Source organism: Pseudomonas sp. 300, from assembly GCF_055803035.1.
In genome coordinates this window covers 3,261,569-3,361,289 of sequence record NZ_JAVLRV010000002.1, presented here as the reverse complement: position 1 = coordinate 3,361,289, position 99,721 = coordinate 3,261,569, and the positions used below count along the sequence as shown (strand labels likewise).

94 protein-coding genes, 4 tRNA genes, 2 pseudogenes and 1 riboswitch are annotated in these 99,721 nt (G+C 58.2%); of the genes and pseudogenes, 61 read left to right on the top strand and 39 right to left on the bottom strand.

Annotation, left to right across the window (positions count from 1 at the left end):
* Window positions 1-39: 39 nt before the first annotated feature.
* Window positions 40-462: a GNAT family N-acetyltransferase gene (locus tag Q7W83_RS21905; protein ID WP_150634000.1), complete on the bottom strand. Its 423-nt coding sequence runs from the start codon at window positions 460-462 to the stop codon at window positions 40-42.
* 431 nt (window positions 463-893) lie between these two features.
* On the opposite strand from Q7W83_RS21905, the gene Q7W83_RS21900 reads away from it, so the two are divergent.
* The 4 genes from Q7W83_RS21900 (at window position 894) to Q7W83_RS21885 (ending at window position 4,401) form a co-directional block, all read left to right on the top strand.
* Entirely contained in the window at window positions 894-1,835 is a 942-nt protein-coding gene (locus tag Q7W83_RS21900) for a fatty acid desaturase (protein ID WP_150639977.1), read from the top strand.
* Window positions 1,836-1,909: 74 nt separating this feature from the next.
* Window positions 1,910-2,701, top strand: a complete 792-nt coding sequence (locus tag Q7W83_RS21895) for a phosphate/phosphite/phosphonate ABC transporter substrate-binding protein (RefSeq protein ID WP_473656948.1) — start codon at window positions 1,910-1,912, stop codon at window positions 2,699-2,701.
* A 156-nt stretch (window positions 2,702-2,857) separates the two neighbouring features.
* A complete protein-coding gene (locus Q7W83_RS21890; RefSeq protein WP_150639979.1) occupies window positions 2,858-3,391 on the top strand; it encodes a sigma-70 family RNA polymerase sigma factor in 534 nt (177 codons plus the stop codon).
* Complete coding sequence (locus Q7W83_RS21885) at window positions 3,388-4,401, top strand: ABC transporter substrate-binding protein (RefSeq protein ID WP_150639980.1); 1,014 nt, start codon at window positions 3,388-3,390, stop codon at window positions 4,399-4,401. Before Q7W83_RS21890 ends, Q7W83_RS21885 begins: the two co-directional genes overlap by 4 nt.
* Before the next feature lie 127 nt (window positions 4,402-4,528).
* Here Q7W83_RS21885 and gstA read toward each other — a convergent pair whose 3' ends face one another.
* Window positions 4,529-5,131 carry a glutathione transferase GstA gene (gene gstA / locus Q7W83_RS21880; protein WP_473656945.1) on the bottom strand — a complete coding sequence of 201 codons (603 nt, stop codon included), beginning with the start codon at window positions 5,129-5,131 and terminating at the stop codon, window positions 4,529-4,531.
* Between the two features lie 99 nt (window positions 5,132-5,230).
* On the opposite strand from gstA, the gene Q7W83_RS21875 reads away from it, so the two are divergent.
* The 3 genes and pseudogenes from Q7W83_RS21875 to Q7W83_RS21865 all read left to right on the top strand — a co-directional run bounded on the left by Q7W83_RS21875 (window position 5,231) and on the right by Q7W83_RS21865 (window position 7,839).
* Entirely contained in the window at window positions 5,231-6,103 is an 873-nt protein-coding gene (locus tag Q7W83_RS21875; RefSeq protein ID WP_473656943.1) for a LysR family transcriptional regulator, read from the top strand.
* 416 nt (window positions 6,104-6,519) lie between these two features.
* Window positions 6,520-7,296: pseudogene (locus Q7W83_RS21870) on the top strand (PAS domain-containing protein); the annotation flags it as partial.
* Complete coding sequence (locus Q7W83_RS21865) at window positions 7,270-7,839, top strand: methyl-accepting chemotaxis protein (protein WP_458722093.1); 570 nt, start codon at window positions 7,270-7,272, stop codon at window positions 7,837-7,839. The pseudogene Q7W83_RS21870 and the gene Q7W83_RS21865, both read left to right, overlap by 27 nt.
* An 84-nt stretch (window positions 7,840-7,923) precedes the next feature.
* Here the strand turns inward: Q7W83_RS21865 and Q7W83_RS21860 are convergent, their stop codons facing one another.
* The 3 genes from Q7W83_RS21860 to gntR form a co-directional block, all read right to left on the bottom strand.
* Window positions 7,924-8,487: a hypothetical protein gene (locus Q7W83_RS21860; protein ID WP_150633892.1), complete on the bottom strand. Its 564-nt coding sequence runs from the start codon at window positions 8,485-8,487 to the stop codon at window positions 7,924-7,926.
* 158 nt (window positions 8,488-8,645) lie between these two features.
* Window positions 8,646-9,278, bottom strand: a complete 633-nt coding sequence (locus tag Q7W83_RS21855; RefSeq protein ID WP_150633893.1) for a glutathione S-transferase family protein — start codon at window positions 9,276-9,278, stop codon at window positions 8,646-8,648.
* Between the two features lie 80 nt (window positions 9,279-9,358).
* Window positions 9,359-10,390 (bottom strand): HTH-type transcriptional regulator GntR, encoded by a 1,032-nt coding sequence (gene gntR, locus Q7W83_RS21850; RefSeq protein WP_150633894.1) that lies wholly within the window; start codon window positions 10,388-10,390, stop codon window positions 9,359-9,361.
* A 215-nt stretch (window positions 10,391-10,605) separates the two neighbouring features.
* Between gntR and Q7W83_RS21845 the strand changes: the two genes are divergently transcribed.
* Together Q7W83_RS21845 and Q7W83_RS21840 are read left to right on the top strand one after the other, a co-directional pair.
* Window positions 10,606-11,139: a gluconokinase gene (locus tag Q7W83_RS21845; RefSeq protein WP_150633895.1), complete on the top strand. Its 534-nt coding sequence runs from the start codon at window positions 10,606-10,608 to the stop codon at window positions 11,137-11,139.
* 82 nt (window positions 11,140-11,221) lie between these two features.
* Window positions 11,222-12,574 (top strand): GntP family permease, encoded by a 1,353-nt coding sequence (locus Q7W83_RS21840; protein ID WP_150633896.1) that lies wholly within the window; start codon window positions 11,222-11,224, stop codon window positions 12,572-12,574.
* A gap of 130 nt (window positions 12,575-12,704) precedes the next feature.
* On the opposite strand, the gene Q7W83_RS21835 is transcribed toward Q7W83_RS21840, so the two are convergent.
* Window positions 12,705-13,553, bottom strand: coding sequence for an RHS repeat-associated core domain-containing protein (locus Q7W83_RS21835; RefSeq protein ID WP_150639842.1), 849 nt, complete (start codon window positions 13,551-13,553; stop codon window positions 12,705-12,707).
* A gap of 214 nt (window positions 13,554-13,767) precedes the next feature.
* Complete coding sequence (gene alaC, locus Q7W83_RS21830; protein ID WP_150633898.1) at window positions 13,768-14,985, bottom strand: alanine transaminase; 1,218 nt, start codon at window positions 14,983-14,985, stop codon at window positions 13,768-13,770.
* 139 nt (window positions 14,986-15,124) lie between these two features.
* Between alaC and Q7W83_RS21825 the strand changes: the two genes are divergently transcribed.
* The 9 genes from Q7W83_RS21825 (at window position 15,125) to Q7W83_RS21785 (ending at window position 25,417) form a co-directional block, all read left to right on the top strand.
* A complete protein-coding gene (locus Q7W83_RS21825) occupies window positions 15,125-15,787 on the top strand; it encodes a LysE family translocator (protein ID WP_150633899.1) in 663 nt (220 codons plus the stop codon).
* A gap of 67 nt (window positions 15,788-15,854) precedes the next feature.
* The gene (locus Q7W83_RS21820; RefSeq protein ID WP_150633900.1) at window positions 15,855-16,340 is read left to right on the top strand and encodes a GyrI-like domain-containing protein; all 486 of its coding nucleotides are present in this window, start codon (window positions 15,855-15,857) and stop codon (window positions 16,338-16,340) included.
* Between the two features lie 259 nt (window positions 16,341-16,599).
* Window positions 16,600-16,698, top strand: a complete 99-nt coding sequence (gene kdpF / locus Q7W83_RS21815; RefSeq protein WP_095130908.1) for a K(+)-transporting ATPase subunit F — start codon at window positions 16,600-16,602, stop codon at window positions 16,696-16,698.
* Window positions 16,699-16,865: 167 nt separating this feature from the next.
* Complete coding sequence (gene kdpA / locus Q7W83_RS21810; protein WP_473656933.1) at window positions 16,866-18,572, top strand: potassium-transporting ATPase subunit KdpA; 1,707 nt, start codon at window positions 16,866-16,868, stop codon at window positions 18,570-18,572.
* Between the two features lie 10 nt (window positions 18,573-18,582).
* The gene (gene kdpC / locus Q7W83_RS21805; protein ID WP_150639843.1) at window positions 18,583-19,278 is read left to right on the top strand and encodes a K(+)-transporting ATPase subunit C; all 696 of its coding nucleotides are present in this window, start codon (window positions 18,583-18,585) and stop codon (window positions 19,276-19,278) included.
* A complete protein-coding gene (gene kdpB, locus Q7W83_RS21800; protein WP_150639844.1) occupies window positions 19,275-21,344 on the top strand; it encodes a potassium-transporting ATPase subunit KdpB in 2,070 nt (689 codons plus the stop codon). The genes kdpC and kdpB overlap by 4 nt, the downstream gene beginning before the upstream one ends.
* Window positions 21,345-21,398: 54 nt before the next feature.
* Entirely contained in the window at window positions 21,399-24,092 is a 2,694-nt protein-coding gene (locus Q7W83_RS21795) for a sensor histidine kinase (protein ID WP_150633904.1), read from the top strand.
* Window positions 24,089-24,781: a response regulator gene (locus Q7W83_RS21790; protein ID WP_150633905.1), complete on the top strand. Its 693-nt coding sequence runs from the start codon at window positions 24,089-24,091 to the stop codon at window positions 24,779-24,781. The genes Q7W83_RS21795 and Q7W83_RS21790 overlap by 4 nt, the downstream gene beginning before the upstream one ends.
* 138 nt (window positions 24,782-24,919) lie before the next feature.
* The gene (locus Q7W83_RS21785; RefSeq protein WP_150633906.1) at window positions 24,920-25,417 is read left to right on the top strand and encodes a GNAT family N-acetyltransferase; all 498 of its coding nucleotides are present in this window, start codon (window positions 24,920-24,922) and stop codon (window positions 25,415-25,417) included.
* A 69-nt stretch (window positions 25,418-25,486) separates the two neighbouring features.
* Here the strand turns inward: Q7W83_RS21785 and Q7W83_RS21780 are convergent, their stop codons facing one another.
* Window positions 25,487-26,092, bottom strand: coding sequence for a pyridoxamine 5'-phosphate oxidase family protein (locus Q7W83_RS21780; RefSeq protein ID WP_473656923.1), 606 nt, complete (start codon window positions 26,090-26,092; stop codon window positions 25,487-25,489).
* 7 nt (window positions 26,093-26,099) lie between these two features.
* Window positions 26,100-26,585 (bottom strand): GNAT family N-acetyltransferase, encoded by a 486-nt coding sequence (locus Q7W83_RS21775; protein ID WP_150639846.1) that lies wholly within the window; start codon window positions 26,583-26,585, stop codon window positions 26,100-26,102.
* A 141-nt stretch (window positions 26,586-26,726) separates the two neighbouring features.
* Between Q7W83_RS21775 and Q7W83_RS21770 the strand changes: the two genes are divergently transcribed.
* The 3 genes from Q7W83_RS21770 to Q7W83_RS21760 all read left to right on the top strand — a co-directional run bounded on the left by Q7W83_RS21770 (window position 26,727) and on the right by Q7W83_RS21760 (window position 28,859).
* Entirely contained in the window at window positions 26,727-27,152 is a 426-nt protein-coding gene (locus Q7W83_RS21770; RefSeq protein WP_150633909.1) for a YybH family protein, read from the top strand.
* Between the two features lie 67 nt (window positions 27,153-27,219).
* Window positions 27,220-27,564, top strand: a complete 345-nt coding sequence (locus Q7W83_RS21765; protein ID WP_150633910.1) for a YciI family protein — start codon at window positions 27,220-27,222, stop codon at window positions 27,562-27,564.
* Between the two features lie 59 nt (window positions 27,565-27,623).
* Window positions 27,624-28,859, top strand: a complete 1,236-nt coding sequence (locus Q7W83_RS21760) for an RNA polymerase sigma factor (protein WP_150639847.1) — start codon at window positions 27,624-27,626, stop codon at window positions 28,857-28,859.
* A gap of 98 nt (window positions 28,860-28,957) precedes the next feature.
* Here Q7W83_RS21760 and Q7W83_RS21755 read toward each other — a convergent pair whose 3' ends face one another.
* Window positions 28,958-29,812 (bottom strand): LysR family transcriptional regulator, encoded by an 855-nt coding sequence (locus Q7W83_RS21755; RefSeq protein WP_473656913.1) that lies wholly within the window; start codon window positions 29,810-29,812, stop codon window positions 28,958-28,960.
* A 90-nt stretch (window positions 29,813-29,902) separates the two neighbouring features.
* Between Q7W83_RS21755 and Q7W83_RS21750 the strand changes: the two genes are divergently transcribed.
* Window positions 29,903-30,340, top strand: coding sequence for a multidrug/biocide efflux PACE transporter (locus Q7W83_RS21750; protein ID WP_150633913.1), 438 nt, complete (start codon window positions 29,903-29,905; stop codon window positions 30,338-30,340).
* Window positions 30,341-30,383: 43 nt separating this feature from the next.
* Here Q7W83_RS21750 and Q7W83_RS21745 read toward each other — a convergent pair whose 3' ends face one another.
* Window positions 30,384-31,142 carry an SDR family NAD(P)-dependent oxidoreductase gene (locus tag Q7W83_RS21745; RefSeq protein ID WP_150633914.1) on the bottom strand — a complete coding sequence of 253 codons (759 nt, stop codon included), beginning with the start codon at window positions 31,140-31,142 and terminating at the stop codon, window positions 30,384-30,386.
* Window positions 31,143-31,261: 119 nt separating this feature from the next.
* Here Q7W83_RS21745 and Q7W83_RS21740 point away from each other — a divergent pair, with 119 nt between their 5' ends.
* Complete coding sequence (locus Q7W83_RS21740) at window positions 31,262-32,158, top strand: LysR family transcriptional regulator (protein WP_458377097.1); 897 nt, start codon at window positions 31,262-31,264, stop codon at window positions 32,156-32,158.
* Window positions 32,159-32,292: 134 nt separating this feature from the next.
* On the opposite strand, the gene Q7W83_RS21735 is transcribed toward Q7W83_RS21740, so the two are convergent.
* The 4 genes from Q7W83_RS21735 to Q7W83_RS21720 form a co-directional block, all read right to left on the bottom strand.
* Complete coding sequence (locus tag Q7W83_RS21735; protein ID WP_007946102.1) at window positions 32,293-33,015, bottom strand: TylF/MycF/NovP-related O-methyltransferase; 723 nt, start codon at window positions 33,013-33,015, stop codon at window positions 32,293-32,295.
* On the bottom strand, window positions 33,012-33,878 hold the full coding sequence (locus Q7W83_RS21730; protein ID WP_008032558.1) for a 2OG-Fe(II) oxygenase family protein: 867 nt from the start codon (window positions 33,876-33,878) through the stop codon (window positions 33,012-33,014). The genes Q7W83_RS21735 and Q7W83_RS21730 overlap by 4 nt, the downstream gene beginning before the upstream one ends.
* 189 nt (window positions 33,879-34,067) lie before the next feature.
* The gene (locus tag Q7W83_RS21725; RefSeq protein ID WP_473656909.1) at window positions 34,068-35,681 is read right to left on the bottom strand and encodes an inorganic phosphate transporter; all 1,614 of its coding nucleotides are present in this window, start codon (window positions 35,679-35,681) and stop codon (window positions 34,068-34,070) included.
* A gap of 127 nt (window positions 35,682-35,808) precedes the next feature.
* A complete protein-coding gene (locus Q7W83_RS21720; RefSeq protein WP_150633918.1) occupies window positions 35,809-36,831 on the bottom strand; it encodes a transporter in 1,023 nt (340 codons plus the stop codon).
* Window positions 36,832-37,099: 268 nt separating this feature from the next.
* On the opposite strand from Q7W83_RS21720, the gene Q7W83_RS21715 reads away from it, so the two are divergent.
* Window positions 37,100-38,725: a methyl-accepting chemotaxis protein gene (locus tag Q7W83_RS21715; RefSeq protein WP_458377099.1), complete on the top strand. Its 1,626-nt coding sequence runs from the start codon at window positions 37,100-37,102 to the stop codon at window positions 38,723-38,725.
* A gap of 63 nt (window positions 38,726-38,788) precedes the next feature.
* On the opposite strand, the gene Q7W83_RS21710 is transcribed toward Q7W83_RS21715, so the two are convergent.
* Together Q7W83_RS21710 and Q7W83_RS21705 are read right to left on the bottom strand one after the other, a co-directional pair.
* The gene (locus Q7W83_RS21710; protein ID WP_473656906.1) at window positions 38,789-39,097 is read right to left on the bottom strand and encodes a PepSY domain-containing protein; all 309 of its coding nucleotides are present in this window, start codon (window positions 39,095-39,097) and stop codon (window positions 38,789-38,791) included.
* A gap of 198 nt (window positions 39,098-39,295) precedes the next feature.
* Complete coding sequence (locus tag Q7W83_RS21705) at window positions 39,296-40,423, bottom strand: glycerophosphodiester phosphodiesterase (RefSeq protein WP_473656904.1); 1,128 nt, start codon at window positions 40,421-40,423, stop codon at window positions 39,296-39,298.
* A 219-nt stretch (window positions 40,424-40,642) separates the two neighbouring features.
* On the opposite strand from Q7W83_RS21705, the gene Q7W83_RS21700 reads away from it, so the two are divergent.
* Window positions 40,643-40,969 (top strand): DUF2025 family protein, encoded by a 327-nt coding sequence (locus tag Q7W83_RS21700; protein ID WP_150633922.1) that lies wholly within the window; start codon window positions 40,643-40,645, stop codon window positions 40,967-40,969.
* Between the two features lie 125 nt (window positions 40,970-41,094).
* On the opposite strand, the gene Q7W83_RS21695 is transcribed toward Q7W83_RS21700, so the two are convergent.
* Both Q7W83_RS21695 and Q7W83_RS21690 read right to left on the bottom strand, forming a co-directional pair.
* The gene (locus Q7W83_RS21695) at window positions 41,095-41,418 is read right to left on the bottom strand and encodes an antibiotic biosynthesis monooxygenase family protein (protein ID WP_150639852.1); all 324 of its coding nucleotides are present in this window, start codon (window positions 41,416-41,418) and stop codon (window positions 41,095-41,097) included.
* The gene (locus Q7W83_RS21690) at window positions 41,415-42,122 is read right to left on the bottom strand and encodes a CTP synthase C-terminal region-related (seleno)protein (protein ID WP_150633924.1); all 708 of its coding nucleotides are present in this window, start codon (window positions 42,120-42,122) and stop codon (window positions 41,415-41,417) included. The genes Q7W83_RS21695 and Q7W83_RS21690 overlap by 4 nt, the downstream gene beginning before the upstream one ends.
* Before the next feature lie 189 nt (window positions 42,123-42,311).
* Here Q7W83_RS21690 and Q7W83_RS21685 point away from each other — a divergent pair, with 189 nt between their 5' ends.
* On the top strand, window positions 42,312-42,623 hold the full coding sequence (locus Q7W83_RS21685) for a hypothetical protein (RefSeq protein WP_150633925.1): 312 nt from the start codon (window positions 42,312-42,314) through the stop codon (window positions 42,621-42,623).
* Here Q7W83_RS21685 and Q7W83_RS21680 read toward each other — a convergent pair whose 3' ends face one another.
* The 3 genes from Q7W83_RS21680 to Q7W83_RS21670 all read right to left on the bottom strand — a co-directional run bounded on the left by Q7W83_RS21680 (window position 42,624) and on the right by Q7W83_RS21670 (window position 45,068).
* Entirely contained in the window at window positions 42,624-43,154 is a 531-nt protein-coding gene (locus Q7W83_RS21680) for a DUF1003 domain-containing protein (protein WP_150633926.1), read from the bottom strand. It abuts the gene before it with no gap.
* 71 nt (window positions 43,155-43,225) lie between these two features.
* A complete protein-coding gene (locus tag Q7W83_RS21675; RefSeq protein ID WP_150654132.1) occupies window positions 43,226-44,302 on the bottom strand; it encodes a diguanylate cyclase in 1,077 nt (358 codons plus the stop codon).
* Window positions 44,303-44,459: 157 nt separating this feature from the next.
* Complete coding sequence (locus Q7W83_RS21670; RefSeq protein ID WP_150633927.1) at window positions 44,460-45,068, bottom strand: TetR/AcrR family transcriptional regulator; 609 nt, start codon at window positions 45,066-45,068, stop codon at window positions 44,460-44,462.
* Window positions 45,069-45,280: 212 nt separating this feature from the next.
* Between Q7W83_RS21670 and Q7W83_RS21665 the strand changes: the two genes are divergently transcribed.
* Both Q7W83_RS21665 and Q7W83_RS21660 read left to right on the top strand, forming a co-directional pair.
* Entirely contained in the window at window positions 45,281-46,321 is a 1,041-nt protein-coding gene (locus Q7W83_RS21665) for an MBL fold metallo-hydrolase (RefSeq protein WP_150633928.1), read from the top strand.
* 133 nt (window positions 46,322-46,454) lie between these two features.
* Window positions 46,455-47,933, top strand: coding sequence for an amidase family protein (locus Q7W83_RS21660; protein WP_473656900.1), 1,479 nt, complete (start codon window positions 46,455-46,457; stop codon window positions 47,931-47,933).
* A 32-nt stretch (window positions 47,934-47,965) separates the two neighbouring features.
* On the opposite strand, the pseudogene Q7W83_RS21655 reads toward Q7W83_RS21660, so the two are convergent.
* From Q7W83_RS21655 to Q7W83_RS21645, 3 genes and pseudogenes are all read right to left on the bottom strand, one after another.
* Window positions 47,966-48,287 (bottom strand): annotated as a pseudogene (locus Q7W83_RS21655) (helix-turn-helix domain-containing protein).
* A gap of 202 nt (window positions 48,288-48,489) precedes the next feature.
* Window positions 48,490-48,807: a helix-turn-helix domain-containing protein gene (locus Q7W83_RS21650; protein WP_458377105.1), complete on the bottom strand. Its 318-nt coding sequence runs from the start codon at window positions 48,805-48,807 to the stop codon at window positions 48,490-48,492.
* Between the two features lie 82 nt (window positions 48,808-48,889).
* Complete coding sequence (locus tag Q7W83_RS21645; RefSeq protein ID WP_150633930.1) at window positions 48,890-49,657, bottom strand: AraC family transcriptional regulator; 768 nt, start codon at window positions 49,655-49,657, stop codon at window positions 48,890-48,892.
* A 112-nt stretch (window positions 49,658-49,769) separates the two neighbouring features.
* Between Q7W83_RS21645 and Q7W83_RS21640 the strand changes: the two genes are divergently transcribed.
* The gene (locus Q7W83_RS21640) at window positions 49,770-50,585 is read left to right on the top strand and encodes a sulfite exporter TauE/SafE family protein (RefSeq protein WP_150654119.1); all 816 of its coding nucleotides are present in this window, start codon (window positions 49,770-49,772) and stop codon (window positions 50,583-50,585) included.
* Window positions 50,586-50,591: 6 nt separating this feature from the next.
* Here Q7W83_RS21640 and Q7W83_RS21635 read toward each other — a convergent pair whose 3' ends face one another.
* Window positions 50,592-51,581: a hypothetical protein gene (locus tag Q7W83_RS21635; RefSeq protein ID WP_150654120.1), complete on the bottom strand. Its 990-nt coding sequence runs from the start codon at window positions 51,579-51,581 to the stop codon at window positions 50,592-50,594.
* Window positions 51,582-51,852: 271 nt separating this feature from the next.
* Here Q7W83_RS21635 and Q7W83_RS21630 point away from each other — a divergent pair, with 271 nt between their 5' ends.
* Window positions 51,853-52,098: a type II toxin-antitoxin system Phd/YefM family antitoxin gene (locus Q7W83_RS21630; protein ID WP_473656896.1), complete on the top strand. Its 246-nt coding sequence runs from the start codon at window positions 51,853-51,855 to the stop codon at window positions 52,096-52,098.
* Window positions 52,099-52,247: 149 nt separating this feature from the next.
* Here the strand turns inward: Q7W83_RS21630 and Q7W83_RS21625 are convergent, their stop codons facing one another.
* Window positions 52,248-52,961 (bottom strand): HNH endonuclease, encoded by a 714-nt coding sequence (locus Q7W83_RS21625; RefSeq protein WP_473656893.1) that lies wholly within the window; start codon window positions 52,959-52,961, stop codon window positions 52,248-52,250.
* A gap of 198 nt (window positions 52,962-53,159) precedes the next feature.
* On the opposite strand from Q7W83_RS21625, the gene Q7W83_RS21620 reads away from it, so the two are divergent.
* The gene (locus Q7W83_RS21620; RefSeq protein ID WP_473656890.1) at window positions 53,160-54,257 is read left to right on the top strand and encodes a GTP pyrophosphokinase; all 1,098 of its coding nucleotides are present in this window, start codon (window positions 53,160-53,162) and stop codon (window positions 54,255-54,257) included.
* A 260-nt stretch (window positions 54,258-54,517) separates the two neighbouring features.
* On the opposite strand, the gene Q7W83_RS21615 is transcribed toward Q7W83_RS21620, so the two are convergent.
* The gene (locus Q7W83_RS21615; protein ID WP_473656887.1) at window positions 54,518-55,027 is read right to left on the bottom strand and encodes a BRO-N domain-containing protein; all 510 of its coding nucleotides are present in this window, start codon (window positions 55,025-55,027) and stop codon (window positions 54,518-54,520) included.
* A gap of 573 nt (window positions 55,028-55,600) precedes the next feature.
* Between Q7W83_RS21615 and dcm the strand changes: the two genes are divergently transcribed.
* From dcm to Q7W83_RS21600, 3 genes are all read left to right on the top strand, one after another.
* Window positions 55,601-57,037 carry a DNA (cytosine-5-)-methyltransferase gene (gene dcm, locus Q7W83_RS21610; RefSeq protein WP_473656885.1) on the top strand — a complete coding sequence of 479 codons (1,437 nt, stop codon included), beginning with the start codon at window positions 55,601-55,603 and terminating at the stop codon, window positions 57,035-57,037.
* Window positions 57,038-57,205: 168 nt separating this feature from the next.
* The gene (locus Q7W83_RS21605) at window positions 57,206-58,417 is read left to right on the top strand and encodes a type II restriction endonuclease (RefSeq protein WP_473656882.1); all 1,212 of its coding nucleotides are present in this window, start codon (window positions 57,206-57,208) and stop codon (window positions 58,415-58,417) included.
* Between the two features lie 120 nt (window positions 58,418-58,537).
* Window positions 58,538-58,963, top strand: a complete 426-nt coding sequence (locus tag Q7W83_RS21600) for a very short patch repair endonuclease (protein WP_473656880.1) — start codon at window positions 58,538-58,540, stop codon at window positions 58,961-58,963.
* Between the two features lie 347 nt (window positions 58,964-59,310).
* On the opposite strand, the gene Q7W83_RS21595 is transcribed toward Q7W83_RS21600, so the two are convergent.
* From Q7W83_RS21595 to Q7W83_RS21575, 5 genes are all read right to left on the bottom strand, one after another.
* Window positions 59,311-59,553 carry a hypothetical protein gene (locus Q7W83_RS21595; protein WP_473656878.1) on the bottom strand — a complete coding sequence of 81 codons (243 nt, stop codon included), beginning with the start codon at window positions 59,551-59,553 and terminating at the stop codon, window positions 59,311-59,313.
* A 398-nt stretch (window positions 59,554-59,951) separates the two neighbouring features.
* A complete protein-coding gene (locus Q7W83_RS21590; protein ID WP_473656876.1) occupies window positions 59,952-60,176 on the bottom strand; it encodes a DUF2188 domain-containing protein in 225 nt (74 codons plus the stop codon).
* Window positions 60,177-60,651: 475 nt separating this feature from the next.
* Entirely contained in the window at window positions 60,652-61,902 is a 1,251-nt protein-coding gene (locus Q7W83_RS21585) for a ribonucleotide-diphosphate reductase subunit beta (protein ID WP_008034875.1), read from the bottom strand.
* Window positions 61,903-62,417: 515 nt separating this feature from the next.
* Complete coding sequence (locus Q7W83_RS21580) at window positions 62,418-62,732, bottom strand: hypothetical protein (RefSeq protein ID WP_458377114.1); 315 nt, start codon at window positions 62,730-62,732, stop codon at window positions 62,418-62,420.
* Between the two features lie 188 nt (window positions 62,733-62,920).
* Complete coding sequence (locus tag Q7W83_RS21575) at window positions 62,921-63,184, bottom strand: DUF2790 domain-containing protein (RefSeq protein WP_150633304.1); 264 nt, start codon at window positions 63,182-63,184, stop codon at window positions 62,921-62,923.
* A 487-nt stretch (window positions 63,185-63,671) separates the two neighbouring features.
* Between Q7W83_RS21575 and acs the strand changes: the two genes are divergently transcribed.
* The 7 genes from acs to Q7W83_RS21540 all read left to right on the top strand — a co-directional run bounded on the left by acs (window position 63,672) and on the right by Q7W83_RS21540 (window position 71,708).
* Entirely contained in the window at window positions 63,672-65,627 is a 1,956-nt protein-coding gene (gene acs / locus Q7W83_RS21570) for an acetate--CoA ligase (RefSeq protein WP_150633305.1), read from the top strand.
* A 699-nt stretch (window positions 65,628-66,326) separates the two neighbouring features.
* Window positions 66,327-67,100 carry an ABC transporter substrate-binding protein gene (locus Q7W83_RS21565; protein ID WP_150633306.1) on the top strand — a complete coding sequence of 258 codons (774 nt, stop codon included), beginning with the start codon at window positions 66,327-66,329 and terminating at the stop codon, window positions 67,098-67,100.
* 91 nt (window positions 67,101-67,191) lie between these two features.
* Window positions 67,192-67,881 (top strand): ABC transporter permease, encoded by a 690-nt coding sequence (locus Q7W83_RS21560; protein ID WP_150639869.1) that lies wholly within the window; start codon window positions 67,192-67,194, stop codon window positions 67,879-67,881.
* A complete protein-coding gene (locus Q7W83_RS21555) occupies window positions 67,878-68,576 on the top strand; it encodes an ABC transporter permease (protein WP_150633308.1) in 699 nt (232 codons plus the stop codon). Before Q7W83_RS21560 ends, Q7W83_RS21555 begins: the two co-directional genes overlap by 4 nt.
* A 1-nt stretch (window position 68,577) precedes the next feature.
* Entirely contained in the window at window positions 68,578-69,690 is a 1,113-nt protein-coding gene (locus Q7W83_RS21550) for a M14 family metallopeptidase (protein ID WP_473656866.1), read from the top strand.
* A 27-nt stretch (window positions 69,691-69,717) separates the two neighbouring features.
* Complete coding sequence (locus Q7W83_RS21545; protein WP_008154324.1) at window positions 69,718-70,482, top strand: ABC transporter ATP-binding protein; 765 nt, start codon at window positions 69,718-69,720, stop codon at window positions 70,480-70,482.
* 245 nt (window positions 70,483-70,727) lie between these two features.
* On the top strand, window positions 70,728-71,708 hold the full coding sequence (locus tag Q7W83_RS21540) for a GlxA family transcriptional regulator (protein ID WP_010457247.1): 981 nt from the start codon (window positions 70,728-70,730) through the stop codon (window positions 71,706-71,708).
* An 8-nt stretch (window positions 71,709-71,716) separates the two neighbouring features.
* Here Q7W83_RS21540 and Q7W83_RS21535 read toward each other — a convergent pair whose 3' ends face one another.
* Window positions 71,717-76,432, bottom strand: coding sequence for a dermonecrotic toxin domain-containing protein (locus Q7W83_RS21535; protein WP_473656862.1), 4,716 nt, complete (start codon window positions 76,430-76,432; stop codon window positions 71,717-71,719).
* 288 nt (window positions 76,433-76,720) lie between these two features.
* On the opposite strand from Q7W83_RS21535, the gene Q7W83_RS21530 reads away from it, so the two are divergent.
* From Q7W83_RS21530 to astE, 7 genes are all read left to right on the top strand, one after another.
* Window positions 76,721-77,941 carry an aspartate aminotransferase family protein gene (locus Q7W83_RS21530; protein ID WP_150633311.1) on the top strand — a complete coding sequence of 407 codons (1,221 nt, stop codon included), beginning with the start codon at window positions 76,721-76,723 and terminating at the stop codon, window positions 77,939-77,941.
* Window positions 77,942-78,169: 228 nt separating this feature from the next.
* The gene (gene aruF, locus Q7W83_RS21525) at window positions 78,170-79,189 is read left to right on the top strand and encodes an arginine/ornithine succinyltransferase subunit alpha (protein ID WP_150633312.1); all 1,020 of its coding nucleotides are present in this window, start codon (window positions 78,170-78,172) and stop codon (window positions 79,187-79,189) included.
* Window positions 79,190-79,259: 70 nt separating this feature from the next.
* Complete coding sequence (gene astA / locus Q7W83_RS21520; protein WP_150633313.1) at window positions 79,260-80,285, top strand: arginine N-succinyltransferase; 1,026 nt, start codon at window positions 79,260-79,262, stop codon at window positions 80,283-80,285.
* Window positions 80,282-81,751, top strand: a complete 1,470-nt coding sequence (astD, locus tag Q7W83_RS21515) for a succinylglutamate-semialdehyde dehydrogenase (protein WP_191630166.1) — start codon at window positions 80,282-80,284, stop codon at window positions 81,749-81,751. The genes astA and astD overlap by 4 nt, the downstream gene beginning before the upstream one ends.
* Before the next feature lie 161 nt (window positions 81,752-81,912).
* On the top strand, window positions 81,913-83,259 hold the full coding sequence (gene astB / locus Q7W83_RS21510) for an N-succinylarginine dihydrolase (protein ID WP_150639873.1): 1,347 nt from the start codon (window positions 81,913-81,915) through the stop codon (window positions 83,257-83,259).
* Between the two features lie 20 nt (window positions 83,260-83,279).
* Entirely contained in the window at window positions 83,280-83,567 is a 288-nt protein-coding gene (locus Q7W83_RS21505) for a hypothetical protein (protein WP_008033108.1), read from the top strand.
* 12 nt (window positions 83,568-83,579) lie between these two features.
* Complete coding sequence (gene astE / locus Q7W83_RS21500; RefSeq protein WP_150633316.1) at window positions 83,580-84,590, top strand: succinylglutamate desuccinylase; 1,011 nt, start codon at window positions 83,580-83,582, stop codon at window positions 84,588-84,590.
* A gap of 120 nt (window positions 84,591-84,710) precedes the next feature.
* Here the strand turns inward: astE and Q7W83_RS21495 are convergent, their stop codons facing one another.
* Window positions 84,711-85,220 (bottom strand): 6,7-dimethyl-8-ribityllumazine synthase, encoded by a 510-nt coding sequence (locus Q7W83_RS21495; protein WP_150633317.1) that lies wholly within the window; start codon window positions 85,218-85,220, stop codon window positions 84,711-84,713.
* Between the two features lie 114 nt (window positions 85,221-85,334).
* A riboswitch (FMN riboswitch) is annotated at window positions 85,335-85,505 on the bottom strand.
* Window positions 85,506-85,702: 197 nt separating this feature from the next.
* Here Q7W83_RS21495 and ltaE point away from each other — a divergent pair.
* The 7 genes from ltaE to Q7W83_RS21460 all read left to right on the top strand — a co-directional run bounded on the left by ltaE (window position 85,703) and on the right by Q7W83_RS21460 (window position 91,667).
* The gene (gene ltaE / locus Q7W83_RS21490; RefSeq protein WP_473656854.1) at window positions 85,703-86,707 is read left to right on the top strand and encodes a low-specificity L-threonine aldolase; all 1,005 of its coding nucleotides are present in this window, start codon (window positions 85,703-85,705) and stop codon (window positions 86,705-86,707) included.
* Window positions 86,708-86,853: 146 nt separating this feature from the next.
* Window positions 86,854-89,472 (top strand): alanine--tRNA ligase, encoded by a 2,619-nt coding sequence (alaS, locus tag Q7W83_RS21485; RefSeq protein WP_150633319.1) that lies wholly within the window; start codon window positions 86,854-86,856, stop codon window positions 89,470-89,472.
* Between the two features lie 90 nt (window positions 89,473-89,562).
* Window positions 89,563-90,804, top strand: coding sequence for an aspartate kinase (locus Q7W83_RS21480; protein ID WP_031319071.1), 1,242 nt, complete (start codon window positions 89,563-89,565; stop codon window positions 90,802-90,804).
* A 187-nt stretch (window positions 90,805-90,991) separates the two neighbouring features.
* Window positions 90,992-91,180 carry a carbon storage regulator CsrA gene (csrA, locus tag Q7W83_RS21475; protein WP_002554426.1) on the top strand — a complete coding sequence of 63 codons (189 nt, stop codon included), beginning with the start codon at window positions 90,992-90,994 and terminating at the stop codon, window positions 91,178-91,180.
* Window positions 91,181-91,242: 62 nt separating this feature from the next.
* Window positions 91,243-91,333 (top strand) — tRNA-Ser (locus Q7W83_RS21470).
* Between the two features lie 108 nt (window positions 91,334-91,441).
* A tRNA-Arg gene (locus tag Q7W83_RS21465) sits at window positions 91,442-91,518 on the top strand.
* A 72-nt stretch (window positions 91,519-91,590) separates the two neighbouring features.
* Window positions 91,591-91,667 (top strand) — tRNA-Arg (locus Q7W83_RS21460).
* Window positions 91,668-91,686: 19 nt separating this feature from the next.
* Here the strand turns inward: Q7W83_RS21460 and Q7W83_RS21455 are convergent.
* Complete coding sequence (locus tag Q7W83_RS21455) at window positions 91,687-92,205, bottom strand: cell envelope protein SmpA (protein WP_473656850.1); 519 nt, start codon at window positions 92,203-92,205, stop codon at window positions 91,687-91,689.
* A gap of 320 nt (window positions 92,206-92,525) precedes the next feature.
* Between Q7W83_RS21455 and mgtE the strand changes: the two genes are divergently transcribed.
* Window positions 92,526-93,968 carry a magnesium transporter gene (gene mgtE, locus Q7W83_RS21450; RefSeq protein ID WP_150633321.1) on the top strand — a complete coding sequence of 481 codons (1,443 nt, stop codon included), beginning with the start codon at window positions 92,526-92,528 and terminating at the stop codon, window positions 93,966-93,968.
* A 99-nt stretch (window positions 93,969-94,067) separates the two neighbouring features.
* Here mgtE and Q7W83_RS21445 read toward each other — a convergent pair whose 3' ends face one another.
* Window positions 94,068-94,394: an Arc family DNA-binding protein gene (locus tag Q7W83_RS21445; protein ID WP_003178899.1), complete on the bottom strand. Its 327-nt coding sequence runs from the start codon at window positions 94,392-94,394 to the stop codon at window positions 94,068-94,070.
* Between the two features lie 388 nt (window positions 94,395-94,782).
* Between Q7W83_RS21445 and phnN the strand changes: the two genes are divergently transcribed.
* Window positions 94,783-95,355, top strand: coding sequence for a phosphonate metabolism protein/1,5-bisphosphokinase (PRPP-forming) PhnN (phnN, locus tag Q7W83_RS21440; RefSeq protein WP_150640099.1), 573 nt, complete (start codon window positions 94,783-94,785; stop codon window positions 95,353-95,355).
* Here phnN and Q7W83_RS21435 read toward each other — a convergent pair.
* Both Q7W83_RS21435 and Q7W83_RS21430 read right to left on the bottom strand, forming a co-directional pair.
* The gene (locus Q7W83_RS21435; RefSeq protein WP_150640100.1) at window positions 95,330-95,509 is read right to left on the bottom strand and encodes a PA3371 family protein; all 180 of its coding nucleotides are present in this window, start codon (window positions 95,507-95,509) and stop codon (window positions 95,330-95,332) included. The two genes, phnN and Q7W83_RS21435, sit on opposite strands and share 26 nt — an antisense overlap.
* A 21-nt stretch (window positions 95,510-95,530) precedes the next feature.
* Complete coding sequence (locus Q7W83_RS21430) at window positions 95,531-95,764, bottom strand: hypothetical protein (protein ID WP_150633325.1); 234 nt, start codon at window positions 95,762-95,764, stop codon at window positions 95,531-95,533.
* 292 nt (window positions 95,765-96,056) lie between these two features.
* Between Q7W83_RS21430 and Q7W83_RS21425 the strand changes: the two genes are divergently transcribed.
* The 4 genes from Q7W83_RS21425 (at window position 96,057) to gbdR (ending at window position 99,654) form a co-directional block, all read left to right on the top strand.
* Window positions 96,057-96,133, top strand: a tRNA-Arg gene (locus Q7W83_RS21425).
* A 125-nt stretch (window positions 96,134-96,258) separates the two neighbouring features.
* A complete protein-coding gene (locus Q7W83_RS21420) occupies window positions 96,259-96,429 on the top strand; it encodes a hypothetical protein (RefSeq protein WP_224792496.1) in 171 nt (56 codons plus the stop codon).
* Window positions 96,430-97,030: 601 nt separating this feature from the next.
* Window positions 97,031-98,431, top strand: coding sequence for a GABA permease (gene gabP / locus Q7W83_RS21415; protein ID WP_150640101.1), 1,401 nt, complete (start codon window positions 97,031-97,033; stop codon window positions 98,429-98,431).
* A gap of 110 nt (window positions 98,432-98,541) precedes the next feature.
* Window positions 98,542-99,654, top strand: a complete 1,113-nt coding sequence (gene gbdR / locus Q7W83_RS21410) for a choline metabolism transcriptional regulator GbdR (protein WP_412071793.1) — start codon at window positions 98,542-98,544, stop codon at window positions 99,652-99,654.
* Window positions 99,655-99,721: the final 67 nt, after the last annotated feature.

Below are 99,721 nucleotides of genomic sequence, written 5' to 3'. Positions count from 1 at the left end.
AACCGCTATCGCGAGCAGGCTCGCTCCCACAGTTGATCTTCATGTCGACCCTACCGGTTCCAGCCCCATCGCAATCATCGGTTTGCTGCGCGCATAGCGGCTCAAGCGTTCGACCATGGCGTAAGGCATGGCCGGATCGAAGGTAAAACCGCGTCGTTCATAAAATCCGCGCAAATCCGGGTGGCAGAACAGCCACACCGGTAGTTCGAGACCTTTCACCGCTTCGGCAATCAGCGTCGCTGCGATCCCTTGTTCACGACAGGCGGGATCGACGAACAAACCGGTCAACCAATGCCCGCCCGAGACTGGCCGCAAGCACAGTGCCGCAATGATCTCGTCGCGCCTGGCCACCCACAGCCGAGCGTCGCGGACTGCTTTCATCGACGATTGGTGGGCACGATAAAACTTGTTCATCAGCGGCCATAACGGCTCGGCGAGCAAGGTGTACTGGGTGTCGGGCATGGGTTGGGTCTGTGAGTGCGCAAAGCGGGCGATTATAAAAGAACGCGCGGCGGGGGATAGGTGTATACCTGATCTCACATCCCGTATGAGTGGAGTACGTATCATGGCCAAAGGCATGGATTCAAAAAAAGCAGCGAAGAAAAAACCGGCGAAAACCGCCGATGAAAAGCGCGCGGACAAGAAGGCCAAGAAGGTGGATGTGTTCGGCCATTAAGCTGTAAGTATCAAACCCACGTTCCCCTGTAGACGCTGGCTTGCCGGCGATGGACTTTCAGACCCCGCGTTTATCTTTGTAAACGCGTCGTCGTTAACGCCCATCGCTGCGGTGCGGCGAACCGACAAGCCAGCGCCTACAGGGGGCGCAAAATAATCTGCAAGATTTCCCGATGCCATTGCACAGAAGGGGACTGGTCCCCGATCTGAGCAACGCCATGCCCCATTATTTCGATAGCGCCCACCAAGAAGAAATCGAAACCCTGCGCCAACGCCTGACCGCTCGCACCGAGTGGCCGACCTGGTTGCTGCTGATCGGCGTGTACGTCGGCTGGTTCAGCATCGTGCTGGTCAGCGATCGATTGGGCATCTGGTGGAGCACATTGCTGCTGATTCCGCTGGTGGTGCTGTGGTTGTCGGTGCAGCACGAATTGCTCCACGGTCACCCCACCCGATGGACCACGCTGAACAAAATCCTCGGCTATGCACCGTTCGCCGTCTGGTATCCCTACACCTTGTATCGCGACAGCCACTTGCTGCATCACCGCGACGAAGACCTGACCCTGCCGGGCATCGATCCGGAAAGCCGTTACCTGAGTGCCGGGCGGTGGCAGGGCAGCTCAGTGTTCGAGCAGAGCCTGCACTGGCTGAACAAAACCGTGCTGGGGCGCTTCATCCTCGGTGCGCCGCTGGCCTTGCTGGCGCTGGCCCGCGAAGAACTGCAGCGCCTGAAAGCGGGTGAGCGGCAGGCCTGGTTGATGTGGCTGACCCACGGCACACTGACGGTGTTGATGTTGCTGTTCATCGCCCGCTACAGCGTGCTGCCGGTGTGGCATTACCTGTTGCTGATCAGTGTGCCAGCGCTGTCGATCTCGATGATCCGCTCTTACTACGAACACCGTCCCCATGCGCAACCCGAGCAACGCACCGTGCTCAACGAAGCCGGCTGGCCGTGGCGCTGGCTGTTCCTGAACCTCAATTTTCATCTGGTGCATCACGACCTGCCTGGCTTGCCCTGGTACGACTTGCCCCGCGCCTATCACGCGCGTCGCGAGCAATGGGTGGCGCGCAGCGGCGGGTTTCTGGTGCAGGGTTATGGCCAGTTGTGGCGTGAGAATGGGATAAAGGCGATCGATAGCCCGAAACATCCATTTCACTGATTACGAACCCATTCCCCTGTGGGAGCGAGCAGGCTCGCTCCCACAGTTGAACTCCGTTGCCGGGAAGACTTTTGATGACACAAGACATCGCCGAATTACTGATGTACGTCGCCCCCGAACCGATCCGCGAGGCCAACGAGCGCTGGCTGACAGGGATCCTCGAGCGTCTGGGTGCAACCCGTCGAAACGCCGAAGCGGCGTCGCTGATGGAGTTGTGGCTGTCCCCGCATTTGCTGCTGACCCAAACCTGCGGCTACCCGCTGATGACCGCATTGCGCGGCCAGGTTCGGATCATCGGCCGGCCTCGCTACGAACTGCCGGACAGCAGCGGCGGCAACCATTGCAGCCTGCTGCTGAGCCGTGCCGATGATTCACGCCGGACCTTGCCCGCGTTTTTCGGCAGCCGTGGCGTGATCAACGGCGAAGACTCCAACAGCGGCATGAACCTGTTGCGCCAACGACTGGCGCCGTTGCACCGTGACGGACAATTCTTCGCCAATGTCGGTATCAGCGGCAGCCATCGTGAAAGCCTGCGCTGGCTGCGTGAAGACCGTGCCGACCTCGCCGCCATCGACAGCGTGACCTTCGCCTACCTTGCGCAGCACGCCGAAGAGGAAGTCGCGGGATTGAGAGTGGTGGTACGTAGCGCGTTCAGCCCGACCTTGCCGTATATCACCGTGGCGACGGTTAGCGATGAACAGGTTGAGGCGCTACGGCAGGTGATGAACGAGGCATTGCGGGAGCTGCCTGATGTGGTTGAAGTCCTTGGTTTGCAGGAGGTTTTACCGGCGAGGGAGGGCGACTATCAAATTGTTCTCGACTATCAGCAGGAAGCCGAGGCGTTGGGGTTCGGGCGTCTGCGTTGACTTAAGATTTTTTCGCGGGCAAGCCATTGATCGTTAGGTAATTCCATAAAAGAATATAAAAATGCTTTTTAAGTATTATTAACGAATAAGGCTCCTTGCTAGGATTCGCGTCACCGGACCACCGGACGTTCAGCGACCCTAACTCTTGGAGCCTCTATGTCCGGCACCGACGTGTCCCATCGAAACGATGTCGGCGGATTGTTCCGCGCCCATTACCCCTGGCTGTGCGCTCGGTTGCGCCAGTTTCTGGGGGCCAGTTCCAGCGTCGAAGACGTTGCCGCCGAGACCTTCGCGCAACTGCTGGAGTCGCCGGGGCTGACGCCGATCCGCGAGCCTCGCGCCTTGCTCACCACCATCGCCCGCCGATTGATTTATCAGCTCTGGCGTCGTCGCGATCTGGAACGTCAGCACCTCGATCAACTGCAACACCTCGATCAGCCACGCGCCTCCTCGCCCGAGGAATTGCTGCAGCTGACCCAGGCGTTGCACCGCCTCGACCGGACGCTGGAGCGTTTGCCGGGCAAAGTCCGGGCGACGTTCCTGTTGTCGCGCATCGATGGCTTGACGTACCCGCAAATCGCCGCCGAACTGGGCATTTCCCAGCGCTCGGTCAGCGTCTACATGACCCGCTCCCAAGCGTTGTGCACCCAGCACAGCGCCAATGAACCCTTGCACCAGAGGTCCGCATGAAATCGATCAAAACCCTGCTCGGCAGTTCGCTGCTGGCCCTGAGCCTTGTGGCGACCCACGTTCCTGCCGCAGAAAAAACCGCGCCGATCCACTTCGGCGACATCACCTGGGAAAGCGGCAGCCTGATCACCGAGATCCTGCGGTTGATCGTTGAAAAAGGTTACGGCTACCCGACCGACACGTTGCCGGGCAGCACTGTCAGCCTCGAAGCGGCATTGGCCAAGAACGACATCCAAGTGATCGGCGAAGAATGGGCCGGTCGCAGTCCCGCGTGGGTCAAGGCTGCGTCGGAAGGCAAAGTGTTTGGGCTGGGCGACACGGTCAAAGGCGCCACCGAAGGCTGGTGGGTGCCGGAATACGTGATCAAGGGCGACCCGGAACGCGGGATCAAACCGCTGGCGCCGGAGCTGAAATCCGTTGCCGATCTGGCGCGCTACAAAGACGTGTTCCGCGACCCCGAAGACCCAAGCCGCGGACGCTTCCTCAACAGCCCGACCGGCTGGACCTCGGAGATCGTCAACAGTCAGAAACTCAAGGCTTACGACCTGACCACCAGCTTCGTCAACTTCCGCACCGGCTCTGGTGCGGCGCTGGATGCCGAGGTCGCATCGTCGATCCGTCGCGGCAAACCGGTGTTGTTCTACTACTGGTCGCCAACGCCGCTGTTGGGTCGCTTCAAACTGGTGAAACTCGAAGAGCCGCCGTTCGACGCCGAAGCCTGGAAGACCCTGGCCGATGCCAACAATCCAAACCCTAAAGGCACGCGCTCGATGCCGGCGAGCCTAGCGATCGGCGTGTCTGCGCCGTTCAAGACGCAGTATCCGGATTTGGTAGCGTTCTTCGAGAAAGTCGATTTGCCGATCGATCTGCTGAACCAGACGCTGGCGCAGATGAGCGAAAAACGCCAGCACCCGCGTCAGGTGGCGCAGGCGTTTTTGCGTGATCAGCCGCAGATCTGGAAGGGTTGGGTGCCGGGTGAGGTGGCGACCAAGGTGAGTGCGAGTTTGTAGTTCTGCTGTGATTGGAAGATCGCCATCGCGGGCAAGCCCGCTCCCACAGGGTTCGTCGGTGTTCACTCATCGAGTGGCACACAGCCGATCCTTGTGGGAGCGGGCTTGCCCGCGATGATCTCAAGGCTTACGCAGATTCTGCGGCCAACGCCGCTTGCACGCTCGGGCGCAAATCTACCCGTGCCTGAAACCGCACCAACGCCGGCCAGTCATTCAAATCAATCGCAAACAACGGCGCCCACCGCAACACCGTAAACAAATACGCGTCGGCAATGCTGAAGCCACCCGCGAGCAGATAATCCTGCCGCTCCAGTGTCTGGCACAACACGGCAAAGCGCTTGAACAGTTTCTCCTTGAGCAGCGTTTTCACCTCCTCGGGGAACTGTGCGTTAAACAGCCAGCCCAGCCCGCCATGAATCTCCGTCGAAACGAAATTCAGCCACTCCTGCAACCTTACCCGCTCGAACGTTCCATTGGCGGGCGCCAGATTCGCCTCGGGTCGCAGGTCCGCCAGGTATTGCAGGATTGCCGGGCCTTCAGTCAGCACCTCACCGTTGTCGAGTTGCAGCGCCGCGACGTAACCCTTCGGGTTGATGGCGAGGAAGTCGGCACCGCTCGCGGTCTGTTTGGTGCGGTTGTCGACGCGGATCAACTCGAACGGCAGATCAAGGTCCCGCAGCACAATGTGCGGTGCCAGCGAGCAGGCGTGGGGGGCGTAGTACAACTTCATCGGCGGGGCTCTGGTTGGGGATTTGTGCCAGTGTCATAGTGCGCGGGAGCATCGGTAAAATTAATTTTTCAGAAAATTGCCATAAGGAAAGCTACTGCCATGATGAACCTGATGCACTGGCGAATGGTGGTGGCCGTGGCCGATACGGGCAACATCACCCGCGCGGCCGAGCGGGTCGGCATGACTCAATCAGGCGCGAGCCAGGCGTTGGCGCTGATCGAAGAAACCCTCGGCGTGCAGCTGTTCACTCGGGAGAATCGTCAAACGCTGCCGACCGCCATCGGCCTGCCGGTCATCGAGCAGGCACGGACCATGCTCGGCGCCCTGGAAAACATCCGCAGCACCGTCGATGCCGCAAAAGACATCCAGCGCGGGACGATTCGGCTGGCGAGTTTCCCCATGGTGCTGGCGACCTTTCTGCCGCCGTTGCTGCGCACTTTCAGTCGGCTTTACCCTGGCATTCAGGTAGTCGCGCTGGAAGTCAGCGACGATGAAGTGGAAACATTGCTCGGCGCCGGTCTGGTGGATGTCGGCGTGGTGCTGAACCCGGCGCCGGAGCGCAATGCCGGTCGTTTGGGGCGCGATGCCTGGGTCGCGGTGTTGCCGGGCGGCCATCCCTTGGCGCGCCGCTCGATTGAACAAGGCGTCACCCTCGCGGAGTTGGCAGACCAGCCGTTTGTGCTGGCCACCGGCGGCTGTTCGACCAACGCCCGCAGCCTGGCCCTCGATGCCGGTCTGCAATTGCGCGACGTTCGGGTCGAGGTTCGTGAGTGGAGCAGTGCGTTCACCTTGGTGCGGGAAAACATCGGGGTAACCCTGGTGCCGGAAATGACTTTGCCCAGCCATCTCCAGGGGCTGCGTGTGGTGCCGGTCAAACCGCGTATCGATCGCGAGTTTGCCTTGGTGGTCGCGGCACACAAACAACCCTCGGCGGCGGTGCAGGCGTTGTTGGGAATGCTGGCGGAACAATAAGTCTGGCGTTAGCTGAACCGATTTTGTCCTCGATACTGGCCGACTAGTGGCCTTGCAAGCCGATTGCGGCTGGCTATGCTCAGTTCTGAGTAACCATGTCGGTCGCCATGTGAAGGCCGTCATGCCCGCTCCAAGAGTGCGCAACCCAAGGCGCCGATGCGAGCACAAGGAGCGTTACGGTAAAGGGAATTACTTATGGAAAAAACGTTAGGGCTGGCCCGGTCCCGGGCTATCAAGAGACGGATGTCTTGATAAGAGCGTTGCCACATGGACTCTCCGATTCAACATCATTGATCACCTGACAAATCCTCCCTTGGAGGAATGCGTGTGCCTGTTCCATGGAACGTTGTGGTGGATACGTTGAAAGACCGCAGAACTTTCATCAATCAAACGACCGCGCTTAGGGTGATACGACCATGTTTAACCTACATCACAAGTCTGACCTGCTGGAAATCGAGCGCTACAGTTGTGCGCTGACCGAGGCCAACGCCAAGTTGGCTGCCGTCAGTCGTTCAATGGCGATGATTGAATTCACCCCTGACGGCATCGTGCTTGATGCCAACGACAACTTTTGCAACGTCATGGGTTACAGCGCCGAAGAAGTGCGCGGCAAACATCACCGGATCTTTTGCGAAGAAGCGTTTTATCGCAGCGAAGCCTACGCGAAGTTGTGGCGTGACCTGGCCCGTGGCGAACCGGTCAGCGGGACTTTTTTACGCTTGAACAAGAGCGGCAAGGAGATCTGGCTCGAAGCCAGTTACATGCCGGTTATCGGTGCCGACCGGCAAGTCAGCAGTGTGATCAAAGTCGCGACCGACATCTCGGACAGGATTAACAAGGAACACGAAAACGAAAGCATGCTCGCTGCAATCGGTCGGTCGATGGCGATGATCGAATTCACCCCCGAAGGCAATGTGATCACTGCCAATGAAAACTTCCTGAAGACCACGCATTACGCGCTCAACGAAATCGTCGGCCAGCATCACAGTCTATTTTGCCACCGCGCCGAAGCTGAATCGCCGTCTTACAAAGCGTTCTGGGCCTCACTGAATCGCGGCGAATATCACTCACACCGTTTCGAACGCAGAGACAAGCACGGTCATACCATTTATCTCGAAGCGTCCTACAACCCGCTGTTCGACGCCAACGGCCGATTGTACAAAGTGGTGAAGTTCGCCAGCGACATCACGCAACAAGTGACCACACTGCAAACGGCGGCGGAGTCGGCCCACAGCACTTCTGTACAGAACGACGCCTGTGCGCAGAAGGGATCGCAGGTGGTGCAGCAGACGGTGCAGATCATCCAGGACATTTCCAAAAACTTGAACGAAGCCGCGATGAGCATCGATGCGGTGAGCAAACAGTCCGACATCATCGGCACCATCGTTCAGACCATTCGCGGCATTGCCGACCAGACCAACCTGCTGGCGCTCAACGCGGCCATCGAGGCGGCTCGGGCCGGGGAACACGGCCGAGGGTTTGCCGTGGTGGCGGATGAGGTTCGCAACCTCGCGGCACGCACGAGTCAGGCGACGCTGGAGATTGTCGACGTGGTGCGTAAAAACCATGATTTGTCGTTGAGCGCGGTGTCGAGCATGCAGTCGAGTCTGAGCCGCACCGGTCTTGGGGTGGAACTGGCGAACGAAGCGGGGGAGGTGATCCTGGAAATCCAGCAGGGCTCGCGGCATGTGGTGGACGCGATCAGCCAGTTCAATTCAACGCTACAGTTGAATTGAAACGCTGGAGCCAGCTTGCTGACGATGGCGTCCTGAAGATCGCCATCGCCAGCAAGCCGGGCTTCTACAGATGCATCAGCAAATTCAGAGCGATGCGAGGAACTTGTCGACCACTTGGGTGCTGCCTTTCTCACTGCTGCTGCCGTTGTCTTTATCGGCCTGCGCCAGTTTCATCTTGTCTTGCAGGCGTTCGGCAATCTCTTTACCGATCGCCAGTTGTTTCTCTGGCGGCATGGCTTTCAGGTCTTCTTCGGTAATCCCCATCTCCTCCAGAATACTGTCGCGCAACCGCTGTTCCGGGGTTTTGCTCATGTAGTCCTTGAAGTCTGCCATGGCGCTGCTTTCACCGGCCTTCGGCACTGGCGAGGCATCGGTGGCTTGCAACGCAACACGGGTTTTGGCGAACGCTTCATCGATGTTGTCGCTGATTTTGTTGGCGGCGTTGACCTGTTCGGTGGCGAGTCTGGCAGTAGATGCCTGGACCTTCCCCTCGTTCTTCAGGTTTTGCAGCTGGATATTGTTTTGCACGCTCTGCATCAACACGGCTTGCAGGCCACCCTGAAGGCCTGCAGCGGCGTCCGCGGTCGGTTCGTCGCCCGGCTTTTTGGGGAGCGGCGTCATTACGTTTTGTTTTGCACTGACCAACATGATGAATAGACCTTGTAGGTGTTTGCGTTGCAGTGATTTCAGCAAATAGCGTGCCTAAGCAATAAACTCAAATATTTTCAATGAGTTATGTTTTTGCTTGAGCCATTGGCGGAAGAATTGCGGTCAACCTTTGCCGCCTGCCGGCAGAGGTCGACCCATCAAGGCAGACCGTTGCAGCCATGTTTGAGGAACCCTGGTCGTTGCGCCAGACGTTGGAAATATTCGTCGATGGCCGGGAAGTCCGGTCGATCCATCGGCGTCATCAGCCAACGGTTGACTGACAGCCCGATGACGATATCGGCCAGCGTAAACCGTGGCCCTGCAACATAAGCTTTAGTGGCCGAGAGCTGATGTTCGAGAATGCCCATCTTCTGGTTCCAGCCCCGTAAGCCAGTGGCAATCCGGTGCGCGTCCTGGAACTCCGGGTCTTTGCGTACCAGCGCTGTGAATGCGTAGCTCCAGGACGAGTTGAGATCAGTGGCCTGCCAATCCATCCATTGCTCCACCCGGGCACGCGCCGCGGGTTCGTGCGGCAGCAATTCAGCGTGTGAATGTTTGCCGGCCAGGTAACGGCAGATGGTGTTGGACTCCCACAGCACGCCAGCGTCGTCGATGATCACCGGTACCTGCGCATTGGGGTTGAGCCGGACAAACTCGGGGCTGTGGGTCGACGCATAACCGCTGCCCCAGTCTTCTCGCTCGTAGGAAAGGTCCAGCTCGTCGCAGGTCCACAGGACTTTTCTGACGTTGATGGACGACGCTTTACCGAGGATTTTCAGTACATGTTCCATGGAGCTGCTCCTTTAGCGATCAGACGCTTCTGGAAGGTCAGAATACCCCTCTAGGAGCCAGCAAGCCGGCTCCTACAGTGCTACGTACTTTCGCGCACTTTCAACTCAAACCCCATGTCCTGCACCGGTTTTGCCACCGTATTGCCCGCCATCAACGTCAGCATCTGTTCCGCCGCGCGCCGGCCAATCGCCTCGCGCGGAGTGCTGATGCTGCTCAGGCGCGGGACCATGTGCGCCGAGGCTGGCAGGTCGTTGAAACCGAGGATTGCCACTTGTTCAGGGATTTTGATCCCGCAACGCATCGCTTCCAGCAGCGCGCCCTGCGCCAGGTCATCGTTGCCGAAGAAGATGGCGTCGACATCGGGATGGCTGGCGATCAGTTGCAGGAACAGCTCGCCGCCCAGACCCACGGAGGACGCGCGTGGTGTCAGCACTTCCAGGTCGGGATCATATCGACCGGCCTTTTGCAGGGCCTTGCGAAAACCTTCGCCACGCAGCAGCGTTCGTTGATCCAGTTGCGCACCGATGTACGCCAGGCGCTTGCGGCCGCGGGACAGCAAATGCTCCGCCGCTGTTTCTCCGGCCGCCAGTTGCGAGAAACCTACGCAATTAAGTCCGGCGGCGCTGTCGAGTTCCATCATGTACACACAGGGAATATTGCTCGCCTCGATCATCCGCCGCGAACTTTCGGTGCGGTCAAACCCGGTCAGCAGCAAGCCGCGTGGCTGATAGGCCATGTAATTGCGCAGCAGGTTTTCTTCTTCATCGCGTGAGTAATGGAAGTTGCCGATCAGCACTTCGAAGCCCTTCGGTCGCAAAACCTGATGAATGGCCTCCAGCGTGTCGATGAACAGCAAGTTGGACAGCGACGGCACCAAAACCACCACTGAATGGCTCTGGGCCGAGGCTAACGCGCGAGCGGCGGGGTTGACCACGTAGTTGAGTTCAAGCGCGGCCCTCTGCACTTTTTCCACCAGTTCGGCGGCCACCGTGCTCACGCCACGCAAGGCGCGGGAGGCGGTAATCGGGCTGACGCCGGCCAGTCGGGCGACTTCATTGAGGGTAGGACGGCCAGTGGTTCGCGTATTTTTATCGTTTTTAGAGGAGGTCATCGGGCGGCTTGCCAAACAAAATTCAAGGCACTAAGGTAGCGCTGTCCCGATGCAGCTGCAAATGCGTAAGCGAGTTTTGCCTGAACCTCGCTTTTCAGCGTCGGCAACGAACATGCTGCAACCCACAAAAATGACAAGAAGGCGTCGGCAACTTCTGCTTTTGATCTAGTGTCATAACTGGCAAAGGTAGCGCTGTCTGCGCGCTGAGGTGTTACATGAATCATCCCATCACCGCCCTGGTCATCATGGGCGTTGCCGGTTGCGGCAAGACCTGCGTCAGCGAAGCCTTGTGCGAGCTCAGCGGCGCCACGGCCATTGAAGGCGACACTTTTCACCCCGCCGCCAATATCGAAAAGATGAGCGCGGGCATTCCCCTGAACGACGACGACCGTGCCGGCTGGCTCGACAGCCTGTGCGATGAACTTCGTCGCGTCGACGCCACGGGCCAGCGCCCGGTGCTGACCTGCTCGGCGCTCAAACACAGTTACCGCGAAGTATTGCGCAGTGCCTTGCCAGGCCTGGGCTTCGTGTTCCTTGAACTCACGCCTGAAGTCGCCGCCGATCGCGTCTCCCATCGGCCGGGCCACTTCATGCCGTCGACCCTGATCGACAGCCAGTTCGCCACCCTTGAATCCCCCGTTGGTGAACCATTGACACTGGCCCTCGATGCCTCGAACCACAGCGTCGACCAATTGGCGATACAGGCGCATGCCTGGTGGCTGGAACACGGCTTGAAACGCGCCGGTTAAATTTTGCTTGAAGAGATAGCGCTGTCCTTATGGCTTTCGAATTACCCGCTTTAATAACAACAACAACCAGGAGACACCCCTAATGTTTGGCATGTCCCACGAGACGTTCCTGCTGCTCGATGCAGTGGTCACGGTGATCGGGCTTATCGTCCTGATCACCAAGTTCAAGTTCCACCCGTTCATTGCCCTGATTATTGCCGCAGCCTTTCTCGGGCTGACCTCCGGCATGCCGATCGGCACCATCATCAAGGCGTTCCAGGACGGCTTCGGTGGTGTGCTCGGTTTCGTCGGGATCATCCTGGCGCTGGGCACGATGCTCGGCAAGATGATGGCCGAGTCGGGCGGGGCGGATCAGATTGCCCAGACGCTGATTCGCGCGTTCGGCAAGGACAAGGTGCAGTGGGCAATGATGTTCGCTGCGTTCCTGGTCGGCATTCCGCTGTTCTTCGAAATCGGTTTCGTGCTGTTGATCCCGCTGGTGTTCATTGTCGCCCGACGTACCGGCGTGTCGATCATCAAGATCGGTATCCCGCTGCTGGCCGGTCTGTCTGCGGTGCACGGTCTGGTGCCACCACACCCGGGCCCGCTGCTGGCGATCGGCGTGTTCGGTGCCGACATCGGTAAAACCATTCTCTACGGCCTGATCGTTGCGCTGCCGACGGCCATCATCGCCGGCCCGATCTACGGCACATTCATTGCCAAATACATCCCCGGCCACCCTAACCAGGAACTGGTGGATCAACTGGCGCGCGAGAACGATTCTGCCGATCTCCCGAGCTTCTCCATCACCTTGATTACCGTGCTGTCGCCGGTGTTCCTGATGCTGCTCAAGACCTTTGCCGATGTGGTGCTGCCGGACGGCAACTTCTTCCGCACTTTCATGGACCTGATCGGTCACCCGATCTCGGCGCTGCTGCTGGCGTTGCTGCTGTCGCTGTACACCTTTGGCTACAAGCAGGGCATTGGTTCCAATCAGATGCTCAAATGGCTGGACGCGAGCCTTGCGCCAACCGCCGCGATCATCCTGATCATCGGTGCCGGTGGTGGCTTCAAGCAAATGCTGGTGACCAGCGGCGTTGGTAATGTCATCGGTAACATGGCGGTGGCCGCGGAAATCTCGCCAATCCTTCTGGCGTGGCTGGTGGCGGCGGTGATCCGTATTGCGACCGGTTCGGCGACCGTGGCGACCATTACAGGTGCGGGCATCGTGGTGCCAGTGGTGGGGATGATTCCGGGTGTGAACCGTGAGCTGCTGGTGCTGGCGACCGGCGCCGGTTCGTTGATTCTGTCGCACGTCAACGACGCCGGTTTCTGGCTGGTGAAGCAGTACTTCAACATGACCGTAGCGGAAACCTTCAAGACCTGGACGGCCATGGAAACCATCCTGTCGGTGGTCGGGTTGGGCTTTATCCTGCTGTTGTCGATGTTCGTTTAAATACAGCTCAAAACACCAAATGTGGGAGCGAGCCTGCTCGCGAATGCGGACTGACATTCAACATCTTCATTGAATGTTAAGCCCTCTTCGCGAGCAGGCTCGCTCCCACAGTTTTTTATGCTGGGCGCAGTTAGCGTTGTCGCAGATTATTAAGACGCACTTGGAGCCGGTCATCGGCAGAAGCATTACTTCTGTTGGAGCGCGAGCTCGCATAACCCGAGTCAGCACTGTGATTGCTGATGCTTGAAACAGTACTGACAGTGCTGGGAGTGGAAGCAGAACTGGAGTGACTGGAGACGCTGCGTCTGGATGGTTGGCGAGACAGGCCCCCGTTTTGCGCTGCATTCGGTGTCGTGGCTTCTGTAGAGGTCGCTGGGGATGTTGTGACCGGATTCGAGTGAGCTTGTTCGCCCTTCCAGGTGGGCGCGGCGTGTCTTCGACCTTTCCCCCCGGCTGGTACGATTGGGGGGCGTCTATTCATTTGGGCATTCTCGACAATGCCGCCAGCAACGTTCAAAAGTCCACTTTCTCCAGATCCCTTTTGGGGTAGTAGTGCGTTTCTTCGCGGGCCACTTGACGTATTGGACAAACTTAAAAAATCCCAGATGTTGAGTAACTTGCTCCAAAAGGAACGTCCCGTCGGGTCCACATTCATCACTGGCTCACCACCACAATACATGTACGTATTCATTCCACCCTTTTCGAAAGGACTGGATTTGTCCGGACTGTGAAAGCGCATCAATCGCGGGTTATAGACGCGATAACCGTTCCCCAAAGCATACCCATCAATCTTCGCCTCTCGCCGTTCGCCGTTAAACCCCAATTGCGTCATGACCTCCTGTCGGGAGGACTGCTGACCATAGGGGGAGTAGGCGAGGTGATGAATGCTGCCGGCCATCTCGGCGATCACAGTGTTTTTGCAGTCGCTGGCCAACAATAAGGTGCGGGATGTGTGATGGGCAGGCTTGGATGTGGGCATGGTGGGGCCTCTTTGTTAGACCGCAGGTCAATAAAGGTCTCCAGCATTTCACGTTGTTCCAGCACCGGTAACTGGTAGAACTACCAGGTTTCGTCGAGTGCACCGCCAAACAAATGTGGGAGCGAGCCTGCTTGCGAAGGGGGCGTATCAGTCAATGGTGATGTTGATTGATACACCGCATTCGCGAGCAGGCTCGCTCCCACAGGTTTTTGTGTCAGGCGCTGGTTTTTGTGATCAACCCATCGGCGCGGAACATTGCGCGAATCCCGCGCACGGCCTGGCGAATCCGGTCCTGGTTTTCGATCAGCGCGAAGCGCACATGATCATCCCCATATTCCCCGAACCCGACACCCGGCGAGACGCAGACCTTGGCCTCGGCGAGCATTTTCTTGGCGAACTCCAGTGAACCCAGGTGTGCATACGCCTCGGGGATTTTCGCCCAGACATACATCGACGCCTTCGGATTCTCGACCATCCAGCCCAACTCATGCAGGCCTTTGACCAACACGTTGCGACGCTGCCGATACTGCTCGGCGATGTCTTTCACGCACTGCTGATCGCCTTCCAGCGCCGCAATCGCCGCGACTTGCAGCGGAGTAAAGGTGCCGTAGTCGTGGTAACTCTTGATCCGCGCCAGGGCGTTGACCAGTTCCGGGTTGCCGACCATGAAACCAATGCGCCAGCCCGCCATGTTGTAGCTCTTGGACAGGGTGAAAAACTCCACCGCAATGTCCTTGGCGCCCGGCACTTGCATGATCGACGGGGCTTTCCAGCCGTCGTAGACGATGTCGGCGTAGGCCAGGTCGTGCACCACCAGCACGTCGTACTGTTTGGCGAGGGCAATCACCCGCTCAAAGAAATCCAGCTCCACGCACTGCGCGGTCGGGTTGGACGGGAAGCCGAGGATCATCATTTTCGGTTTTGGAATCGAGCCGCGAATCGCCCGTTCCAGTTCCGCGAAGAAATCCACGCCCGGAATCAACGGCACCGAACGCACCTGGGCACCGGCAATCACCGCGCCGTAGATGTGAATCGGGTAGCTCGGGTTCGGCACCAGTACGGTGTCGCCCTGGTCGAGGGTGGCCAGCATCAAGTGCGCCAGGCCTTCCTTGGAACCGATGGTCACGATGGCTTCGGTTTCCGGGTCGATGTCGACCTCGTAGCGATCCTTGTACCAGTTGGAAATCGCCCGGCGCAGACGCGGAATACCCTTGGACGTGGAGTAGCCGTGGGTGTCTTCGCGTTGGGCGACGGTGACGAGTTTTTCGACAATGTGCGGCGGGGTCGGGCCGTCGGGGTTGCCCATGCTGAAGTCGATGATGTCTTCGCCACGACGACGGGCGGCCATCTTCAGCTCGGCAGTGATGTTGAATACGTAAGGGGGGAGTCGATCTATGCGCGCAAAGCGGCGCGGCGAACCTGGGTTAGCCATTGTTGCCTCGGATAACGTGAGCGCCCGGAACCGTCCGAGCGACGCTGGTCACTGCGGTGACCTGTTGCGGAAGATAAGGGGTGGCATGGCACACTGTCCAGCCAGTGTGTAAACAAATTTTTCCGAAGGATAACGGTTGATGGAATTTAGCAGCGGCTTCTTGCTGAGCCTTTCTCTGTGCCTGGACATCGGCGTGGCCAACATCGCGATGATCACCTTGGCGATGCAACGCGGCTATTTTCAAGGCTTTGCCCTGGGGTTGGGGACGTGTGTCGGCGACTTGATTTATGCGGTGCTGGCACTGGCCGGCATGACTGTTTTGCTGCAATACGAAACCGTGCGCTGGGTGCTGTGGATCGGCGGTTCGGTGTTGCTGGTGTACTTCGCGGCGAAGATGATCTATTCGGCGATTCACCACGAAGCCGTATTGGCGCAGACCGCTGAAGTGGGTCACAACTCGCACCGTAAAGAGTTTTTCCGCGGGATCTTTCTCGCTATGTCGTCACCCAGCGCCATTCTCTGGTTCGCGGCGGTGGGCGGTACGTTGATCGCGCGGTCCGGCGGCGGTGGCGCCGTCAGCTCGGCACTTTTTCTTGGCGGCTTCCTCTGCGCCGGGTTGCTGTGGTCCGCCGGCCTGTGCTTCGCCGCGAGCCATGGCGGCAAGTTGCTCGGCGACAAACTGCTGCGTTACTCCTATATGGCATCGGCGGCGATCTTCTGCTATTTCGCGGTGTACGTGATTCTATCGGGCTACAACGAGTTTGTAGGCGCGGGTGCTGTCGATGCGCTGCACAGCCTCTGACTAGGCTAATCGGGTTTGGCTTCTATACTCCCAGCCGAACCCACTTTTTTGATCCAGGAGTCGAGTCATGGATGAGCAATCAGGCGTAAAACCGGACGAGCCACGTTTTGAACACGGGCACTTTCTGCTCATTGCGGGGCTTGGTGGTCGATTTACCGCAGCTACAACCAAAGCGATTCCCGACCTTTGGGAGAAATTCATTCCCGAGATTGGCAAGATTCCCGGTCAAAAAAGCGAAGTGACCTACGGCATCTGCTGTAATCCGGATGGCAAGGGCGGCTTCGAATACATTGCCGGTGTCGAGATCGACAAACTCGACGACCTCCCCGAGAAGTACCGCTGGGTCGAGGTTCAACCCCAACATTATGCGGTGTTCGAGCACAAAGGCTCGCTGGACCAGTTGCCCGAGACGTTTCAGTACATCTGGAAAACCTGGTTGCCGCAGTCCGGTAAAGAGGCCGCAGACGCCCCGGAATTCGAACGCTACAGCGAAGACTTCAACCCGAAGCTCAACACCGGCAAGCTGGAAATCTGGCTTCCACTCAAGTCGTAATGAGACGAGCCCGCGACGGGCACTTAACGGTGTCCGTCCAAAGCTGTCGTTGAGCCCTCGCATCCCCCCGCACACCGTCCGTTCCGTTCGTTCTATACGCCGTCTTAATACCGCGGCCCCCAATCAGTGTCCGTCCTTGATACCCCCTCTCTTAACCTGCACGGCGCAGATAAGAGCGCGTATTCAGTGCGTTTTTTGCTCTGGCGCGCTCTACCGGGACCCGATTGCGGGTGCCTTCGTTTAGTCAGGGGGAGCTGTCTTGTTAACACTCGAGTTCATTTACATCGCCAGCGGCCTGTGTGCCGCCCTGTTGTTCGCCTACCTGGGTTACGCCCTTATCCGTGCAGAGAAATTCTGATGGCCGCAGTCATTGCGGCACAGGCGTTTTTATTCGCCCGCCAGGGCGGTCTTGAGAAAGGAAACCGGCAATGTACGACCTGATTTTCATGGGGGTTAGCGTGGTGTTTTTTGCTGCGACAGCCATGGTCATCGTCGCCATGGGCAAGATTTGAACGGAGCATCGACATGTTGAGCACTATGCTGGAATTTGCGGTGATTCTCGGGTTGATGACCGGGCTCGCCGTTTTGATGGGGAAGTGGCTGACGCGGGTATTCACCGGGCGAAAGCATGCCTTGGCGGAGCGCGCCACTTATCGTTTGCTGGGGATCGATTCGACCGAAACCATGGGCTGGGCGCGTTACGGCTCGGCCCTGTTGTTGTCGAACGCGGCGATGATGTTGCTGGGTTACATCGTGTTGCGCCTGCAAGGTTTCATGCCGCTCAACCCCTTGGGGCTGGGCGCGCAAACACCGGATCTGGCGTTCAATACCGCGGCGTCGTTTATCACCAACACCAACTGGCAGGCGTATTCAGGTGAAACCAGCCTGTCCAACTTCAGCCAGATGGCGGTCATTACCTTCCTGATGTTCGTCGGCGCAACAGCGGGCGTTGTGGCGGCGGCGGGGTTTATTCGCGGCCTCAGTCGGTCGAATTCCGCTGACATCGGAAACTACTGGGTGGACTTCACCCGCACGCTGTACCGAGTGATGCTGCCGCTGTGTTTCGGCTTGGCGCTGGTGTATGTCTGGCAAGGCATGCCCCAAACCCTCAACTCCCAGGCCCTTGCCTCCACGCTGGAAGGCGCGCAGCAGCAATTGATTGTCGGCGCGGTGGCGAGCTTTGAATCCATCAAGCACATCGGCACCAACGGCGGTGGCTTCTTCAGCATGAACGCCGCGCACCCGTTCGAAAACCCGACGCCGCTGACGAACATGCTGCACATCCTCAGCATGCTGCTGATCCCGTCAGCGCTGACGTACACCTTCGGCAGCATGCTGATGCGTCGGCGTCAGGGCTGGGTGTTCTTTGGCACATTCCTGATGATGTTCGTCGGCTTTCTGAGCATCGTTTACACCGCCGAACAAAGTGGCAACCCGCTGCTGACCCGAGTGGGCGCGGATCAGGTGCTGTCGGCCACCCAGAGTGGCGGCAACATGGAAGGCAAGGAACTGCGCTTCGGGATTGCCGACACCAGCCTGTTCGTGACCACCACCACCGGCGCCACCACCGGCTCGGTGAATGCCATGCATGACTCGCTGACGCCCATGGGCGGCTTCGTACCGCTGGCGCAGATGATGCTCAACTGCGTGTTCGGTGGCGACGGCGTGGGCTTTATCAACCTGATCCAGTACGCCCTGCTGACAGTGTTTCTGGTGGGCATGATGATCGGTCGCAGCCCGGAGTTTCTCGGCAAGAAGATCGAGGCCCGGGAGATCAAGCTGGTCATGCTCTCGGTGTTGGCACACCCGGTCTGCATTCTCGGCTTCACTGCCCTGGCGGCGCTCTGGCCCGACACCCTCAACAGTCTCAACAACCAGGGGCCCCATGGCTTCAGCGAGGTGCTGTATGCCTACACCTCGGGCACGGCCAACAACGGTTCGGCATTCGCCGGATTGAACGCCAATACGCCGTTCTTCAACACCACCATCGGTCTTGCCATGTTGCTCGGACGATTCTTCACGATGCTGCCGATGCTCGCGGTCGCGGGTTCCCTGGCGATGAAAAAGAACATCCCGGCCGGTGCCGGCACTATCCCGACGGCCACACCGCTGTTCATGTTTCTGGTGGTGTTCGTGGTGTTGGTGGTGGGCGGCCTGACTTTCCTGCCGGCGCTCGCGCTCGGCCCGCTGGTTGAGCAACTGCAGTTGCTGACCGGCCAGACCTATAAGTGAGGGGGCTGTGATGACTCAAGTACAAACCCAAACCAAGATGCGATTTCTGTTTGTCGGCCTGTTGCGCCCGGTGCTGATTTCGGCGGCGTTCTTCATGTTGCTGACCGGGTTGGCGTATCCGTTGTTCACCACGCTGGTGGCCAACGTGCTGTTCCCGTTTCAGGCCAGGGGCAGTCTGGTTGAACGGGACGGGTTGGTGATCGGTTCGGCGGTGATCGGCCAGCATTTCACTCGCCCCGAGTATTTTCAGGGGCGTCCGAGCATGACCCTCGGCGCCGACCCACTGGACCCGAGCAAGAGCGTGGCACAGCCATACAACGCCGGTTCCAGTGGCGCCAGCAACCTTGGCCCGACCAGCCAGAAGTTGATCGACGCCGTGGCCCTGCGTGTCGAAACCTACCGCCAGCAGAACGGCCTGGCAGCCGATGCACAGGTGCCGGTGGACGCGGTCACCGCGTCGGCATCCGGCCTGGACCCGCACATCTCGGTGGCCAACGCACAGATTCAGGCGTCGCGCGTCGCACGCCTGCGTCACTTGCCGCAAGCCGATCTGTTGAAACTGGTGAACGCCCACACCGAGCAACGCACCTTTGGCTTGCTCGGCGAGCCCCGGGTCAATGTGCTGCAACTCAACCTCGCGCTGGATGCCTTGACGCCTGTGCATCAGCCATCCCTTGCGGCCAGTGAACAAGAGAAACAACCATGAGTAAGCAAGCTCGTTTGCCTTTGTTTGACCGTGGGTTGTTGCTCACGGCGTGCCTGGATGCTTTCAAAAAACTGCTACCCCAGGCGCAGTGGAAGAACCCGGTGATGTTTGTGGTTTACCTGGGCAGCATCCTCACCACGCTGTTGTGGCTTCAATCACTGAGCGGCGAGGGCGAAGCCCCCAGTGGTTTCATTCTCAGCATCACCTTGTGGCTGTGGTTCACCGTGTTGTTTGCCAACTTCGCCGAAGCCCTGGCCGAGGGCCGCAGTCGGGCCCAGGCGGCCAGCCTGCGCGGGATGAAGCGCCAGACCCTGGCCAAGCTGTTGCAACAACCCCGGCACGGTTCCGCCTGGCGGCCGGTGCCGTCCAGCGAACTGCTCAAGGACGCTGTGGTGTTGATTGAAGCGGGCGATCTGGTGCCCCTCGATGGGGTGGTGATCGAAGGCGTGGCGTCGGTCGATGAAAGCGCGATTACCGGGGAATCGGCACCGGTGATTCGCGAGGCGGGCGGCGACTTTTCTTCGGTCACCGGCGGCACCAAAGTGCTTTCGGACTGGCTGGTGGTGCGTATCAGCGTCAATCCCGGCGAGTCGTTTCTGGATCGCATGATTTCCATGGTCGAATCCGCGAAGCGCCAGAAGACGCCCAACGAAGTGGCACTGACCATTCTGCTGGTGGGCCTGACCTTTCTGTTTCTGCTGGTGATCGTGACCCTGGGCCCGTACTCGTTGTTTGCGGTGGGCATGAGCGGCGGCGACGTGGTCAGCGCAACGGTGCTGGTGGCACTGCTGGTCTGTCTGATCCCCACGACCATTGGCGGCCTGCTGTCGGCGATTGGTGTGGCGGGCATGAGTCGAATGATGTCGGCCAATGTCATTGCCACCTCCGGGCGAGCCGTGGAAGCGGCGGGCGACGTTGACGTCCTGCTGCTGGACAAGACCGGCACCATTACTTTGGGAAATCGCCAGGCCAGCGCTTTTCTGCCGGCCCCCGGAGTCAAGGAGTCGGAACTGGCGGATGCCGCGCAACTGGCCTCGCTGGCCGACGAAACGCCGGAGGGACGCAGTATTGTGGTGCTCGCCAAGCAGAAGTTCGACCTGCGCGCGCGCGACCTCAATGCCCTGGGGGCGAGCTTCGTGCATTTCACCGCGCAAACCCGCATGAGCGGCGTCGACCTGGCCGGTGGCCGGCGCATCCGCAAGGGCGCGGCCGATGCCATTCGCCAGCACGTCGAGGCGCTGGGCGGCAGCTTTCCGCCGGGATTGCAGATTAAGGTCGATGAAGTCTCGCGCCGTGGCAGCACGCCGCTGGTCGTATGCGAGGGTGAAAAGGCATTGGGCGTGGTCGAGCTCAAGGACGTGGTCAAGGGTGGCATCAAGGAGCGCTTTGCCGAGCTGCGGCGCATGGGCATCAAGACGGTCATGATCACCGGCGACAACCGCCTGACGGCGGCAGCGATTGCCGTCGAAGCCGGGGTTGACGACTTTCTCGCCGAAGCCCGGCCGGAAGACAAACTGCAACTGATCCGCGACTACCAGGCGCAGGGCAAGCTGGTGGCGATGACCGGTGACGGCACCAACGATGCGCCGGCACTGGCCCAGGCGGATGTGGCGGTGGCCATGAACAGTGGGACTCAGGCCGCCAAGGAAGCGGGCAACATGGTCGATCTGGACAGCAACCCGACCAAGCTGATCGAGGTGGTTGAAGTCGGCAAACAGATGCTCATGACGCGCGGCGCGTTGACCACCTTCAGCGTGGCCAACGATGTGGCCAAGTATTTTGCTATCGTACCGGCCGCATTCGTCGCGACCTATCCGCAACTGGGTGCCCTGAACGTGATGCACCTGAGCAGCCCGAACTCGGCGATTCTCAGCGCGGTGATCTTCAATGCCCTGATCATCGTGTTTCTGATCCCGCTGGCGCTCAAGGGGGTGACCTACCGAGCCATCGGCGCCGCGGCGTTGCTCAATCGCAACCTGCTGATCTATGGCCTCGGTGGTGTGCTGGTGCCGTTCGCGGGGATCAAGGTGATCGACATGCTGTTGGCCGGGCTTGGCCTGGTTTGAAAGGACTGACTGCACGGCGCCCTCTGTGGCGCCGTGCCGTTGAAAAGGATTGCCATGCTCGTAACTGATACGTTCACCGCTTCGCGTGACGGCCGCCCTGATCCCGACGCGCTGCTGGAGAAGCTGCAACAAGACGAACAGGCCGCCTTGCGCGGCAAATTGCGCATCTATTTCGGCTCCAATGCAGGGGTGGGGAAAACCTGCGCCATGCTCACCGCGGCCCAGCGCGAAGTGGCCCAGGGCCGTGACTTGGTGGCGGGCGTGGTCGAAACCCATGGCCGTCGGGAAACCGCGGAACTGCTTAGCGGTCTGGAACTGCTGCCGCGCTACAACGTGATGCACCGCGAGTGTGCCCTCAGCGAGTTCGATCTGGATGCCGCGCTGGCGCGACGTCCGGCGGTGCTGCTGGTGGATGAACTGGCTCACAGCAATGTTCCCGGTTCGCGTCACCCCAAACGCTGGCAGGATGTTGAAGAACTGCTGCGTGCCGGCATCGACGTCTGGACCACCCTCAATGTCCAGCACCTGGAAAGTCTCAACGATATCGTCAGCGGGATCATCGGCATCCGGGTGCGCGAGACCGTGCCCGATCATCTGTTCGACGATGCCCATGAAGTGGTGGTGATCGACCTGCCGCCCGATGACCTGCTGCGCCGTCTCAAGGAGGGCAAGGTCTACTTGCCGCCTCAGGCCGAGCGTGCGTCCCGGCATTTCTTTCGCAAAGGCAACTTGCTGGCCTTGCGCGAACTGGCGCTGCGGCGTACTGCCGATCGCGTCGATGCACAGATGCGCGACTATCGCCGCGAGCGGTCCATCAACACGGTTTGGCCCGCGCGCGAGCGTTTACTGGTGGGCGTAGCGGGTTACCCTTCGGATGAGCGTCTGGTGCGGGAAGCGGCGCGTCTGGCGCAAAAGCTTGAAGCGGACTGGATTGTCGTCCATGTGCCTTCGGTTCAGCGCCGTGAAGCGGGGGCGAACCGCTATGCCGCCGCCATGAAAACCCTCGCGCTGGCCGCTGAATTCGGCGCCGACACGGCCACGCCCTCAGGCATGGACGTGGCCGAGACCCTGGTGGCGTTTGCCCGTGAACATAACGCCAACCGCCTGGTGCTCGGGCATTACCCGCGCAAGGTTTGGCAATTCTGGCATCAGTCGATCAGTGACCGTATCAGCCGTCGTCACCCCGAGATCGATCAGATTGTCATCGCTCATGGCCCGTTGCCCGTCGTGGTAGCGGTTGCGCTGAACACCGATGCAGCGTTGCCGCCGAGCAGGGCTCCGGCGTATCTGTGGGCCAGCCTTGCCTGTTTTTCCGCCACGGCGGTGGCCGCCTTGTTGCTGCAGGTGTTTGATCTGGCCAACGTGGTCATGCTGTTTCTGCTCACCGTGGTGTTGGTCGCCCTGCGTTACGGGCGCGGGCCGGGTGTCTGGGCGGCGATGCTGGCGGTGCTGTGTTTTGATTTCTTCTTCGTCCAGCCACGCTGGTCGTTCACGGTCAACGACACCCAATATTTCTTTACCTTCGCCCTGATGCTGGGGATTGCCTTGATCACCGGTCAACTGACGGCCCGCCTGCGTCACGAGGCGCGCACCGCTGCCGGCCGTGAGCGGCGCGCGACGTCATTGGCAAGGTTGGCGCGCGACCTGTCGGCGGCGCTGACGGTGGAGCAGATCACCGAGGTGGCGCTGCGCACCTTCAGCGGCGTGTTTGAAGCGCGTGTCGGGTTGGCGCTGCCGGACGCTATAGACAATGTCCATTGCAGTGGCGCCGGGGCATTCCCGATCGATGAAAGCATTGCCCAATGGGTGTACGACCACGGCCAACCCGCGGGTCAGGGCACCGATACGCTGGCAGCCTCTCAAGGACGCTATTTGCCGTTGAAGGCGCCGATGCGCGTACGTGGCGTGTTGGTGCTCGAACTGGCGGAACCCGAGCGATTGAGCGAGCCTGAAGAACAGCGTTTGCTCGAAGCGTGCATGAGCCAACTGGCGATCGCGCTGGAGCGGGTGCATTTCGTCGAAGTGGCGCAGAGCACTCTGGTGCAGATGGAGGGCGAGCGCATGCGCAATACGCTGCTGGCCGCGATCTCTCATGACCTGCGCACGCCGCTGACGACCATTATCGGCGCGGCCGATGCGGCGACGCCCCATGCGCCGCCCGGACCGCTGACACAGTTGCTGGGCGGTATCCGCGATCAGGCCAGCTCCATGCAGCGGTTGATCGAAAACCTGCTGGACATGGCCCGGATGCAGGAGCGCGGGGTGCGCCTGAACCGGCAATGGCACTCGCTGGAGGAAATCGTCGGCAGCGCGTTGCGGCAACTGCGCGAGCCGTTGGCACGGCATGTCGTGCGCACAGCGCTGTCGCCGCAGTTGCCCTTGGTGGAAGTCGATGCGCTGTTGATCGAGCGCGTGCTGGTCAACCTGCTGGACAACGCCGCCAAGTACACCCCGGCCGGAACGCTGGTGCAGGTTGCCGCGCGGCAAGAGCAGGACAGCATTGTGCTGGAGGTGATCGACGCCGGCCCCGGTTGTCCTCAAGGCAGCACGCCGCAAAGCTTGTTCGAACCGTTCACGCGGGGTCAGCAGGAGTCGGCCGTGGCCGGCATCGGCCTTGGGCTGGCGCTGGCAAAACGCATTATCCAGGCCCATGGCGCAACGATCGAGGCGCAACCCCAGGCCACCTCGGGCATCCGCTTTGTCATCACTCTACCGGCGGGTCACCCGCCTTCCATGGAATCGCTATGACCAGTGCACGCATCCTCATTGTCGAGGACGAGGCCAACATCCGCCGTTTCATCGGTATCGCGCTGCAGGATGAAGGTTTTCAGGTGTTCGAAGCCGACAACGTCAAGCGCGCCCTGATCCACGCCGCCAGCCGTCAACCGGATCTGGTGATTGTCGATCTGGGCTTGCCCGACGGTGACGGCAAACAATTGATCAGCGAGCTGCGGGGCTGGATGACGGTGCCGATTCTGGTGCTGTCGGCGCGTGATCGTGAAGAGGAAAAAGTGGCGGCGCTGGATGCGGGTGCCGACGATTACCTGGTTAAACCCTTCGGCGTGCCCGAGTTGCTGGCGCGAATCCGCGCCCAGTTGCGTCGACATGTGCAGAACGGGACCGCCGCCGTCACCAGCAAGGTGACGTTCGGCATGATCGAAGTGGACCTGGCCACGCACGAGGTCCGGCGCGAGGGCCAATCGGTCCATCTGACGCCCATCGAGTATCGCCTGCTGTGTGCGCTGATTCGCGGACAAGGCCGGGTCATGACCCATCGCCAGTTACTGCTGGAAGTGTGGGGCCTGGACTACGTTGATCGTGCTCACTATCTGCGGGTGCACATGGCGCACCTGCGGCAAAAACTCGAGGCCGATGCGGCCCAGCCGCAGCATTTCATCACCGAATTGCAGGTGGGTTATCGTTTGGTGGGGCTGTAGAGAAGGGCAGGTGCTGGTTGCAGCGCCAGGCCTTGTCGTACGAGTGCCGGGTGTCGGGCATTCGAGGGCCGGCAAGTGTTGTTAGAATTGGCGAGCGATACTCTGTCATCTCACTTGCCCCAAGGTTGCTGTTCTGCCATGAACTCGTCGAACCCTGTCATCCGAAACGTCCTGCCCGCTGATCTGGACCGCTGCTACGCCATCGAAACCGTTGCCTACGAAGGCGACGAAGCCGCCACCCGAGAAAAAATAGCCACCCGCATCGCCACCTGGCCCGAGGGGTTTATCGTCGCCGAGGTGGACGGCGTGGTCGCCGGTTTCATCAATTCCGGGGCGGCGTATCAGGTGGAGATGTCCGACGAAGCGTTCAAGGAGCTGATCGGCCACGACGCGGCCGGCCCGCATGTGGTGATCATGTCGGTGGTGGTGCATCCGGATTATCAGGGGCAGGGTTTGGCGAAACGCTTGATGGGCGAGTTCATCGAGCGCATGCGTGCGTTAGGCAAGACCAGCATCAACCTGATGTGCAAGGAACGGCATATTCCGCTGTATGCCGGATTCGGGTTTGCCTACGTCAAACCTTCCGCGTCAGACCACGGCGGGATGGCGTGGCATGAGATGGTGTTGGCGTTGTAACGGATCCAGCGACCACTGAAGATCCTTGTGGGAGCGAGCCTGCTCGCTCCCACAGTGTCAGGCGTCGTGTCAGTAGAGACTGTCCCGCACTCGGGCCGGTGCTTCGCGGTCATACGTCTCGGCATCAAACTGCCCGTCATTCAAGCGTTTGTGAAATGCCCCCGCCGTCGGCAGCGCCGAGCGATCCAGGTGCTTCTCGGGGTTCCACACATCCGAACGCACCATCGCTTTCGAACAGTGGAAAAGCGCCGCCTCCACCGTCACCAGCATCACCGTGCGCGCCGGTTTGCCGTTGACCGCGAAGCTTTCCAGTAACCCCGGTTCATCGCTGATCTGCGCCGTGCCGTTGACCCGTAACGTCTCGCCGATCCCCGGGATGATGAACAGCAGCGACACCCGCGAATCGAGCACCACATTGCGTAGCGTGTCGATGCGGTTGTTGCCCGGGCGATCCGGGATCGCCAGGGTGCGCTCATCGATGATTCGCACAAAACCCGGTGTGTCGCCGCGCGGTGAGCCGTCCAGGCCGTCGGGGCCGACGGAGCTGATGATCACCAGCGGCGAGGCGCGAACCATCGCTTGATAGTCCTCGTTCAGAAAGGCGATTTGCTTGCGCACGGCGCGTTCGTGGGGCAGGCCGTAGATTGCTTCCAGTGCTTCGATGCTGTCGAGCATAACCACCTCAGAAAATCAGGCCCATGCGCCGTTCGTAACCGATCCGGCCCTTGTAGGCTTCGCCGCTGTCGACCCAGCCGAATTTGGCATACAGCGCAATGGCAGCCTCGTTGTCCGCATCCACCGACAACTCCAGCGCCCTGATTTCGGGAAAGGCCTGGCGCGCCACGTTGGGCAGGGCTTGCAGGCAGGCCCTGCCATAACCTTTGCCTTGATGACGTTGGTCAACTTGCAGGGCATGCAGGGTGGCGCTGTGTTCGTCGGCCCAGGCGGGCAGCACCGGCGGGCGTTTGAGCAGCAGGAAAGCCACCGGAACATCCTCGACCAACAGGGCAAATCCCTTGACGCCGGGGCCGGGTTTGGACAGCAGGGTGTGCAACGCACCGTGGATGTCGCCGGAGAACCTGATCTGTTCCTGATGAACTTCGATGGCCTCGACCTGCTGGCACTGGTGCGCGTTCAGGGTTTCGTAAGGCACGAGTCGGGCTGTCACTGGAGTGTCCTTTTTCCAACAGAAATGAGCCTCGGATTCTAGCGAGTTTGCGCCCATGGTTTATTTTTATTTCGACTGTCGATTTGGCGTCTTGCCAGGCGACTAAGGGTGTCTTCACAACAAAAACCACGGAGAACCATCATGACGGCTACACACGAAATCCAGACCCTGATCGACACCTATCGCCAGGCGGTGATCGCCAAGGATGTCGAGAAAATCATGGCCCTGTATGCCGACGACCTTGTCTCCTACGACGCGGTCAAGGCCCTGCAATTTCGCGGCAAGCCCGCCTACCGCGCGCATTGGCTGGAATGCATGGAAATGTGCCAGGGCGCGCATAAGTTCGACTTCGACCACATGAACATCGTGGCCGATGAGCACATCGCCTTCGCCCATTGGCTGGCCCATTGCGGCGGCACCAACGACAAGGGTGAAACCCAGGCCTGCTGGATGCGCGTGACCGCCTGCTATCGGCGCGAGGCCGGCCAATGGCGCATCGTCCACGAACACTGGTCGGCCCCGTTCGACATGATGAGCGGCACTGCGCTGTTCAACCTGGAGCCCTGATCGTCGGGAAGTGCCACCCACGCGCCAAACTGCAGCCATAGTTGATCAGTTCGATCCGGAGAGCCCCATGAAGTATTTATGCCTGGTCTACAGCAATGAACAGGAGTTGCACTCACTGCCCGACAGCCCCAAGGACGCCGAGTGCATGGCCTACGCCGAATCGATCCAGGGCAGCGGCCGCATGCTCGCCGCCGAAGCGCTGGAGTCGGTGCAGACCGCCACCACCGTGCGTATGCGCAACGGCAAAGTGTCGATCACCGACGGCCCGTTCGCCGAAACCAAGGAGCAACTGGCCGGCTTCTACCTGATCGACGCCAAAGACCTCAATGAAGCCCTCCAGGTCGCCGGCGACATTCCGGCGGCCCGGGTCGGCTGCGTCGAAGTGCGACCGGTTCGTCAATTGAATCCCTGAGTCACAACAAAAAAGGAGGTCCCTGTGGTGACGCCGTTGACTGAAGGCATTCGGGACTGATGGCTGACGTGTCGGTCAAGGCTCGGGTAGAGCAGGTTTACCGCGAAGAGTCGCGGCGGATCCTCGCGACCCTGATCCGTTTGCTCGGTGATTTCGATCTGGCCGAGGAGGCTTTGCACGAGGCCTTTTTCGTCGCGGTCGAGCGTTGGCAGCGTGACGGTGTGCCGGACAATCCACGCGCCTGGCTGGTGTCCACCGGGCGCTTCAAGGCGATCGACGGCTTGCGTCGGCGCGCGCGGTTTGCCGCGTCCCGACCGATGCTGATCGCGCAACTGGAAGCCCTGGAGCAGGCCGACTGGAGTGACGAAGACGTGGAAGACGATCGCCTGCGTTTGATCTTCACCTGCTGTCACCCGGCACTCGCGGCGGATGCTCAAGTGCCGCTGACATTGCGCGAAGTCTGCGACCTGACCACCGAAGAAATCGCCCGGGCGTTTCTCTCGGCGCCGGCCACCATTGCCCAGCGCATCGTGCGCGCCAAAGCGAAAATCCGCGACGCGAAAATCCCTTATCAGGTGCCGACCCTGGCGGAGTTGCCCGAGCGTCTCGACAGCGTGCTACGGGTGATTTACCTGGTGTTCAACGAAGGTTACTCGGCGTCCGTCGGCACCGAGCTGACTCGGGAAGACCTGACCCGCGAGGCCATCCGGCTCGGCCGATTGGTCATGGAGTTGCTGCCCGAACCCGAAGTGATGGGCCTGCTGGCGCTGATGCTGTTGCATGAGTCACGGCGCCCGGCGCGAACATCGGCCAGTGGCGAGTTGATTGTGCTGGATGAGCAGGACCGTTCGCTGTGGGATGCCGGGTTGATTGCCGAAGGCTGCGCGTTGATCGAGCGGGCGCTGAGTACGCGGCGATTCGGGCCGTACTGCCTGCAAGCGGCGATTGCGGCGGTGCATGCCGAAGCGATGACGGCGCAGGAGACGGACTGGGCGCAGATTGCGGGTTTGTATGAGGTGCTGTTGGCGGCGGTGCCTTCGCCGGTGATTGAACTGAATCGCGCGGCGGCGATCTCCAAGCGCGATGGACCGTTGGCGGGGTTGATGTTGGTTGAAGGGATTCTGAATCGCGGCGAATTGCTGGATTACCACCTGGCGCATTCGGCGCGGGCGGAGTTTTGTCGGCAGTTGGGACGGGTGGAGGAAGCGCGGGCGGCGTATGAGCGGGCGCTGGAATTGACGCAGCAAGTGCCGGAGCGACGGTTTATCGAGGCGCGGATCAAGGCTTTAAAGTGAGGCGATCTGGCGGGCCCCATCGCGGGCAAGCCCGCTCCCACAGGTTCAGCGCAAAACCTGTGGGAGCGGGCTTGCCCGAGATGAGGTCCGCAGGACCTTCATTCCAGCATCTTGCCCAACAACCAACTCCCCGCCGGCCCCGGCGGATGCAGTCGCGACCACAGCGCATCGACGAACAGCGGCTTCGGCCAGCCGCGCACCTTCAATTCCTGCAACGTCCCGGCACCAAAACGCCCCACCAGCCATCGCGGCAACGGCGCCCAGCCGAATCCACCTTGAGCCATTTCCAGAAGCATCAAATAACTCGGTGCCGACCAGACGCGCCCCTTTGCACGGCTTTCATACGGATTGACGATCGTCGCCAGACGCAGCTCCCGATGCTGCTGCAACTGCTCCTGATCGATTCCGGCCAAGGTCGCCAACGGATGCTCACGAGACACGAATAAAGCGATTTCCGTGCGCTCCTGCACCGTCGAACTGACCAGATCCGGCGGGTAACTGTCTTGTTGCTCGGCGAACGCCACATGCGCCCGACCGCTTTGCACCAACGCCACCAGGTCATCGCATTCGGCGATCAGGCATTCAAGCTCAAGGTCCGGGTAACGCTGCTCGAACGCACTGAGCGCCGCTTCGAAGCGGTCGGACTGATAGGTGTCGGAAATCGCCACGGTCAGCTTCGGCTCAACTCCTTGGGACAACTGGCTGGCGGTCATTTCCAGGCGACTGGTGGCCGCGAGGATGTCCTCGGCCCGTTGCAACATCACGTGCCCGGCCGGGGTCAATGTGGGCTTGCGGCTGCTGCGGTCGAACAGCACCAGATTCAGATCGATCTCCAGGCTCGCCACCGCCGCGCTGATGGTCGACTGACTGCGCCCCAGTTTGCGTGCCGCCGCAGAAAACGAGCCTTGGGTCGCCGCTTGAACAAACGCTTGCAACACTTCCTGAGACGCCATGAACTATCGCCTTGATCGATGGTTATTGGTTATGAAGTATCGGCGTGAGGATGGATCATGGCAACCACAGTCACTCAGAGAGTTCTGCTCATGAACGCCAACAAATCCATCACTGAACGTATTTTCCAGGCCATCGGCTTTGAACTGCTGGCCATCGTGATCTGCACCCCGTTACTGGCGTGGATCATGGACAAGCCGATGCTCGACATGGGCGTCGTCACCGTGGTCATTGCGGCACTGGCCCTGGCCTGGAACGTGATCTTCAACGGGATTTTCGACCGCGTGCTGGCGCGATTCGAGATTGCGCACAACGCTGGGTCGCGAATCGTCCATGCGCTGCTGTTTGAAGGGGGGTTGGTTGCGGTCGGCGTGCCGCTGATTGCCTGGTGGCTCAACGTCAGCTTGTGGCAGGCATTCCTGCTGGATATCGGCGTGTTGCTGTTTTTCCTGCCGTACACCTACGTTTACCACTGGGTATATGACGTGGTGCGCGAGCGATGGGTGATGCGCACTTCATGTGAAGGATGATCGTTGAGCGGGCTGATCGTCAGCCCGCTCGCACGAGTGCTGTTTACAAGAACATCCCGCCCGACGCCTCGACGCGCTGGCCGTTGATCCACTGGCTGCCCGGTGCCAACAGCAGCGCAATCACGGCGCCGATGTCGTCCGGCAGACCGACGCGACCCAGTGCGGTATTGGCGGCGACCATTTGGTTCACCTGCGCGTTGTCGCGCACGGTGCCGCCGCCGAAATCGGTTTCGATCGCGCCCGGCGCCAACGTATTCACCGAGATGCCCCGCGCACCGAGCTCCTTGGCCTGATAACGCGTCAGCACTTCCATCGCGCCTTTCATCGCCGCGTAAGTGCCGTAACCCGGCAGGCTGAAGCGGGTCAGTCCGCTGGACACGTTGACGATGCGACCGCCATCAGCCAGCAACGGCAGCAGCTTCTGGGTCAGGAAAAACGGCCCTTTCAAATGGATGTTCATCAGCAGGTCGAACTGCTCGACGGTGGTGTCGGCGAAGTTCGCATACACACCGATGCCGGCGTTGTTGAGCAAGAAGTCGACGTGCTGGCGATCAAAATGGCTGCGCAAGACTTCGGCCACCTGCGTGGCAAAATCAGCGAAGCGCTCGCTCTGGCTGACGTCCAGTTGCAGCATGGCGGCGCGACCGCCGAGGCTTTCGATTTCTGCGACCAGGGCTTGGGCCTCGTCAGCCTTGCTGTTGTAGGTGCCGATGACGTCGACGCCTTGGGCGGCCAGGTGCAGGGCGGCGTTTTTGCCGAGGCCGCGGCTGGCGCCGGTGATCAGTGCGATTTTGCGGTTCATGGGACTTCCTCAGGGGGGGGTAACGGTGTGAAGGAAGTTTATTTATCCGCCCTGCGGTGATAAACAGAGTGAAATTGGAATCACTGGTCGGTTCAGCCGAACAATAGAAGGTCGTCACCATGAACAAACTGGAATTGCTGCGCACCTTCGTTCGCGTCAGCGAGATGTCGAGCTTTACCCTTGCCGGCGAGAGCCTGGGGTTGCCACGTTCCACCGTCTCCGAGCACGTTCAGGCGCTGGAAGCGCTGTTAGGCACCCGCTTGCTGCAACGCACCACGCGCCGGGTTCAGGCGACTCAGGACGGCTTGGTGTTGTACGAGCGCAGCAAGGACTTGCTGTCGCACATGGATGAAATCGAGGGGCTGTTTCGCCAGGATGCGGCTTCGCTCACCGGGCGGATTCGCTTCGATATGCCGAACTTTCTTGGCCGCCAGATGGTGTTGCCGCGCTTGCCGGAGTTCATGGCGCTGCACCCCAACCTGGAGCTGGAAATCAGCACCACCGATCGCCGGGTCGACTTGCAACGGGAAGGTTTTGATTGCGTGGTGCGGGTCGGCGTGCAACCGGATCAATCGGTGGTCGCGCGTCGCGTGTGTGATTTTTCAATGGTCAATTGCGCCAGTCCCGCTTACTTGCAGCGCTACGGCGTGCCGGAAAGTCTTGCGGACCTGACCCGGCATCGACTGGTGCATTACGTCGGCGTCCTGGGTTCGCGTTCGGAGGGTTTTCTGTATGAGGTCGACGGCAAGCTGCATCGCTTGCCGATGGCGGGCAGCGTCACGGTGAATAGCACCGACGCTTATGAAGCAGCGTGCCTGGGGGGATTCGGTTTGATTCAGGCGCCGCTCAAGGGCATGCAATCGCACTTGCTCAGCGGTGAGCTGGTGGCAGTGCTGCCTCAGTTGAATGCGCCGTCGATGGAGGTGTCGCTGCTCTATGCCCGGCAACGGCATTTGCCGTTGCGGGTCAGAGTGTTCATGGACTGGCTGGCAAACGTCATCCAGTCCACAACCTGAAGAACAACCCGTGCCCCTGTGGGAGCGAGCCTGCTCGCGAAAGCGGTAGCTCAGTCAACAGTGATGTTGAATGTGAAGGCCCCATCGCGAGCAGGCTCGCTCCCACAGTGGTTGCATTTCAGTTCAGGGCTGCGTCAGACGTGGAAATAACCTACGCAGCTATCAAACGGCAGACGCTTGAGTTCGATCTTGTTCAGGTCGAGCACTTCACGAAGGGCCTTGGTTTCGCCCGGGAAGTTGCGGTAAGCGACTTCGTCCAGCACCACGATGGCGCCTTTTGGCATGTACGGCAGGAAGGTTTCCAGCGCAACTTTGGTCGATTCGTACAGGTCGGTGTCGAGGATCAGCATGGCCACGACCAGGTCCGGACGGGTCTTGACCCACTCCGGCACGGTCTTGACGATGTCGCCCTTGACCAACTCGCAACGCGGGATGCGGTTGACCGGGCGCAGCAGGTCGTTGGCGTCGATCATGTCCTGGATCAGCGATTGGTCGGTGTCGGAGAACATGGTCTCGTTGACGTCGGCCGGGTCTTCTTTCTTGTCGATGCTCTGGAAGCCTTCGAAGGTGTCGAAGCCAATGATCGAACGGTTGATCGCGTACGGTTCGAGAATCATCGACAAGTGCATGTACAGCATCAGCGAGTTGCCTTTGTACACGCCGCACTCGATGATCGCGCCCGGTACTTCAGCGACTTTCTTGAACAGTTCCATACGCGACAGGGCAGCGGTCACGCCGATGCGGTTGGCGAAGACGAACGGTGCGTCGGCCACGTACTCGGCATCGACCCGTTTCAGAACGTTGGCACGGGTTTCGTTGTACTGGGCCTCGGCGGGCGTGATGCGACGCTTGGTCATGCTTCGATTCCTTGGAAATTAGAAAAGTCGTGGGCGTGGAAATAGTCTTTGAAGCCTGCGCCAACATCAGGGCAGGCGCTGTCGACATTGATCGCGCCACGCTTGTGTTTGAGGTCGTCGAGGTGCATCAGGCGGAAATCCACGCTGAAGCGGGTTTGTTCGGTGTGGTTGGCGACCGTGCCGTGCAGGTGCGAGCCGGAGAAAATCAGCATCTCGCCGGTGTTGCCGGCGATGCGCACTTCGGACGCGGTGTTGATCGCCTCCAGTGGCACCGGGTGCACGCGGACTTCCTCCTTGAGGTTGTCCTTGGCCTTGTGCCGCTGGTTGTTGATCCAGTCGTTGAGGCTCCATTCGCTGGAGGTGTTCTTCACCGGCACGTCGAAGTAGCCGGCGTTGATCATCATGGTCTGGTCGGGGCGGATGGTGTGCACCGGCATCCAGGTGTTGATCTGGCAATCGACGCTGCCGTACCAGGTATCGCGATGCGGTTTGTAGGCATAGCTGACACCGGCGTGCAGGTAGTCATAGTTCGGCACCACGCGAATGCGCGGCACGTCGAAAATGTACTCACGCGGGTCGACGCCAATCTCGTCGATGAACGACAGGATCAATTCCTTGACGCGCAGGCTGTTGGTGAACTGGCCCTTGAGGCGCGTCACCAGTACCACGAATTCTTCCACCGGCATCAGCGTGTGCAGCGCCTGGTGATTGGTCTCGCCGTCGAAGGCAGCGGTGATGCTTTCCTGGGCGAACGCACATAGCTCTTTGGCCGCGCGCAGCTGAGTGTTCAGGAAGATGTCGCCGGCGTAGATGGCTTCTTTGAAGTCAGCTTTCTGTTGAAGCTGATTGATGTACAGATTCACGATTCCACTCCTGAATGCATCGAGTCTCTTAAGAGTCGGCCACACGTTAGCAAACTGAAGTGCAATCCGGCGGGTGGCGGATCAATAAAATCGCAATCCCCTGAATTTGCGACGAAATGCTTTCCATAGGGCGATAAAAAACCCTGTAGCAGCTGGTGAAGCCCGCTGCTACAGGGTTGTGTGTTGAGGCTAGAAAATTTGGGTGAACAACCAATACAAGCTGCCCGACAACAGAATCGCCGCCGGCAAGGTCAGCACCCAGGCCATCAGCAGGTTGCGGATGGTCTTCATCTGCAACCCGCCGCCGTTGGCAACCATGGTCCCGGCCACCCCCGAAGACAGTACGTGGGTGGTGGAGACCGGCAGCCCGAACATGTCAGCCGCGCCGATGGTCAGCATGGCGACGGTTTCCGCCGAGGCGCCTTGGGCGTAGGTCAGGTGGGTCTTGCCGATTTTCTCGCCGACCGTGACCACGATGCGCTTCCAGCCGACCATGGTGCCCAGGCCCAGCGCAATCGCCACTGCGATTTTTACCCACAGCGGAATGAACCGCGTCGAGTTGTCGATCTGTTGCTTGAACAGTTGCAGCTTGCCGCTGGTGTCAGCGTCGAAGTTACCGACCTTGTTCTTCTCCATCAGGCGAATGGTTTCGCTGGTCAGGTACATGTCGTTACGCACGTTACCCACGGCTTCGGCGGGCACTTTGGACAACGAGCCATAACCCTTGACCTCGGCGCCAATCCGGCCGGTGAGCGCGGCGAGGGCCGGGATCAGTTGCGGCGTGGCTTCCTTGCTGCCCACATATTCGGACAGCACCAGACGCGGGTCGTCCGGTGCCGGCAGCGGCGAACTTTTCACCAGCGCTTGTTGGGTGACTTCGGCGACGGCGGCGAACTGCAAGGCCTGATCGGCCGGCATGGTGCGGTTCAGCGCGTAAGCCATTGGCAGCGTGCCGACCAGAATCAGCATGATCAGGCCCATGCCTTTCTGGCCATCGTTGGAACCGTGGGCAAACGATACGCCGGTGCAGGTCACGATCAGCATGCCGCGAATCCACCACGGTGGCGGCGTGTTGCCTTTCGGCGCCTTGTACAACGCGCGATTCTTGACGAAGGCGCGCAACGCCAGCAGCAACAACGCGGCAAAACCAAAGCCGACCAGCGGTGAGAGCAGCAAGGCATAACCGATCTTGGTGGCCTGCGCCCAGTCCACGCCGCTGGTGCCATCGCGACCGTGCATCAGTGCATTGGCCACGCCGACACCGATGATCGAACCGATCAGGGTGTGCGACGACGACGCCGGCAAGCCCAGCCACCAGGTGCCGAGGTTCCACAGAATCGCGGCGATCAGCAGGGCGAAAATCATCGCGAACCCGGCGGACGAACCGACTTGCAGGATCAGCTCCACCGGCAGCAGGGCGATGATGCCGAACGCCACCGCACCGCTGGAGAGCAACACCCCGAGGAAGTTGAAGAATCCGGACCAGGCCACCGCGAAATTCGGCGGCATCGAGTTGGTGTAAATCACCGTGGCCACCGCGTTGGCGGTGTCGTGGAAACCGTTGACGAACTCAAAGCCCAGGGCGATCAGCAGCGCCACGCCCAGCAACAGAAACGGCGTCCAGGTGGTGACCACCGTGCCAAGTTCGTTCATGTCGTGCATCAGGCTGTACGCGGTGAACAACAACCCGCTGGCCAACACGCCGAAGAAAATCACCAGGGTGAACAGGCTGGGTTTCTTGTCGAGCTGCGGTCTGGCGCTGCTGACGGGCGCCTGGGCAGCGGTGAAGGAAGGAGTAGCCATGCCGGACAATCCTGAGGAGGGAAGTGTGTCCGTCATGATCGTTGCCAAATGTTACGGGAAGGCTGCGTTAAGTCAGTGTTTGGGTTTTTTGTCGTTCCGTTGATCTAATTTACTTCGGAAGCAGTGCTCAATAATCCTGACGCTTACGAAACGCCCAACGCCCCGCAATCACCGTAAACGTTGCCACCAGCGCCACCAGAATCCAGAACCCCTCCGGGTCCTGCGACAGCGGTACGCCACCCACGTTCATGCCGAAGAAACCGGCAATGATGTTGATCGGCAACGCCAGCACCGTGACCACGGTCAAGGTGAACAGCGTGCGGTTGCTTTGCTCGTTGAGGTTGGCGGCAATCTCTTCCTGCAACAGCTTGATCCGTTCACCCAGCGCCGTCAGGTCGTTGATGATCAGCGCAAACTCCTCCGTGGACTTGCGCAGCTCCTTCACGTCTTCCTTCTGCAGCCATTGCGGCGGGCGATTGAGCAGGCGCAGCAACGAGCCCGGCTCCAGCGCCAGCAACCGTTGCAAGCGCACCAGCACCCGGCGATTGGCGCCCAGCTCCGCGCGGTTGGTCGACAGCCGCGAGGACAGCAATTCATCTTCGATCTGATCGACACTCTGGCTGGTCTTGCGCACGATCTGCGTCAGCACCTCGCCCTGGTCGCGCAGCAAATGCACCAGTAATTCCAGCGGCGAGCGAAAGCATTCACCGGCCTTCACCGACGAACGCAACTTGTCCACCGAGTGCAGCGGTTGCAGGCGCGCGCTGATGATCAGCCGGCTGCGGGCGCACACCCATAGCGTCGACACGTCCGAGGAGACCATGCTGCTGAGGTTGAACACCACGTCGTTGACCACCGCCAGCAACGCCGAATCGACATGCTCGATGCGCGTCGAACGCGAGCCTTCATGCAAGGCTTCGAAAAACTCGTCGGGCAATTCCAGATGACTTTTCATCCAGCGCTCGCACGCGGCGTGGGCGAGGTTCAGGTGCAGCCAGAGAAATTCATCGCTGTCGCCCGGTTGCTGCAGACACCGCAACGCCATGGCCGAATCGATTTCCCGGCCGCGTTCGCCGGGACGAAAACTGAAACCGTACAGCAGACCGAACAGGTCCGGGTCGCGATGGCTTTGGTCAATGCTGTGGTTCATGAGGTCTCGCAGTGAGAGGCGCCTGTCGCGGGTTTCACAGGTTCACTTGAGCCGCATCATCGCAAGGCGTCTTGACAGTTTTGTGACAACTTCGTGGAGCTGGCCAAGTGCCTTTTACCGGTGGTCGGAAGCGCTCAAGAACGGCACTGACACGCCGATCTCCCTTGGGAGCCAGCAAGCGCACGTTCGAAGCTGAAGACAGGGATGTCCGGACGATTTTCACGCCACACACCATGGCGTGCCTTATTCCTGTCACGAGTAACTTCTGATGTCTTTGCAAAAGTCCCTGAGAGCGCAAATTCTCGCCCTGTTGAGCTGCAGCCTGTTTGCGATGTTGTTGATCGCGTTGGCCTGCTTTCACTTTCTGTCCAGCGGCGTTCAGAGCTACGCAAACCTGATCGACGGCCCGCTGCATACCTCACAATTGATCGATGAAGCCAACCTGCAATTCAAGGTGCAGGTTCAGGAATGGAAAAACGTTCTGCTGCGTGGCAAGCAACCGGCGGACCTGGACAAATACTGGAAGCAATTCGAAGACCGTCAGCGCGACGTGCAGGGCATCCTCGGCGACCTGGCCGGGCAGAAGGGCATCGAGCCGCAACTGAAAACCCGCATCGAACGCCTGCGTGACGAACACCGCTTGTTAGGCGCTGCGTACCAGAAGGGCCGCGATGCCTACGTGGCAGCCGGTGCCGATCCAACGGCCGGCGACACTGCCGTGAAGGGCGTGGACCGGGCGACCAGCGATCAGATGAGTGAACTGGTCAGCGAATTGCGCAAGCAGGGCGTCGAGCAATCGAAGCTGATCAGTGCCAGCGCCGATCGCACCGTGTGGCTGGGCATCATCGTGATGCTCGCTTCGGGCTTGTTGATCGGGCTGTTGAGCCTGTGGCTGGTCAACCGCAACCTGGTCGAGCCGATTCGCAAACTGATCGACTACGTGGCGCAACTTAGCCGGGGCAGGTTTGCCGAACGTGTGGCCAGTACCCGCCAGGATGAGCTGGGCAAATTGGCGGTAGCGGCCAATACGCTACGCGATTTTCTCGCTGAAACCTTCAATCGTTTGCAGGTCAGTGCCAAGGATCTGGACGGCGCCAGCAGTGAGTTGAAAGCGATCGCCGGCCTCATGGCCAGCGGCACCAACGAGCAATTCAACCGCACCGACCAGGTGGCCACGGCGATGAACGAAATGTCCGCCACCGCGCAAGAAGTCGCGCGCCACGCCGCCGATGCCGCGCGTGCCGCCGACGATGCCGACCAGTCCGCCCAGCAAGGCGAAAAGGTCATGCAGGGCACCATTTACACGATCACCCAGATGCGCGGCGAAATCGCCAACACCGCGACCGTCATCCGACAGTTGGAGACTGACAGCGGCCGAATAGGCAAAGTGCTGGAAGTGATTCGCGGCATCGCCGAACAGACCAATCTGCTGGCACTCAACGCCGCCATTGAAGCAGCCCGCGCAGGTGAAGCGGGGCGTGGTTTCGCGGTGGTGGCCGATGAAGTCCGTAGCCTGGCCCAGCGCACGGCGGCGTCGATCATCGAGATCAACCAGATCATCCAGACCGTGCAAACCGGTGCGGTGGACGCGGCCCAGGCCATTGAAAGCGGTCAGTCGCGCAGCGAAGAAAGCGTGCAGCAAGTGACCGAGGCCGGTGCCATGCTGGAGCGCATCACCCATGCCGTGGAATCCATTCGCGACATGAACCGCCAGATCGCCACCGCCGCCGAAGAACAGACCTCTGTGGCCGAGGACATCTCGCGCAACCTCACTGAGATCACCAGCATTGCCAGCACCAACCTGGACAACGTGCAGCGCACCGAAGCGGCCAGCCACAACCTGCATGGGTTGTCAGGACAGTTGAATGAAGTGACGGCGCGCCTGAGCGCGTAAGGCGTCACCGGAACGCAAAAAAGCCGCACGATCCGAAAATCGTGCGGCTTTGTTTTGTGTGTATCAGTCGTCTTGTTTGTTCTTCAGGACTTCGCCGGTAGCGGCGTTCAAGTCCACGTCCCATTCAACGCCTTTGGCGTCTTTGAGTTCAACTTCATACTCATAGAGAGAAGGGTGTTGGTCCAGGTCGCTGTCGGTGATCGTGGCACCCGGGTGCAACTTCAGGACGATCTGGTTCAGTTCTTCCAGCGGCATGATCTTTTTATCTTTGACCAACTGTGGGATCTGATCGACGGGGACATCAGCTGCCTGGGCCAGTCCAGCGGTGAGGGTCAGGGCGGCAGCGGTGAACAGGGCAGTCAAAGTCTTCATGAGGTTCTTTCCTTGGGTGAGCCGTTTAAGTGAGTCCAGATTAACTGTGGCAACTTAATTCAGGCTTAATTCCCTGGTCACGGTTAGAAGCATTCGCTAGCTGCTCCCACAGTTGATCTCGGTTGGCCACACATTTTGTGTATGCCAACGATCCCTTGTGGGAGCTAGCCTGCTAGCGATACGGGTGCCGGTCCTGGATCAATACCCGTTGTTCGTCAGCAACTGCGCAACGGTACCCGCCGCCGGACGTTTGTAGAACTTCAACAATTCGCTGGCGCGGTTGGTGAAGATGCCGTCGACCCCGGCGTCCATGACTTTCTGGTAATCCACCGCATCATCGACGGTGTAGACGTGCACCAACAAACCCTGGTCGTGGGTGTACTGGTTCATCCACGGTTTCACCAGATCCGAATAGCTCTGATCGCCCCCCTTGGTCAGTGCCGCAGAAGGCCCGGTGCCGATCGCGCCCTGAGCCTTGGCGTACTCGACCCATTGCTGGAACTCGGCTTTGTCCTTCGGTTCCTGCTTGGCGTAATACGTGGCTTTGTCCTTGTCGCCAGACTCGGCGAACGTCACCTTGGACTTAGGCTCGATGCTGCCTTCGCCGACCCACAGCAGCAGGATCTTCGGCACCTTCGGCATTTCTTTTTCCAGCAGTTCCAGGCTGCTTTTCTCGAAGGTTTGCAGCACCACTTTACCTTTGCCCTGGCCGACGGCGAGCTCGCTTTTCGCCAGTTTCGAACCGGCCGGGCTCAACCAGCCGCGGTCCTGAAGTTTTTCCTTGAGGTCCCGCTCGATGCCGGGGAATTGCTTCGGCTCCTTGGTTTCGATGTACAGGCCGGGTTTGTGCAGTGGATTGCCCTGGGCGATGTCGATGATTTCGTCGAGGGTCAGGATTTTCAGGCCCGCGTAGGAAGGGCGAGCGCGATCCGGGTAAGCCGTGTTGAACCAGCTGCCGGCATCGAGGGTTTTCAGCTCGGCGATGGTGAACGCGTTGGCCGGGCTGTCCTTGCGCTCGGGGAATTTGCTGGCGACGTCGGTGGTGCGTTGCAGGTTGTTGTCGTGCAGCGCAAACAGCACGCCGTCCTTGCTGCGTTGAAGGTCCAGTTCGAGGTAGTCGGTGCCCAGATCGCGCGCCAGTTTGTAAGCGGCGGCGGTGGATTCCGGTGCATCGAAAGACGCACCACGGTGAGCGATTACCGCCGGATGCGGGATGCCCGAACGGGTTGCCAATGAGGTCGGGCTTGGCTCGCTGGCGGCCTGCGCCTGACCGAGGCCGAGCAGCACGCTCAGCAGCAGGGCGCTCTTGGTGAAAGTAACGGGCATGGTCGAGATCCTTTCGCAGAGAGTTTTCAAAGACGTCTCTTTTAACAACTGAGCGCCGCTAGCGCTATCGCGAGACCGACATAAACGTGTTTAAAGAGTATTTTTTCAGCACATTTGTGCGGTTCTTTGCAGTACTCTTGGCCCCGGCAGTTTCCCCGGCAGAGGGAAAAGCCGTTCATGCCCTGCGTGTAAACCATCGATCACATTTGTGAGGTTTATATGCGCATCACTTCTCAGCTCATCTGCCAGGCCGCCGAACAGCTCAAAGGCTTCGTCGGCCTCAATCGCAAGACCGGTCAGTACATCGTGCGTTTCAGCGAAGATTCCTTCGGCATGGACGTGGCGGATGACGGCATTATTCCTGCCAGTGAATTCGTCTGGGCGCCGGGGCCGGAGCAGGCCATGACGCTGAAGCGCGAGCTGATTCAGTTGTTGCTGGATCAGAACATCGATGACCGGATCAACATCACCGAGCCGTTGCGGGTGTATATGAATCGGCGGGAAGTGCCGGAGATTTCGGCGGTGCGCAGTCTTGTGCAGAGCTGAGTTTTGCCGTGTTTGTGCTGGCCTCATCGCTGGCAAGCCAGCTCCCACAGGGTTTCGCGTCGCACACATAAACCCATGTGGGAGCGGGCTTGCCCGCGATGACGGCCTCAAAAACACCACACCACTTACTGTTTGAACTCATAAGCCCGCTCAACCTTGCACACCCGCGTATTGCACGCCGCATACCAGGTCGAGCGCCCACGCTCACGAATCGCGCTGTGCTCGGGATGATGTTTCCACGCCAGAATCGCCGCCTCACTGGCCCAGTAGGAAACGGTAATCCCGAGCCCGTCCTCACCTCGCGCCGATTCCACGCCCAGAAACCCCGGCTGCTCACGCGCCAGTTCAACCATGCGTTCGGCGGCCTCGGCGTAACCTTGATCGCCATCGGTGCGCAGCGAAGTAAAAATCACCGCGTAGTAAGGCGGTTCCGGCGTCTGGGCCATCATGATTTCTGCCTCACGCACGCTTCGATCAACGCACTGACCAGCGGCGGCAACAGACCTTTGAGCGCAGCACGTTCAGGTTGAAACAGCGTGGCAACGAAGAACGGATGCCCGCGTAATTCCACTGCTCGCAAATCCCCCGATGAATCATGTCCTACGGCGCACAGCTGTTCGCTCAGCAACGCCCGTTCAAACTCGGGATTCACACCATAACGGCAGCGATAGCCTTCACGGATTTCCGAGTTTTCGTACGCCTTGGCGATCAACGAACCTTCCACCAGATGAATACTGTCGACGGCTTCCACCAGCGAACAGGTCAGTGGCGTGAGCAGCGCTCGCGTCGCATCGGGTGATGTCTCGCCGTGCTCGGCATCTCCCCACCCCAGAACGTTGCGGGCGTATTCGAGTACGGCATGCTGAAAACCGCCACACGTGCCGAGGAAAGGTCGCTGTTGTTCGCGGGCAAAGCGGATCGCTCGCAACGCACCGGCCTCATTGCGGTAGGGACTGGCCGGTACACACCAGAAGCCATCGAAGTCTGCCAGCGGTGTGTCGTTGTCGATGCGATCGGTGGCCAACCATTGGAACTGTACGTCCAGGCCTGCGTGTTCGGCTGCCATTCCGAGGGCGACGGGAATCGCCTGGTGGGCGGTGACTTGCGGGTCGTAGTCGCCGATCAGGGCGATGCGGATGACGGTGTTTTCCATGAGTGCTCTCGACGCTTGTTGATTCCTGGAGCCCACTATAGAGGCCCATCCTCCCCGGAAAAAGCCTTCAGCGTTGAGTGCTTTTAACCTAGGGCAGGTGTCGACTTTTCTGATTGTTAATATCCCCGCCAACCTCTAGTTTGACTTCAGTCATTCGACTGAATCTTTAAGCGATGGAGAGGGATAACCATGAAAAAAACAGCAGGGAAGCTACTGGTATTGTGCTTTTGCGCAGGCGCGTGGCCGGTCATGGCACAGCCTTTCACCTGTGGCGGGAAATTTCTGGGCAGCGACACGCAAGCAGAACTGGCGCAGGCCATTATCGAAGACGGTGGAAGAGCGGTCGGCGTTCAACGAGTGTTCACGATTTGTCAAAAGGGTGTCATCCATGTCGTGCTGGACGGCAATAACGAGACGGCGACACCCAGCTATAAAAAACGCTGGCAGCAGCGTGCTGTCGCACTGCTTCAAGTACCCACAGACAAGGTAACTGTTCGCTGATCAGTGGCTCGGCGGATCTTTGCGCACAATGTGCAGGTGCATTTCCGAGGTCAGGTTTTCGATGCGTTCAGTGAGGGTTTTGGTCATCTCGGTGAGGCGAGTGTTTTGCTCGAGCAATTCGAGCAATTGCGCGGTGTTCTGCGCCGCCTGCGCCTGACGTTCACTGTTGGCCACGGCCAGCGCTTCGCGGTGCTGCGCGTCCGCATCGGACTGGGCTTTGTCCCGTGCTGCCTGCCGGGTCTGGGCCAGCAAAATCAAGGGTGCGGCGTACGCCGCTTGCAGGCTGAACGCCAGGTTGAGCAGGATGAAGGGGTAGGCATCGAAGTGGGTCATGCCGGACACGTTGAGAAAAATCCACAGCGCGACGATCAGCGTCTGCGCGCCCAGAAACACTGGCGTGCCGAAGAATCGCGCAAAGGCTTCGGCGCGCAGGGCAAACTTGTCAGTGCCGAAGGTCGGCGCCAGGTGAGCGTGAGGGCGGTGGAAACGCAAGTGATCGACGGGCGCGGGGGCTTTTCTTTCGGTGGTCATGATGCTCTCTGCAGGGCGCGGGGACTGAGGTCCACTATAGCGCCACCGTCCGGCAAGCCGCGCAGCTTTGACTAAATCGCCTGCGCGACAGCGGTCCTGCGCTCGGTATCGCGGGCGGCTAAACAGATTTTATTGCGGCCGGTATTTTTGGCCGTGTAGAGGGCTTTGTCCGCGTCATCGAGCCAGGCGATGGCATCGATGAAGGACTGATGATAAGCCGCCAGGCCGATGCTCAGGCTGATCCGCAGCTCGGGTATTTCCTGATGCCGGTAGTTGTGCAGGACTTCACGCAAGCGTTCCATGACATCCCGCGCCTGATGCAACGGCATGCCGGGCAGGATCACGCAGAATTCATCACCACCATAGCGCCCGGCCAGATCGCACTCGCGAAGGTTGCGTTTGAGTTCGGCGCTCAACTTGCGCAGCACCGAGTCACCAACGATGTGCCCGTAGGTGTCGTTGATGGATTTGAAGTGATCGATGTCAATCAAGGCAATCGCGGCGGGTTGTTGATGTGCGCGACAGCGCTGGAATTGCAGTTGCAGCAAGTCTTTCCAGGCACCGTGGTTGAGCAGGCCGGTCAGACTGTCAGTGCGACTAAGGGCGCTCAAGGCGCGTTTGTGTTTGGACAGTTTGATCGCAAGCCGGTAACAGACCATGCCCACGGCCAATGGGTAGAGCGTGAGCATCGGCAGACACGCCCACACCTGCATCTGCGTGGAATAAGGGGTAAAGGCGGCGCCAAACAGCAGCACCGAAATCGTCCCTCCTGCCACTTGAGCAAGGGAGCCCTGAATGAACAGGCGCTGACCGCCGGCCGCGACATTATTCATGGCCATCATCGCAAGGATGGTCACGGTGGTGAGTGGGTTGAACTGAAAGGTCGCCACCCAGAAACCGCCACACAGCGAATCGAAGAGTAGGTTGTGGCGTTCTGCCTTGTAGGGAAAAGTCGAGCGGGTCGACAGTTGATAGGCCAGGTGCGGCCAGACATAACCATTGAATAGCAGCAGTACCCAGACCCAGATCGGCAGGCTCAACGGATAGAGTGCGGCGGCCACGCTGATGCAGCCGATGCCCAAGCCAATGATTCGGGGTAAGTAAATGCGTCTGGCAAATGACAAGCCCTTGCCACGTTGGTTTTCCATAATGTCCTGCACCAGATTCATTCTGAAACACATTGCCGTGTTTTATTCAAAGCTACCGTTCATCGGTAAAACGGCGGACATTGTCATTTATTCCAGCAGGAATAATCAGTGTCCTTCGAAGCCATTTAACGGTTGCAGAGCGCAGGGAACGCTTGATTTAGAGCTGGTAGCACGCGAGGAACATGTCCAGCGCAGAGTCCACGACGGTGTTCTGCATCTCAGGCGACAGGCCCGGCAGCCCCATGGAAATCTGCGGCCAGAAGGCAAAGGATTTGAGCATCCCCTGAACCTGTTGCGCGGCAAACTCCGGGTCGACCGGCTTCAATCGTCCATCGGCCCGAGCGGCTCGAATCCACACGGTCAAACCTTCTTCACGCTCGCTCATTCGCGCGACCATGTTCTGCGCGCGCTCCGGGGAATGGATGGTGGCGGCAATCGCAACACGTGCCAGGTCGAGAAAGTTGTTGTCGGCCAACATCTGCAATTTCGCCATCAGCATCAGGCGCATCTGGTCCCGAAGCGGTAGATCAGGGCGATAGGTTGTTTCCTGTTCGGCAGTCACCCGCGCCCATAACTGATTGAGGATTTCGGCGAACAACTCTTCCTTGCTGGGGAAGTGGTTGTACACCGTGCGCTTGGACACGCCAGCGGTGGCGGCAATCTTGTCCATGCTGGTGATGTCGAAACCGTGGGCACGGAATTCGGCAATCGCCGCTTGGATGATCGCTTCGCGTTTTCGGTCGGTCAGGCGCTGTGGAGCTGTCATAAGTACGCTTCGGCAGAAGAAGTTAAGAATTTACACTCAGCAGTTTACTTGCGATCGGGTTTGATGCAACCTAGAAACTACACTGTGCAGTGTAATGTTTCGTTAATCCTGCGCAGTCAAAATTCGAGAGTCCGGCTGATGCGTGCGTGCCTTGGCCATTAATCGTCCCACCGCAGAAACCGCGAACCGTACGGTTTCCTGGAGTCATTCACATGGCCAATTCAACTGACACCTGCGAACCTGAAGCTTCCCGTCAGGTAGACCGGGCCTTCAAAAACCATGCGCCCGTGCAGCGAGAAGGCTTTCGCAAAATGGTGCGCATCATGTGGAACATGATCTTCCACAAACCGCGCAACACCCGCCCGACTGCGGCCGTTCCGGTGCAACGCCTGACCCACGATGCTTTGATAGCCGCGCCCAATCACAGCGTCTATCGCCTTGGCCATTCCACCGTATTGCTCAAACTGCGAGACAAGTTCTGGATCACCGACCCGGTCTTCGCCGAGCGCGCTTCGCCGGTGCAATGGGCCGGCCCGAAGCGTTTCCACCAGCCGCCCATCAGCCTCGAAGAATTACCACCGATTGAAGCGGTGATCCTGTCCCACGATCACTACGACCACCTCGATTATCAGGCCGTGCTCAAACTGGCGGACAAAGCCAACTACTTCCTCACCCCGCTGGGCGTCGGCGACACCCTGATCAAGTGGGGCATCGACGCCAGCAAAGTGCGTCAACTCGACTGGTGGCAGGGCACCGAAGTCGACGGCATCCAATTCATCGCCACCCCGTCGCAACACTTTTCCGGCCGCGGTCTGTTCGATGGCAACAGCACGCTGTGGGCCTCGTGGGTGATGATCGACGCCCACACACGGATCTTCTTCAGCGGCGACAGCGGCTACTTCGACGGCTTCAAACGCATCGGCGAACAGCACGGCCCGTTCGACCTGACCCTGATGGAAACCGGCGCCTACAACGTCGAATGGCCGCATGTGCACATGCAGCCCGAGCAAACCCTGCAAGCGCACATCGACCTGAAAGGCCGCTGGTTACTGCCGATTCACAACGGCACCTTCGACCTGTCGATGCATGCCTGGTATGAACCGTTTGACCGGATTCTGGCGTTAGCCTGGGAGCGCAGTGTTTCGATTACCACGCCGCAGATGGGTGAGGCGTTTAACGTGATGTATCCGCAGCGGGGGAGTGTTTGGTGGTCCGAGGTCGAGCAGCAGGTGTATCAGGAGAGTCTCGGCTGAGCTACAGATTGGAGCGAATATTCATACGTGATCCAGCGCCAGGAGATGACGGACATTTCCAGCGGCGTCTGTAGGCTTGAAAAGCGAGTGAGCTTACTCACTCGCTATCAGTCATCACGAGGATCTTTATCACATGGATGTAACGCGAAACGACGCTACGCAACGGCTGAAACCCCAGTGGGGGCTGGAATATTCAAGTGTCGATGTACTCAGCCAAAGAATGAAACGCAAACAGCTGAGTGCTGTCGCGCTCGTGCAGTATCTGCTGCAGCGGATCGAGGCGCTGGATAAACAGGGACCGGCAATCAACGCGATCATCGAACTCAACCCTGATGCATTGGCCATTGCCAAAGTGCTCGATCAAGAGCGGCAACGAGGGCACGTACGAGGTCCTCTGCATGGCATTCCCGTCTTGCTCAAAGACAATATCGATACGTCCGATCAGATGCAGACCAGCGCCGGGTCGTTGGCCATGGTCGGGCAACCGGCCGCCCAGGATGCTTTCATCGTGCAACGGCTCAGAACAGCAGGGGCGGTGATTCTCGGAAAAACCAACCTCAGTGAGTGGGCCAACTTCCGCGATCCTGCCATCCCCGATGGGTGGAGCAGCCGAGGTGGGAAAACCAAAAATCCACACGTGTTGAGTGAATCGCCCTATGGCTCAAGCTCAGGCTCCGGCGCGGCGGTTGCCGCAGGTTTTGCGCCGCTGGCGGTCGGAACGGAAACCGTCGGCTCGATTATCGCCCCGGCGTCCGTCAACGGTGTGGTCGGCCTCAAACCGACCGTGGGCTTGCTCAGTCGCAGCGGCATCGTCCCGGTGAGTCAAAAAGTCGATACGCCCGGGCCCATGGCGCGCACCGTTCGTGAGGCGGCACTGCTCTTGAACGCCATGACCGGCAGCGACGACGCCGAACCGATCAAAACACCTCACGCCATCAACGGCGTGGACTATACGGCTTTTCTGATTCCGAACTCACTGGTCGGACGGCGCATCGGGTATCCCGTCAAGTTTGATACCAGCGCCGAGGCCGCACAAAGCGACCCTCAGTTTTCCCGTGCGCTGGAAGTCATGCAGGCCGCAGGGGCGACATTGATTCCGGTAGTGTTCGATGATCCTCAATCCCTGGCGCCGGAGGAGATGGAAAACGGATTCCGGATGGGTATCAAGCGTGATCTTCCCCGATACCTCGCTAAACGAAGCGGTCTTGCAATCCAAAACCTGAAGGATCTCCTGCAACACAACGAGCACGCCCCCGGCGCCGAGGGTTTTGGGCAAGCCACGTTGAACGCGGCCAACAACGTTGATTTTGACGAGAACGCGTACAACGAGTTGTGGCAAAAAATTCAAAGCGAAAATGCGGCTGTCATCGACAACGTGATGCTTGAGCATCAGCTGGATGCCGTAGTGTGGGACGTGGGCTCCCCAGGGTTGAACGTCACTGCGTTGGCTGGTTATCCCGGCATCATGGTGCCTTCCGGGGCGGACGATTTCGGAGTGCCGACCTCGGTGTTCTTCTTTGGGGCTCGCTGGAGCGAGGCCCATCTGCTGGCTATTGCTTATGGGTATGAGCAAGCTTCCAACGCAAGGCCGATCCCTGCGTTCAAGCCGTAAAGGCTTCTAACGCAAACACTGGGATTTTTACTTCAGGTGAAAACCACCTCAATTCGCCCCTCTTTTCTCGATCGATGGGCTGACTTGACCACGATCTGCACGTCTCGCCCAAGCAGGGATAAGCATTCCATCATCTTTGCTTCACTAATGCCGCGAAACTTCCCGCGCAACATTTCAGAGAGCTTGGGTTGGGACAGACCCAAAATTTCAGACGCTTGAACCATGAGTCAAATGGCGAGCCTTTATGATTTCGCCAATTTTTGCGGCCAGCTGGGATTTGACGCGCATTTCATTGGCGTTGGGCGTCGAGAGGTCTTCGTAGACGTTGCCGCTGCTTTCTTCGATTTCAATCATGATCTGATCCTTTGGCGTGGTCTTGCGTCCGGATCTGTAGGAGCCAGGCTTGCCGGCGAAGGCGTCCTTAAGATCGTCTTCGCCAGCAAGCTTGGCTCCTACGAAAAGCGACACACGCCTGCGCGGCCATAGGTCGGAATGCCGCCTTCAGACTTACGTGAAATATACCTATATGGGAATAATCGCCAATCGATGATTTCTTTCACTCAACCATCGCAAAATCAGCCCGCCCCATCGACTCCGTCGACGACCCTTTAATATTCATCCCCCGCCCCGGCGCAAACCCCGGGAAGAACACCATCCCCTCCGATTCAAACCGATAAGCCAACGCCAGTCGATCGGCATCCGCCACATCACGCCTGGCCTCAAATCGCTCGATCGCGTCGACCGAAACGCCAGACTCCCGCGACAACTCATCAACACTCCAACCCAACATCGCCCGGGCTTGGGCGCAGTGAGCGGGGGTGAATTGGAAGAGGGCGATACGTTCCAGGGTGATTTTCATCGCATAAGAGGCCATGGTGTTCTCCGGGCTCAAGAGTGCTGATCCAAAATATACTGTGTTTTTGTACAGTTGTTTTGCCTCCGGATCAAACTCATTTTTATTTCGACCCCTCCAACCAGACGGACGGCGCCTGACCCAACACGCGGCGAAACATCGTCGAGAACGCCGCCGGGCTGTCATAGCCAAAATCCAGCGCAATCCGCGTCACCGGCTCACCCACCGCCAATCTTGCGAGCGCCAGCACCACGCAGGCGCGCTGCCGCCACTGGCTGAAACTCAGGTCGGTCTGCTGGCGAAACAGGCGATTGAACGTGCGCAAACTGATGTGCAACTGATCCGCCCATTGCTGCGGCGACTGATGGGCATCGGGGCGCTGCAAAAAGCCCTGGCACAACGCGAGCAACCGCGCATCGACAGGCAGCGGAATGTGCAACGGCAAGTGAGCACTGCGCGCCAGTTCATGCAGCAGCAAATCGATCAACGCCCCATCGCGCCCGGCCTCGGCATACGCCAGCGGAATCTCCACCGCCTCCATCAGCAAGTGCCGCATCAACGGCGAAACGCTGATCACCTGACAACGACTCCCCAGATCAACCGCCCCTGGTTCGATGTACAAACTCCGCGTACTCACCCCCAGCATCAACACCTCATGCGCCACCCCCGGCGGAATCCACACCGCCCGCTGCGGCGGCACCACCCAATTGCCGTCATGCGTGCTGACCTGCATCACCCCGGTCGCGCCGTACAACAACTGCGCCCGTCTGTGTGTATGAAGCGGCAACACCTGACCGTAGGAATAATCCGTACCGATCGCCACCACCGAGCGTGGCGTGTCATCCAGCCCATTAATCGAAACATTGCGCATCAAGCGGCTTCCAGCAGTTGGCGTAAACGCAAACAATATTGGCTGACTTGCTGAAGCAGGCCAAGCCGCATCGCTCTATCGTCGACCGCTCTCAACCCATGGACGACGCGCAATGTTCTATCTCTTGCTGACACTCTTCGGCTGCATGACCGGCATCACCGCCGTGCTGTTCGGCTTCGGCGGCGGGTTTGTCGTGGTGCCGTTGCTGTACCGCATGCTCATGGCCAGCCACGGTGCCGACGACCCCATCGGCCAATCGGTAATGCACATCGCCGTCGCCACCTCGACCTGCGTGATGATCGTCAACGCCCTGGTCGCCACCGGAAAACACCACCGAGCCGGTAATCTGATTCGCCATTACCTGTGGCCGTTGGGTGGGTTTATAGGGTTGGGTGCGGTGATCGGCGCAGTGGCCGCAATGTGGGTCAGTGGCGAGGTGATTCGCTATGCCTTTATTGCTTACCTGGGCGTGACCATTGTGGATTGTCTGTTCAGACGCGGATTTCTTACGCACACCGATAACGGAATCCCACGTCGATTGGGGAGGGCGGAAGTGTCGGGCGGCGGCGTAGGAATCGGCGCTATCGCCACATTCCTCGGCGTGGGTGGCAGCGTCATGACCGTGCCGTTGTTACGTCGATGCGGGTTGAGCATGAGTCAGGCAACGTCCATGGCCAATCCGCTAAGCCTGCCCGTGGCGTTGGCTGGGACGCTGACCTACATGGCGATGGCGGGGTTCACCGAGTTTGATCTGGGCGCGTGGTTTGTCGGTTATGTGGATCTGCTGGCGTTTGCGGTTTTGACGATGGGATCGTTGCTGGGGATTCGACTGGCCACGCCGTGGATCGGGCGGATGCCGGATCGAATCCATGCGCGGGTTTACATCGGTTTGCTGGTGTTGGTGATGATCAGCATGTGCCTGAATTGAACACCGTCACTTCGCCTCTAACCCCGGCGCTTCCCGAATAATGAAGTGATCCAGGTTCTCGATATTCGCACTGAACACCCCGAACGTCTGCTCGGGGTTTTTCTTGCTCGGCACCTGCTTCAACTCCGGCGTCACGCCAAAAAAGAAGCAATACAACTCCGCTTCACTGTCGATGGCGTGCTTGATCTCTTCGAGAAACGCTTTGCGCTTGCGGTAGTTCTCGATCAACTTCTTGCTCAGGTAAACGTTGACCGAATACGGCTTCTTCTTCGCCTCATCCGCCTGCTTGAACCAGACCTTCTGCTCGAAATCGATGCGAAAGCTCTGCGTGTAATCCTTGATCTCTTTGATCTTGCCCCAGTAAATCAGCCCCTTGTTGTCCGTCAGGTACTCGATCTTCTTGAAGAACGACCCATAAGGCGCCGTGTGCTCGCCAATCTTCAGCGGCATACGCTTGAGCAGGTCCTTGTCCTCGAAGTTCGACACGAAGCACTCCACCGGGTGAGCGAAAACACTGGTTTTGTCCGGTGCTGACTCGTGGCTTGGGTGCTCGACGTCACTGGCCTTTGTCGGCGGTTGCGGGTCCGCTCGCATCACATCTGCCGCCACCGAAGGATTCGACGGCTTACGCACATACTGACGCCGAGTCAGCAACAACTCCGACGGAAAATGCTCCTCGCGACTGTCATCCGTTTCCGCACCATCCGCGTCTACACCTGATGCAGGCGCCTTGAGACTGACATAAGGACAATCCGCCACATGCCGCGTACCGGGCGTGTTCTTGAAGTGCGGGGTGCGGACGTAATTGACGTTTTTGGCGTTGAACGTGGTTAACACATTTGCCGCATCGAAGGCCAAGCGGCAGGCGTCATTGGGACATTGGAAGTGTTCCTTGGCGGAATCGAACTCCATCGTCTCGTCAAAATTCAAATCGCGCACGTCATAGATCGACAGCTTGTCGTCGAGGCTGAGGCAGTAGGCGAGATCGAATTTCATGGCGGGCTCGGGTCCTTGAGTGGGAAGGGTATTAATAGCGGGAGGCGGGGCGGGTTGCACTGAATGTTTTCAAATCCTTACAAAACCCGCAGCCATCCACGGAACCTGTAGGAGCGAGCTTGTTCGCGAAAAAACTCAGAGCGCCACTAAACATCTGGTTCTACGCAACATCATTCACCACCATCAGCGAAACACCGCCAAGAGTAGGCTCGCCACGCCTATCGAAAATCGCAGCCTTCAGCTAGCGTGGCCAATTCCATGGAGGTGCCATATGACTGAACGGCTACAAATAAACATGCACGAAGCACAATCCCAACTTTCTCAACTCGCCGAGCGTGCCTTGCGTGGCGATACGGTTCTAATCACCAAGGCCGGTAAGCCCTATCTAAGTTTGCTGCCTCATGCCGAAACCTCTCGGGCGCGTAAGCCGGGGCGATTGAAAGGGCGAGTTCGGATGTCTGCGAATTTTGATAAGACCACCGAGGACATCATCAACGGATTCGAAAGTCGCCTGTGAGGCAGTCGTGAGAAACCCAAGGGGGGTCTTCAAGCGACTGCTCAACGATCCGACGCTGACCATTGTGGACGCGAGTCTGATCGCAAAGGCGATTTCCTATTCCACAACAGCTTAATCGTGAGCAATGAGGCCGAGCATTTCAACGGCAATCATTCGCGCTTCAATCGCTTCACTGTCTGATATAGCGCCTCAGTGAATTCCTTGCTGTCATCCGAGTGGTCACAGCGACGATGGCAGTTTGGACAAAGCGCCACAGCGTTGCTAGTTCGATCAGAGCCCTGTTCGGCAAGTGGCTTGACGTGGTGAACTTCGAGAAATGGCAAATCAAGCTTTAAAAAAGGGGCAGGTTTACCACAACCTTCGCAATGTCCATCGGCTTCTTGACGAACCCAAGCTCTGACCCTAGGGTCTCTCACGTAGCTTGTGTTGGAGCCTGGCGCTCTCTCAGGTGTCAAGATACCTTTTGGTACATTTTTGAGTTTTTGTTTTTGAAGCGCAACGGCCCGTCTCTCGAGCAGCACGTCATCCGCAGTTGGTGAGTATTTGTCTTCAGAAAAAACTCCTCGATTCGCCAATGCATCGCGAATTGAGCTTTCAATACGTGAGTCTATATGCGGCAATGACTTATATCCGTTGACGCGTTTTCTACCCATCCTGTCGAGTACGGTCGAAATGTTCAGCATTCGGAATTCGACCGAGCCTTCGCTGCGACCTGTTAACGCACCTTCCCGCAGAAGTCGATTCTCGTAGGTCGTGTTGACCTTTTGCCCGTTTCCCTCCTGCTCCAACATCTTCAAGTAGGAATCAACCGCGGCTTCAAGCTCAAACCTACTCCAATCCTTATTTTCTTTATCTATTTCCATAGAATCACCGAAACTGAAAGCTCCCGACGATACCGACCGTTCATAATGGCGTCTAGGAAATTTCCTGCGAGAGAGAAAGATTTTTCTTGTCTTGCTGTTATGAGAGATGGCACATTGGTGTGATTACTGGTTGAACATTTTAATTACTAATATTCTGTTCAATTTACTCTTGCCAGAGTTTGGATTTGGGGTGATAGATTGAGTTTCTTTGTACAACAGTCTCAAGACTTTTCTGAAAAATTTGATTTTGCTAGGCATGAACAAATTGCGGTTTCAGAGTATTTGCGGGTTGCTGGCTTCTATTCTGAGTTAGCAATTTCGGCGAAGAGGATAGCTGAAGAGGCCTTGAAGCGGCGCGGAATAAGTATACATTCGATTGAAGCGAGAGCAAAAGACGCTGCTAGTTTCGGAGTTAAAGCCGCTAAGCCATCGAAAAATGATCCGGGTCGTCCTATGTATCCCAATCCAATGGAACAAATAACAGATAAGGCTGCCATACGGTTAATAACTTTTTTTCCTCGCACAATTAAAGAAATTGATGAGATGTTGCGAAGTGAGTTTAATGTTATAGAGCACTTTGATAAGGGGGAAAGTCTAATTGAAGATGAGCGCTTCGGATACCAAAGTGTTCATTACTTGGTGACATTAAGCTCGAGTCGGACGAATTTATCTGAGTACGAGAAGTTTGCTTCGGCAAAGGTAGAAGTTCAAGTTCGTACAATTCTGCAGCATGCATGGGCAGAAATTGAACATGATATTCAGTATAAGACTTCTGCGACAATTCCTAGGGACATCAAGCGCCGGTTTATGTCGCTGGCGGGGTTGCTAGAAATTGCGGATAGAGAGTTTCAAGCTATTCAGGATGCGGATAAGGATTTGAACACGCGTGCGGAGGGTCTAATTTCAACAGGAAACCTTAGTGCGGTAGAGATCACTCCGAGTGCATTGAAAGCATATTTGGACAAGAGCTTGGGTACTGATGGTCGGATGACTGATTTCTCGTATGATTGGACTGCGCGTTTATTGTTAGCTCTAGGTTTTGTATCGTTAGAGCAAATAGCTGAGTGTATTGAGCCCTACGATGATGATTTTTTATGTCGGCTTATAAATGGTGCGCGTCAAGGTCAACTTACACGCTTTGAGTATTTGCTTCTTGCAGGGATGGGGGAAGTGTATATCGAGCGCCATCCATGGGGCAGCGAGGACTGGTTTGTCTCTCACCAAAGAGGGTTTCTTAAAGTCCTCAGGAAGGGTGGTGTGGAGATCGGCAACTATGACCCACTCGTAATGGATTGAGTTAGTCGAGAATAAAATATCCCCGAATATTCAGGCTTTTAAAGGCCGGAGATTGGTCAGAAGTCAATCAATCCCCAACGACCTGTATCCCATCCATTGATGACAGTTCGGGCACAAGGCCACAGCGTTGCTAGCACCGGAAGCAGACCCTGCCGCAGATGGTGGGAGCCTGCTCGCGAATGCGCTGGTAAATACACCATCCAAAACAAAATCCGCTGCCTGAAATTCAAGCAGCGGATTTTTTATACTGCAATGAACAATCAGAACCCTCGCAACATTCGCGACGCCTTACGCCACCACGATCCGCGCTGATTGAATGGGTCATCCGCCAACACGCAAGGCATGTCCCGCAACCGAATCCACGGTTCATCCTGCCAATGCAACATGCAGAGCGACATCTTCGGCCAGTCCAGCACGCTCAACGTTGGCCGTTCTACTGACCGCGATGGACGCGCATCACGTAGCGCCGGAACAACCTGGTGAGTCAGCCATTCCCTTAGAAGTCGGTACTCCGGGCAATAGTGATAAACCAGCAACGCATAAACGCCGGACTCGCTGATCATCAATCGTTCTTCGGCAATACCTTGAGCCTCAACGAGCATCATTCGCCGCTGATCTGCATCCAGCTTGCGTGACATGCGTTCGTCGAGATGTTTGCCCATCAATCGTCCCAGGTCGTGAGCACAGAACCACACCTGATTCTCCAGGAGGAGGGCTCGAAGACTGGTGCCGTGACGAAGGAAGAGGGTTGAAACGAGCGGTTCAGACATGGCGAACCTCCTGAAACGGAGCCGCGCGATTGGGCATACGGATACGGCAAGTCACCTTCATCGTGAAGGTCGGAATGTAAGGCATTTCCTTTACCTCTGGCTGCTTTCTTAGGGCATTCGTTGTAGGTGTCGGGAGCTAAGAAACCCACCAGAGACGGGCCGGACATATTCCCCTTTCGGGTCTTGTATTCGCCCACTCCCGACATAACGGGATTTTCGCAGGCGTAGAGAAACCGCAGACGAAAAAAAGCCGCATGACTGTCGGGTGCGGAGGACCGCTCTGGTTTGTAGAGTTTCTTAGGCTCGGAGTCGAGGGTAGGTGGATCAGGGGAAGTCGTCAACCAGCGACTTTTCCTACCTCCCAAGAAACAAAACGAAATCTGGACAATGACAGCGAGTGAATTATGCTGTGTTTATATCCAGTATTCGGTCGCTGTTAATTTCTACCTTTGCCTCGATCCGTGTTACCAAGCCGGATGTCACGGATCCGAAGAAATTTCATTTACTTTGAGGTTTACAGGGCTAGAATGGTGACCATTCGTCACAGCTTTGACCCAGAGGAAATTCGGGCTCATGAATCTATTTGAAACACCATCTTTTGAATCCTTGAGCGAAACGACCTCGGGCACCCATGAGCCGGAAACTCATCCTGTGACTGATCTTGCGCTGTTGCACAAGCTGCTTGAGATTTACGATCAAGGCCAGCTCGCCGAAATTCTCAACGATGTCAGCCCAACCCATTGGTGTCGTGAAACGATCAATCGCTGGGTCAAAGGCAAGGCATCGCCGAAGCTTTCCCACATTGAATTCACTCGCTTGGAAGCGCTGCTACCCAAGCGTTTGAATCACAAACCCTCCTTTACCTTCATCGATCTTTTTGCCGGCATCGGCGGCATCAGAAAAGGTTTTGAAGCCATCGGTGGCGAATGCCTGTTCACATCCGAGTGGAACAAGTACGCGGTCAAAACCTACAAGGCGAACCACTTTTGTGATCCGGTTCGCCATCGCTTCAATCTCGATATTCGTTCGGTCACTCTTTCAGACAAACCTGAAATAAACGACGAAGAAGCCTACGAGAACATCAGACGCGAGATCCCTGATCACGATGTCCTGTTAGCAGGTTTTCCGTGCCAGCCATTCTCCCTTGCAGGTGTTTCCAAGAAGAACTCTTTGGGGCGCAAACACGGCTTCGAGTGTGAGACCCAAGGCACTCTGTTCTTCGATGTGGCCCGCATCATTGCCGCGAAGCGGCCAGCCGCATTCCTGCTTGAAAACGTGAAAAACCTGAAAAGCCATGACAAGGGCAATACGTTCCGGATCATTTGCGAAGCGCTGGATGAGTTGGGCTATGAGGTCGCAGATGTAAACGCGCCGAAGGGTTCAGACCCCAAGGTCATCGATGCCAAGCATTTCGTGCCGCAGCATCGTGAGCGAATTGTGCTGGTAGGTTTCCGTCGAGACCTGAATGTTCACCAAGGCTTCACGTTGCGTGATATCAGCAAACTGATACCAAAGCAGCGGCCTAGCTTTGGTGATTTGCTTGATAAGGATGTGGATGAAAAATACATCCTCACGCCGAAGCTTTGGGACTACCTCTATCGCTACGCCGCGAAGCACCGTGAGAAGGGTAATGGTTTTGGCTTTGGCTTGACCCGTCCAAACGACGTGGCTCGCACCCTCTCGGCGAGGTATCACAAGGACGGTTCGGAAATCTTGGTTGACCGTGGGTTTGTGGAAACCTTGGACTTCAACAGTGAGCTGAATCAGCTCCATCGTCCCCGCCGGTTGACTCCGCATGAATGCTCACGCTTGATGGGTTTTGACAAGCCGGGGGAGAGCAAATTTGTGATTCCTGTATCTGATACCCAAGCTTATCGCCAGTTCGGAAACTCGGTCGCCGTCCCGGTTTTTGAGGCGGTGGCTCGATTGATGAAGGACCGGATTTTAGCTGCGAAAGAAAAAACTGCTGATAAGGAGCAACCACAATTGGAGTTTGCTCTTCCTGAATGATGAGTCGTGCGTCTCCATTTTAGATACCGTTGAATGAAGGCTCGGTTGGTGACTCAGGCCTTCACGTCGTGACAGAATTCCTGAGTCGGAACATCTCGCAGAAGCAATTCTGCGAACCTGCCCGACATACCTTCATTTCGACTCCCAAATTGTTCAGCGACCTTACCCATGACAAGCTTTTCGCAATGGATTGAAGACAAGAATCAAGATGAATGGTGGATATTCATCAAGCGACTTTCGGCGAACGACACAGGACTCACGGGGGGGAACGGGGTAGGTATTTATGTGCCAAAAGCTGTTGTAGGCATAGCGTTGCCGTCCATTTCGAGCACTTGTTGTATGAATCCTGACTGCAGTCTGACGGCGCAGGTCACCTCACATGGTTTTCCAGAGCAGACGCTGAGAGGTATTTACTACAACAACCGCCATTTCGATGGGCCAGGGTCACGCAACGAACACCGTTTGACTAGATGGAATACAGACGTTAAAAACAGTCCCGCCCAAGATCCCGAGAACACGGGGGCATTAGCAATTTTTGCGTTCCATGTGCCCCATTTGGGTCGAGACTCCGAGTTTTTGGATATCTGGATATGCAAGAGCTTGGAGGAGGAAGAGTTTGTCGAGAACAAGATCGGTGAAGTAATTCCCGGTAGTTCGCTTTTTGACAGAGGTGACAGGCTGTTTGCCGGCTTCGCTCCGAGTCCGGATAAAGAGCCTAGCAGTGTTGAGATTCCGCAGGCTTGGGAAGACAACTTCCCCAGTGGCGAAGAGATTATTTCTTACCTTCTTGCGGTGTTTCGTACTGGGAAGACAACGCCTGACGAGCTCATCCTCGAGCGGCGTGACAACGAATACAAACTGTTCCGTCAGATTGAAGAATTTCACATTCTGCATCAGGTCCAGAAGGGATTTGTTTCCGTCGAGGAATTCATGCAGATGGCGAACTCGGTCAGCAATCGCCGCAAATCAAGGTCAGGAAAGTCACTTGAGATACATCTTGAGCATCTCTTTCGGCAATTCGGGCTTGTGGCGTTCAGTACTCAATGCAAAACAGAGGGCAACAAGCGGCCTGACTTCATTTTCCCTTCATGCGCCGATTATCATGACCCTGCGTTCCCCGATCAGAATTTGCGTATGCTGGCTGTCAAGACAACCTGCAAGGACCGCTGGCGTCAGGTTCTAAATGAAGCCAACAGGGTGGACAAAATCCATCTGTTTACTCTTCAAGAGGGCGTTTCTCCTCACCAATTTGCCGAGATGAAGGCCGAGAACGTCAAGTTGGTGGTGCCTAGGCCATTGCACACGAAGTACCCGGATGAGGTGCGTGACAAGCTTATGACTTTGAGCGATTTTATTGTGGAAACCAAAAATCTACGCTAGGTCACCTTGACTATGAAGTCTTCATGGGAGCCTAGGGATGCCATCCATTTCACCGACTAGTCTGATGAGGTGGATGGCTAAAATCTTGGTTGCCAATGAGGTTTTCTAGGTAGAGCTGAAATGGACATAGTTGATTCGGCGACTCGCTCCAGGATGATGTCCAGTATTCGCGGTAAAAATACTGTCCCGGAAATGGTGGTCAGAAGATTCCTGCATGCTCAAGGCTATCGGTACCGAGTCCATCGGAGAGATCTTCCTGGTAAACCTGATCTTGTACTTTCAGGTCTGAAAGTCTGTATTTTTGTACATGGTTGCTTCTGGCATCGCCATCCGGGTTGTATCTATTCAACAACTCCGAAGACACGACCCGAATTCTGGAACGAAAAATTTCAGAAGAATGTAATGAGAGATTTAGCTCACATCGACGCTCTTGAAGCTGCCGGGTGGAATGTTTTGATTGTCTGGGAATGCCATCTTAAGAATGATCCTGATACTTTGGAGGGGTTGGCGGAGAAATTGCGCGTTATCGCCTCTGGCCATTCATAACCGTCCGGCCAACACACCTTCCTGACACCGTCGCTTAAGATGATGGTGTCCACCTAAATTTAGGTGGACACCATTTTAGCCTTCTTAAGCGGACGCACATGCCACACGCCTGCCGACGCAGCGTGCGAGTGAGATTACCGGGCTGTTACCGCACAGGTGGGCGCCCGTTTAATCACGCAAGTGTGCTGGTGCACGCTTAGGGATATACGACTTCACTCCAAATGTGGAGGTCGCCTACTTTGCACGCATACGGCCACGGCTATCTGGTACAGCCTGCTTACCGGGCGCAATGCCGACCATTCGACCGTCCGGGCCCTGAACTGCGCGGTAACCGTTACGGATTGCGGTCATACGACCGTCGACTCCTTGAACGCCGCGCCCGCCAGCTGGAATCTCCACCATTCGACCATCACTCCCTTGAAGACCTCTAGTACCGGCTCGAATTGCGACCATACGGCCATCACTCCCTTGAAGTCCGCGACCGCCTGCGGGAATCGCAACCATACGCCCATCGCTGCCTTGCAGCCCGCGCCCACCGGGAGGAATTGGAACCATTCGCCCATCGCTACCTTGAAGGCCACGCCAACCATTGGGGATTACTATTGCTTTGCCGTCGCTACCACTAAGTGTCCGCTGCATTAGTTGTCCTTAAATGTCAGGTTTTCAAGCCAACTGCCGTCATACTTGACCATGTGTATTGCTTCCTAGCACTAGTCAGTAGCCTGCGTATGTCAAGACTGCTCTCGGGGGGCCTTGGAATAAGACGATGCTGCCGACGTAGTACAGCCCAGCATCGCCCTTAATGCTGAGTTCGGAAGGAGTGTTTTTGCTGGACGCTTACGACCATTCAGTATGCTGATTGCGTATACGAAGCACATCAAAGGTTGGAGCCGGAACCAATATGAGTGGTGGGCGCGGACAGCACTCTTTTAGGTGGGGGGAATATGTTCAGCTAGCAAGGAGTCGGCTCTTCCTTGAGCCGATAAGATCAGCCCTTGGGAGGAAACGGATCATCTCCGTAGGTGTTGCGCTCTCGGATTTGTCCATTCTGTCCATGTATGAACATTTCGCTTCCTTGGTTTTTTGCGATCTCGCGCGCGACCTGAATAGCCTCTGCTTGCGTGTTCACAACTTTAGTTGCCTTTGAGTTGCCCGCGCCTTTGACGGCCCAGTCGTCTCCGTGTGGAACGACATGCTGATTTTTCTTGGACATGATTAAAACCCTCTCTATGTGGATGTCTGAGCATTGGCAAAATTGCCTAGCTTGCCGATTTACTTTGGAAACAAGATCTCGTGGGAATCCAGTCTCCGACGATCAGCCGTTGACACCGCTCAAAGGTCGTCCATAATCACGCCCCGCATTTCCCAAATGCTTCGTGATTGTGGGTTCTCCCGATTACGGCCCGTACTAGTGGGCTTTGTTCACCAGTACGGTCAAGACCTACAGCATCCGCTCGAACGGTTGCTGTGGGTTTCTTGTTTTTGCCCCCCCCCATCTTTTTCGCCATCTTTCGATAGCAGACGTCGAGACTCTATTTTTAGCTAGATGCACACTGGTTAACACCAGTGCGCCATTCAGCAGGAGCCGCTAATCTCAATGACTGCGGCTCCGCTCTGACTGATTTCTCATTCAAAAGTACGGATGGGCCAAAAAACCATATCGTTACTTCAGGCAGTGCACCCAAGTATTAATCCCAGCTAAGCGCCCCACCAGTCTGATACTCAATAACCCGAGTCTCAAAGAAGTTCTTCTCTTTCTTCAAGTCCATAATCTCGCTCATCCAAGGGAACGGGTTAGTCGTCCCTGGATACTCTTCCTTCAACCCAATCTGCGACAAACGACGGTTAGCGATGAACTTCAGGTAGTCCTCCATCATCGCCGCGTTCATGCCCAACACGCCGCGAGGCATGGTGTCACGCGCATATTCGATTTCAAGCTGAGTACCCTGCAGAATCATCTGCGAAGCCTCTTCCTTCATCTCGGCATCCCACAAGTGCGGGTTTTCGATTTTGATCTGGTTGATCACGTCGATGCCGAAGTTCAGGTGCATGGATTCGTCGCGCAGGATGTATTGGAACTGCTCGGCGACGCCGGTCATTTTGTTGCGGCGGCCCATGGAGAGGATCTGGGTGAAGCCGCAGTAGAAGAAGATGCCTTCCAGAACGCAGTAGTAGGCGATCAGGTTGCGCAGCAGTTCTTTGTCGGTTTCGACGGTGCCGGTTTCGAACTTCGGATCGGAGATCGAGCGGGTGTATTTGAGGCCCCAGGTGGCTTTTTTCGCGACCGATGGGATCTCGTGGTACATGTTGAAGATCTCGCCTTCATCCATGGCCAGCGATTCGATGCAGTACTGGTAGGCGTGGGTGTGGATCGCCTCTTCGAAGGCCTGGCGCAGGATGTACTGGCGGCATTCCGGGTTGGTGATCAGGCGGTACACGGCCAGGACCAGGTTGTTGGCAACCAGGGAGTCGGCGGTGGAGAAGAAGCCGAGGTTGCGCATGACGATGCGGCGCTCGTCGTCGGTCAGGCCTTCCGGGTCTTTCCAGAGGGCGATGTCGGCGGTCATGTTGACTTCTTGCGGCATCCAGTGGTTTGCGCAACCGTCCAGATACTTCTGCCAGGCCCAGTCGTACTTGAAGGGTACGAGTTGGTTGAGGTCGGCGCGGCAGTTGATCATGCGCTTTTCGTCGACGGCGACACGGGCGGAGGCGCCTTCGAGTTCGGCGAGGCCTTCGGCGATGTCGAGGTTGTCCAGGGCAGCCTTGGCGCGAGCGATGGCGGCGGAGTCGGACGCGGTTACAGCGCGAGCTTCTTGAGCGGCAACACCACCGGCGGTGTCGAGGCGGTCCATGTTGGCTTCAGTCGCGTGGCCGGCGTTGGCGCCTTTTACCACGGTCTCGCCGCTGTCTTCTTTGTCGAATTCGTCCCAGCTCAGCATGACGTGTCGTCTCCTGCGTGAGGGCCAGATGCCCGTGTGAAAACTGATTGGTTGGTTTTTCACACGACCGGTCTGGCCGCGTTGGATAGCGTTTTTTGCAGCGGTACACGCAGGCAAATAAACATAATTTTGTACGGAGTTCCGAGAGCCGCTGACGGCGCTGCAGTCGGTGAAGACGTCGGCCTGGGCTTCGGACTGGCTGTCATCCCTGTAAGGGAATATTGCAGGCCCGTTAAGCCGGCATTATAGGGAAATTTTTGCGGCCGTGGTGGGGCGAATCCGCGCATGGAGCGGTCGAGAAGGAGGGTTTTTCGGTCGGAGCGAGGGTTTACAGGGCTTTGGCTGGAGATCGCGGGTGCAGATTTTTTTTCTTAAATTTTGACGTGCTACTTTTTTGTTCAAAAAATAGGCAAAAATCCGGGTTTTTTACTACATGTTGTGTTTTGAGTCGGTTTTCGGTGGGTCAAGACACAACTAAGCCCGACCGAAGTCGGGCTGTAAGTCACGCCCTATGATCAGCTGAGGCGAGCGGCACCGACGTGATCTGCACCATCAGCGGCGACTTTGGCTGCACCGGTGTGATCAGAACCGTCAGCAGCGACCTTGGCGGCGCCAGTGTGATCAAAACCGTCGGAGGCGAGTTTGCCTGCACCGACGTGATCGGCGCCATCGGCGGCGAAGGAGGCCGAACCGGTGTGGTCGTAACCGTCAGAAGCGACAGCCGCTTCGGTGGTGAAAGCTCCCGAGCCTGTGCGGTCGTAGCCATCGGCGGCGAAGGTGTTGGCGGCCAGTACAGACAGGGTCAGGGCGAGGATCAGTTTGGTTTTCATGGTCGTTGCTCCAGGTGTGCTGGCGTTGTGTGCCTTGGTGTGGAGTTCATACTACGCCGACTAATTCGATTAAAAAGCGCAAAAAAGCGCTTAAAGCAATCAAATAAATCGATCTATTCGGTTCGGCGCTTCATCTGCCTTGAACAGCGGGGCGGGTGGGTCGAACCGATAAGAGGGAGTGCGGGCGATTAGCCGTTGGAGCAGCCGTTACCCATGACGCTGTAACGCAGAATGTGGCGTTGACCTTTGGAGTCGTCGTATTCCATTTTCATGGGGACCACTTCGCACACATTGGGGATTTCACTCATGGAGACAACTTTGGCGATGTCCAGGTGAGTGGAGTAGGTGTATTCCTCGATGGCCGGTTGTTGCTGTGCGACATCAGTCGGGACCTCGTCTGCCATGGCGGTTGCGCACAGGCTGGAGAGGGCCAGAACTAATAAAGCTTTCATTTCGGTTTTACCTTTTAGAGGTCGAGTGGGGTCACGCAACCTTTTTGGGGTTGCGTGTGGAACTGGGTTACCGGGTTTTTGATTAACTGCCTTCGTGGGGGCTGCAACTTGGTTAATCAGGGTTTGCCGTGTTGGCGAGGCTGATTTTAGGCGTGAGGGGTGCGTTCATATAGGTGGGGTTTTGATAAACACCTTTGACAGATTTCGTAACAATCGGTGGATGGCGTTGTAGGGCGAGTTAGCTCAGGACGTCGTTCCGACGATAAACCGGAGGGTTCCATGGGTGTCAGATTTGACGCGTTATCGTTCACGAACATCGCGAGCAGGCTCGCTCCCACAGGAGTTTGCGTGGTGTTTGGGACGGTGGTTCCAGGCTTATCACGATAATTTGTAGGGGCTTGTTACTACCATCGTCGAATGGTTCTATAGGCCCGGCCCGGCTACAACTGGGTCATACAAAAACAACTATTCCACCGAGGTAAGAAAGATGAGTGCGGCTTCCCTGTATCCCGTTCGTCCCGAGGTTCTGGCCAATACGCTGACTGACGAGGCGACCTACAAGGCCATGTACCAGCAGTCCGTCGTCAACCCGGACGGCTTCTGGCGCGAACAAGCCAAGCGCCTCGACTGGATCAAGCCTTTCACCACGGTGAAGCAGACTTCCTTCGACGACCACCATGTCGACATCAAGTGGTTCGCCGACGGCACCCTGAACGTTTCCTACAACTGCCTCGACCGTCATCTGGCCGAGCGCGGCGATCAAGTCGCGATCATTTGGGAAGGGGATGACCCTGCCGAAAGCCGCAACATCACCTACCGCGAGCTGCACGAACAAGTCTGCAAGTTCGCCAACGCCTTGCGCGGCCAGGATGTGCACCGCGGCGACGTGGTGACTATCTATATGCCGATGATTCCCGAAGCCGTGGTCGCCATGCTGGCCTGCACCCGGATCGGCGCGATTCACTCGGTGGTATTCGGTGGTTTCTCGCCGGAAGCCCTGGCCGGTCGCATCATCGACTGCAAATCCAAAGTGGTGATCACCGCTGACGAAGGCGTTCGTGCCGGCAAGAAAATCCCGCTCAAGACCAACGTCGACGACGCGCTGACCAACCCGGAAACCAGCAGCATCCAGAAAGTCATCGTGTGCAAGCGCACCGGTGGCAACATCAAGTGGAACCAGCATCGCGACATCTGGTACGAAGACCTGATGAAAGTGGCGGGCAGTGTTTGCGCGCCGAAAGAGATGGGCGCTGAAGAGGCTCTGTTCATCCTTTACACCTCCGGCTCCACCGGCAAGCCTAAAGGCGTGCAGCACACCACCGGCGGTTATCTGCTTTACGCGGCCATGACCCATGAGCGCGTGTTCGACTACCGTCCGGGCGAAATCTTCTGGTGCACCGCCGACGTCGGCTGGGTCACCGGCCACACTTACATTGTCTACGGCCCGCTGGCCAACGGCGCGACCACCGTGCTGTTCGAAGGCGTGCCGAACTATCCGGACATCACCCGGGTGGCGAAGATCGTCGACAAGCACAAAGTCAACATCCTCTACACCGCGCCGACCGCCATTCGGGCGATGATGGCGTCGGGTCAAGCCGCTGTCGAAGGTGCTGATGGCAGCAGCTTGCGTCTGTTGGGTTCGGTCGGTGAGCCGATCAACCCGGAAGCGTGGGACTGGTACTACAAGAACGTCGGCAAGTCCCGTTGCCCGATCGTCGATACCTGGTGGCAGACCGAAACCGGCGGCAACATGATGAGCCCGCTGCCGGGTGCGCATGGCCTGAAGCCGGGTTCGGCGGCACGTCCGTTCTTCGGCGTGGTGCCGGCGCTGGTGGACAACTTGGGCAACATCCTCGAAGGCGTTGCCGAGGGCAACCTGGTGATTCTCGATTCGTGGCCAGGCCAGGCGCGCACGCTGTATGGCGACCATGACCGCTTCGTCGACACCTACTTCAAGACCTTCAGCGGCATGTATTTCACCGGTGACGGTGCGCGTCGTGACGAAGACGGTTACTACTGGATCACCGGGCGTGTGGACGACGTGCTCAACGTGTCCGGCCACCGCATGGGCACCGCCGAAATCGAAAGCGCCATGGTCGCTCACCCGAAAGTCGCCGAAGCCGCCGTGGTCGGTGTGCCGCACGACATCAAGGGGCAGGGCATCTATGTCTACGTGACGCTGAACGCTGGCGAAGAGACGAGCGAGCAGTTGCGTCTGGAGCTGAAGAACTGGGTACGCAAAGAGATCGGCCCGATTGCTTCGCCGGATGTGATTCAGTGGGCACCAGGGCTGCCGAAAACCCGTTCGGGCAAGATCATGCGCCGGATTCTGCGCAAGATTGCGACGGCTGAGTACGATGGGTTGGGCGATATCTCCACCCTGGCAGACCCGGGTGTGGTGCAGCATCTGATTGATACGCACAAGACGATGAACGTCGCTTAACAGCAGTTCTTGAGTCACTGAAAGCCCCATCCGGTGTCGTGCCGGATGGGGCTTTTTTTGTCTGTGGATTGTGTATTGGCTTGGCGGGCCTCATCGCGGGCAAGCCCGCTCCCACAGGGATTTGTGGTGTGCACGCAATCTGGACCCGCCCCCGAAACCTGTGGGAGCGGGCTTGCCCGCGATAGCGATCTGTCAGTCGCCAAATCAACAACGCCCAATAATTATCGGCTTCACCCGTAGGACATTTCCCACTGTTACCCGCCACCCTTCAAGTAACTGAATGTGTAACCGCTCGCGCCGATACGGGGCATTGAGAAACGCCATCAGCCCGCAACGGTGCATTTTCGCTCGGCAAAAAAATAAGAACCCACGCTACGCTTGCCGGATTAGAAGGCTTTGCCAATAATAGGCCCGCAATTTGCAATGTAGATCGGTTCACTGTCTTTTGCTCTTGCATGAAATTGCAAGGCTGTCAACGCGCCCAAGCGGCTTTCTCGGTGCTTCTGTAATTTGTTGTCGCATTGAAGAAATATCGGCTTCGGGCCTGTCGTTAGAATGCCGATCACTCGCTCGTCGTTGTCTGTGTTGAAAATTCGCACAGGCACAGTAGGACGCAGCAACGCTTTCCGGTTCCACTCATTCGCATATTGGGCTGTCGCTCACTCTGCCGTTTTAGCCCTTTACCGATGGAGTCCCAAGATGAAGAAACTCGTGCTGCTTGGCGCCCTGGCACTGTCCGTGCTGTCCCTGCCAACCTTCGCCGATGAAAAGCCTCTGAAAATCGGTATCGAAGCGGCTTACCCTCCGTTTGCTTCCAAGGCACCGGACGGCAGCATCGTTGGTTTTGACTACGACATCGGCAACGCCCTGTGCGAAGAGATGAAGGTCAAGTGCACGTGGGTCGAGCAAGAGTTTGACGGTCTGATCCCGGCACTCAAAGTGCGCAAGATCGACGCGATCCTGTCGTCCATGTCGATCACTGAAGACCGCAAGAAGTCCGTGGACTTCACCAACAAGTACTACAACACCCCGGCTCGCCTGGTCATGAAGGCCGGCACTCAAGTCAGCGAAGGCCTGACTGAGCTCAAGGGCAAGAACATCGGCGTGCAACGTGGTTCGATCCACGAGCGTTTCGCCCGCGAAGTCCTGGCCCCGCTGGGTGCCGAGATCAAGCCGTACGGTTCGCAGAACGAAATTTACCTCGACGTGGCGGCCGGTCGCCTCGACGGCACCGTGGCAGACGCTACGCTGCTGGATGACGGTTTCCTGAAAACCGACGCCGGCAAAGGTTTCGCCTTCGTTGGCCCGGCCTTCACCGACGTCAAATACTTCGGCGACGGCGTAGGCATTGCTGTTCGCAAGGGTGACGCGCTGAAAGACAAGATCAACACCGCGATCACCGCCATTCGCGAGAACGGCAAGTACAAGCAAATCCAGGACAAATACTTCGCCTTCGATATCTACGGCAAGTAACACGTTCCGGCGACAAGTCCGAAATGGCGCAAGCAGCAGGATCTCTGAGGTTTGCGCCATTTTTTCATCCCAACTTTCGAGGACCTGAATCATGTTGAAAGGCTACGGGGCTGTCATCCTCGATGGCGCATGGCTGACGCTTCAGCTCGCCTTGTCGTCCATGGCTCTGGCCATCGTTCTGGGGCTGATCGGCGTTGCGCTGCGTCTGTCGCCGGTGCGTTGGCTGGCCTGGCTGGGCGATCTGTATTCCACGGTGATCCGCGGGATTCCCGATCTGGTGCTGATCCTGTTGATTTTCTACGGCGGTCAGGACCTGCTCAACCGCGTCGCGCCGATGCTCGGCTATGACGATTACATCGACCTGAACCCGTTGGTCGCCGGTATCGGCACTCTGGGCTTCATCTTCGGTGCGTACCTGTCGGAAACCTTCCGTGGCGCGTTCATGGCGATCCCGAAGGGGCAGGCAGAAGCGGGCATGGCGTACGGCATGAGCAGTTTTCAGGTGTTCTTCCGGGTATTGGTGCCGCAGATGATTCGTCTGGCGATTCCGGGCTTCACCAACAACTGGCTGGTGTTGACCAAGGCCACCGCGCTGATTTCGGTGGTGGGTCTGCAAGACATGATGTTCAAGGCCAAGCAGGCGGCAGATGCCACCCGCGAGCCTTTCACCTTCTTCCTCGCAGTGGCGGCGATGTACCTGGTGATCACCAGTGTCTCGTTGCTGGCATTGCGTCACCTTGAGAAGCGCTACTCGGTAGGCGTAAGGGCGGCTGATCTATGATCTTCGACTACAACGTCATTTGGGAGGCCTTGCCGCTGTACTTTGGCGGCCTGGTGACCACCCTCAAATTGCTCGCACTGTCGCTGTTTTTCGGTCTGCTGGCGGCCTTGCCGCTGGGGCTGATGCGCGTCTCGAAGAACACCGTCGTCAACATGACGGCCTGGCTCTTCACCTACGTGATCCGCGGCACGCCGATGCTGGTGCAGCTGTTTTTGATCTACTACGGGCTGGCGCAATTCGAAGCAGTACGTGAAAGCTTCCTGTGGCCATGGCTGTCCAGCGCGACGTTCTGTGCGTGCCTGGCCTTCGCGATCAACACCAGTGCCTACACCGCAGAAATCATCGCCGGCAGCCTGCGCGCTACGCCGAACGGTGAAATCGAAGCGGCCAAGGCCATGGGCATGTCGCGCTTCAAGATGTACAAACGCATCCTGCTGCCATCGGCCCTGCGCCGTGCGTTGCCGCAGTACAGCAACGAAGTGATCATGATGCTGCAGACCACCAGTCTGGCGTCGATCGTGACCCTGATCGACATCACCGGTGCCGCGCGCACGGTCAACGCTCAGTTCTACCTGCCGTTCGAGGCTTACATCACCGCTGGCGTGTTCTACCTGTGCCTGACGTTCATTCTGGTGAAGCTGTTCAAACTGGCCGAGCGCCGCTGGCTGGGCTATCTGGCCCCGCGGAAGCACTGATATGGAACGCATCGATCATCCATTGCCGTGGAGCCACCTGGGCAGCGAACGCCAGATTTCGGTGTTCCGCTTCGGTAGTGGCGAGCGCAAGGCCTACATCCAGGCCAGCCTGCACGCCGATGAATTGCCGGGGATGCGCACGGCCTGGGAGCTGAAAAAGCGCCTGGCCGGACTCGAAGCCCAAGGCTTGCTCAACGGCGTAATCGAACTGGTGCCGGTGGCCAACCCACTGGGCCTCGGTCAACTGCTTCAGGGCAATCATCAAGGTCGTTTCGAAGCGGGCAGCGGCAAGAATTTCAACCGCGATTTCGTCGAGCTGAGCGCGCCAGTGGCGGCCCAACTCGAAGGACATCTGGGTGATGATCCGCACGCCAATATTCGCTTGATTCGCCAGGCCATGAGCGATCACCTGGCGGCATTGCCAGAGGCAAGCAGCCAGTTGCAAGGCATGCAGCGCGTACTGCTCAGCCATGCCTGCACCGCCGACGTGGTGCTGGATCTGCACTGCGACGCCGAAGCAGCGCTGCACATGTATGCCTTGCCGCAACACTGGCCGCAATGGCGTTCGCTCGCCGCGCACCTGAATGTGAAGGTCGGTTTGCTGGCGGAAGATTCCGGCGGCAGCTCCTTCGACGAAGCCTGCTCGCTGCCGTGGCTGCGTCTGTCGCGTCAGTTCCCGGACGCGCAGATTCCACTGGCGTGCCTGGCGACTACCATTGAATTAGGTGGTCAGGCCGATACCGGTCGCGCTGACGCCGAGGCTTACGCCGAAGGCATTCTCGCGTTCCTCGCCGAGCAAGGCTTGATCAGCGGCGAATGGCCGAAACCTGCGCAGGACGCCTGCGAAGGCATGCCGTTCGAAGGCACCGAATTGCTGTTCGCGCCGCATCCGGGCGTGATCAGTTTTCTGCGTAAACCCGGTGAGTGGATCGAAGCCGGCGATGAGATTTTCGAAGTGATCGATCCGTTATCGGATCGGGTCAGCACGGTGTGTGCTGGTACGTCCGGGGTGCTGTTTGCCATTGAACGGCTGCGTTATGCCCAACCCGGTTTCTGGCTGGCCAAGGTGGCGGGGCGCGAAGCGCTGCGTCACGGGCGCTTGCTCAACGACTGACTGACTGTTTTTGTGAGAACCGACCGCATGTACAAACTTGAAGTCCAAGACCTGCATAAACGCTATGGCAGTCACGAAGTGCTCAAGGGCGTGTCCCTGAAAGCGGCGGCTGGCGATGTGATCAGCATCATCGGCTCCAGTGGCTCCGGCAAAAGTACTTTCCTGCGCTGCATCAACCTGCTGGAGCAGCCGCACGCGGGCAAGATTCTGCTTAACAACGAAGAGCTGAAACTGGTGGCCAACAAGGACGGTGCGCTGAAGGCCGCCGACCCGAAACAGCTGCAACGCATGCGTTCGCGCCTGTCGATGGTGTTCCAGCATTTCAACCTGTGGTCGCACATGACCGCGCTGGAAAACATCATGGAAGCGCCGGTCCATGTGCTCGGCATGTCCAAGGCCGAAGCCCGCGAGAAAGCCGAGCACTACCTGAACAAGGTGGGCGTGGCGCATCGTAAGGATGCCTACCCAGGCCACATGTCCGGCGGCGAGCAACAGCGCGTGGCGATTGCCCGTGCCCTGGCGATGGAGCCCGAGGTGATGCTGTTCGACGAACCGACCTCGGCCCTCGACCCGGAACTGGTCGGCGACGTGCTCAAGGTCATGCAGGCCCTGGCGCTGGAAGGCCGGACCATGGTGGTGGTCACGCACGAAATGGGCTTCGCCCGTGAAGTGTCGAACCAACTGGTGTTCCTGCACAAAGGTGTCGTCGAAGAAAGCGGCAACCCGCGCGAGGTGCTGGTCAATCCACAGTCCGAGCGTCTGCAGCAATTCCTCTCGGGCAGCCTGAAGTAAACCGAACTCCCGTTGCGCACCGGGATAGTGCATGCTTCGCAACCTGAAGGCCGGCTCCGATCCCTGTGGGAGCTGGCCTGCCAGCGATAGCGGTATGTCTGCACCAGAGATGTTATTTGACCCACCGCCATCGCTGGCAAGCCAGCTCCCACAGTTTGATCTGTGTTGGTTTTGAGATTTGCGTTCATTTCCGGGCTAGCATTGGCCCATGCCTTCATCACTGTTTTCGTTTCGGATTGCCCGCCATGACTGCCCATCGAATTGGTTTCCTGATTTGGCCCAGCACTAAAGCACTGACGCTTGCGCTGGCTGAGGAGGCCTTGCGTGTTGCCCAGCGTGTGCATCCGGACGTGGTCTACGAACTGTCGTTTTTGCAGGCCGAACCGCCGACCGAAGGCGCCTGGCAATTGCCGGGTGAGCCGTGGGCCGGCAAGCTCGAAAATTTCCAGAAGCTGTTCCTGCTCGCCGATGAGCCGCCGACCACACTCGCGCCGGCGCTCAGCAGTTCGCTGAAACAATTGGTGCGTGCCGGTTGCGTGATCGGCGGTCTGTCGGCCGGTGTTTACCCGTTGGCGCAGCTCGGTTTGCTCGACGGTTATCGCGCTGCCGTGCACTGGCGCTGGCAGGACGATTTCGCCGAACGTTTCCCGAAAGTCATCGCCACCAGCCATCTGTTCGATTGGGATCGCGATCGTCTGACCGCGTGTGGCGGCTTGTCGGTTCTCGATCTGTTGCTGGCCGTGCTGGCCCGTGATCACGGCGCCGAATTGGCCGGTGCTGTGTCCGAAGAATTGGTGGTCGAACGCATCCGCGAAGGCGGCGAACGCCAACGCATTCCGCTGCAGAACCGCCTCGGCTCCAGCCATCCGAAGCTCACTCAGGCCGTGTTGCTGATGGAAGCCAACATCGAAGAACCACTGACCACCGACGAAATCGCCCAGCACGTGTGCGTGTCCCGTCGGCAGCTGGAGCGCATCTTCAAGCAATACCTCAACCGCGTGCCGAGCCAGTACTACCTGGAACTGCGCCTGAACAAGGCCCGGCAGATGTTGATGCAAACCAGCAAGTCGATCATCCAGATCGGCCTGTCGTGCGGCTTCTCTTCGGGGCCGCATTTTTCCAGTGCCTACCGCAACTTCTTCGGCGCCACGCCACGGGAAGATCGCAACCAGCGGCGCAGCAGCAGTCCGTTCGAGTTGTCGTCGGTGCCATCGGAACGAGGCTGACGGCCGTCTTACTCGTCGACTTCGGACCCCTCCGTGGATGAAACCTGCATCTCACCTCGATTGATCACTTCTTCCACATTGAAATCCGTGCCGGTGCTCTCGAAGTAGTCGATCAGCCGTAACACGCTTTCCTCGGAAAACGGATTGCCTCGAAGATTGATGTTTTCTGCCACTTCCACGGGCACTTCCATGATGTCGCTCGGTATGTCGGTGATGGCGTTATCGCTCAGGTCGGCCCAATCCAGTTCCTCCAGCTGCAGCAGGCCCCGGGGCACTTCGGTGATGCCGGTCTCGGCGAGCAGGACGGTGGCGATCCCCTTCATTTGACTCAGATCGGGCGTGTGGCCCAAAGGGTTGGCGCTCAAATCCAGATAGTCCAGCTGTTCCATTCCTGCCAATGCGTTTGCCGACTCCGCTGACAAAGTGATGCGGCATTCAGGCAGCGACAGTGATCGCAGTCTCCCCATCTTGAACACCGCCTCGGGAAGGGTGCCGAGGTCGCATTCTTGAAGTCTCAGGCTTTTGAGGTTGGGGAAGGCGTCGAGGAAGCGTCCGATCCGGGTCACGCCATCGACACTTTGCAGTTCCAGCGCCGAGACATGGCTGAAGTCGGCGCTGAGGGTTGGCAGCTCTCCGGTTATTCGGGAATTGATGACCAGATCGAACGTTGGTTCGAGTGAATCATTGAAATCGTCCACATCGGTCTGATGCCGCCAGCATTGCTGCAGCGTTTGCATGAATTCATCGCGGTTGGCGTGCTCGACAAACAGTTGGCGTTCATTGAACGGTTCGCCCGTGCGTGGGTGGAGCGGCGGCAGGTCGGCGGTCCATGCCGCCAGGTCGCTGCTCAACTGAGCGAGCTCCGTTTCCAGCCTGGTCAGTTCTATCCGGCCCTCTTCCAGGGTCCCGGGCAATTCGTAGACGAAGTCGCTGGCCTGCTCGACTTCCATGTTCGGGTAAAGCGCCCTGACACGCTCGATATCTGCCTCGGGGGCATAGACGCCCAGATCGTATGAGGTTTCGAGGTAATGCAGCTTGATGAGTTGTCGAACGCTCTCGACGAGCGGATTGTCCGACAGGTGTATGCCGCTCTTGTCGTAGACCACGCTGTCGAACAACCCGGCAGGCAGCTCGGTGATTAGGTTATTGATCAGCATCAGCGTGTCGAGCCTGGGATGCGTGACGACGCTGGCGGGGAATTCAGTCAGACCGGTTTCGCTCAGGTCCAGGTGCACCAGTTCAGGCATGGATTCGAGGCCGGGAGTCGTGGCGAATGGATTGCGGAACAGGTCCAGCATCACCAGTTTTTTCAATGAAGTCAGCCTTGACCAGGCGTCGGCGTCAAACCCGATCGCGCAGTCTTGGAGCAGCAAGGCTTCGAGGTTGGTCATCTGTGGGATGGCTTCGGGCAGGGTATTCAGGGAGAAGCGCCGTAACTCCAGGCGACGAAGGTTACTGAAGCGTTGCAGAAACCCGTGAACGCCTTGCTCGGCGCGACTGCCTTCAAGGGCAAGCAGGGACACGTGGCTGAAGTCTGCCGTCAGAACCGGCAGGTCACCCAGAATCGGTTCCGCGAACCGCAGCACGTATCGGTCACTGCTGTCCGCAGAGTCCAGGTCCCGGTCTGACTGCCTGCGCCAGCTGCGCTGGATTTCCTGGGCCAGCAACCGTCGGTTGTGCTGCTGGGCCTGTTGTTCCAGCTCGCTCAGTGGAAGCCTGGTTTCGGGGTGCACGGTGGGCGCTTCGTTTATCCAGCGACCCAGATCCTCGTGCAGCCGTTCCATTTCATTGCGCAGGCGCGAAAGCTCCACGCGAGCACCATCGGGGTGGCGTTGCAAGCGGGCAACGATGGCGCTGAGTTCATCCTGGGGCAGGCCTGGATACACCTCGCGAACCCTGTCAGCGAGTGTCGGTGTCGGGCGACCGATGCGTTGGTAACCCGCCGTTCCTCCGGGCAGGCGCATGGTCGTCGGGTCATAGAAGGGTTTTCGGTTGGGGTGCTTGGCCAGAAGCGCGCGCAACTCCGGTTTGTGCTGTGCTTGCCGGACAATGCGTTGTTTGAGTATCGGCCCGTCGTCGACAGAAAGGCCCATCGCGTTGCGCTCCGTTTCCGGCAATGCCTGAAGGATGGCCTGATAAAAGTCCCCCGGCAGCTCAGTGTTTTCATGGACCTTGTAAGTGCCGTCCTCGGCGTACACCAATGTCCTGAGGAGGGGCGCGTCGGGCTGGCCGATGCTGTCGCGCAACGTCCCTTCATGGGAAAACTCCCTGACCTCGATGCGCAGGCGAGCGGGCCAGCCGGGCAGTGACTCAAGCGTGTGCAGGGCCAGGCGATGGGTGTCCGCCGTCTCCATGCCCTCCAGATAAAACCCCTCATAGGCTCGGGCGACACGCACCGCTTCCATGGCTTTCAGTGCGACATCCTTGAGCCGTTGCGGCAAGCGCCCGCTGTGCATTTGCTTCAGCTCGGTGCCGGTTGCATTGCTCACCAGTTCTTGCGCGATGTCCGTGGGCAGTCCCTGTACTTCGCCCTGCAGCAGTTGAACGTGGCGGTCGTCGGTTTTTTCAAGTTCGCGGTAGCGAGACTGGAACAACGATGAGCGCTGATTCAACGCCTGATAGCGATCGGGATGTTCGCTGCCGGTCTGTTCGACCAGTGCCTGAATGTCGCGGTCGATTTTGAAGCGCTTGATCGTGTCGGTCAGTAGCGAAGGCGGGCGCTGATTCTCGACATGCATCTCGCGCAACACGTTGTCGTGAAAACCACTGATCTGCAGGATTTGCTCGCGCTCGGCACCGCTGAACGATTCGACGCTCTGGCCGAGTCGACGCAGCACGGTTTCCCGGTCCCACGTCAGCGGTCGCTCCAGCAGGGTCTGCCAGGCGCCATGATGGTTGTGGCGCAGAGCGGGCTGGTAGGCATCGGCCCGGTTCGGGTGTTGAATCTGAAAGCGGCCAGTCTTGCTGTCCGGTTTGACCGAGTAGAGTTTGTCTTCAATGCGAGCCAGCGTTTTGCCCTGATGCTGATACAAGCCGAGAGGGTCGCGTGTGGCCGTGTCCGGCAAATCAACGGATTGTTCGTAAGGGGTCAGATCCTGTTTCCAGTATCGGGTTTTGCCTGTGGCGGTTTCGACCGGTTTGAGCGGGGAAATCAGTGTCACCGCCTCGCGAGACATGAGGCCGTTGAATGCATTGGCCGCCATGGCGCCGCCCACCACGAACGTCCCGAGTTCAACCACCGTTTCAACGATCGTCATCAAGTGCCCGAATGCTTCGGTTTTCAGGCCTTCAGCCCAGTCGATGATGCCTTCGAACGTGTCGTCGAGCACTTGGTAGGCCATGTAGCCCAACATTATTTCGCCCAGAAACGGAACAAAGGGCAGAGCAGCGAACGACGCCACTTCAAGGATCTTTTTCGCGACATTGCTGAAGGCGTCCCATGACGCCCACCGTGCCGTTCGGTCGGCACTGGCGGTAGAGACCGCGAGGCTGCGTGCGTCATTGAGTATTTTGTTCAGTTGCTGCTGGTAGAGGTGCGTCCACAGATCGTTTCTGATCGAGCTCACCGAGAACTGCAGGTTGGGGTTGTCGATGGGGGTGTCGCGCCAGCTCGGCAGCGGATCACCGCGCTGGTGTTCATGCCAGGTGACCGCGCTGAGACGGCTGTTGAGGTCGGCGAAAAAGTGTCCTCGTTCCTGATGATCGATGAACCGGCTGAAGAACGCCTGATAAGCCGGGGCGCGCAGTTTGCGGGTCAGTTCGGTCATGAACGCCAAGGTGTCGGGGTACTGTTTGAGCGGATGTTCCGGGTCATCGGGGATGTAAGCGATGATCCGCGATCGTTGGGACGTGAGCTCAAGCCTCGGCGCGAAAATGACAATGCCCGTCAGCGTTGAAGACATGATTTTCAGGTCGTGACAGTGCAGTCGCCAGTTGTCCAGTCCCACGTTTTCGCGACCCTCGATAATGTCGAGAATCGACTGATGGGCATCGAGCGGCAGGTCGCCCCGGGCCTGGGCCATGTGCAGGGCTGAAAGCAGGGCGGCCTTGTGCGTCTTGATCACGCTCGCCTTCAACACGGCAGCCACTACCGGGTTGGTCGATCCCAGATATTCTTTGAGGTAAGTCTCGTATCGACCGCCGATATCCAGTTCCCTGCACATCCGGGTGAAGTGCTGAATGGAGAGTTGGCGCTTGATCGCCGGCAACGTCTCGAATTGTCCCGTGGACGAAGGTTCTGTGATGAACGTCGAGGCGGATTCGTAGGCCTCGGCTTCGCTTTCCGAATCCTGAAAGTTGTGCAGGGCGGCGTCGAGCAGCGATACCGTCCAGGTGCGCGCGGCACCGGTCTTGATCGGGAACCACGGAATGGTCTGCGGGATGTACAGGCGCAGGAAAGTCGTCTTGACGTCCAGGTCCAGGCCGTAGCGGGTTTTCAATGCGTCTCGCAGAAGCGGTTCGGCAAAGTCCCGGGCGTTCTGCAATTTATTCAGCATCGATTCCAGGTGGTTGCGCTGGGTCAGGTAGTGCGTGTTGGCTGCTTTCAGGGCCTGATGCTGCTGGCGGGTTGCCTGGGTGTGCCAGTCAGGAATGGCCAGCGGCGCGCTCTTGAGCGCGCGGCGGGTGGCGGGCGACGTTGTTAATACCCAGTCGGGCAGATTGTGGAAGACATGCTGAAAATGCGTGTCTGGCTGAGCCGTAAGCTCGGATTCATGTTGGGTCATTGCGCTAATCCCTTAGCGTTTGGATGGACGCGCAGCAAAACAGACGATGAGGCAGGGTGTGCGGTACATAATTACCGCATCGCTTCACAAGCCTGCCTATAACCTGTGCCGCCGGTTTAAACTGCGCCTTTGCGACGCTATATGTCGCATTGCCGTAAACCCGGCTGAAACCGGGGTTTGCGCTATAAGAAGTTGTCGCTTGGCGGCAAGGCCGGGCTGAAAACTGTCCTTACAATCCCCCTCATCGCTCGCCAGTTTCAGGCGAGTGTTCCTTTTCAGGAGACTCCGATGTCCGTTGAGCACGCTGCGGTAGAACGCGCCGATTTCGACCAGGTAATGGTTCCCAACTATGCGCCTGCCGCCTTCATTCCTGTGCGTGGCGCCGGTTCCCGCGTTTGGGACCAGTCTGGCCGCGAGCTGATCGACTTCGCCGGCGGGATTGCCGTTAACGTATTGGGCCATGCGCACCCGGCGCTGGTCGGTGCCTTGACCGAACAGGCGAACAAGCTGTGGCATGTGTCCAACGTGTTCACCAATGAGCCGGCCCTGCGCCTGGCGCATAAGCTGATCAACGCGACCTTCGCCGAGCGTGCGTTCTTCTGCAACTCCGGCGCCGAAGCCAACGAGGCCGCGTTCAAGCTGGCCCGTCGCGTCGGTTTCGATCGGTTCGGCAGCGAGAAGTACGAAATCATCGCCGCGCTCAACAGCTTCCACGGCCGTACCCTGTTCACCGTGAACGTCGGTGGCCAGTCGAAGTACTCCGACGGTTTCGGTCCGAAAATCACCGGCATCACCCACGTGCCGTACAACGATCTGGCCGCGTTGAAAGCCGCCATTTCCGACAAGACCTGCGCCGTGGTCCTGGAACCGATCCAGGGCGAGAGCGGTGTCATCCCGGCCGAACTCGAATACCTGCAAGGCGCCCGTGACCTCTGCACCGCGCACAACGCGCTGCTGATCTTCGACGAAGTGCAGACCGGCATGGGCCGTACCGGCAAGCTGTTCGCCTACCAGCAATACGGCGTGATCCCGGACATCCTGACCAGCGCCAAGAGCCTGGGCGGCGGTTTCCCGATCGCGGCGATGCTGACCACCGAAGACCTGGCCAAGCATTTGGTCGTCGGCACCCACGGCACCACCTACGGCGGCAACCCGCTGGCGTGCGCAGTGGCCGAAGCGGTGATTGACGTGATCAACACCCCTGAAGTGCTGGCCGGCGTCAATGCCAAGCACGACAAGTTCAAGGCGCGCCTGGAACAGATCGGCGAGAAATACGGCCTGTTCACCAAGGTGCGTGGTATGGGCCTGTTGATCGGTTGTGTGCTGAGCGATGCCTGGAAAGGCAAAGCCAAGGACATCTTCAACGCCGCCGAGCGCGAAGGCCTGATGGTGCTGCAAGCCGGCCCGGACGTGGTGCGTTTTGCGCCAAGCCTGGTGGTTGAAGATGCAGACATCGACGAAGGTCTGGACCGTTTCGAGCGCGCTGCGGCAAAACTGACGCAAGCCTGATAGACCCTTCGACGCCTGACCTTTCAGGCGTCGATCCCAATTTTTGTTTCGGGCTGGATCAAAAGTGTGGGAGCTAGCCTGCTAGCGATGAGGGCCTGATAGCCAACATCATTGTTGCCTGACAGGACGAGATCGCTAGCAGGCTAGCTCCCACAGTTGACTCTGAGTTGTTTCAGGGGTGGCCCGGGATTTTTTATTTCGTAAGTTTTGAGAGAAAGGAGTGACACCATGCTGGTGATGCGCCCCGCGCAAATGGCTGATCTGGGCGAGGTACAGCGTCTGGCTGCGGACAGCCCGATTGGTGTCACTTCCTTGCCGGATGACGTTGAACGCCTGAGCGACAAGATCGCCGCGAGCGAGGCCTCGTTCTCTGCCGAAGTCAGCTTCAACGGTGAAGAGAGCTATTTCTTCGTGCTCGAAGACACCGCCACCGGGAAACTGGTCGGCTGCTCGGCCATCGTTGCCTCGGCCGGTTATTCCGAGCCGTTCTACAGCTTCCGTAATGAAACCTTCGTGCACGCTTCCCGCGAGCTGAAGATTCATAACAAGATCCACGTGCTTTCGCAGTGCCACGACCTGACCGGCAACAGTTTGCTGACCAGTTTCTACGTGCAACGCGAGTTGGTGGGGTCGCCGTGGGCCGAGCTGAACTCCCGTGGCCGCTTGCTCTTCGTGGCCAGCCATCCGGAGCGTTTTGCCGATTCCGTGGTGACCGAGATCGTCGGTTACAGCGATGAAAATGGCGACTCACCGTTCTGGGACGCCATCGGTCGCAACTTCTTCGACCTCAACTACGCTGAAGCCGAGCGTCTGTGCGGCCTCAAGAGCCGTACGTTTCTCGCCGAGCTGATGCCGCATTACCCGATCTACGTGCCGTTGCTGCCGGACTCCGCGCAAGAAGCGATGGGCCAGGTGCACCCTCGGGCGCAGATCACCTTCGACATCCTGATGCGCGAAGGCTTCGAGACCGATCACTACATCGATATTTTCGACGGTGGCCCGACGTTGCATGCCCGCGTTTCGGGGATCCGTTCGATCGCCCAGAGCCGTGTGGTGCCGGTGAAAATCGGCGAGCCGGTAAAAGGCGCCGGTCGTCAGTACCTGGTGGCCAATGCACAGTTGCAGGATTACCGCGCCGTGTTGCTCGAGCTCGATTACGCGCCGGGCAAACCCGTGACCCTGGATCTGGAAGCGGCCGAAGCCCTGGGCGTCGGCGAAGGTGCGAGCGTGCGCCTGGTAGCGGTTTAACGACTGCTTTTATTGCCTGAAAAGCAGAGAGTTTCGCGGGTGGCGCAAGCGGCCCGTTTGAGGAGATAGCATGATCGTTCGTCCCGTACGCAGCAGCGATTTACCCGCTCTGATCGACCTGGCCCGCAGCACCGGCACCGGCCTGACCACCTTGCCGGCCAACGAAGAACGTCTGGCCCACCGGGTCGGCTGGGCCGAGAAGACCTTTCGCGGCGAAGCCGGGCGCGGCGATGCGGACTACCTGTTCGTGCTCGAAGATGACAACGCTCGTGTGGTGGGGATTTCCGCCATCGCCGGCGCCGTCGGTCTGCGTGAGCCCTGGTACAACTTCCGGGTTGGCCTGACGGTCAGTGCGTCCCAAGAGCTGAACATCTATCGCGAAATCCCGACGCTGTTCCTGGCCAACGACCTGACCGGCAACTCTGAATTGTGCTCGCTGTTCCTGCACGCCGATTACCGCACGGGCCTCAACGGTCGCATGCTGGCCAAGGCGCGGATGCTGTTCATCGCCGAGTTCCCGCAGCTGTTCGGCAACAAGATTATCGCCGAGATGCGCGGCGTGTCCGACGAAGCCGGGCGTTCGCCGTTCTGGGAAAGCCTTGGTCGTCATTTCTTCAAAATGGAATTCAGCCAGGCCGATTATCTGACCGGCGTGGGCAACAAGGCGTTCATCGCCGAACTGATGCCGAAATTCCCGCTGTACACCTGCTTCCTGTCGCCGGATGCGCGCAACGTGATCGGTCAGGTTCACCCAGACACCGAGCCGGCGCTGTCGATGCTCAAGAGCGAGGGTTTCAGCTACCAGGGCTACGTCGACATCTTCGACGCCGGCCCGGCGGTGGAATGCGAAACCGGCAAGATCCGCGCCGTGCGCGACAGTCAGGCGCTGGTGTTGGCCATTGGCACGCCGGGTGACGACGCCACGCCGTTCCTGATTCACAACCGCAAGCGCGAAGACTGCCGCATCACTGCTGCGCCAGCACGCTTCGCCGCCGGCACGTTGGTCGTCGATCCGCTGACCGCCAAACGTCTTCAACTCAACGCCGGCGATCAGGTGCGCGCCGTTCCGTTGTCTGCTGCCAGGGAGTCGAAATAATGAATTCGCTATACATCGCAGGTGAATGGCTGGCCGGTCAGGGTGAAGCCTTCCAGTCGCTGAACCCGGTGACCCAGCAAGTGCTGTGGACCGGCGAGGGCGCGACCGCCGCTCAGGTTGAGTCGGCCGTGCAGGCTGCTCGTCAGGCGTTCCCGGGCTGGGCCCGTCGCACCCTGGATGAGCGCATCGCCGTGCTGGAGGCTTTTGCCGCCGCGCTGAAAAACAACGCCGACGAACTGGCGCGTTGCATCGGTGAAGAAACCGGTAAACCGTTGTGGGAAGCGGCGACTGAAGTGACCAGCATGGTCAACAAGATTGCGATCTCGGTGCAGAGCTACCGCGAGCGCACCGGCGAGAAGAGCGGCCCGCTGGGCGACGCCACCGCCGTGTTGCGCCACAAGCCGCATGGCGTGGTCGCGGTGTTCGGTCCTTACAACTTCCCGGGTCACTTGCCCAACGGTCACATCGTGCCGGCGCTGCTGGCCGGTAACAGCGTGCTGTTCAAGCCGAGCGAACTGACGCCGAAAGTCGCCGAGCTGACGGTCAAGTGCTGGATCGAAGCCGGTCTGCCGGCCGGCGTGTTGAACCTGCTGCAAGGCGCTCGCGAAACCGGTATCGCCCTGGCGGCGAACCCGGGCATCGACGGTCTGTTCTTCACCGGTTCGAGCCGCACCGGCAATCATCTGCACCAGCAGTTCGCCGGTCGTCCGGACAAAATTCTGGCATTGGAGATGGGCGGTAACAACCCGCTGGTGGTCGATGAGGTCGCTGATCTCGATGCTGCCGTTTACACCATCATCCAGTCGGCGTTCATCTCCGCCGGTCAGCGTTGCACCTGTGCTCGCCGCTTGCTGGTGCCGCAGGGCACTTGGGGCGACACGTTGCTGGCGCGTCTGGTGGCGGTCAGCTCGACCATTGAAGTCGGTGCGTTCGATCAGCAACCGGCGCCGTTCATGGGCTCGGTGATCTCCCTCGGTGCGGCGAAAGCCTTGATGGATGCACAGGAACATTTGTTGGCCAACGGCGCCGTGGCGCTGCTGGAAATGACTCAGCCTCAGGCGCAAGCCGCGTTGCTGACCCCAGGCATTCTGGATGTCACGGCAGTGGCCGATCGTCCTGACGAAGAGCTGTTCGGTCCTTTGCTGCAAGTGATCCGCTACGCTGATTTTGAAGCGGCGATCGCTGAAGCCAACAACACCGACTATGGCCTGGCGGCCGGTCTGCTGTCGGATTCCGAAGCGCGTTATCAGCAGTTCTGGCTGGAAAGCCGTGCCGGTATCGTCAACTGGAACAAGCAGCTGACCGGTGCCGCGAGCAGCGCACCGTTCGGCGGCGTCGGCGCCTCGGGCAACCATCGCGCCAGCGCCTATTACGCCGCAGATTACTGCGCGTACCCGGTGGCTTCGCTGGAAACGCCGAGCCTGACGTTGCCTGCATCGCTTACGCCTGGCGTGAAGATGGCGTGATGCCCATCGCCAGCAGGCTGGCTCCCACAGTGATTGGGTCGTACACAAAATGTGTGAACACCACCGACCCTGTGGGAGCCAGCCTGCTGGCGATGGCCGCAACGCGGTCTTACTGAATAGTTACTGAAGCCATAACAACAGATTCTCGTGGAGCCTCGCTGATGAAATCCTATGAAGTCAATTTTGACGGTCTAGTGGGGCCGACCCATAACTACGGCGGCCTGTCCTACGGCAACGTCGCGTCCCAGAGCAACAGCCAGCAGTCTTCGAACCCGAAGGAAGCCGCGCTGCAAGGCCTGGCGAAAATGAAAGCGCTGATGGAAATGGGCTTTCAACAAGGCGTTCTCGCACCGCAAGAGCGTCCAGACGTCGCCGCCCTGCGTCGCCTGGGCTTCAGCGGCACCGACGCGCAAGTGATCGAGCAAGCCGCCAAAGATGCGATGCCGTTGCTGGTCGCCAGTTGCTCGGCATCGAGCATGTGGGTGGCCAACGCCGCCACGGTCAGCCCTAGCGCCGACACCGCCGACGGTCGCGTGCATTTCACCGCCGCCAACCTCAACTGCAAGTACCACCGCAGTATCGAACACCCGACGACCAGCCGTGTGCTGGGGGCGATGTTCGCTGATCAGAAGCACTTCGCTCACCACGCGGCGTTGCCGGCCGTGGCGCAATTCGGGGACGAAGGCGCGGCCAACCACACGCGTTTCTGCCGTGAGTACGGTGAAGCCGGCGTCGAGTTCTTTGTGTTCGGTCGCAGTGCGTTCGATACCCGCTATCCAGCGCCGCAGAAGTACCCGGCGCGCCAGACGCTCGAAGCGTCGCAAGCCGTTGCTCGTCTGCACGGCTTGAGCGACGACGGCGTGGTCTACGGGCAGCAGAATCCTTTGGTGATCGATCAGGGCGTGTTCCACAACGACGTGATCGCGGTGGGTAACGGCGAAGTGCTGTTCTATCACGAGGACGCGTTCCTCGACACCGACCAGATGCTGGCCGAGCTGCAAGGCAAACTGGCCAAGGTCGGCGGGAATTTCCAGTCGATCTGCGTTCCGCGTTCTGCGGTCACCGTGGAAGACGCGGTGCGTTCCTACCTGTTCAACAGCCAGCTGCTGTCGCGTCCTGATGGCTCGATGCTGTTGATCGTGCCGGAAGAGTGCCGTGGTAACGAGCGCGTCTGGCAGTACCTGCAAGGTTTGACCAGCTCTGGCGGCCTGATCCGCGAAGTCAAAGTCTTCGATTTGAAGCAAAGCATGCAGAACGGCGGTGGCCCCGCGTGCCTGCGCCTGCGCGTCGCATTGAATGAAACCGAACTGGCGGCCGTCAACCCAGGGGTTATCATGACGGCACCGTTGTACGGCACGCTGACCGAATGGGTCGACAAGCACTACCGCGACCGCATGACCGAAAACGATCTCGCGGACCCGCAATTGCTGCTTGAGTGCCGGACGGCACTGGATGAACTGACGCAAATCCTTAAACTGGGCGCGGTTTATCCATTCCAGATCAATTGAACGTCGAGAGCGTAAAACACATGAGCGATACCCTGCAGCTGATCCTTGAAGACACCGACGGCACGCAACTGGAAACTTCCTGCACCCGCGTCGCGGTCATTTGGCAAGGCAAAGAGCTGTGGATTCAGCACGATGGCCGCGGCCAACTGCTGATCGGCGTGGACGTCGAAGAAGGTGACGCTGAATACGCCAACCTGCTGCTGCGCCCATTGGCGACTAATCTGGTAAGTCTGCAACTGGAAATGGAACCGGCTGAAGTCGGCGACGAAGACCACGTGCACGGCCCGGATTGCGCACACGACCATTAAGGAAACCGCTCTATGCTCGCCCTCGGCAAACTGCTTGAACTGACCCTCGCCGGCCGCGAACCGGCGGAGAAGACTCAACTGACTGTCGAAGGCGTGCGGATGCGCTGGTTGAGCGAAGGTGCGCTGGAAGTCCGGCCACCTGAAGCTCGGGATAACGGCCTGGACCTGCTGCTGTCGGCCGGCATCCATGGCAACGAAACAGCACCGATCGAGTTGCTTGATCGCCTGTTGCATGACATCGCCCGCGGCGACTTGAAGCCGCGCGCACGCATTCTGTTCCTGTTCGGCAACCCGGAAGCGATTCGCAAAGGCGAGCGTTTCATCGAGCAGGACGTCAATCGGCTGTTCAACGGCCGTCACGAACAAACCAGTGGTTCCGAGGCCCTGCGCGCTTGTGAGCTGGAACGGTTGGCCGCCAGCTTCTTCAGCCTGCCGGATCGTGAACGTCTGCACTACGACCTGCACACGGCGATTCGAGGCTCGAAAATCGAGCAGTTCGCCCTGTATCCGTGGAAAGAAGATCGCCAGCACTCCCGTCAGGAGCTGGCACGCCTGCGCGCCGCCGGCATGGAAGCCGTGCTGCTGCAAAACAAGCCGTCCATCGTTTTCAGTTCCTACACCTACGACAAGCTCGGCGCCGAATCCTTCACCCTTGAGTTGGGCAAGGCCCGGCCGTTCGGACAGAACGACGGCGTTAACGTCTCTTTGCTGGAAACCCGCCTCAAACAGATCATCGAAGGCTCCGAGCCGGAACTGACTGAAGCGGCGCTGGATGGGTTGCAGTTGTTCAGCGTGGCACGGGAAATCATCAAGCACAGCGACAGCTTCCGCTTGAACCTGCCGGCGGACATCGAGAACTTTTCGGAACTGGAAGTGGGTTATCTGCTGGCCGAAGACATCGCCCAGACGCGGTGGATCATCGAGGAGGAGGGCGCCCGGATCATCTTCCCGAACCCCAAGGTGAAAAATGGCCTGCGCGCCGGCATCCTGATCGTGCCGGCCACCGACGAAAACCTGGCCTGAGTTCACCGCAAACCAATGTGGGAGCTAGCCTGCTAGCGATTGCAATGTGTCAGTCACTCTGGTTGTCGACTGATATTCCGCTATCGCCAGCAGGCTGGCTCCCACAGTTATGTCCGGTGTTTAGACGGCTACCGCGCGGTGCTCACTGCGACGCAACGCGCGCAACTTCTGCAACGTATCCGCACACGTCTTCGCCGCTTCCTGACCCTTGTGCACAAAGTGCTCGAAGAAGAACTTCTGGTGTTCTTCGCCAGCGTGGAAGTGGTGCGGTGTCAGGGACACGGAGAATACCGGCACTTCGGTTTCCAGCTGAACCTGCATCAGGCCGCTGACCACCGACTGGGCGACGAACTCGTGACGATAGATCCCGCCATCCACCACCAGGGCTGCTGCGACGATGCCGGCATAACGCCCGGTCTTGGCCAGCAGTTTGGCGTGCAAGGGCATTTCAAAGGCGCCGCCGACTTCAAAGAAATCAATGTCGGATTCGTGATAACCCTGGGCAATCATTTCGGCGACGAAGCCCTTACGGCTCTGATCGACGATTTCCTTGTGCCAGCAGGCCTGGATGAACGCAACGCGCTCGCCCTGATGGTTTTTGCTTTTGCTGTCGATTGCGGTGGGTTGCATGTTCTGACTCCTGTTTATGTAAAAAACAGGGCATATGAATCGAATGGGATTTAAGGGTACGCAGGCACAAATGCCTGCGGACGGCGCTTTGGTATAGAGCCTAGGCGGCGCCAATCCCGTTCTCTCTTCATCCGGACTATGACCGTCGGCCCCGGGATCACACCGGGTCTGCTGACCTTGTCGCCAGTCACCGCCGAAGCCGTGCTGTCGCCAAGCGCTCGCGGGCTATGCGCATTGCGCGCAATTACCGCCGGTGGGGAGTTGCACCCCGCCCTGAGAACGTTTTGCCGTCAGATTATCTGGCGGCGCAGCGTTTTTATCACATATTTCCCACCTGTGCATTGCTGCTATCCGATGATTGCTATCGACTTTTTCGCTCGCTTGATAAGCCTTTTCCTCGTCCAAGGGTTGATTATTCGTCGTCATGACCGCAGTAATTCCATTCCGAAAGGGATTTTCCCCTGCTTACCGAGGCCAGATTCATGAGCGTTATCGATCTTCGCAGCGACACCGTCACCCAGCCGACTCCAGGGATGCTCGACGCAATGGCCACCGCGGCCACCGGTGACGACGTCTACGGTGAAGATCCGACGGTCAATCGACTGGAAGCCGAGCTTGCCGATCGGTTGGGTTTTGCCGCGGCGCTGTTCGTACCAACGGGCACCATGAGCAATCTGCTGGGCTTGATGGCGCACTGCGAGCGCGGCGATGAATACATCGTTGGCCAACAGGCGCACACGTATAAGTACGAAGGTGGCGGCGCGGCGGTACTGGGTTCGATCCAGCCGCAACCGCTGGAAGTGCAGGCCGACGGTTCGCTGGATCTGGCTCAGGTGGCGGCGGCAATCAAGCCGGACGACTTCCATTTCGCCCGCACCCGTTTGCTGGCGCTGGAAAACACCATGCAGGGCAAGGTGCTGCCGCTGGAGTATCTGGCCCGGGCTCGCAGCTTCACTCGCGAACACGGGTTGCAACTGCACCTCGACGGCGCTCGCCTGTACAACGCGGCGGTCAAGCTGGGTGTCGATGCCCGGGAAATCACGCAGCACTTCGATTCTGTTTCGGTCTGCCTGTCCAAAGGCCTGGGCGCGCCGATCGGTTCGGTGTTGTGCGGCTCGGTCGAGTTGATTGGCAAGGCGCGCCGTCTGCGCAAAATGGTGGGCGGCGGTATGCGTCAGTCGGGTCTTTTGGCGGCTGCGGGGCTGTACGCACTGGATAACAACGTCCAGCGTCTGGCCGACGACCATGCCAACGCGCAATTCCTCGCGGACGGACTCCGAAAAGCAGGTTACGAAGTCGAACCGGTGCAAACCAACATGGTTTATGTGCAGATGGGCGACAAGGCCGAGGCGATCAAGGCCTTTGCCGCCGAGCGCGGGATCAAGCTCAGCGCCGCCGGCCGCCTTAGAATGGTCACGCACATGGACGTCAGCCGTGCGCAAATCGAGCAAGTCATCGCGACATTCGTCGAGTTTTCGCGCAACTGACCGCGTTAGCCGTCCAATTGACCGTTTCTATCGTATAAACACGCTGTACCCCGCGCGCAGGGCCGATATAATGCGGCCCTTTGCCGTCGCTTCGTCTGTTGACGTTTCGCACAGGCCTTTGGCCGCAGCCTCCGTGGAAGAACCTAATGAAAAGCGCAGAAATCCGTGAAGCCTTCCTTCGCTTCTTCGAAGAGCAAGGCCACACCCGTGTAGCCTCCAGCTCTTTGATTCCGGGCAACGACCCAACCCTGCTGTTCACTAACGCGGGGATGAACCAGTTCAAGGACTGTTTCCTGGGCCAGGAAAAACGTGCGTACACCCGTGCAACCAGCAGCCAGAAATGCGTGCGTGCCGGTGGCAAGAACAGCGACCTGGAAAACGTCGGTTATACCGCTCGTCACCACACGTTCTTCGAAATGCTGGGTAACTTCAGCTTCGGTGACTATTTCAAACACGACGCGATCACCTACGCCTGGACCTTCCTGACCGGCGTCCTGAAGCTGCCCAAGGAAAAACTCTGGGTAACGGTCTATGCCTCGGATGACGAAGCCTATGACATCTGGACCCAGCAGATCGGTGTTCCGGTCGAGCGCATGATCCGCATCGGCGACAACAAGGGCGCGCCGTACGCATCCGACAACTTCTGGACCATGGGCGATACCGGCCCGTGCGGTCCTTGCACCGAGATTTTCTACGATCACGGCGACCACATCTGGGGCGGCCCGCCGGGCTCGCCTGAAGAAGATGGCGACCGTTACATCGAGATCTGGAACAACGTGTTCATGCAGTTCAACCGCACCGCCGATGGCGTGTTGCACCCGCTGCCAGCGCCGTCGGTCGACACCGGCATGGGCCTGGAGCGGATCAGTGCGGTGATGCAGCACGTCCACTCCAACTATGAAATCGACCTGTTCAAGAACCTGCTGAGCGCATCGGCCAAGGCGATTGGCTGCAGCAATGACGATCAGTCTTCGCTGAAGGTCGTTTCCGACCATATCCGTTCGTGCGGTTTCCTGATTGCCGACGGCGTGCTGCCTTCCAACGAAGGTCGTGGCTATGTGCTGCGCCGGATCATTCGTCGTGCGTGCCGTCACGGCAACAAACTGGGCGCGACCGGCAGCTTCTTCTACAAGATCGTTGCGGCACTGGTCGCCGAGATGGGCGAAGCGTTCCCGGAACTCAAGCAGCAACAGGCCAACATAGAGCGCGTGCTCAAGGCCGAAGAAGAGCAGTTCTCCAAGACTTTGGAGCACGGCCTGAAGATTCTCGAGCAGGATCTGCTGGAGCTCAAAGGCACCGTGGTGCCAGGCGACGTGGTGTTCAAGCTGTATGACACCTACGGTTTCCCGATGGACCTGACCGCTGACATCGCCCGCGAGCGTAACCTGACCGTCGACGAAGCCGGCTTCGAGCGCGAAATGGAAGCCCAGCGTGTCCGTGCGCGTTCCGCCAGTTCGTTCGGTCTGGACTACAACACCTTGGTCAAGGTTGACGTGGCGACCGAATTCACCGGTTACAAGGCCACCAGTGGTTCGGCGAAGATTGTGGCTATCTATAAAGAAGGCCAGTCGGTCGACGTCTTGAGCGAAGGCGAAGAGGGCGTGGTCGTTCTCGATCAGACCCCGTTCTACGCTGAATCCGGCGGTCAGATTGGCGACTGCGGTTACCTGCAATCGAACAATGGCCGTTTCGACGTGCGTGACACCACCAAAACCGGCGGCGCATTCCTGCACCACGGTGTGTTGGCGTTGGGCAGCCTGACCGTCGGTTCGCCGGTCGAAACCCACGTCGAAGCCGACGTGCGTCACGCGACATCGTTGAACCACTCGGCAACGCACTTGCTGCACGCCGCGTTGCGTAAAGTACTGGGCGATCACGTTCAGCAGAAAGGTTCTTTGGTCGACAGTCAGCGTCTGCGCTTCGACTTCAGCCACTTCGAAGCCATCAAGCCTGAACAATTGAAGGCCCTGGAAGACATCGTCAACGCCGAGATTCGCAAGAACTCCGCCGTTGAAACCGAAGAAACCGACATCGAAACCGCCAAGCAAAAAGGCGCCATGGCGCTGTTTGGCGAGAAGTACGGCGACAACGTGCGCGTACTGAGCATGGGCGGGGATTTCTCCGTCGAGCTGTGCGGCGGGATTCACGCCAACCGTACCGGCGACATCGGCCTGCTGAAAATCATCAGCGAAGGCGGTGTGGCTTCCGGTGTGCGTCGTATCGAAGCGGTCACCGGCGCCGCGGCGCTGGCATACTTGAACGCTGCCGAAGAACAACTCAAGGAAGCGGCCAACCTGGTCAAGGGCAGCCGCGACAACCTGATCGACAAGCTGTCGGCTGTGCTGGAGCGCAACCGTCTGCTGGAGAAGCAACTCGAGCAGTTGCAGGCCAAGGCTGCCAGCGCTGCGGGCGACGATCTGTCGGCTTCCGCGCTGGACGTCAAAGGCGTGAAAGTGCTGGCCGTGCGTCTGGACGGTCAGGACGGCAAGGCGCTGCTGGCGCTGGTCGATCAACTGAAAAACAAACTCGGCCGCGCAGTGATCCTGCTCGGCAGTGTCCATGAGGAAAAGGTCGTTCTGGTTGCAGGCGTAACCAAAGACCTGACTGGCCAACTCAAAGCCGGTGATTTGATGAAGCAAGCCGCTGCGGCAGTGGGCGGGAAGGGCGGTGGTCGTCCGGACATGGCGCAGGGCGGTGGTACTGACGCTGGCGCACTGGATGCGGCATTGGCCCTGACTGTTCCATTTGTAGAGCAGGGTTTATAAGGCAGTGTTCCGGCCCGCGGTCTAGTGGCGGGCCGGAACGCTGTTTGAGTGATTATTTGGGCGCCCTTCATGGGCAGAGGCGGCTTTGAAATGGCTTTGATCGTACAGAAATTTGGAGGCACCTCGGTCGGCACTGTCGAGAGAATCGAGCAGGTCGCCGACAAGGTTAAGAAATTCCGCGATGCTGGCGATGACCTGGTGGTTGTGCTGTCTGCAATGAGCGGCGAAACCAACCGTCTGATCGATCTGGCCAAGCAAATCAGTGGCGACGGCCAGCCGGTTCCGCGTGAGCTGGATGTGATCGTCTCCACCGGTGAGCAGGTGACGATTGCCCTGTTGGCCATGGCGCTGATCAAGCGCGGCGTGCCAGCGGTGTCCTACACCGGCAATCAGGTACGGATTCTGACGGACAGCGCGCACAATAAAGCGCGTATCTTGCAGATTGATGACCAGAAGATTCGCGGTGATCTGAAAGCAGGTCGCGTGGTCGTTGTCGCCGGTTTCCAGGGCGTCGACGAGCACGGCAACATCACCACCCTCGGTCGTGGCGGCTCCGACACCACCGGTGTGGCGCTGGCGGCAGCCTTGAAGGCTGACGAATGCCAGATCTACACCGACGTCGACGGCGTCTACACCACCGACCCGCGTGTGGTGTCCGTGGCCCAGCGCCTGGACAAGATTACCTTCGAAGAGATGCTGGAAATGGCCAGCCTCGGTTCCAAGGTGTTGCAGATCCGTGCGGTGGAATTCGCCGGCAAGTACAACGTTCCGCTGCGCGTACTGCACAGCTTCAAGGAGGGTCCGGGCACCCTCATTACTATTGATGAAGAGGAAACCATGGAACAGCCGATCATTTCCGGCATCGCTTTCAATCGCGATGAAGCCAAGCTGACCATCCGTGGCGTGCCAGACACCCCGGGCGTTGCATTCAAGATTCTCGGCCCGATCAGCGCCGCGAACATCGAAGTCGACATGATCGTGCAGAACGTTGCGCACGATAACACCACCGACTTCACCTTCACCGTGCACCGCAACGACTTCCAGGCCGCGCAAACCGTGCTGGAAAACACCGCTCGCGAGATCGGTGCCCGTGAAGTCGTTGGCGACATCAAGATCGCCAAGGTCTCGATCGTCGGTGTCGGCATGCGCTCCCACGCAGGTGTGGCCAGCCGCATGTTCGAATCCCTGGCGAAAGAAAGCATCAACATCCAGATGATCTCGACCTCGGAAATCAAAGTCTCCGTGGTGATCGAAGAGAAGTACCTGGAACTGGCTGTGCGCGCTCTGCACACGGCTTTCGAACTGGACGCGCCGGCCCGACAGGGCGAGTGATGCGTTTGCTGAAGGGCGCGGTCTGACCGCGCCCTTTTGTTTTTTTGAATGGTGCGGCCCGAAGCTGTTCTTTTGCCCGCGCTAGTCAATACTCAGGCATGTAGGACTGCGATCGTTCAGGTTGTAGGTCGAGTGCCTTTTTTTTGCAGACTGTTGTCCCTGAAATGAAATGCGTGAGGAGAAAGGTATGCTGATTCTGACTCGTCGGTGCGCAGAAAGCCTGATTATTGGTGATGGCGAAATCACCGTGACCGTGCTCGGCGTTAAAGGAAATCAAGTGCGTATCGGTGTCAACGCCCCGAAAGAGGTTGCGGTCCATCGTGAGGAAATTTACCTGCGTATAAAGAAAGAGAAGGACGAAGAACCAAGCCATTAATTTTTATCGTTTTTTATGTTTGCAAACGGGGAAGAAGCTGGTTAATATACGCCCCGTGTTGCGGAGAGCTGGCCGAGTGGCCGAAGGCGCTCCCCTGCTAAGGGAGTACACCTCAAAAGGGTGTCGGGGGTTCGAATCCCCCGTTCTCCGCCATTATTTGCGTAGTACGTTGTAATCTGGCTTCTTCGGTAAGTTGTTGAAATTACTAGAAAAAAGCGCTTTACAAAAAGATTCAACGGCCTATAATGCGCGGCAACAAATGCACTCGTAGCTCAGCTGGATAGAGTACTCGGCTACGAACCGAGCGGTCACAGGTTCGAATCCTGTCGAGTGCACCATTTAAGAGTTGTTTGCAGTGATGTGAGCTACTCTGTTTCAACCAGTTGTGATCTGGTCTAAAAACACAAATTGCACTCGTAGCTCAGCTGGATAGAGTACTCGGCTACGAACCGAGCGGTCACAGGTTCGAATCCTGTCGAGTGCACCAAACACCAAAAAGCCCGCGTTTAACGCGGGCTTTTTGCCGTCCGGGATTTGGCTTTTCCTCTGGTGCATCCTTTCTCATCGAACTCGACGTGTGCGCTACGACCTCGCTTGGTGTCGTATCGGTAGCTCATGGCGGAATTCCGAATGCTGATCTTGTCTGGCTTGCCAAGGGCGCTTTCGACGTCTTGCTGGCTCATGCCGGCAACAATTCGTTGATTGATGATTGCTTCCCTGCGTTCCCGTGCATTGATCAGGTTTCCACAGGTGTCCTCGGTCTGGCCGACGACCGTTGGCTCCCTCCTTTTGGCATTCATACGGGATGTTTCGCGAAAGTCCGCTTCCGGCATGAGTGTCACCGTGCTGCCAGGGGTGAACGTGTGCACGTCCTGAAGCGAAAGGCTCTCTCCGGCCTTACAGCTCAACGTGGTGAAGGTGATGCGGCCGTTTGCTGCCTCGCAGCGATGAATGGTTGAGGCAAGTGCCTCGGGCGGTAGGCAGAGCAGGGCGATCAACAAAAAACAAGGTGCATTCAATTGCATCAAACGTCCTCCATGACGGTCTGACTCAAGGGTAGCCGCTACATTTTTCAATGCTGGTGTGTTTTCTTTTCAGAATGAGTCGTCGCATTTTCAAGGATCAGGACGGCGCTCAGGTTTGTCTCGCAAGCGCTTGTTTCAGCCGCGATTTTTTAACATTAAAAAACGTTGGGCGGTGTATCATTGCGCCCGTCAGCCCCGCCGGGGCTTGTGGAATACCTCCATGGACTTACCCAGTAGTAACTCAGTAAACCGCTTTTCCAATCATGAATTGACTGATTGATCCTTCCGGCGTGCCCCGCTGCTGGGAGTGGAGTTCGCCTATGTCTGAAGTTGAAGTAAAGAAAACGCAAGAAAGCCTGCAGGACCGCCTCGCTCAAGTGATTGAGCTGCTGCAGCGTCAGCGGGTGGTCGAAGACCTGACTCATCGCCAGGAAGGTCCGCATCACGACCGGGTTGAAAACCTGGTTCACCGGCAAAACCTCGTCGAGCTGCAACGCAAGCTCGATGATCTGCACTCCGCCGACGTTGCCTACATCCTTGAAGCCTTGCCGCTGGACGATCGTCTGACGCTCTGGCAGTTGGTCAAGGCTGACCGTGACGGCGACATCCTCCTCGAAGTATCCGACTCGGTGCGTGAAACCCTGATCGCCGACATGGACGATCACGAGCTCCTGGCGGCGGCCAAGGACATGGATGCCGACGAACTCGCTGACCTGGCCTCTGAGCTGCCGCGAGACGTCGTCCACGAGCTGATGGAAACCCTCGATGGTCAACAGCGTGAGCGCGTTCGCTCCGCGTTGTCCTATGACGAGGAGCAGGTCGGTGCGCTGATGGACTTCGAGATGGTGACGATCCGTGAGGACGTCAGTCTCGAAGTGGTATTGCGCTACCTGCGTCGGCTCAAGGAGCTGCCGGGTCACACCGACAAACTGTTTGTGGTGGATTACGACGGCGTGCTCAAGGGCGTGTTGCCGATCAAGCGTTTGCTGGTCAACGACCCGGAAAAACAGGTTTCGGAAGTCATGGCCAGCGACCCGGTGAGTTTTCACCCGGACGAAGATGCCTACGATGCCGCGCAAGCGTTCGAGCGTTATGACTTGATCTCCGCGCCTGTGGTCGACAAGAACGGCAAGCTGATCGGCCGTCTGACCATCGATGAAATGGTCGACCTGATTCGTGAAGAGAGCGAAAACGAAGTTCTCAACATGGCGGGTCTGCGTGAAGAAGAAGATATCTTCGCGTCGGTCTGGAAGTCCCTGCGTAACCGTTGGGCCTGGCTGGCGGTGAACCTGATTACGGCATTTATTGCCTCCCGCGTGATCGGTCTGTTCGAAGGCTCGATCGAGAAGCTGGTGGCGCTCGCAGCGTTGATGCCGATCGTGGCGGGTATCGGTGGCAACTCGGGTAACCAGACCATCACCATGATCGTTCGCGCCATGGCGCTGGACCAGGTGAGTACCGGTAATACCTCGCGATTGATGCGCAAGGAGCTGGCCGTCGGTTTGATCAACGGTTTGGTTTGGGGTGGGGTGATTGGCGTGGTGGCCTACCTGCTTTACGGCAGTTGGTCCCTCGGCGTGGTGATGACCGCCGCCATGACGCTCAACCTGTTGCTCGCGGCCTTGATGGGCGTGTTGATTCCCATGACTCTGGTCAAGTTGGGGCGAGACCCGGCGATGGGTGCCAGCGTGATGATCACGGCGATGACCGACAGTGGCGGATTTTTCATCTTCCTTGGTTTGGCGACGATCTTCCTGCTCTGATGGCCATTTACTCGAAACCCGCCAATCGGCGGGTTTTTTGTACCCGAATTTCAGGCAAAAAAAAGCCAGCGATTATGCTGGCTTGGGCATTCGGATGAATCAGGAGGCGTCTGCGGCCATTTCGGCATCGTGGGCAATCAGCGAAACAAGGGCGTTCTGCTGGCGGTGGGAAAGCTGGCGGAAACGTTGCAACAATTCGCGTTCATGCAGTGACAGCTCCGGGCTGTCCAGGCGCATGCTCAACTCTTCGCCCAGTGCGCCTTCCTGAATAAGACTCTGCTCAAGGCGCGCAATGATCTCGGAGTTCATGCTGCGATGATGATTGCGAGCCACCTCGGCAATGCGTTCACGCATTCCGTCTGGCAGACGTACGACGAACTTGTCAGCCGTACGGCTGGAATAAATTGCCTGTTTCAATGGGCGCATATATTTAACCGGTTAGTTCAGGGGAGCGGTTCTCGGGATTGGCCGCACGATGTCTGATAGGACAAGGACTCTGGCCAAATGTTCAACCTGAATTGATAGAGGCTCGCATCATGCCTCAAAGAAGCCAGATCATTGGCGTCAATTCTGTGACAAATATTGAACTGGATAAAGGCGATATGCCAGCACCAATTATCAGAAATGCGGACTGGTTTGAAAAGACTACCCAAGTCCGTATCGCTGGCCGCGTCCTGTTGCCCGACAGGAGATGTCCGAGGACGCCTGGAGGTGCACGCTGTGCGGATCTCGATCACGATTCCTTACCTTATACAGGATAGTGGCAAATGGCCGATTTACTAGTGGCAACCACGTCATGGGGGGCTATTTCAGGATGGATGGCAGACTGATTTACCTGATGGGACCTTCCGGATCCGGCAAGGACAGTCTCATCGAAGCTGCTCGTGCGCCTTTGCACGCAATCAACTGTGAAGTGGTGCGTCGAGTCATCACGCGTTCAGCTGAGTCCGTGGGTGAGGATGCCGTCGGTGTTTCCCGCGAAGAGTTCGCGCGCCGCAAAGACAAGGGCGATTTCGCGCTGTGCTGGCATGCCAATGATCTGGATTACGGCATTCCCATCGTGATCGATCAATGGCTCAAGGAGGGCCGCAATGTCCTGGTGAACGGTTCTCGCGGGCACTTGGTACAGGCCCTGAGCCGCTATCCAGCGCTGGTGCCGATTCTATTGACGGTCAAGGACAACGTGCTGCGAGAGCGGTTGCGGCAGCGGGGGCGTGAGAGTCTGGCGGAGATTGAGGCGAGATTGTGCAGAAACGAACTGTTTACGGATGACGCCTCGGTTGGTATTACGCCAATCCAATCACTCGACAATTCGGGCGATCTTGCGGACACAGTGGCCAGTCTTTTGAACCTTCTACGGGTCAGCGCAATACCGGATCAAACTTGAATTTGCGACCAGCGATCAGAGCCAGCACAAACAGCGCACTAAAAACGCCGCAGGCAATCAACGGCAGGGTGACGATTTCGTCCTTTACCAGTAACAAATAAACAATGCCGCTCAGTAGGGCGAGGATGAAAAATCCTGCGGCTGATTTGGTCATGCTGTGCTCCTGAGGGGTTGTTCAAAATACCAGGCGTTCTGAAGACTGCGCCGGCAGCAGGATATTTTCCTGGCTTACTTCTTGACCGACAAAACCGTGCTTATCGCTCAACACCGCCAATTGAGGTGCCTTTTGTACCTGCAGGTAATGAGGCATTCGCTGGGCAACCGGCTCAGTACCGCTCTCGGGGGCGAAATAAAAACCTGAAAACACCGCCAGTGCGATCGCGATCGAGAGTAAAAGGACGCGGTTCATGAGGGCTGACCTCTGTTGTTCTTTGAGAACAGCTAAAGCAGCCGACGTGCCAAGAGTCTATCGGCTATTAAACCCTTTAAAAACAATCAATTAAGATAATTGTGCAAGGTCGCCTCATTGCAATTTGCAATGATGGCTTTTTGCGGTGATGCAATTTGCACGGTAAACAAATCCCGTGATGTCGAGGGGCGCTTGCCTACACTTAAAAAGCCTACGGACGACATGACAAACGCAGACCCGCCCGTTAACATGCACGCCGTCCATCGCAGCGCATTTCTAGCGTGCGACTTGTGTCTCAGTAGCTCAATTGGATAGAGCATCCCCCTCCTAAGGGGAAGGTTGGCAGTTCGAACCTGCCCTGGGACACCAATATAATCAGGTGGTTAGCGCAATTTTGCGCTAGCTATCTCGAGCAGGCTATCTATTTAGTCCCCACTTTAGTCCCCACTTCTCTGCCTAAGCTGCCCGTGCGCTCGCCTCTGGAGATGGAGCGGGTGTTTGCAAATCTGCTAACTCATCATTCCGATAAGCTGAGATCGGCTTTGGCCGGGGCCTACAGCCAGATTGATTTTGAAGCGGGACTTCTCCAAGCATCTGCAGTCGAGATCGGTCTGATGGACAAAGAATCGGTTGCTCGCCGTCAGTACATTCATCCCGAAGTGTAATTGCTAAGGCATTTGAGTTCATTCGATGCGTCGGACCAAGACTTCATTGATCTATCGGAGAACGAAAAACACCAGAGCAGTACAGATCCTTCTCGGTCACACCGAGTTGGAAAGCACTGAATCGCCCATGGTTTCGTGGAAATATCCTACTGACTGCTTATGGCCGTTTTCATCCGATGGCGACAGGCAGTAATCATCCAATCCGCTCGTTCCAGAGAGATCTCGCGGCCCTCGTCCCGAAACCTTCTCGCCCGCTTAAACCTTCCAAGCTATCCCCATCCGTTGCTGCATTAGCAGAATCCTCAACCAAACAAAATGATTGCACCTGGCCATTTTGTGACCGTTTGGTTTTCGCTGTGAACGCTAAATTGGCACGTGTCGATATCAGGCAAGGAGGCGGCGTGAACAGGTAATTGAATTGTCGAACAAGCCGGGTAAGGTGGCGCGTCGTTTCATCTAAATAACCACATCGCGATGATGGGTTTGATAAGAACTTCAGCGTTTGAAGGGGGCCGCTTCTAGGAGGAGACAACAGGCAACAATGATGATTCGTTGCTCCCATCAATACGCTTAAATGTCGATCAGCAGAGAAAAAAAACCAATGATTAGCCCGAGTTCCAAGGATTCGAGTGGCCAATTGGCGCAGGGCTTCAAGCCTCGTCACGTAACAATGTTGTCAATTGCCGGAATTATCGGCGCAGGTTTATTCGTTGGCTCGGGACATGCCATTGCGGCTGCTGGCCCGGCTGTCTTGCTGGCCTATCTATTCTCTGGCCTGCTCGTCGTTTTGGTCATGCGCATGCTCGGTGAAATGGCGGTGGCCAACCCGGACACAGGCTCGTTCTCCACCTATGCCGACCAGGCAATAGGTCGTTGGGCAGGTTTCACCATCGGTTGGCTGTACTGGTGGTTCTGGGTGCTTGTGATTCCTATCGAAGCACTGGCCGCCGGCCATGTGTTGAACCAGTGGTTTCCCCAGATCGATGCCTGGCTGTTCGCCCTGGTGTCGATCATTGCGTTAGTGATCACCAATCTGTTCAGTGTCTCCAAGTACGGCGAATTCGAATTCTGGTTCGCCATGGCCAAGGTGGTGGCGATCATCGGTTTCATCGGCGTGGGTTTTGCCGTGTTGATGGGCTGGGTGCCCGAACGGGAGGTCAGCGGCTTGAGCGGCCTGATGGCTGAACACGGCGGGTTCGCTCCCAACGGCCTGTCGGCGGTGGTGGGCGCCTTCATCACCATCATGTTCAGCTTCATCGGGACCGAAGCAGTGACCATCGCCGCCGCCGAATCCGACAATCCCTCGCAGAACATTGCCAAGGCCACGCGTTCGGTGATCTGGCGCATTGGCGTGTTCTACCTGTTGTCGATTTTCGTGGTCATCTCCGTGGTGCCCTGGAACGATCCGCTGCTCGCCCAGGTAGGCTCCTACCAGCGGGCACTGGAGATCATGAACATTCCCCACGCCAAGTTCATGGTGGACGTGGTGGTGCTGATCGCCGTGGCCAGTTGCATGAACTCCTCGATCTACATTGCTTCGCGCATGCTGTACTCGCTGGGCCGTCGTGGCGATGCGCCGAAGGCGCTGAAGGCGACCTCCTCCGAAGGCGTGCCGCGGGCAGCGGTCATCGCCAGCACCGTGCTGGGCGCGGCGATCACCGTGTGGAGCTACTTTATGCCCGCCGGGCTGTTTGACTTCCTGCTAGCCAGCTCCGGCGCGATTGCCTTGCTGGTGTACCTGGCCATTGCGGTGTCGCAGCTGCGCATGCGCCGGATGTTGCATCGGCAGAACGTTGAGCTGACCTTTCGCATGTGGCTGTTTCCATGGCTGACGTGGCTGGTGATTGTGTTCATTTGCGCAGCGCTGGCAGTCATGATGATCACACCAGAGCACCGTACCGAAGTCAGCACAACCATTGGACTAGCGCTGGCGATTTCCTTTATCGGCCTTGTGACGTCGCGTCACCCTGCGCAGGCTGCGAGGGTGACGTCAGTGGGATAAAACCAAGGAGGTTTTTGCGCCAAACCTAATACTCCCTACGCCATGGCTGGGGGGTATTACAAGCTCCTGCATCTAAGGCCGTAATCGCTCTTTGTGAGGACATGACCACGATGTCATCGAACTCCACCGTGTCCGACGGTACGACTCAATCCGTTGGTTTTCTGCTGTTGGATAAATTCACACTTATTTCCCTAGCGTCCGCAGTAGAGCCACTGCGCATGGCCAATCAGTTATCGGGGCAAGAGCTATATCGCTGGCATACGTTCAGCCCCTGTGGAGAGCCTGTCTGGGCCAGTGATGGCGTGCCTATCACCCCAGATGCTTCGTGGAACAATCCATTGGTGGCGGACACTGTAATCGTATGCGGTGGCGTTGGAATCCAGAGCGTGATTACCCGCGAGCACATTACCTGGCTGCAAGCCTTGGCGCGTCAATCCAGACGGCTAGGAGGCGTGTGCACGGGCAGTTGGGCGCTGGCCAAAGCCGGGCTGCTCGACGGTTATGAGTGCAGTGTGCATTGGGAGTTTCTGGCCGCCATGCAGGAAGCTTTTCCGCGAGTCAGCATCAGCGCGAGTCTGTTCACCCTCGACCGAAACCGCTTCACCAGCTCCGGCGGAACGGCCCCTATGGACATGATGCTGCACCTGATCGGCCGCGATCATGGCCGTGAATTGTCCGCTGCCATTTCGGAGATGTTTGTCTACGAGCGCATACGCAACGAACAGGACCATCAGCGCGTACCGCTCAAGCATGTCCTGGGCACTCATCAGCCAAAGCTGCAGGAAATCGTTGCGTTGATGGAGGCCAACCTCGAAGAGCCGATCGGGCTGGATGACCTGGCAGATTACGTTGATTTGTCACGTCGACAGTTGGAGCGGCTATTCCGAAAATACCTGAACTGCACGCCGTCCCGTTACTACCTCAGATTACGCCTCACTCGAGCGCGACAACTGCTTAAGCAAACATCATTGTCGATCATAGAGTTGGCGTATGTATGCGGTTTCGTGTCCACGCCCCACTTTTCCAAATGCTATCGCGAGTATTTTGGTGTTCCACCAAGCGACGAACGCTCCGGCTCTGATATGAGTCGAAAACCGACAACGCTTGCGACTACGCAGCAGTCATCGACTAGACAGCTGACAGCGCTCGACCAAGCACGAAACGAATCGACTTTTGCCTGCGTTCGGATGATTGAACGTTCTGATTTGGCGGAATCACGCTGATCGGCCGCACCATCCGAAGTGCCTGGGTTTACTCAATAAGATCACGCAGGAGATTTGACGTGCACAT

What these genes read in the sequence shown, in the direction of transcription:
- Q7W83_RS21905 (WP_150634000.1), bottom strand. Translation starts at nt 462, where the DNA reads ATGCCCGACACCCAGTACACCTTGCTCGCCGAGCCGTTATGGCCGCTG.
- Q7W83_RS21900 (WP_150639977.1), top strand. Translation starts at nt 894, where the DNA reads ATGCCCCATTATTTCGATAGCGCCCACCAAGAAGAAATCGAAACCCTG.
- Q7W83_RS21895 (WP_473656948.1), top strand. Translation starts at nt 1,910, where the DNA reads ATGACACAAGACATCGCCGAATTACTGATGTACGTCGCCCCCGAACCG.
- Q7W83_RS21890 (WP_150639979.1), top strand. Translation starts at nt 2,858, where the DNA reads ATGTCCGGCACCGACGTGTCCCATCGAAACGATGTCGGCGGATTGTTC.
- Q7W83_RS21885 (WP_150639980.1), top strand. Translation starts at nt 3,388, where the DNA reads ATGAAATCGATCAAAACCCTGCTCGGCAGTTCGCTGCTGGCCCTGAGC.
- gstA (WP_473656945.1), bottom strand. Translation starts at nt 5,131, where the DNA reads ATGAAGTTGTACTACGCCCCCCACGCCTGCTCGCTGGCACCGCACATT.
- Q7W83_RS21875 (WP_473656943.1), top strand. Translation starts at nt 5,231, where the DNA reads ATGATGAACCTGATGCACTGGCGAATGGTGGTGGCCGTGGCCGATACG.
- Q7W83_RS21860 (WP_150633892.1), bottom strand. Translation starts at nt 8,487, where the DNA reads ATGTTGGTCAGTGCAAAACAAAACGTAATGACGCCGCTCCCCAAAAAG.
- Q7W83_RS21855 (WP_150633893.1), bottom strand. Translation starts at nt 9,278, where the DNA reads ATGGAACATGTACTGAAAATCCTCGGTAAAGCGTCGTCCATCAACGTC.
- gntR (WP_150633894.1), bottom strand. Translation starts at nt 10,390, where the DNA reads ATGACCTCCTCTAAAAACGATAAAAATACGCGAACCACTGGCCGTCCT.
- Q7W83_RS21845 (WP_150633895.1), top strand. Translation starts at nt 10,606, where the DNA reads ATGAATCATCCCATCACCGCCCTGGTCATCATGGGCGTTGCCGGTTGC.
- Q7W83_RS21840 (WP_150633896.1), top strand. Translation starts at nt 11,222, where the DNA reads ATGTTTGGCATGTCCCACGAGACGTTCCTGCTGCTCGATGCAGTGGTC.
- Q7W83_RS21835 (WP_150639842.1), bottom strand. Translation starts at nt 13,553, where the DNA reads ATGCCCACATCCAAGCCTGCCCATCACACATCCCGCACCTTATTGTTG.
- alaC (WP_150633898.1), bottom strand. Translation starts at nt 14,985, where the DNA reads ATGGCTAACCCAGGTTCGCCGCGCCGCTTTGCGCGCATAGATCGACTC.
- Q7W83_RS21825 (WP_150633899.1), top strand. Translation starts at nt 15,125, where the DNA reads ATGGAATTTAGCAGCGGCTTCTTGCTGAGCCTTTCTCTGTGCCTGGAC.
- Q7W83_RS21820 (WP_150633900.1), top strand. Translation starts at nt 15,855, where the DNA reads ATGGATGAGCAATCAGGCGTAAAACCGGACGAGCCACGTTTTGAACAC.
- kdpA (WP_473656933.1), top strand. Translation starts at nt 16,866, where the DNA reads ATGTTGAGCACTATGCTGGAATTTGCGGTGATTCTCGGGTTGATGACC.
- kdpC (WP_150639843.1), top strand. Translation starts at nt 18,583, where the DNA reads ATGACTCAAGTACAAACCCAAACCAAGATGCGATTTCTGTTTGTCGGC.
- kdpB (WP_150639844.1), top strand. Translation starts at nt 19,275, where the DNA reads ATGAGTAAGCAAGCTCGTTTGCCTTTGTTTGACCGTGGGTTGTTGCTC.
- Q7W83_RS21795 (WP_150633904.1), top strand. Translation starts at nt 21,399, where the DNA reads ATGCTCGTAACTGATACGTTCACCGCTTCGCGTGACGGCCGCCCTGAT.
- Q7W83_RS21790 (WP_150633905.1), top strand. Translation starts at nt 24,089, where the DNA reads ATGACCAGTGCACGCATCCTCATTGTCGAGGACGAGGCCAACATCCGC.
- Q7W83_RS21785 (WP_150633906.1), top strand. Translation starts at nt 24,920, where the DNA reads ATGAACTCGTCGAACCCTGTCATCCGAAACGTCCTGCCCGCTGATCTG.
- Q7W83_RS21780 (WP_473656923.1), bottom strand. Translation starts at nt 26,092, where the DNA reads ATGCTCGACAGCATCGAAGCACTGGAAGCAATCTACGGCCTGCCCCAC.
- Q7W83_RS21770 (WP_150633909.1), top strand. Translation starts at nt 26,727, where the DNA reads ATGACGGCTACACACGAAATCCAGACCCTGATCGACACCTATCGCCAG.
- Q7W83_RS21765 (WP_150633910.1), top strand. Translation starts at nt 27,220, where the DNA reads ATGAAGTATTTATGCCTGGTCTACAGCAATGAACAGGAGTTGCACTCA.
- Q7W83_RS21760 (WP_150639847.1), top strand. Translation starts at nt 27,624, where the DNA reads ATGGCTGACGTGTCGGTCAAGGCTCGGGTAGAGCAGGTTTACCGCGAA.
- Q7W83_RS21755 (WP_473656913.1), bottom strand. Translation starts at nt 29,812, where the DNA reads ATGGCGTCTCAGGAAGTGTTGCAAGCGTTTGTTCAAGCGGCGACCCAA.
- Q7W83_RS21750 (WP_150633913.1), top strand. Translation starts at nt 29,903, where the DNA reads ATGAACGCCAACAAATCCATCACTGAACGTATTTTCCAGGCCATCGGC.
- Q7W83_RS21745 (WP_150633914.1), bottom strand. Translation starts at nt 31,142, where the DNA reads ATGAACCGCAAAATCGCACTGATCACCGGCGCCAGCCGCGGCCTCGGC.
- Q7W83_RS21740 (WP_458377097.1), top strand. Translation starts at nt 31,262, where the DNA reads ATGAACAAACTGGAATTGCTGCGCACCTTCGTTCGCGTCAGCGAGATG.
- Q7W83_RS21735 (WP_007946102.1), bottom strand. Translation starts at nt 33,015, where the DNA reads ATGACCAAGCGTCGCATCACGCCCGCCGAGGCCCAGTACAACGAAACC.
- Q7W83_RS21725 (WP_473656909.1), bottom strand. Translation starts at nt 35,681, where the DNA reads ATGGCTACTCCTTCCTTCACCGCTGCCCAGGCGCCCGTCAGCAGCGCC.
- Q7W83_RS21720 (WP_150633918.1), bottom strand. Translation starts at nt 36,831, where the DNA reads ATGAACCACAGCATTGACCAAAGCCATCGCGACCCGGACCTGTTCGGT.
- Q7W83_RS21715 (WP_458377099.1), top strand. Translation starts at nt 37,100, where the DNA reads ATGTCTTTGCAAAAGTCCCTGAGAGCGCAAATTCTCGCCCTGTTGAGC.
- Q7W83_RS21710 (WP_473656906.1), bottom strand. Translation starts at nt 39,097, where the DNA reads ATGAAGACTTTGACTGCCCTGTTCACCGCTGCCGCCCTGACCCTCACC.
- Q7W83_RS21705 (WP_473656904.1), bottom strand. Translation starts at nt 40,423, where the DNA reads ATGCCCGTTACTTTCACCAAGAGCGCCCTGCTGCTGAGCGTGCTGCTC.
- Q7W83_RS21700 (WP_150633922.1), top strand. Translation starts at nt 40,643, where the DNA reads ATGCGCATCACTTCTCAGCTCATCTGCCAGGCCGCCGAACAGCTCAAA.
- Q7W83_RS21695 (WP_150639852.1), bottom strand. Translation starts at nt 41,418, where the DNA reads ATGATGGCCCAGACGCCGGAACCGCCTTACTACGCGGTGATTTTTACT.
- Q7W83_RS21690 (WP_150633924.1), bottom strand. Translation starts at nt 42,122, where the DNA reads ATGGAAAACACCGTCATCCGCATCGCCCTGATCGGCGACTACGACCCG.
- Q7W83_RS21685 (WP_150633925.1), top strand. Translation starts at nt 42,312, where the DNA reads ATGAAAAAAACAGCAGGGAAGCTACTGGTATTGTGCTTTTGCGCAGGC.
- Q7W83_RS21680 (WP_150633926.1), bottom strand. Translation starts at nt 43,154, where the DNA reads ATGACCACCGAAAGAAAAGCCCCCGCGCCCGTCGATCACTTGCGTTTC.
- Q7W83_RS21675 (WP_150654132.1), bottom strand. Translation starts at nt 44,302, where the DNA reads ATGGAAAACCAACGTGGCAAGGGCTTGTCATTTGCCAGACGCATTTAC.
- Q7W83_RS21670 (WP_150633927.1), bottom strand. Translation starts at nt 45,068, where the DNA reads ATGACAGCTCCACAGCGCCTGACCGACCGAAAACGCGAAGCGATCATC.
- Q7W83_RS21665 (WP_150633928.1), top strand. Translation starts at nt 45,281, where the DNA reads ATGGCCAATTCAACTGACACCTGCGAACCTGAAGCTTCCCGTCAGGTA.
- Q7W83_RS21660 (WP_473656900.1), top strand. Translation starts at nt 46,455, where the DNA reads ATGGATGTAACGCGAAACGACGCTACGCAACGGCTGAAACCCCAGTGG.
- Q7W83_RS21650 (WP_458377105.1), bottom strand. Translation starts at nt 48,807, where the DNA reads ATGGCCTCTTATGCGATGAAAATCACCCTGGAACGTATCGCCCTCTTC.
- Q7W83_RS21645 (WP_150633930.1), bottom strand. Translation starts at nt 49,657, where the DNA reads ATGCGCAATGTTTCGATTAATGGGCTGGATGACACGCCACGCTCGGTG.
- Q7W83_RS21640 (WP_150654119.1), top strand. Translation starts at nt 49,770, where the DNA reads ATGTTCTATCTCTTGCTGACACTCTTCGGCTGCATGACCGGCATCACC.
- Q7W83_RS21635 (WP_150654120.1), bottom strand. Translation starts at nt 51,581, where the DNA reads ATGAAATTCGATCTCGCCTACTGCCTCAGCCTCGACGACAAGCTGTCG.
- Q7W83_RS21630 (WP_473656896.1), top strand. Translation starts at nt 51,853, where the DNA reads ATGACTGAACGGCTACAAATAAACATGCACGAAGCACAATCCCAACTT.
- Q7W83_RS21625 (WP_473656893.1), bottom strand. Translation starts at nt 52,961, where the DNA reads ATGGAAATAGATAAAGAAAATAAGGATTGGAGTAGGTTTGAGCTTGAA.
- Q7W83_RS21615 (WP_473656887.1), bottom strand. Translation starts at nt 55,027, where the DNA reads ATGTCTGAACCGCTCGTTTCAACCCTCTTCCTTCGTCACGGCACCAGT.
- dcm (WP_473656885.1), top strand. Translation starts at nt 55,601, where the DNA reads ATGAATCTATTTGAAACACCATCTTTTGAATCCTTGAGCGAAACGACC.
- Q7W83_RS21605 (WP_473656882.1), top strand. Translation starts at nt 57,206, where the DNA reads ATGACAAGCTTTTCGCAATGGATTGAAGACAAGAATCAAGATGAATGG.
- Q7W83_RS21600 (WP_473656880.1), top strand. Translation starts at nt 58,538, where the DNA reads ATGGACATAGTTGATTCGGCGACTCGCTCCAGGATGATGTCCAGTATT.
- Q7W83_RS21595 (WP_473656878.1), bottom strand. Translation starts at nt 59,553, where the DNA reads ATGGTTGGCGTGGCCTTCAAGGTAGCGATGGGCGAATGGTTCCAATTC.
- Q7W83_RS21590 (WP_473656876.1), bottom strand. Translation starts at nt 60,176, where the DNA reads ATGTCCAAGAAAAATCAGCATGTCGTTCCACACGGAGACGACTGGGCC.
- Q7W83_RS21585 (WP_008034875.1), bottom strand. Translation starts at nt 61,902, where the DNA reads ATGCTGAGCTGGGACGAATTCGACAAAGAAGACAGCGGCGAGACCGTG.
- Q7W83_RS21580 (WP_458377114.1), bottom strand. Translation starts at nt 62,732, where the DNA reads ATGAAAACCAAACTGATCCTCGCCCTGACCCTGTCTGTACTGGCCGCC.
- Q7W83_RS21575 (WP_150633304.1), bottom strand. Translation starts at nt 63,184, where the DNA reads ATGAAAGCTTTATTAGTTCTGGCCCTCTCCAGCCTGTGCGCAACCGCC.
- acs (WP_150633305.1), top strand. Translation starts at nt 63,672, where the DNA reads ATGAGTGCGGCTTCCCTGTATCCCGTTCGTCCCGAGGTTCTGGCCAAT.
- Q7W83_RS21565 (WP_150633306.1), top strand. Translation starts at nt 66,327, where the DNA reads ATGAAGAAACTCGTGCTGCTTGGCGCCCTGGCACTGTCCGTGCTGTCC.
- Q7W83_RS21560 (WP_150639869.1), top strand. Translation starts at nt 67,192, where the DNA reads ATGTTGAAAGGCTACGGGGCTGTCATCCTCGATGGCGCATGGCTGACG.
- Q7W83_RS21555 (WP_150633308.1), top strand. Translation starts at nt 67,878, where the DNA reads ATGATCTTCGACTACAACGTCATTTGGGAGGCCTTGCCGCTGTACTTT.
- Q7W83_RS21550 (WP_473656866.1), top strand. Translation starts at nt 68,578, where the DNA reads ATGGAACGCATCGATCATCCATTGCCGTGGAGCCACCTGGGCAGCGAA.
- Q7W83_RS21545 (WP_008154324.1), top strand. Translation starts at nt 69,718, where the DNA reads ATGTACAAACTTGAAGTCCAAGACCTGCATAAACGCTATGGCAGTCAC.
- Q7W83_RS21540 (WP_010457247.1), top strand. Translation starts at nt 70,728, where the DNA reads ATGACTGCCCATCGAATTGGTTTCCTGATTTGGCCCAGCACTAAAGCA.
- Q7W83_RS21535 (WP_473656862.1), bottom strand. Translation starts at nt 76,432, where the DNA reads ATGACCCAACATGAATCCGAGCTTACGGCTCAGCCAGACACGCATTTT.
- Q7W83_RS21530 (WP_150633311.1), top strand. Translation starts at nt 76,721, where the DNA reads ATGTCCGTTGAGCACGCTGCGGTAGAACGCGCCGATTTCGACCAGGTA.
- aruF (WP_150633312.1), top strand. Translation starts at nt 78,170, where the DNA reads ATGCTGGTGATGCGCCCCGCGCAAATGGCTGATCTGGGCGAGGTACAG.
- astA (WP_150633313.1), top strand. Translation starts at nt 79,260, where the DNA reads ATGATCGTTCGTCCCGTACGCAGCAGCGATTTACCCGCTCTGATCGAC.
- astB (WP_150639873.1), top strand. Translation starts at nt 81,913, where the DNA reads ATGAAATCCTATGAAGTCAATTTTGACGGTCTAGTGGGGCCGACCCAT.
- Q7W83_RS21505 (WP_008033108.1), top strand. Translation starts at nt 83,280, where the DNA reads ATGAGCGATACCCTGCAGCTGATCCTTGAAGACACCGACGGCACGCAA.
- astE (WP_150633316.1), top strand. Translation starts at nt 83,580, where the DNA reads ATGCTCGCCCTCGGCAAACTGCTTGAACTGACCCTCGCCGGCCGCGAA.
- Q7W83_RS21495 (WP_150633317.1), bottom strand. Translation starts at nt 85,220, where the DNA reads ATGCAACCCACCGCAATCGACAGCAAAAGCAAAAACCATCAGGGCGAG.
- ltaE (WP_473656854.1), top strand. Translation starts at nt 85,703, where the DNA reads ATGAGCGTTATCGATCTTCGCAGCGACACCGTCACCCAGCCGACTCCA.
- alaS (WP_150633319.1), top strand. Translation starts at nt 86,854, where the DNA reads ATGAAAAGCGCAGAAATCCGTGAAGCCTTCCTTCGCTTCTTCGAAGAG.
- Q7W83_RS21480 (WP_031319071.1), top strand. Translation starts at nt 89,563, where the DNA reads ATGGCTTTGATCGTACAGAAATTTGGAGGCACCTCGGTCGGCACTGTC.
- csrA (WP_002554426.1), top strand. Translation starts at nt 90,992, where the DNA reads ATGCTGATTCTGACTCGTCGGTGCGCAGAAAGCCTGATTATTGGTGAT.
- Q7W83_RS21455 (WP_473656850.1), bottom strand. Translation starts at nt 92,205, where the DNA reads ATGCAATTGAATGCACCTTGTTTTTTGTTGATCGCCCTGCTCTGCCTA.
- mgtE (WP_150633321.1), top strand. Translation starts at nt 92,526, where the DNA reads ATGTCTGAAGTTGAAGTAAAGAAAACGCAAGAAAGCCTGCAGGACCGC.
- Q7W83_RS21445 (WP_003178899.1), bottom strand. Translation starts at nt 94,394, where the DNA reads ATGCGCCCATTGAAACAGGCAATTTATTCCAGCCGTACGGCTGACAAG.
- phnN (WP_150640099.1), top strand. Translation starts at nt 94,783, where the DNA reads ATGGATGGCAGACTGATTTACCTGATGGGACCTTCCGGATCCGGCAAG.
- Q7W83_RS21435 (WP_150640100.1), bottom strand. Translation starts at nt 95,509, where the DNA reads ATGACCAAATCAGCCGCAGGATTTTTCATCCTCGCCCTACTGAGCGGC.
- Q7W83_RS21430 (WP_150633325.1), bottom strand. Translation starts at nt 95,764, where the DNA reads ATGAACCGCGTCCTTTTACTCTCGATCGCGATCGCACTGGCGGTGTTT.
- gabP (WP_150640101.1), top strand. Translation starts at nt 97,031, where the DNA reads ATGATTAGCCCGAGTTCCAAGGATTCGAGTGGCCAATTGGCGCAGGGC.
- gbdR (WP_412071793.1), top strand. Translation starts at nt 98,542, where the DNA reads ATGTCATCGAACTCCACCGTGTCCGACGGTACGACTCAATCCGTTGGT.